A 111479-nucleotide genomic window follows, 5' to 3' on the forward strand; every position below is an offset into this window, starting at 1 on the left:
ATGAGCCGGCGCCTCACCCACGAAGCGACGCCATCCTGGCGTGACGATCAACCCGAAGCGGACACACCGACGCCGACCTGATCAAGATGCCCTCTTAGAAGCTAACCGCTCCCCACGGGGCGGACCAGACGCGGCCCGCCGACGCCTGGCGACGTTCGACGGAGGTGAGTTGAAGCGGAACTAAGGGCCGCTGCCGCACTGCCAGCGGCTGGCCTAATACGGCGAGTGAGCTGCGGAGACGATCCGACAGCGTCCCGGTGCGTCCACGGGTGTCCGTCGTGATCGTCACCCAGTTTGTCACCCACTTGGCCCGGATGCTGCTTACAACGGCCCAGCCCTGTCCGTCACTCGACCTCATCGGGTGCCATGAGGCCCAAGCCACGGGGCTGAAGGCGGATGAACTCGCGCCACCCGGTGTCCGTCTCCTCGGCGGCCACTCGCTCGAACATCGCTAGCAGGGACCTGCGATCGGCATCGGACAGGCTCTGGAGCGGGTAGGCGACATCCTCCAGCGCACGTATTGCGGAGTCGGGGTCCACCGTGTCGCTGTCGCTCTGCTCCAGGAAGGCCAGACATGCCAACAAGCTCTCGATCAACGCCTTGTGGAGGTTGTCCGGCATGAAAAGAGGCTACAGGTGTTCACTTGGCGTTGTATTGATCCCCCTGCCAGTCATAGGCATCCGAACTGGACGGGCCACGCTTTGAGCTCGTCTTCCTGCCCACGTACGCGTCCTGGCTGTTCAGCGGCCGAGGACGTCCGCCAGTTGCTGCCCCAGGCCGGTGCAGGCCTCCATGTCCAGGCGGTACGTCACGTAGCGGCCGCGGCGCGCCGAGATCAGCAGCCCGGCCGCCTTTAGCACCGCGAGGTGCCTGGATACCTCCGGCGCCGTCACCCGCCAAAAGTCGGCCAGTTCGCCGGTCGTGTGCGGACCTCGGGCGAGCGTGCGGCAGAAACGTAGCCGCAGCGGGTGCGCAAGCGCGGTCAGCCGAGCATCCAGCTCGTCCACCCGCAACACTGGGCGCGGGTCCCAGCCCGGTGCCGGGTACTGCAGCACGGGCAGCCAGCCGGGCGCGTACACGACGGTCATATGCGGTGCGCCGTACGCGCTCGGGATGAGCGTCATCCCGCCGCCGCGACCGTCTGCGGTCTGGTCCTGCAGCTTGTCGATCGTCAGAATGCCGCGCTCGGTGTCGACCCCGATTGCGTGCGAGATCCGGCCGAGGGCGCCGATACCCTCGCGGGCCAGGTCGAAGCGTCGACGGTCGGCTTCCTCGGCGAGCGCTGGGCGGACGCGTTTCCAGACCGTGCCGAAGAAGGCGGACTCGCAGGCGAGCAGAAAGCGTCGTACCCGCTCGCGCTCGGCGGCCGGATCGGCGAGCAACCGCTCGGCCCACGCCGCCTGCCGCGGCCCTCGGGCGCGGGCCGCGGCCAGCGCCCGCTGCCGCACGATCGGGTCACGCAGCGGCGACCACATTCGCGGCGCCGGTGAGACGGCCCGATGGGCGGCGAGCGCCGCAGCGACCCAGCGCTCGTCGTCCAGGCGGTCGACGTCGTCCAGTTCCTCGCGCAGGCTCGGCCGTGGATCGGGCGGGAACAGAAAGTCGGCCCGGCCGGAGTGCCAGAGCAGACCAAATTCCTCGAGGTCTGGAGCCAGCTCTGCGGGAAGGGCAGCCGCCATCATCGCAACCGCCGCGGCGGTGTCCGGATGATGCTGCGGCTCCGCGAGCACGTGCAGCACCGCGCCGAGCTCTGCGAGCGGCGACGGCGTTATCCGGATCCGATCGGCTGGTACGCCGGCGATGTCGACCGAGGTAACCACAGTACTGATCATGGCAGGGGTCCGCGCCCGGGCAGACCGATTGACGTCGTTTATCAATCGACGAGGCATGGATTGACGACGCTGGCCAACCCGGGTCCCTTCGCAGCCGTATGGCCGGACGATCGGAGCCGTGACGACCACCCGTACGACGCTTCGTGAGCTGGTACGCATCCCGGGCGGCGGCCGCTACGCGCTCAGCGCCACAGTCGAGGCAGCGACCTCCGGGATGCTGCGCCCGTTCATCGTGATCTACGCCGTGCTGATCGGGCTCAGCGCGTGGCAGGCCGGTATGACGCTGACCGTCGGCATGCTGGCCGGCCTCGGCGCCGTCCCGCTCGCCGGACGGTGGATCGACCGCGGAGCGCGGCGGGCCCCCGCCGTCGCCGCGCTACTGGTGCGAGCGGTGGGGTCGCTGCTGCTTGGCCTGGTGCCCGGCATCGCCGGATTCGCGATCGGTGCGGTGCTCATCGGCGTCGGCACGCAGATCGCTCCACCCGCCAATTCCGCGCTGGTCGCCGCGCTGGCCGGCCCGGCCCAGCGTGCGGCGGCGCTGGCCGCGGGCCGCTCGCTGCGCAACGCCGGCCTGGGCGCCGGCGCCCTGCTCGGCACGGTTCTGGTCGCGAGCGGGCCGGAGGTGCTCCGCTGGCTCGCGCTGGCGACGGCGCTCGGGTGCGCGTTCGGCGCGGCGGTGATCGCCCGGGTGCCGCTGCCCCACCAAGATGTTCCGGCCCCCGCCCCGGCTGCGGCAACGAAGGAAGCGCGCGGTGCCGGCCTACGCACCGTTACCATCCTGGCCCTGGCCGGCATTCCGTACGCGTTTTACGCCGACATCCTCGAGATCGCCCTGCCGCTGCTGCTGGTGCAGGGCCTGCACGCGTCCCTGGCGTGGCCCTCGGGCATCTTCGTCGCCAACACCGTCATGGTGATTGCGCTGCAGCTGGTCGTGGTAGTGCGCCTCGCGAAGTGGCCGCACCGCACCGTGCTCTTCTGGTCCGGCCTGTTGCTCGCCGCCTCCTACCTCGCCTTCTGGCTCGGCGGGGCGACCGGCGGCGGCCCCGGCACGGTGCTCGTCGCGCTGGTCATCGTGCCTTACACGCTGGGTGAAATCCTCTACACCGGCAGCAGCGTGCCGCTGGTGATCGAGTCAGCACCGCCACACCTGATGGGGCGCGCGCTCGCCCGCTGGCAGCTCAGCTACGGCCTGGCCCGGGCCGTCGATCCCATCATCATCACCGGTCTGCTCAGCCTGGGCGCGGCGGCGCTGTGGCTGCCGCTGGCCGCCGCGACCCTGCTGGGCGCAGCGACGGTGCGCCTGGGCACTCGACGGCATCGTCTGCACCGTTCGCGTGGGCAGTCCATGAGTCATGCCGTGGCAGATGGCGGGAGCCCGGCCGTCGATGGTCCCCTGATCAAGAGCGTTCACGGTGAGACTGTTACGTCCAGATCTGTGAAAGCCGGAGGTTAGACTTCTCCCGGCTACTCGACCTGAGAGCACCAACGCTTGGTCCCGGCTCACCCTGATCGTGAAGTCCTCCGCCACCGTGCCGAGGCCACCGTCCGCTCGGCATGCCGCCGGCGACGCCAGACGGAAGCTGAAGTGCAAAGGCAGTCACTTTGCGTCCGGCGAGCCGCCAGTTCGGCTGATTCGTTGACAGGCCGTCTGTACCGCTCGCCGCTCATAGTAGGCCTCGACCGAGTCCTAGTTGTCGCAAGCCACAGGCTCGAACTGCCATCCCGTCGCCGTCAACCCGCCCTGCGGGGAGCGGGCCGCCGCCCGGCACGCCACGTCAAGCGGACCTTGACACAGGTTCGGACGCTGGCGTGCCGGGCGGTGGTCTGCTCGGCTCGTTCCGTGGTCGACGACGGCGGGATGGCCTACCGCAACCACCCACGGACCGCGACCCGCCGACAGAGCCCCTGCCATCCTGGAGCCGGGGCGCCCCCGCCGGAGGCGCCCTGACCGCAACCCCGCGACCGACGCCAGCTCGCCGACGTGGCCGGAGTGCGCTTCCCTGCGCCGCGCGGGCTTGTGGCCGCGCGGCCCGGCCGGCTGCCGGCCGCACCCCTCATCGGTCAACGGTCTGTCGTTCTGCGGCGGCCCTCCGGGCTTCCCGCTTTCCGCGCCAGCCGCCGGGCGTCCGGCGCGCGCCCAGGCTGCGGCGCGTGCGGCCCGTTGCGGGCCGCCTTGATAGACGTACAGAAAGTCCTCCCACATCGGCTGGCAGCCGGCCGTCCCGCCCCGACCTTCGCTGCTGTACCGGCCAAGATCGCGGCACCAGCGGGCCCACAAAGGGCCGTTGAACTGCGGAGAAGTGGGCCGCCAGGGACTCGAAACCTGAACCTATGGATTGCCGGCGAGCCAGCCGGATCGGGTGCGGTACGAGGTCATCCGGGCTGCTGGCGTGCGTCTCGGCCGGGTTCGGCTGGCACGGTTGCTGTACTTCGCTGCTGTAGTGCTGGCATCAGACGAGACGCTGGATGCGTACCTTCGCACGCTCGTTCCTGAGGTGGCGTTGCTTGTGCTGGCGGACCTGCTCGTCCCAGACCTCCTGGTCGTAGTCCGGGTCTGGCGGGATCCACTTGTGCGAGCCGTCGCTGTAGTGGAACTTCTCGTCACTGGGTCGCAGGATGCTCATCGAGTCCAGCCGAGGAAGCGGTAGTGCAGGTGGCCTGCGGGGACGTGGGTCAGGTCGTGGGCGGCTTCGACGAGTTGGGCTGCCAGGTAGAGGGTGAGCGACACCGGGGCTCGGTCGTACTCCGCTCGCAGCTCTCGACGGCGGGTGTGGCAGGGCCAGTCGGCACCGCAGCCACCGCAGGTCCAGGCCGGCGTGATCGGGAGGTGGTTGGTCACTTCGGCTCCCTCTGCTCGGCCGGCGGTTCCGATGACGGAGCGGATAGCCGGCCGTCCTCTGAGGGCCAGTGACCCCGGTTGATCGGGATTCGATGCCTCGCATGGCAGGGCAACTCGCCCCCGCATCGGCAGACCTTCCGCCATCGCTGCCATGACCAGACCGGCCGGTGCCGCCTCGCCAGGGTTAGCGCGACAGCCACCAAGTACTCCTCGTACGACACGCGAGGCACCAGGTCTCCCCTCGGGCATTCTTCGATCTCACGGGCAGGTGGAGCCGGCCGTTGGCTGTTGCCCCAGCTCATGTCACCGTAACGACGTAGGACTGTAGATACAATAAGATGTAGAACTGTTGGACATGTAGCGTCACATTCGTGATCGACCCCAGCGCGGATCGCGCCGTGTTCCGGCAGCTCGCAGACCTTCTGCGAGACCGGATCGCGTCTGGCGACCTCGCGCCCGGGGCCTCGCTTCCCAGCGAGCTGCGGTTGGCTCAGGAGTACGGGCTGAGCCGCACGAGCGTCCGACAGGCTGTAGCGCTACTCCGGTCGGAAGGGCTCGTGATCGTGGAACCACCGCGCGGCACATTCGTCCGCGCCGACGAGCCGACCGAAACGGTGACCCTCCTCAAGGGCGACACCGCCACCGCTCGGATGCCCACCCCCGCCGAACGGCGCGAGCTGGAGATCGGTGAGGGCATCCCGGTCATCGTGATCTTCCGCGCCGACGGCTCGCGCCAGGTGTACTCTGCCGACCGCATCCGCGTCGGCCGCTGACCGATCCCCGCCGCCGTTAGCGAGCCCCGCCGGGGGGATGCGGACTCAATCTGTCGGCCACTGCCAGCCGGTGCCGGCCCGCGTCAATGAGCAGGTGCCGGACGTCGTCGATTCACGTTCAGGGTCGACCCGCGTCGACGCTGCCGCTGCCTTCTTGCTGCCTCGTTGGCTGACGCCTCGCTTACAAGCTCTGTGCGGGTCGTTTGGCGTCATCTCTCCGTGTTCGCGACCTCAGGCGACTGGCCGTACTCGGCTGCCGAGGAGCGTCCTCGTCCGAGGCGGTTGCTAATGAGAGTTACCGGGTCGGTTGCGGCAGACTCGGGTCCGGTAGCCGCTGGCGGGTGAGCACTCCCGGTTGCAGGGCGCTCTGGCAGCCCTAGTGACAGATCGTGCCCCTGCCGGTGGTCGGGAGACGAGACCGCTGATGGGATGTCGTGCCCGCCGCTCGCCGGGGTGAGCACTTGTTCATTAGCTTGCGGAGGTCTCCCGAAGGCTGCCTGAGGTCCGCTGTGGACTTGGGAGGCTGGTGTGCTGTTCGTGGGAGACGACTGGGCCGAGGACCACCACGATGTCGAGGTACAAGACGACGCGGGTCGGCGGCTGGGCAAGGCGAAACTCGAGGAGGGGATCAGCGGCATTGCCCGCCTGCACGCGCTGCTGGGTGAGCAGCTGGGTGACGACGATGAGCCGGTCCAAGTGGTGATCGGCATCGAAACCGACCGGGGCCCGTGGGTGCAGGCGCTGATCGCCGCCGGCTACCAGATTTATGCGATCAACCCGCTGCAGGTCGCCCGGTACCGGGAACGGCGCGTCGTCTCGGGTGCCAAGAGCGACGCCGGTGACGCGCACGCCCTGGCTGACATGGTGCGCACCGACCGGCATCAGCTACGACCGGTCGCCGGCGACAGCGCCGGCGCCGAGGCGGTCAAAGTGGTGGCCAGGGCGCACCAGACGCTGATCTGGGAACGCACCCGTCACACGCTACGGCTGCGGCAGACGCTGCGGGAGTTCTTCCCCGCCGCCTTGGCCGCGTTCGACGACCTGACCGCCACGGACGCCCTGCACCTGCTGGGCAAGGCCCCCGACCCTGCCACGGCGGCCCGGTTGACGACCTCGCAGATCACCGCCGCGCTGAAGCGGGCCCGCCGCCGTGATGTGCCGGCCAAGGCCGAGAAGCTACGGGCAGCGTTGCGCAGCCAGCAGCTCGGCCAGCCGCCCGCGGTGACCGCGGCTTACGCGGCCACCGTCCGCGCCCAGGTCGCGATCCTGGGCACACTGCAGACCCAGATCAAGGCAATGGAACAGCAGGTCGAGGCACATTTTGGGCAGCACCCGGACGCTGAGATCTACCTCAGCCAGCCCGGCCTGGGCCGCATCCTCGGCGCCCGGGTGCTTGCCGAATTCGGCGACGACTCCACCCGCTACACCGACGCCAAATCCCGCCGCAACTACGCCGGAACCAGCCCGATCACCCGTCAGTCCGGGAAGAAAAAGATCGTCCTGGCCCGCTACGTGCACAACGACCGGCTCATCGACGCCCTCGGCCGACAGGCCTTCGCCGCCCTGATCGCCTCCCCCGGCGCCCGCGCCTACTACGACCGCCAACGCAACCGCGGCCTCGGCCACCACGCCGCACTACGCCAACTCGGCAACCGCCTCGTCGGCATCCTCCACGGCTGCCTCAAAACCGGCACCGCCTACGACGAAACCACCGCCTGGCAACACCACGAACAGCACGACCAACCGGCCGCTGCTTGACACCCAAACCTCATGGGATGTCTGTCACCGTTGCTGTCGACAGTCACCCCTCGGTACTTGCTGGCAGGTAAATGTCCGGGATGGGCCGCTGGCTCCGACGTCTCTGGTGAGGGGCACTACTGAGGTGCCAGCAGAGGACAGGAGAGGCCATGTCAAGGCAAAACGCGCTCCCGGGAGCCCACCGAGCCGCCATGATCACAGCTTGGGTGCTGCAGATCGTGCTCGGCTTCGCCATTGCCGGGGGCGGGCTGCTCAAGCTCACCGGCGATCCGAGCATGGTCGAGATGTTCCATGACATCGGTGCCGGCCAGTGGCTGCGCTTCGTGGTCGGCACACTCGAAGTAGCGGGCGGGGTGGGCCTAGTCATCCCACGTGTGCGAGCACTGGCCGCACTCTGCCTGCTGGTGTTGCTCCTCGGCGCAACCGTCACCAACGTCGCGGTGCTAGGCACCAATCCGCTCAGCGCTCTTGCCTTCGCAGTCATGGCGCTGGCCATCTTGCTACTGCGCCGGCAGGAATTGCTGACGAGACCCAACTCCATCACGTCCTGGTCGAAGTCCTGACCTACGGATTGCCGGCGAGACGGTCGCCTGGTGCTGGTCCACCGCGTGGACCTCGCGCCTTGATTGATGTCCCGGTTCACCACCGTCCGCTCACTGCGCAGACTCTTCCTGTCGGCGGTCTCGTCGGGCACCGTGTCTGGTGCCGGCGATCTCGGGTCGTCGGCGCACCTGGTCCCCACCGGGCCACCGCCTCGTCCGCTCGACCGTGAGAGGTCCGGCATGAGTTCCGCGGGGCCCGGTGGTCCCAGGGCACGTATGACTGGCGACAGGGCTGCGCGCCGTCGAGCGCCGATCAGTGAGCGACCGGCTTCCGTGTCCTGAGACCACTGGGTGCCCACCTGCTGCTGCAACAGCAAGGAGGACACTATGAGTGTCGGACACCACCCCTCGATGCGTCGACCAACTGCGGGCGTCGACTGGGCCAGTACTGAGCACGCCCTCGCGGTCGTTGGCCCCGACGGTGTCGAGGTCCAACGGATGATCGTCGAGCACACCGCTGAGGGGCTGCGGAAGCTGCTGCGATGCCTGCAGCAGACCCGTGTGCTCGAGGTCGGTATCGAACGCCCCGACGGACCCATCGTCGAGGCCCTGCTCGATGCGGGGCTCACGGTGTTCGTGATCGCCCCGAACCAGATCAAGCACCTGCGCCGCCGCTACGGCGCAGCCGGCAACAAGGACGACCGCTTCGATGCCTACGTCCTGGCCGACACCGTCCGCACCGATCACCATCGCCTGCGTCCCCTCACCGTCGACTCTCCCGCGACACTCACGTTGCGGATGACCGTCCGCGCCCGCAAGGACCTCATCGCCGCCCGTGTCGCGATGGCCAATCAGCTCCGCGCCCACCTCGAACATGTTCTGCCCGGCGTGATCGGGCTGTTCCGCGACATCGACTCCGCGATCACCCTGAGTTTCCTCACCCGGTTCGCGACTCAGGACAAGGTCGACTGGCTGTCGCCACGCAGACTGCAGAACTGGCTGCGCGGCGTCTCCTACCCCAACCCGGCACGAGCCGGGCTGCTGCACGCCCATCTGCTTGCGGCTACCCGCGGGACCACCGGTCCTGAAGCCACCGCCCGGGCGCACGTCACCGCTGCGTTGGTGGCTGGGCTTACCGCCCTGCGGGAGCAGATCAGCGCGCTGCAGGAGCAGATCGAGATCCAGTTGCTGCAGCATCCCGACGCGGCGGTGTTCACGTCCCTGCCCCGGGCTGGGATCGTGCGAGCGGCCCGGCTTCTGGCTGAGATCGGTGACGCCCGCGGCCGCTTCCCGACGCCGGAGGCACTCACCTGCCTGGCCGGGGCTGCGCCCTCGACCAGGCAGTCCGGGAAGGTGAAAGTCGTCGGCTTTCGCTGGGCCGTCGACAAACAACTCCGTGCAGCGGTCATCGACTTCGCCGGCGACTCCCACCACGCCAACCCCTGGGCCGCCGACCTCTACCGGCGGGCCCGGGCTCGGGGCCACGACCACCCCCACGCCACGCGAATCCTCGCCCGCGCCTGGCTGCACGTGATCTGGCGCTGCTGGCAAGACGGCGTCGCCTACGACCCCACCCGCCACCGAGCTCTGCAGGCCCTTCTCGCCTCCGCCGCTTGACACAGGGCTACTCATGCCTACCGCCCCGGGAGTTCCCCGCCCAGCCTCGGGCGGGCACGCACTGCCTTATGCCCGATCGCGTCCGCGTCCTATTCGGCCTCGGCCCTTGCGCAGCGATGCTGTCGGCAGCATCCCCTCAATTCACCAACTACAGGTAAGAAGGACCCGGCCGGCCTGGTGATCGGGCAGGTCACGCCTTGCAATCAGGGCAGACGTCGTCACCAGTGGTCGTCGTTGGTCGCTGACGATCGGCCTCCGACGGCCTGGTGACGGCCTGGACCTGGTCCTTGTCGACCCCTTGACCCCCAGGCAACCAACACTTCCACGTGAGCTGCGGCTTCGTGGCCCGTGGCCTGCCGCAACGGTCCGCTATCGTCCGCCCTTGTCCGCTGGCGTCCGCACCGGTCGTCACTCAGTTGGTCACCGAAGGGCATGTGACGCGATGACTATGCTGCCGCCGTGAGAGCTGTCTGGTTCATGTGGGCAGGTTCGTTTCTCAGCCTCGCCAACATCGCGGCCGGTTGGAGCTGGGCCTTAGCTGACGCCGATCTTCGTGTTGGAACCTCCGCCCCTCAGGGTATCGACTGGAGCCAGGCGAGCGCGTTGTTGGGCGTACCGGCCGCGGTGACGGTCGTTTTGATGACAGCCACTATCCGTCGTTCACTGGCTTTGCTATGGGTGGGTGCCGTCGCGATGGGATTGCTATTCATCCCGTGCGGTTGGGCGCTTCTCATCGACCACGCAGGGATGGACGGGGCCAGCCTCGCTCCATGGGCTTGGGCCGCCCATCTAATCGCCATTTTTCTCGCCCTGCCCACTGTGGTCATCGCGCCTTGGCTGCACGGCCGCGACACCCGACACTGAGGCCGACCGGTGTGGCCCGCCGGCCCGGTCGATGCCGGCCCGTCTTCCACGACATCGGTGCCGTGGTCCACTTCCTGCGGAAGGTGGTCTGGATCGTGCCCGACTTCACCGTCGAGCGGTACCGCGACCAGCTCGCCGCCCTGCACGAGCGGATCCAGACCGACGGGCCCTTCGTCGCGCACGCCCAGCGGATCCTGGTCGAGGCCGCAGGCCCGGTTGACCGATCCGCTGGGCATGCCCCGATCCGTGCGCCGCCGGGGTGACGTGGTCACCGCTGGCTGCCCCAGAGGTAGACGCCGAATCCGGCAAGCAGCAGGCTTACCACGCTCGCCCCGGCGCGCACGGTGTTCCACCAGGTCCAGCGAGAGGCGTAGTCCGCCCAGATCCGCGCCGCCTCCGCCGGGTCGGTCGGCACACCGGTCGCGTCGAGCGCATCGTTCATCGGCACGTTGAGGGTCACCGTCGGGATGAACGCGCCCACCAGGTACGCGGCCCCGGCCAGGAAGAACAGCAGCGCCGCCGGACGGTGGCCGAGGATCAGCAGCAGTACGCCGGTGATCGTAGCCGCGAGGATGGGACCGAAGAAGGTGACGAAGAAGAGCGGATTCTGGATCTTCTGGTTGATGCTCGTCATGGCCCGGATCGCGGTGCCGGCGTCGGTCGCGTTCAACCCGGGCATCACGGACACGGAGAAGGCGTAGTAGACCCCTGCGATCAGACCGGTCACCGCCAGGGTCACCGCCGCCGACCAGGCTGCCAGCGTACTCATGACGATCAGCCCCGATCCGGCTGTTCGGTCGCCCAGACGCCGGTGGCGGCGGCGTCCCGCGCATAGTCCGCGAAGTCCCGGGGCCGGCGGCCCAGAGCGCGTCGCACACCGTCGGTCAGGTGGGCGTTGCGCCCGTCCAGGACCTTGCCGAACAGGTCTGTCAGGACGGCCACCAGCTCGGCGGGCACCTGGTAACGCGCCATTACCTCGGCGTACTCCTGTGGGGAGACCGACTGGTAGGTGATCGGTCGCCCGACCGCCTTGGCGATCTCGGCGGTCGCCTCGGCGAAGGTGAGCAGCCGGGGCCCGGTCAGTTCGTAGAGCTGACCCACGTGGCCCGCCTCGGTCAGCGCCGCGACCGCGATCTCGGCGATGTCGTCGGCGTCGACGAAGGGCTCCCCGACGTCGCCGGCCGGGAGCACGATCTCGTCGCCGCGCACCGAGTCCACCAGGAAATCCTCGCTAAAGTTCTGGCTGAACCAGCTCGCCCGCAGGATCGTCCACTTCGCGCCGGATCGCTGTACCACCTGCTCGCAGAGCTGAGCCGCCTCCTCGCCCCGGCCGGAGAGCAGGACAATCCGCTCGACGCCGCCGGCCACCGCCTGCTCGACGAACGCGCGGATTGTAGCGGGGGCGTCCGGTGCGGCCAGGTCCGGGTAGTACACCAGGTACACCGACCCGACCCCTTCCAGCACGCCGGCCCAGGTGCTCTGGTCGGTCCAGTCGAACCGTGGCTCGCCGGAGCGGGAACCGACCCGTACCGGACGGCCGAGGGCGGTGAGGCGGTCCACCACGCGACGACCAGTCTTGCCGGTGCCGCCGAGGACCAGGATGGGCTGTTCGTGCACGTTCTCTCTCATGTCACTAGTCAAGCCGGGCGGGGCCTGACCGGGAATGAGTGAGACGCTCGGCTCCATGTCTGGGCGTCTCACCAGGGTTCTTCTAGCTTGGGGCGTGTGGACGCACTGGCGGGGCTGTTGGACGGGCCGAGAGCGCGCGGCGCGTTCCTGCTCCGATCGGTGTTCGACCCGCCGTGGTCGGTACGGATCCAGGATCGCGCACCACTCACCCTGGTGTCCGTGCTCCGTGGTGACGCGTGGGTGGTGCCGGACACCGGCGCCCCCGTCCGGCTTCGCCCCGGCGATGTGGCGGTCATCCGGGGTCCGGAGCCGTACACGATCGCCGACGATCCGGGCACTCCGCCGCAGGCGGTGATTCACCCCGGCGAGCGCAGCACCACTCCGGCCGGGGAAGAGTTATGCGCCGTGATGGACCTGGGCGTACGCACCTGGGGCGAGCGGCTGGACGGCTCGGCCGTGCTGCTCAGCGGCACCTACCAGTTCCACGGGGAGGTGAGCCAGCGCCTGCTGCGGGTGCTGCCGGCGCTGCTGGTGCTGCCGGATGAGGCGTGGAACAGCCCGCTGGTCCCGTTGCTCGCCGACGAGATGGACAAGGACGAGCCGGGCCAGGAGGTGGTCCTCGACCGGTTGCTGGACCTGCTGCTCATCGCCGTACTACGGGCCTGGTTCTCCCGTCCGGAGGCGGCGGCCGCGACCTGGTACCGGGCACACGGCGATCCGGTGGTGGGCCTGGCGCTGCGACTGCTGCACGACCAACCGGCCCACCCCTGGACAGTGGCGACGCTCGCCGCCCGTACCGGGGTGTCCCGGGCCGCGCTGGCCCGCCGGTTCACCGAGCTTGTCGGTGAGTCGCCGATGGCGTACCTCACCGGTTGGCGACTCGCCCTGGCGGCCGATCTGCTGAGAGAGCCGGACGCCACCATCAGCGCGGTGGCCCGCCGGGTCGGCTACGGCAGTCCGTTCGCGCTCAGCGCCGCGTTCAAGCGGGTACGCGGGGTCAGCCCGGCCGAACACCGGATCCACGTGGAGGGGTTGGCGGCGGTCTGAACCCGCTCGCCCTCCGGCGGTCACTGGGTCCGGGGCGACGGTGTCGTCGCCCCGGACCCGGTCGGCCGCGTCGGCGGCGGTCTAGAGACCGATCCTGCCGACGCCCACACCGGCCGTGACCCTCGCCGGGGCGGTGCCGGGATCATCGACCGTGTACGGGTAGTAGGTGCGCGGCTCGACCACGGTGCCGGCAGTCTGCGGAGTGCCGAGTTGACGTACCTGTTGTTGCGCTCGACCAGCCGGCCGGGGCCGCTCTTGTCGTAACCGACGTAGCTCGGGTGGGCCACGTTCTCGAAGTAGTTCCCCTCCACCAGCACGCCGGCGTTCTCGTGGAGGCGATCCCGTAGAGGGCGTTTCGGTAGTAGTTGTTCAGGACGTGCACCAGGTCGGCGAAACGCACCCGGGGGTGTCGTTGGTCGGTGCCGTCGAAGAAGTTGTGGTGGTACGTCACCCGCAGCTTGCCGAGGTCGGCCGGGTAGTTGTCCGAGTGGCCGACCAGGGCCGACTTGCTGTGGTGGTGGAAGTGGTTCCACGACACCATGATGAAGTCCGACTCGCGCTTGATGTCGAGCAGCCTGTCGTAGCCGTCGGACAGGTCGTTGCAGTCGATCCGAGACGGCACCCACCCGGCTCGGCGAGCAGTTCCTGTGAGCTGCTGTTCCTTGCTGCTGTACAAGATCGAAAAAGGCCGTCTCCGACTAGCGGAAACGGCCTTTGACCTGGGGTGGAGCTGAGGGGATTTGAACCCCTTACACCCGGCGTAGCGAGAGAACGTCATCAATCAGACCCATCGACGCTGTGAGCAGGGCGTGACCTGCCGATGTTTGCTAACGCTTGTCGCCGTTGATTGCTCTCAGTTGTAGTGGATCTGTACCTGATGATCTTGTCCGCCATGCCGCCACGCACCCTGCCGGCTCCCTCTCCCAGCCATCCCGGAGTGCCCGAGGCCCCGCCGGAGGCGCACCCGTCGTTGCCTATCGGCGGGCAGTAGTGGCAGGCATGACAAGCAGGGCGTTCGGTGTCCGTGTCGGGACTGTTCGGCGAACAGCGACGGCTGATTGCCCTTGTCGGTGAACACGTAGCCGCCGTCGCCGCGGCAGACATAGGTCGGCGGTGTCGGTCTGCGCGTGCGCGGCGTCGCCAGTAACCACCGCCCCGGTAGGTCCACCACGTCCGGTGGGGCGTCGACCTGGGTGACCTCGGTGGTGGTATCCGGGACGCGGGTCTGGGCGGATGACCACGGCCTGCCCATGCAGCATCGCCGAGAACAGCTTCCCAGCACGGGCCGCCCGCGCAAAAGGGTCGGCGGCCCACCGGGCGGTAACTCCGGCCCGTCGTTGGATCACGTCCCGAGTCAGTCTTTTACTAGTTAAGATACCTCAAAATAGAGGCTACTACCTAGAACGGACGTTTGGCACGGCGCATGCGGCGTCGAGCGCTGGAAAGCATCAATCGGCGGGAAGTGAACACGGCGCCATGCATGCCTCGTCAGGGATGGTGGCCAGCGGTAGAGGGATGGGTTATCCGCATAACCGAGCATGGGATGTGGCACGCGTCAACGTTAGACTGAAATAAATCTATAGGAGTACAGTCCGATGACGACGGCGCGGGCCAAGGTGCTACGCACTGAAGGGACGTCGCAACGTGCGACGTTCCTGGAACTCTTCTTCGACCTGGCGTTTGTGTTCACGCTTACCCGGCTGTCGCGCGAACTGGGAGAGCACCTCAGCTGGATCGGCGCCGTACAAACAATGGTATTGCTGCTAGCGGTATTCTCTATCTGGAGCCTTACCGCGGCTATGTGCGACGTGTTCGATCCTATGAAGCCGTCGATCGAACTGCTGATCTTCGCCACCATGGTGGGCAGCCTGGTGCTTGCCGCCGCCATGGCCGACGCGTTCGGCGAGCGAGGGCTACTCTTCGCCGGCACGTACATCGCAATCCACATCGGCCGCAATCTTTTCTTGATCATCGCCATAGGCGGTCAAGAGGTGCATCGCCGCGACGCCAGTCTGACGCTGATCTGGTACGGGATATCCGCCGTGCCGTGGATTACGGGGGCATTCGCACAAGGCACAGGACGCCTAGCGCTGTGGGCGGCCGCGGTAGTCCTGGAATACACCGCCACCAGGATCGGTTTCCCCGTACCCGGGCTCGGCCGCATGACCACGTCGTTGGTTGTCAACACAAGCGAGCATCTGGCTGAACGCTATCGGCAGTTGTTCACCGTCGCGCTCGGCGAGTTGATCCTGATCGCGGGAGTCGCACACGGCGCCGGCGACTTCGAGGCCCACCGCAACGCGGCGTTCGCGGTGGCATTCCTGATCACGGTGCTGTTGTGGCGGATCTATATCTACCGGGCCGGTGAGTTCATGGACGCAGCTGCCGCAAAGGCCCGCGCGCCGGTCCGGCTGGCCCGAGCGGTATCACAATCACACGTAATCATGGTGGCCGGAGTCGTGGTCACCGCTGTGGGCCAGGACCTCACCATCATCCATCCAACGGGACATACAGAACCGGCCTGGGTCGTCGTCATTCTCGGCGGGCCCGCGCTGTTTCTGCTCGGGCGTGCCGCCTTCGAACGCGCCGTCTTCGCCCGCGTACACGCAGGTCGGCTGATTTCTGCAATGCTTCTACTGGTCGCCATCGCACCGGCAGTGCTCATACTGGCCGCCAAGGCACCGGGGATGCTTCCACTGTCGCCGTTGGCAGTGGCAAGCGCCACCACCGCGGCCCTTCTCGGCACCGCCATCTCAGATACGGTCCGCATGCACCGACACCCGGCCATTGTGGCGCCGACAGGCGGACAATCTATCGCGACAGGCGAAAGCATGCCGCCGTAAGGCCGCCAACGGCGCCGCAACGGCCGGAGACCGTCAAGCCCACCTTGACACCGAATCCAACGCCTACGCCGGCCTGCGGCGCTGGGCACACATGCTCGGCCTTGGCGGTCACTTCGTCACCAAGGCCCGCCGCTACTCCGTCACCTTCGGCCTGCTTCCAGGTACCCGAGCCACCTACCGCCGCACCGGAGACGACGACACCACCAATGCCATCACCGGCGGCACCCTCACCTACATCGGGTCCGGCTGGCTTAGCGACGGTGACGCCCTGCTTGCCAACACCGCCGCCAGACAGCGACGAGAGAGCCGACGCGTCGGCCGGGAAGAAGTCGCCCACGCTGCATGGCTCGTCGGGGCCGCCGCATGAGCCGAGACCTCACCCCGCGCTGGTACTCGCCCGCCGAGGTCGCCGTCCTGCTCGGCTTCGGTCTGTCCAAGGTCAAGATGAAGATCGCCACCGGCGAGCCGCGCTCCATCAAGGACGGCAAGTACCGCCGCATCCTCCCCGAATGGGTCGACGACTACATCCGCGAACGGGTCGAACGCCGGGAGGCTGCCTGATGCCCGCACGCGCTCGTGCCAACGGCGAAGGCTCGATCTTCCCGTACCGGAACGGCTTCGCCGCGTACGTCTGGGTCGAGAAGCCGGACGGCAAGCGGGGCCGGAAGTGGGTCTACGGCAAGACCCGCGAGGAGGTCCACGACAAGTGGATCAAGTTGCACGGGCAGGCCAAGGCCGGCCCTGTGGCGACCCGCTCCCCGACGGTGGGGAGTACGCCGGCTACTGGCTGCGCGAGATCGTCAAGCCGAACCTCGCCCCGGGCAGCTACGTGACCTACGAGGTGGTGGTCCGGCTCTACCTCGTGCCGGGGCTGGGCCGGAAGCGCCTCGACAAGCTCCGGGTCAGCGATGTCCAGACGTGGATCAACGAGGTCGGGCGGACCTGCCAGTGCTGCGCCCAGGGCAAGGACGAGCGGCGCAAGCCTGCCCAACGTCGCTGCTGTGCCCTCGGCCGCTGCTGCCAGGACCTGCCCTCGGCAACCAGCGTCACGCACCTGCGAACCGTGCTCCGGACGCTGCTGTCCCAGGCGATCACCGAAGGGCTGATCACCCGCAACGTCGCCTCCCTGGTGAAGCTGCCCCCGGTACGGAAGCGGAAGCGGAAGGCATGGACGAGCGACGAGGCTCGGCGGTTTCTGGAGTCGGCCCGCGCCGACGACGACCCGCTCTACGCCGCGTACGTCCTGGTCCTGGTGCTAGGTCTGCCCAAGGGCGAGATTTTGGGGCTCACCTGGGCTGATGTCGACCTCGACGCGGGGGAGTTGACCATCGATCGGCAGCTCCAGCGGGTCGGTGCCGAACTGCTGCACCGGGAGACTAAGACGGCCGCCTCGGACGCCACCCTGCCGCTGCCGGACGTCTGCACCGTGGCGCTCGGCCGCCGCTGTGCCGCCCAGAACGCCTCCCGGGACGCCGCCGGCTCGGCCTGGCAGCCGTCGGACCTCATCTTCACCACCCGCTACGGCCGCCCGGTCGAGCCGCGCAACGTGAACCGCTTCTGTGACCGGCGTTGCGACGCGGCCGGGGTCCGACGGATCACCGTCCGGGACGCCCGGCGGACCTGCGCGTCACTCCTGGCCGACCTGGACGTGCACCCCCGGGTGGCGATGCAGATCCTCCGGCACGCGCAGTTCGCCATCACCATGGAGATCTACACGGTGGTCTCCTCGGCGGCCACCCGTGACGCCCTCAAGCGGCTCGGCAGCGCGCTGGACCGGTAAGGCGCTACTGCTGTACTTCGCCGCTGTACCAGCCAAGATCGCGGCTCCAGCGGCCCTCGAAAGGGCCGCTGACCTGCGGAGGAGTGGGCCGCCAGGGACTCGAACCCTGAACCTATGGATTAAAAGTCCACAGCTCTGCCATTGAGCTAGCGGCCCGCGCGCTCAGGTTACCGGACGGTGCCCGCCGACGACTCTCGGCTTCCGGCCGGTCGGTCGATGCCTGCCTGCCGCACGTTGCATGGGTGCGGGCGGGTGGGGAACCAGACCGGGCATGAAACTGAGCGGCACCCCGGCGGTGGCGGCGTCCGGCGAGGAGGTCGGGCCGGACGGCGTACGTGGGCCGGGCGGGGAAGTGCACGCCTGGCTGCCCGGCCAGAACCAGACCGTCTGCGGGTTGGCGCTCAGCCGGACCCGTCTGCGGCGCTTTCCGCACGTGCGCTTCGACTACTCGGGCACCGACGTGCTCACCGAGGCCGACCCGATCGGTTGGATCTGCCCTCGCTGTCTCGCGGCGACGGCCGGGCGGCGGGGAAAGGAGAAGCACGGCTGGGTCCGGGACTCGCCCCGCCCTTGATCCCGAGTCGATCAAACCGCGCCGCGCCGCGCCGCGCCGGGCCGGGCGGTTGGCGGGCGGCTGGGCGGGTACGGGGTCGGACATGCGGATCGTGGTGGTGGGGGCGAGCGGCAACGTCGGTACGGCGCTGCTGCGGCGGCTGCGCCGGGAGCGGGGCGTGGAGCTGGTGGGGGTGGCTCGGCGGCTGCCCGGCCCGGAGGCTGGCGAGCCGTACGACCAGGTGGAGTGGCACTCCTGCGACATCGGCTCTCCCGGGGCGGTCGGGCAGCTCGCTGAGGTGTTCGCCGGCGCGGACGCGGTGGTGCATCTGGCCTGGCAGATCCAGCCCAGTCACGACCAGCGGGTGCTGCGCCGCACCAACGTCGACGGCAGCCGGGCGGTCTTCGACGCGCTGGTCCGGGTGGGCGTGCCGGCGCTGGTGTACGCCTCCTCGGTCGGGACGTACGCTCCCGGCCCGAAGGACCACCCGGTGAGTGAGCGCTGGCCGGCGACCGGGGTGCCCGGCTCGTCGTACAGCGAGAACAAGGCGGAGGTGGAGGCGCTGCTGGACGGGATCGAGCAGGACCACCCGACGCTGCGGGTGGTTCGGCTGCGACCCGGGCTGATCTTCCAGCGGGACGCCGGCGCGGAGATCACCCGCTATTTTCTCGGCCCGCTGGCGCCGGTGCGGCTGCTGCGCTTCGGCCGGATCCCGCTGGTGCCCACCCACCGCCGGCTGCGGATGCAGGCGGTGCACGCCGACGACGTGGCTGACGCGTACGCCAGGGCGGTGCTGGGTGACGCGCGCGGCGCCTTCAACGTCGCCGCGGACCCGGTGCTCACCCCGGAGCTGGTGGCCCGGCACTTCCATGGCTGGACGGTGCCCGTCGCCGCGCCGGTGCTGCGGGTGGCGGCGGCGCTGACCTGGCGGGCGCGGCTGCAACCCGTGGACGCGGGCTGGGTCGAGCTGGGCCTGAACGCGCCGCTGATGTCCAGCGAGCGGGCGGAGACGGAGCTGGACTGGCATCCCAAGATCAGTTCGCTCACCGCGCTCAAGGAACTTTTTGCCGGGATGGCCGGCGGTGACCACACCACCAGCCCGCCGCTGTCCGGCGCGTCGAACCTGCCCGGCCGGCCGGGCGGTCTGCTCCGCGCCCGCGCCGCCGGCCAGGGCAACCCGTACTGAGGTCAGCTCAGTTTCGAGCCGCTCACGGTGGGGTTGCGGGCGCCGAGGAAGAAGATGCCGGGGAAGCCGCGGGTTTCGAACTTGGCGCTCGGATTGCGGCGCAGGGTGGACTTCTCGATCGTCATGGTGCCGGTGCGGTTGTTGCTGACGAAGAAGATCGCGCCGCCGCCCTCGTTGGCCTTGTTGTTCTCGATGATGGTGCCGGCGATCCGCACGGTGAACTCGTTGCCGTCGCAGTAGATCGCGCCGCCGCTGCCGCCGCCGGGCGTGCCGGACTTGGCCGGGTTGGCGCCGCTACCGATCGCCTCGTTGTGGCTGAGCACGCTGTTCAGCACCACCCAGGAGACGCCGATGCTGCTCAGCGCGCCCCCGTTGGAGCAGGAGCCGCCCTGGCCGGCGGAGCCGCCGAAGGTGCTGCCAACCACGTACACCGGCTTGTTCTCGTACTGGCTGAGCACCCGGATGGCCGCGCCGCCCAGGTCGGGGCCGGTCCGGTCGCAGCGGTTGCGGACGAACCGCGAGTTGACCACCTTGAGCCGCCCGCCGCGTACGAAGATCGCCCCACCGCCGCCGCCCTCGACCTTGTCCCCGGTCGAGTTGCCGTCGGCGAAGGTCAGGTTCTGCACGGTCAGCTGCGGATGGTCCTGGTTCTGGCAGTGCGATGTGGTCCAGCCCTGGGCCTCGTCGCAGGTGTTCATGTAGAGGATGCGGCGCTTCCCCTGGCCGCTCAGCGTCACCCTGCCGCCGCCGTCCAGCACCACCTTCGGCCCGTTGGCGTTGCGGACCTTCGCGGTGGCGGCCATCTTGATCGTCACCGGGGCCGGCCCGCAGTTGAACGTGATGATGCCGCCGGCGGCGACGGCCTTCACCACCGCCGCGGAGGTGCAGCTCGCCGGGGTGCCGGAGCCGATGGTCCGGGTCGACTTCGAGGTGTCCACCGCCCGTGCCTCGGCCGGCACGGTGGCGTTGCCGTTCGGGTTGCCGGCCGCGAGCGCCTTGCCGGCCGGCTTCGGGCTCGGGCTGGCCCCCGGGCCACCGAGGCCGTCCCGGGCCGCCGGGGCGACGCCCTGCTCGCCGGTGGCCAGCGCCTCCGGCTCGGCCGACGGGCTGGGCTGCGAGGCGGCCGGAGCCGGGTCGTCGGGCGCGCAGGCGGGCAGGGTCGCGGTGGCGACACCGAGGACGAGCAGGGCGACAAGCGACGTCATGCGCACCCCGTGATGCTAGGAGCCGCGACGGCGCGGGAGCGAATTCGCCATGCGGGTTTAACCCGTGGCTAAGGCTGGGGGGGTCAGAAGTCGGCGAAGAGGTACGGCACTCCGCGCGGGAAGATGCTCCGCAGCTCCGCGGCGGCGTCCGCCGGCACCTCGCCCAACCCCCGCAACGGCAGCTCCGCCGGATCCAGCACCCCGTACGCCAGGGCGGAGAGCCCGGCGGCCGTGAGCGTGGCGGTCGGCGCGCTGCCGGCGGTGTCGGCGACCAGCTCCAGCGCACCGGTCGTGCCGTCCAGCAGGTGGGTGCCGGCCAACCAGCGGTCCCCGGTCAGCTCGATCCGTACCCGGCCGGGCCCGGCGGGCAGCCCTCGCAACGCGTCCAGCGACAGCACCCGGGCCATCGGGGCGGACGAGCTCGGCACGACCGTTCGCGCCTCGACGTGCACGTCCAGGTCGGTCAACCACAGCTCCGGCAACTCGTCCGGCGGGACCTGGACGGTGATCCGCTCGACCTGGTCGACGTGCCGGGCGAAGAACTGCAACAGCAGCGTCCGCGCGAGCGGGTCGGTGACCAGCAGTTCGTTGCCGTGCAGCGTGCCGCCGTGCTCGTCGATCCGGTAGGTCACCGCGCCGGTGACCTCGCCGGCCACCCGGGCGGTGACCAGCCAGTACTCGTCCCGGTCGCGCAGCCCGACGGCCCGGTAGTCCGGGAAGGTCGAGAACCCGTGCCGCTCGTGGAGGCAGCGCTCGGTAAAGGCGCGCCACGCCGGATAGCCGGCGGCGATGCGCTCCCAGCCCACCTCGCCGGGCAGGTCCGCGCGGAGCAGCGACCCCAGGTTCGCCGGGGTGAAGGTGGCCCTGCGCGGCTTGGGCAACCCGACGTAGCCGAACCGGGCGTAGAAGCTGGGCCGGAACGGGTAGAGCGCACTGAGCGCGTGCCCCTCGTCGCGCATCTCGTCGAGGAGTTGGTGCAGCAGCGTCCGGACGTGCCCCTGGCGGCGGGCCAGTGGATGGGTGGCCACCCCGGCGACGCCGGCCATCGGCAGCACCATCCCGCGCAGGTTCTGCCGCATCGGGATGGCCGTGACGGCGGCCAGCGTGTCGCCGTTCTCCTCGGCGATCAGCGTCCGGTTGCCCTCGTGGTAGGGCAGGTAGTCGCGGAACTCCTGAATCCGGGCGGCGCCGAGCGGCGACGACTCGAAGGCGTATGCGGCCAGCGGGAAGCTGGTGGTGAGACGGTCGTCGTCGGTCACCCGGCGGATGGTCATCGACCCATCCCAACCGGCTCCGACATCGGCCGCAACCGGATTGGGTGAATCCGTCAACGGGTGCCGACGTCGGAGACGACGACGGTGACGTTGTCCGGTGCGCCGGCGTGGTGGGCGAGCTTCACCAGTTGCTCGCCGCACTGCTGGCGGTCGGTGTACATGCCCAGCGTCGCGCCGATGGCTTCGTCCTCGACGTAGTCGGAGAGCCCGTCGCTGCACAGCAGCAGCCGGTCGCCGGGGACCACGGTCAGCACGCCGATCGCCGGTGGGGTGTCGGCGCCCTGCACGGCCCGGGTCACCAGGGACCGCTGAGGGTGGTGCCGGGCCTGCTCGGGGGAGAGCGAGCCCTGGTCGACCAGCGACTGGACGAAGGTGTCGTCCCGGGTGAGCTGGGTCAGCTCCCCGTCGCGCAGCAGGTAGCAGCGGGAGTCGCCGACCTGGGCCAGCACCAGCGTCTCGCCGGCCAGCAGCGCCGCGGTGAGCGTGGTGCCCATCCCCTCGCGGGTCGGGTCGACCGTGATGGCGGCGTGGATGCGCTGGTTGGCGGTGCTGACGACGGCGCGCAGGGCGTCGGCGGCCCCGTCGGAGTCGGTGGGTGGGGCCAGCTCGTCCAGGATCCGGATCACGATCTCGCTCGCCACCTCGCCCGCGGGCAGCCCGCCCATGCCGTCGGCGACTGCGATCAGGCGGTCACCGGCGAGGGCGGAGTCCTCGTTGTTGGTCCGGATCAGGCCGATGTCGTTGAGGATGACCGAGCGGAGGATCAGCGTCATGGGGTCAAGCTTGCCAAGAACACCCCGTCTTCGTCTCTACGCACTACTGCGAAGCGTCGAGAAATGCTGCCGATGTGCACGTTCGGGCCCACCGGGCCGTGGCTCAGCGGCGTGGATAGCGCAGCAGCAGGCTGGCCGCGACCTCCTCGTCACCCACCGCCGTGTAGCTGTGCGGCACGTCGGAGACCCAGCGGATGTGACCGCCGGCCGGTGCGGTCAGCGGCGCGTCGGCCGGGCCGGCGCGCAACACTCCGGCGAAGACGGTGATGTGCTCGGTGACCCCCGGCTGGTGGGCGGGGGAGAGCTGCCCCGGCCCGGGCGCGACCCGCATCCGGTACAGCTCGTAGGTCGCGTCGGCGTCGGTGAACACCTCCAGCAGGGTGGCGCTGACCGCGGTGCCGTGCACGGTGGTGGGCGCGGCGGCCGGCTCGGCCAGCACTGCGGTCAGCGGTACGCCGAGCTGCGCGGTGACCGCCCAGAGCGTCTCCAGGGTCGGGTTGCGGGTGCCGTGCTCCAGGCCGGAGAGGGTGGCCTTCCCGACGCCGGCGAGTCGGGCGAGTGTGGACAGCGAGATCCCCCGCTCCTCGCGCAGGGCGCGGACCCGGCGGCCGACGACGGCGGGATCCACGTCGAGGCCCGGACGGCGGGCTGGTGGTCGGTGCGGCACCCGGCTATCGTGCTACACGCTGTCGTTCCGTAAACGGAACAGTGGGAGGTTGGGATGGCCGGACGGGTGCAACCGCTGCTGGCCGGGGTGGTGACCGCCCTGGTCGGCTTCGCCAGCTCGTTCACCGTCGTGCTGGCCGGCCTCCGGGCAGCCGGCGCGTCGGACGCGCAGGCGGCCTCCGGCCTGCTCGCCCTCTGCGTGGCGTCCGGGCTGGCCGCCGCCTGGCTCGGCTGGCGGTACCGGATGCCGATGAGCGTCGCCTGGTCGACGCCGGGCGCGGCACTGCTGGTGGCGACCGGGTCACCGCCGGGCGGGTGGCCGGTCGCGGTGGGCGCCTTCCTCGTCTCCGGCCTGCTGATCGTGGCGGCCGGACTGTTCCCGCCACTCGGTCGGGCGGTGGCGGCCATCCCGAAGCCGGTGGCCGGCGCGATGCTCGCCGGGGTGCTGCTGCCGCTGTGCACCGCGCCGGTCCGCGCGCTGGTCGAGCTGCCCACGGTGGCCGGCCCGGTGGTGGTCGGCTGGCTGCTGCTGCACCGGTACGCCCGCCGCTGGGCGGTACCCGGCGCGCTGCTGGTGGCGGTGGCGGCGATCGCGCTGACCGCGCCGCCGGCGGGCCTGACCGGTGCCGCACTGACCCCGTCGGTCGCCCTGACCGCGCCGGCCTGGAACGCGTCCGCGCTGGTCGGGCTCGCCCTCCCGCTGTTCCTGGTCACCATGGCGGCGCAGAACGTGCCCGGCATGGCGGTGCTGGTCGGCTACGGCTACCGCCCACCGTTCGGCGCCGCGCTGCGGGCCACCGGTCTGGCCAGCCTGCTGGCCGTCCCGGCCGGCGGGCACGCGGTGAACCTCGCGGCCATCACCGCCGCGTTGGCCGCCGGCCCCGACGCGCACCCGGACCCGGAGCGCCGGTGGGTCGCCTCGGTAACCGCCGGCGTCGGCCTGGCCGTGCTCGGGCTGGGTGCCGGCGTCGCCACCGCGCTGGTCGCGGTCGCCCCGCCGATCCTCATCGAGGCGGTCGCCGGGCTGGCGCTGCTGGGCGCGCTGGCCACCGCGCTCGCCTCGGCGGTGACCGACCCGGCGACCCGGGAGGCCGCCGTGGTCACCTTCGTGGTGACCGCCTCCGGGGTGACGCTGCTCGGTGTGGGCGGCGCGTTCTGGGGTCTGGTCGCCGGCTGCCTGATGCTGCTGCTCTTCCGCCGCGCAGGGGATCAGGCGGGGACTCACTCCTCGGCGGGCAGGTCGGCCACGCCGACCGCGAGGCGCACCCGGCCGTCCGAGACGGCGGCGATCCGGTCGGCCGGGACGTACACCGCGCCGGCGTCCACCAACTCGGTGGAGACCTTCAGGTAGCCGCTGTGCAGCAGCCGTGCCGCCAGATCGGCCGGCACGTCGGGCTCCTCGACCGCGGTGGCCTCGATCAGCTCGTCCAGGCTGCTGCCCGGGTCGGTGGCCGGTGTCTGGACGGTCACCGCGTACGGGTCGCCCCGCTGGACGAGATCCACCGTGCCGACCTCGGCGCCGGCGGGGTCGATCACCGGCATCCCGGTGGTGATCCGCGAGATGGTCGCCTGCTGCTCGTCCTGCTGATCCATCCCATCGCGGTTCCCGGGGCGGTACGCCGCTAAACGCCGTCGCCGCCCCGCCCGACGCTCAGTCAGCCGGCCGCTCCCGCCCGTTCAGCTGTTGGGGAGGGTCCAGCCGCCCGGCGGGCGCGGGGACAGCTCGCGCCAGGTGTCCGGGCCGTCGAGCAGCGCCCGGACCGTCTCCTCGGCCTCGTCCGCACTGCCGTACTCGTAGAACCGGGAGATGCCCTCGGCGCCGCCGGCCCGCTGCTCGACGTGCCACCGGTCGGCGTCCACCCGGAGGAAGACGTCCCGCCGGGCCAGCCGCCCCCATTTCCCGTTCCACCAGTGCTTCCGCTGCTCCATGGGCGGACTCTATCGAACACACGTACGAGAAGGTGCGGCCCCTGCGGGAATCCCACAGGGGCCGATGTGCATCCGTCGGTCAGCGCGGCGCCGGCGGCTCCGTGCGGCGGCCCAGCACGTCGTCGAGCGCACCGCGCTGCTGGCCAGGGGTGGCGTGACCGGCGGAGAGCAGCGCGTCCCGGATCTCGGTGAGCAGCTTGATCTCCTCGCTCGGCGCCGCCGGTGGCGGCTCCTCGCCCCGCTGCCGCCGCTCGGCGAGCTTGTTCATCGGGAACACCACGAAGAAGTAGAGCACCGCCGCGGTGAGCAGGAAGGTAATCAGGGCGTTGATGAACCCCGCCCAGTCCATGAAGTTGCCCTTGCTGATCTCCCACTGGCCAGCGAACTGGTCTTCCCCGCCGCCGACCAGCTTGATGATCGGCTTGAGGAACGAGTTCGTGAGAGCGGTGACCACGCCCGTGAACGCGGCGCCGATGACGACACCGACCGCCAGGTCGATGACGTTGCCGCGCATGATGAAGTCTTTGAAGCCCTTGAGCATCCGTACTCCCGAGGTGTCCGGTTTTCCGTCCGGCACAACCTATGCCCCTCCGGCGGGCTCCAGAAAAGCGCCGGCTTCGATCGCTGCCCGCCCCGGGTCGCCGGCCCGGATCGCCTCGACCAGCCGGGTGTGGTCGACGTAGCGCTCGGGGGTGAGCGCGTCCCCCATCGCCTGGGCGACCGTGCTGCGCAGGGCGGTGCCGACCGAGGCGTACAGCTCGGCGAGCATGGCGTTGTGCGCGGCGGCGACCACCGCGGTGTGCAGCGCCGCGTCCGCCTCGACGAACACGTCCACCCGGCCGCCGCGCCAGGCCGCCTCGCGCTCGGCGAGCGCGCCGTCGAGCGCCGCCATGTCCTCCGGGGTACGCCGCAGCGCGGCGAGCCGGGCGGCCTCCACCTCGAAGGCGCGCCGTACCTCGATCACCTCGGTCATCCGGTCGTCGCCGAGCCGGCGGGCCACGACCGGCGCCAGCTCGTCGGTGGACACCACGTACGTGCCGGAGCCCTGCCGGCACTCCAGCACCCCGGCGTGCACCAGGGCGCGGACCGCCTCGCGGACCGTGTTGCGCCCGACGCCCAGCGCGGCGACCAGCTGTGGCTCGGTGGGGATGCGCCCGCCGACCGGCCACTCGCCGCCCAGGATCCGGGCCCGGAGCTGCTCAGTGGTCTGCCGGACCCGATGGCCGCGGGGCGGCACGGGCGGCGCGGAGGAGGAATCGACCGACGGTGGCACTGGTTACATCACCGGTCCCGAATTCATCCCATGATTGTAGGTTAGAGGTCATGACCCCGCCACCGACCGCCGCTCCGGCGCCGCCCGCCCCCGTCGATCCCGCCCTGGCGAGCGACCCCGGCGCGGGCCGCCGGACCCACCCGGCGACCGGCGGCGCGCTCGTGCTGGTCGGGATGCTGCTGGTCGCGCTCAACCTGCGCGCCGCGGTGACCAGCCTCGGCGCCCTACTCGACGAGGTCCGCGACGGGCTGGGGCTCTCCGGAACCACCGCCGGCCTGGTCACCACCCTGCCGACCATCGCGTTCGCCGGCCTCGGCGCGCTCACCCCGTGGCTGGTCCGCCGGGTGGCGCCGGCCCGGATCCTGGTGGTCGCCATGCTCGCCCTCGTCGCCGGTCAGGTGCTCCGGGTCACCACCGACTCGACCTGGGTCTTCCTGCTCACCAGCGCGTTGGCGCTGGCCGGCATCGCGGTCGCGAACATCCTGCTGCCGATGCTGGTCAAGCAGCACTTCCCGCACCGCACCGGCCTGGTCACCGGGGCGTACACGATGGCACTGACCGCGGGCACGACGGTGGCCGCCGCCTCCGCGGTGCCGATCGCGCACGCCTTCGGGTCCTGGCGGGCCGGGCTCGGCATCTGGGCCGCGATGGCCGCGGTGGCCGTACTCCCGTGGGTGCCGCTGGCGCTGCGGACCCGGGCGTCCGCGCGGCGGGCGACCCCGACGGCGGCCGTCGCCCCGGCGGCGCGGGTCCGGCCGGCGCGGACGCGCCTGGGCTGGGCGATGGCCCTCTACTTCGGCGCCCAGTCGCTCAGCGGGTACGCGATCATGGGCTGGCTCGCCCAGCTGTTCCGGGACGCCGGCTACCAGCCCGAGTCGGCGGGGCTGCTGCTCGCCGGGGTGACCGCGCTCGGCGTGCCGATCGCGCTGCTGATGCCCACCGTGGCCGGCCGCCTGGCGACGCTGCGCCCGCTGGTGCTCGGGCTGACCACCGCGTCGGCGCTGGCCTACCTCGGGCTGGCGCTGGCCCCGCACGGCGCTGCCGTGCTCTGGGTGATCCTGCTGGCGATCGGCCAGGGCGCCTTCCCGATGATCCTGACCACCATCGGCCTGCGCGCACGGACCGCCGAGGGGACCGTCGCGCTGTCCGCGTTCGCGCAGAGCACCGGGTACGTGATCGCCGCCCTCGGCCCGCTGCTGGTCGGCATCCTCTACGAGGTCACCGGCGCCTGGACCGCGCCGATCGGGTTCCTGCTGGTCGCGCTCGCCGTGCAGACGGCGGCGGGCATGGCGATCGCCCGTCCCCGCTACGTCGAGGACGAGTGAGGAGCGGCAGCGGTCAGGAGGAGGCCGGCGTCGGGTCGCCGGCGACGGCCTGATCCACCGTCGGGTAGGTCTGCAGCACCTCGACCAGACCGCTCACCTCGAGGATGCGCAGCACCCCCCGCTGCGGGGCGGCCAGCCGCACCACGCCGCCGGCCTCGTCGCAGCTGTTCTTGGCGCGGACGAAGACCGACAGACCGGTCGAGTCGCAGAACGAGACCTCCGCCAGATCGAACACCAGCCGGTTGCGGCCCTTGTCGAGCAGGTCGGTGATCTGGTCCTGCAACTGGGGTGCGGTCGCCATGTCCAACTCGCCCGCGACCGACACGACGACCACGTCGCCGCGCTGTTCCGTGTGCACCGTCAAGGACATTCGCCAGACCTCCTGTTATCGGGGGAACGGTATCCCACGATGGGGGTCACACGCAGAACGGGAGCCGGGATCCGGTGACCATCGTCATTCCATTGCTGCGGGGCAAGTAGTGCAGCAGCCCCCGGTGATAGAGTCCGCCCGGTCCAGGTCGAGGGGGGTTTCGCAATGGCGTTGAGCGCCGAGGAAAGTGGTCGGCTCGCCGCGCTGCTCGGCGGACACGCCGAGCGGGTCACGCAGCGGTGGACCGAGATCGTCGCCCGTTCGCTGCGCGGCCGGTTGAGTCAGGCTGAGCTGCGCCGGCAGGTCCAGGATCTGCACAGCGCCCTCGTCGCCGCCGGCGAGCACGGCGCGATCGACCTGTCCGCCGACAACGCCGCCGAGCTGCGCGCCGCGCTCTCCGACCTGTCCCGTGGCCGGGCCCGGCAGGGCTTCTCCGCCACCGAGACCGCGATCAGCGTCTTCGCGCTCAAGGAGGTGCTGGTCGGGCTCGTGGAGGAGGCCGGCGGCGACAACGCGCTGCGCGACTACGTCGCCTTCTCCGGTCTGGTCGACGAGCTGGGGCTGTTCACCTTCGAGAGCTTCGTCCGCACCCGGGAGAGCCTGATCGCCGACCAGGCCGAGCAGCTGCTCGAGCTCTCCACGCCGGTGGTCAAGCTCTGGGAGGGCGTGGTCGCCGTCCCGCTGGTCGGCACCCTGGACTCGGCCCGGGCCCAGGTGGTCATGGAGCGGCTGCTGCAGACCCTGGTCGACACCGGCTCCCCGTACGCGATCATCGACATCACCGGCGTCCCGGCGGTTGACACCCAGGTCGCCCAGCACATCCTGAAGACCGTGGTGGCCGCTCGTCTGATGGGCGCCGACTGCATCATCTCCGGCATCCGTCCGCAGATCGCGCAGACCATCGTCGCGCTCGGGATCGAGTTCGGTGACATCGCCACCAAGGCGAGCCTCGCCGACGCGCTGCGCCACGTGCTGCGACTCAACGGGGTGGAGACCGCCCGCCGCCAGCCGCGCCGGGACGCCTGATGGAGCGCGTGCCGATCCTCAAGATCGGTGACATCCTGCTCGTCTCCATCCAGCTCGACATGTCCGACCAGACCGCGGTCCAGCTCCAGGAGGACCTCGCCGAGCGGATCGTCGCCACCGGCTGCCACGGCGTGATCATCGACATCACCGCGCTGGACATCGTCGACTCCTTCGTCGGGCGGATGCTCTCCACCATCGCGTCGATCTCCAAGGTGCTCGACGCGGAGACGGTGGTGGTCGGGATGCGCCCCGCGGTCGCCATCACCCTGGTCGAACTCGGGCTGTCGCTGAACGGCATCCGTACCGCGCTGAACGTCGAGCGCGGCATGGAGCTGGTCGCGGCGGCCCGCGCCGATGAGCTCGACTACCAGCTCGACGACGATCCGGACGCCGAGACGGCCACGCCGTGACCGCGGGCCTCGACCTGGGTCACCCGCAGGCGCAGGCGATCCGGAGTGACGAGGACGTGGTGCGCGTCCGGCAGCTGGTCCGCGCCGTGGCGGTGGCCGTCAAGCTCTCCCTGGTCGACCAGACCAAGGTGGTCACCGCGGCGAGCGAGCTGGCCCGCAACACCCTGGTGTACGGCGGCGGCGGCACGGTGGAGGTGACGACCGTGGACAACGGACGGCGCCGCGGGGTCCGGATCGTCTTCGTCGACTCCGGGCCCGGCATCCCCGACCTCGACCTGGCCTTCACCGACGGCTACACCACGGGCGGCGGGCTCGGTCTCGGTCTCAGCGGCGCCCGGCGACTCGTCGACGAGTTCCAGATCGAGACGTCGGCGGAGACCGGCACCCGCATCTCGGTCACCAAGTGGTCGCGGTGAACGGGGACCCGGTCACCGACAGCGGCGTCTGGTTCCGGGTGGAGGCCGGCAGCACGGCCAGCTCCGTCCGGCGTGCCGCCGAGCGCCTCGGCGAGCAGGTGGAGCTGGGCCAGCCGCGCATCGCCGACCTGGCCATCGTCGCCGCGGAGCTGACCAGCAACCTGGTCAAGCACGCCGAGGACGGTGTCCTGCTGCTCCGGCCGGTACGCCGCGCCGGGCAGGCCGGCGTGGAGCTGGTGGCCATCGACTCCGGGCCCGGCATGGCCGACCTGAGCGTCTCCTCCCAGGACGGGCACTCCACCGCCGGCACGCTCGGCATCGGACTCGGGGCCATCGTCCGGCAGGCGAGCTGGTTCGACGGATACTCGCTGCCCGGCCGGGGCACCGTCCTCGCCGTGCAGGTCTGGCCCGCCGAGCCGGCCCAGCCGTCCTGGGCTGGTGCCCTCACCCGTCCGCTGACCGGCGAGACGGTCTGCGGTGACGGGTACGCCGTCCGGGTCGCCGACGGCCGGCACCAGGTGCTGGTCAGCGACGGCCTGGGGCACGGCCCGCTGGCCGCCGCCGCCACCGAGGCGGCGCTGGCCGCGTTCCGCGACGCGCCGGCCGGCCCGCCGGCAACGGTCGTCAGCCATCTGCACCGGTCCATGTCGTACACCCGCGGTGCGGCGCTGGCGGTCGCCGAGCTGGCGCCGGAGGCCGGGTTGCTGCACTACGCCGGGCTGGGCAACATCACCGGCGTGGTGGTCGAGGGCGACGGTCAGCGCCGGGGGCTGGTGTCGCTGCCCGGCATCGCCGGGCACCAGCGGCCGACGATCCGGGGGTACGACTACCCGTTCGGCCCGGGCGCCCGGCTGGTGATGCACAGCGACGGAGTGGTCGACCGCTGGCGGTTGACCGACTACCCGGGCCTGGCCGAGCGGTCCCCGCTGGTGATGGCGGCGACCCTGCTGCGCGACGCCGGCGTACGGCGCGACGACGCCTGCGTGCTGGTCGCGAGGTCCTGGGCATGACCGGGGAGCCGACCGCGCAGCCGCTGCTGCAGATGGCGCTGCGGGTCGAGCAGGACATCTTCGTGATCCGCCAGCGGGGCCGTGAGGTGGCCGCGGTGGTCGGCCTGGAACACCAGGACCAGATCCGGATCGCCACCGCGCTCAGCGAGGTGGCCCGGGACCTGCTCCACGCGGTCGGGGGAGCGGACGTCTCCTTCCACGTCGACGCGGGTGTCGACGGCCGGTTCCACCTCCGCGCCGACCTGGCTCCGGCGGCCCCACTGCCGGACGGCCGGTACGAGCCGCAGTCCGGCGCGGTGTCCCGGCTGGTCGACACGCTGAGCGTGTCGAGCGTCCAGGGGGCTACGGTCGTGAGGATGTCCCGACGAGTCCCGGCCAACGCGCCGACGCCAACCCCGGAGCGGCTCGCCGAGTTCCGCGCTGAACTCGGCCGTACCGCGCCGGCCAGCGCGCTGGACGAGCTGACCGTGCAGAACGGGCAGCTCATCGCGGCGCTCGACGAGGTACGCAGCCAACGCGACGAACTGGCAGTGCTGAACGAGGAGCTGGCCGAGACCAACCGGGGCGTGCTGGCGCTCTACAACCAGCTGACCGAGGAGCTGGAGGAGACCAACCGGGGCGTGGTCGCCCTCTACGCCGAGCTGGACGAGAAGTCGGCCCAGCTGCGCGCGGCGAGCGAGTCCAAGAGCCGGTTCCTGGCCAATGTGAGCCACGAGCTGCGCGCTCCGGTCACCGCGATCATCGGGTTGGGGCGGCTGCTCACCGACTCCTTCTCCGACCCGCTCACCGCCGAGCAGGCTCGCCAGGTCGACCTGATCCGCTCCTCGGCGGCGGACCTGCTCACGCTGGTCAACGAGCTGCTCGACCTGGCCAAGGCGGAGTCCGGCCGGATCGAGCCGGACTGGGCCGAGGTGGACCTGCGCCCGGTCTTCGGCCAGCTGCGGGGCACGCTGCGCGCGCTGGCCACCCGGCCGGAGGTGGAGCTGGTGGTCGAGGAGCCGCCCGCCCCGGCCGTGCTGCGTACCGACGAGGTGCTGCTCGGCCAGGTGCTGCGCAACCTGCTGCACAACGGGTTGAAGTTCACCGAGCACGGTGAGGTGCGACTGCGGGCCGAGCAGCGGGACGACCGGTGGAACTTCACGGTCAGCGACACCGGCCCGGGCATCGCCCCCGAGCTGCACGATCGGATCTTCGAGGAGTTCTACCAGGTGCCGGGTGCGACCCGGGTCGGCGGCACCGGCCTCGGCCTGCCGTACGCCCGGCGGCTGGTGACACTGCTCGGCGGGACGCTGGAGTTAACCAGCGAGCCGGGCCGGGGCAGCACGTTCACAGTTTCCCTGCCCGTGGGCGGAGTGTGACGGTGGACGGCGGGCCGGCGACCGTTCTGGTGGTCGATGACAGTCGGACAAAGCGTTACCTGCTGGTCAGCTGGCTGACCCGGGCCGGGTTCACCGTGCTGGAGGCGGAGAACGGCGCCGAGGCGCTGGCGCGGGTCGAGGTGGACCGGATCGACCTGGTGGTGCTCGACGTCCGGCTGCCCGACGTGAGTGGCTACGAGGTCTGCGAACGGATCAAGGCGGCGCACCCGGCGATGCCGGTGATCCATGTGTCCGCGCACGCCGTGGACGTCGCCGACCGCGCCCAGGGGCTGACCCGGGGCGCGGACGCCTACCTGACCGAGCCGATCGAGCCGGAGGAGCTGATCGCCACCACCCGGGCGGTGCTGCGCTACTACCGGGCCCGGCAGCGCGCCGAGCTGCTCGCCGAGCGGCTGCTCGGGCTGGCCGACACGACGGTGGCGGTGCACGCCGCGCCGACCTTCACCCGGCTGCTGGAGGCCGCCGCAGCGGGCGCCGCGCAGATCTTCAAGAGCCCGGCGGCGGTGATCGCCGAGACGTTCGACGGCGACTGTCTCGCCGGGATCTGCACGGGGCCCGGCGCCGAGGCCACCGTGGTGCCGTGGGTCGTCGACGACGCCGGAGTGCCCACCGGCTCCACCGTCCGGGTGGAGGCGCCGGCGCGTTGGGGGCTGCTCGACTGGCCGGCGGACGACTCGGTGACCGTGGCCGCCGCCCGGCTGCGGGAGGACCGCGCCCCGCTGTACGTGGTGGTCCCGACCGCCACCCAGACCGCCCGGACCCCGGTGCTCGTGCAACTCGCGCAGGCCGTGGCGGCGGCCGTGGAGGCGCAGCGCTCGTTCGACGAGGAGCACCGGATCGCGGTGACCCTGCAGCGCAGCCTGCTGCCACGCCGGCTTCCCGACGTGGCCGGGCTGGACCTGGCGGTGCGCTACGAGCCGGCCAGTGCCCAGACCGAGGTGGGCGGTGACTTCTACGAGCTGGTGATGCTCGACGGCCACCTGCTGCTGGCGATCGGCGACGTGGCCGGCCACTCGCTGCACGCGGCGACCGTTATGGCCGAGCTGCGGCACGCGGTGCGGGCGTACGCGGTCGAGGGGCACCAGCCCGGCGAGATCCTGCACCGGGTCAACGAGCTGATGCGGACCCTGCTGCCGAACGAGCTGGCCACCCTCTGCGTGCTGCTGCTGCACCCGCCGACCGGGCGGGTCCGGCTGGCCAGCGCCGGTCACCTGCCGCCGGTGCTCAGCCTGGACGGCAAGGTCGAGTTCGTGCAGCACTCGGCGCCGCTGCTCGGCGTCCGCGCCCCCCGTCCGGCCGACCTGGAGTTCGTGGTGCCGGCCGGAGCCACGCTGGTGTTCTACACCGACGGGCTGATCGAGCGTCGGGACGCCACCATCGACGAGGGGCTGGCCGCGCTCGCCGCGTCGTCCAGGACGGTGGACGCCGACCTGGAGCGGTTCTGCACCCGGCTGCTGGTGGAGCTGGCCCCACCGGAGATCCAGGACGACGTGGCCGTGATCGTGCTGCGCCGGCACTGAACCGGCGGCAGCCCGGCCCGCCGAGCACTCAGTGGACCGATCGGGCGTACGCGGCCGGTGACACCCCAGCGACGGCCGTGAAGTCACGGACCAGGTGCGCCTGGTCGCTGTAGCCGAGGTCGGCGGCGAGGCCCGCCCAGTTCAGCGGGCCTCCGGCGGCCTGCTCGACGGCCTCCTGGAGGCGGTAACGGCGGATCACCCACTTCGGGCCGACCCCCACGTATTCCGTGAACAGCCGTTGCAGCCGGCGGACCGGGAGGTCGTGGCGCGCGGCGAAGTGGTCGACCCGCAGCACCGTCCGGTCGGTCCGGATCGCCTCGGCCAGCCGGACGGCCTCCTCGACCGCCGGGTCCGGCTCGGGCGCCCAGGCGGTGAGCAGGGCGTCCAGCGCGCGGCAGCGCTCATCGTCGGTGCCCGCGCACACCGGGTCGTCGGGCGGGGCGAGCCGGCCGGCGGGCAGCGGCAGCCGGCGGCCGGTCAGCTCGGCGACCGGCCGTCGCCAGAACGGGTGGAAGCCACCGGGCCGGAACTGGACCCCGCAGACCCGGCCGGTGCCGGTGAGGGTGATTCGGAACAGGTTGCGGCCCACCCCGGCCACCTCACCGGCCTCCGGCCCGTCGCCGTCGCGCCGGAACACCACGTTGACCGCCGGGTGCGGGACGACCCGCTGCTCGAACGGTGCGCTCAACGCCCAGTCGATCAGCCAGTAGTGCTCGACCCACGGGCGTAGCGACTCCGCCGGCAGGCGCCGCCGGAAGTGAACCTCGCGCAGCAACCGGCCCGGGTCCAGGATGCCCCGGCTGTCGCCACGCGGTCGCTGTCGCATTTTTTCAAGACCACCCTCATACGCTGGCCCTATGGCCACTCACACTAGCGATCTGCTGGCGGCTGCCGCGCCGCGAACCGTCGACGTTGTGCGCGGCATCGCCGACGATCAGCTCGACCTGCCCACGCCGTGCCGCGACTACCTGGTCCGGGACCTGCTCAACCATCTGTTCGAGGTGGTGGTGAACTTCCAGGAACTGGCGGTGAAGCGGCCGGTGGAGTGGTCCGAGAAGCCCGACCACCTGGCCGACGGCTGGCGGGACCGGTTCGAGACGGAGACCGGCCGGCTGATCGCCGCCTGGTCGGACCCGTCCACCCTGGAGGGCTTGTCGCCCGGCATGGGCATGCCGCAGACCGTCGTCGGTGGCATGGCGCTGCTGGACCTGACCGTGCACGGCTGGGACCTCGCCGTCGCCACCGGCCAGGCGTACGAGCCGGCCCCCGAGGCGGTGGCCGAGCTGCACGGCCTGGTCGAGCAGTTGGGCCCGACCGCCCGCAAGATGGGCGTCTTCGCCGACCCCACCCCGACCCCCACCACCCAGGACCCCAAGAACCTGCACCACCTCCTGGCCCACACCGGCCGCACCCCCACCTGACCCTCCATCTCGTGAGCATTCTCCGGCGGTCTTGAGGATGTCCTGGCCGCACGGTGTTCCCGGGCGCCGGGCCGGAGCGCATCTCAAGGTATTTGTCGACGTTGGTCCGCAATCAGCTGTGTTGACTGACAATTATCGATGGGATAAATTCCCATGACTGCTTGATACGAGGGTCTCAATTACGGGGGTAAGGCGCGATGAAGAAGCGGGCTTTCTTGCTTGCGGTTGCCGCTACGGCATCCGTTCTCGTCGGCGTGTCAGGGTCGGCCCAGGCCGCACCGACCGGCTGTTCGGCGACCGCCGTCGGTTACGGCTCCGGCGCATACTGCAGCGGCGGCACCGGAGAGTTCAGGGCAAAGACGCGTTGTGACAAGCCGTGGGCCCCGGACTACGACCGTTACGGCGCCTGGATGGGCGTTGGCACCTGGTCGTCTTTTGCCAAATGCGACAACGGGCACGTCGCTTTCAACGCGACGTGGCAGACGCGGTAGTCAGATCTCTGGATCGCGTGCTGCTCGCGCGGTGAATCCGAAAAGGAAACGCTCGTCGGGTCCGGCGCGGCCGCGCCGCGCGCCTACTTCGTGGCGCAGGACGCACTCGACCGGGAGCAGAGCCTGCGCGACGGTGTCGACACGGGCGCCGACTCGTTCTATCTGTCCACGATGGATCTGGTCGACTCGGCGGTCGCGCTGGCCGTGCTGATCGCCGCCGGAGGGCTGATCGTCGCGCTGGTGGAGGGGGTCGTGTCCCGCCGCCGGGCGTACGCCGCCCTGGTCGCCACCGGCGTACCGCGGGCCACCCTGAGCCGCTCCGTCGCCTGGCAGGCGCTGGCTCCCGCCGTGCCGGCGATCGTGCTCGCCCTCGGCGTGGGCACGCTGCTCGGCCGCGGGCTCTTCCCGAAGGCGACGACGGGCATGTCGTCGGCGGAGATCTGCGACGCCACCGCGGCTCTCTGCGACGATCCGGTGACCCGCCAGCAGTACGTCCGGGTCGTGGAGACCGCCGGGCCGAGCGGATTCCGGAGGTACCGCTCGAACAGTTGGCCTGGCTGGGCGGTGGCGCCTTGGCTGCAGTGCTGGTGACGGTCGGTGTCGGGCTGCTCTTCCTGCGCGCCAGCACCGCCGTGGAGGAGCTGCGTACGACCTGAGCGGATGTAACGCCCCAGGTAGCGGTGCCGCTGTCTGCACCAGAGACCCGGACCATCGGGTTTCCGGCGCCGGACCGGACGGTTCGCGGCGCGGTAAGGGTGGGAGTTCGGCAGATGCACAATCAACCGGGCGGCGCTCCGCCGGTGTTCGTCGATGGGACCGGCCGGCGTCGCCGCCTGACCGTCATCGCCGGGGCCGCGATGGCTCTCGGCCTGCTCACCAGCCTCGGGCTTATCGCCGCCGGGCTCTTCCTGGACACCTCGGTGCCGCTGCCCGGCTGGTCCGACGACCCTCGTGCACCGCTACCGGTGGAGGCCGGCGTGGACGGGATCAACCAGCCGCAGGTCGCCGATCCGCCGTCGCCCTCTCCGGTGACCGGCACATCGGCCTCTCTGCCCAGCCCCACCCCGACCGCCGGCCCCCGGCGCTCCGGCCCGCCGGCCACGGCCAGCGTGCCCCCATCCGCCACCGACCAGCCGGGCCGGGGCGACGAGCATCGCAACACCGCGAGGCCGAGCAGGCCGCCCGGTAAGCCGCAGTGACGATGGCGCGACACGTGGCCCGGCGCGATCCGCGGGCACACTGGCTACTTCTTCTGCTCGGACTGCTTCTGCTGCTCGCGGCGCTCACCGTCAACGGCGTGGTGACCGGTATCGCCGGTGGCTCCGGTGCCCCCGCCGCCGATGGTTCCGTCACGGCCGGCGTACCGGCCCGGGTCGGCTCGGGCGGCCCGGTATTGCGGCTGGATCGGGCGGAGCCAGTCAGCCGAGCCCTGCCGGACCGGACAATCGCGCTGACCTTCGACGACGGGCCGGACCCGCGCTGGACCCCGCAGGTGCTCGACGTGCTGCGCCGGCACGGCGCACACGCGACCTTCTTCGTGGTCGGGGCCCGCGTCAACGAGCATCCGGAGCTGGTTCGGCGGATCCTCGCCGAGGGCCACGAGATCGGGTCGCACACCTTCACCCACGCCAACCTCGCCGCCGTGCCGGCGTGGCGGCGTGACCTGGAGCTGTCACTGACCCGTAAGGCGATCGCCGCGGCGACCGGCCAGGAGACCACCCTGCTCCGGCCACCGTTCTCCTCGGTGCCGACCGCGCTGACCGGGCCCGAGTACGCCGCGCTGCGCGCCGCCGCTGGGACCGGGCACGTCGCGGTGCTCGCCGACCGGGACACCAGGGATTGGCAACGCCCAGGTATCGACGAGATCGTGCAGGCGGCCACTCCGAAGCGGGGGCAGGGCGCCGTGGTGCTGATGCACGACGGGGGCGGCGACCGGGCGCAGACGGTGGCTGCGCTGGACCGACTGCTGCCCACCCTGACCGGCCAGGGCTACCGGTTCACCACCGTCTCCACCGGCATCGACGCCTCGCCGTCGATGGTTCCGGCAGGCGGTGGCACGCGGTTGAGTGGCGCCGCACTGCGCTGGACCCAGACCGGTGCCCGCTGGTCGGCTGGTGCGATGAACCTGCTGCTCGCCGTCGCCCTGGTGCTCGGCGTGGCGCGTCTGGCGGTGCAGGTCTTCTGCGCCCAACGGCACGTGCGCCGGGTCCGCCGGCAGCGGCCGGGCCGGGCAGAGGTACGCGCCCCGGTGTCGGTGATCGTTCCCGCGTACAACGAGGCGGCGAACATCGCCGCCACGGTCCGTTCCCTGGTCGCCAGCGGGTACCCGGCGCTGGAGGTGATCGTGGTGGACGACGGATCGGACGACGGCACCGCCGACATCGTCGAGCGGATGCGGCTGCGCGGGGTACGCGTGATTAAGCAGGCCAACGCCGGCAAGCCGGCGGCGCTGAACACCGGCATCCGGGCCGCCCGGGCGAACCTGCTGGTGCTGGTGGACGGCGACACCGTGTTTCAGCCGGACACCGTGCACCGGCTGGTGCAGGGCTTCGCCGACCCGTCGGTCGGCGCGATCAGCGGCAACACCAAGGTCGCCAACCGGCGCCGGCTGCTCGGCCGGTGGCAGCACCTCGAGTACGTGATCGGCTTCAACCTCGACCGGCGGATGTACGACGTGCTGGAGTGCATGCCGACCATCCCCGGCGCGATCGGTGCGTTCCGCCGGGAGGTGCTGCTGCGGGTAGGCGGGGTGCCGGCGGACACGCTGGCCGAGGACACCGACCTGACCATGCAGGTGCTCAGGGCCGGGTGGCGGGTGATCTATGAGGAGTCGGCCATCGCCTGGACCGAGGCCCCCTCGTCGCTGCGCCAGCTGTGGCGACAGCGCTACCGCTGGTGCTACGGCACGATGCAGGCGATGTGGAAGCACCGGCACGCGCTGCGCGAGTCGGGTGCCGGCGGCAAGCTCGGGCAGCGCGGGCTGCCGTACCTCATGGTCTTCCAGATCGTGCTGCCGCTGACCGCGCCGGCGGTCGACGTGTTCGCCGTCTACGGCCTGCTCTTCCTGCCCTGGTCGACCCTCGCCCTGGCCTGGGCCGGGCTGCTGTTGCTCCAGGCGGCCACCGCCGGCTACGCGCTGCACCTGGACCGGGAGCGGTACGGGCCACTGTGGGCGCTGCCGTTCCAACAGTTGGTCTACCGGCAGCTGATGTACCTGGTGGTGGTGCAGTCGGTGGTCACCGCGCTGATCGGCAACAGGCTGCGCTGGCAGCGGATGGTGCGTACCGGCGAGGCCGCGGCGCTGGTCGGCGCCGGTCGCCGCTGACCGGCCGGCACTGCCGGTCCCCGGACCTGACCGGCCTGCTGATCTCCTGGTCCGCCGGTCAGGTCGGGGCGTGGAAGAGGCCCGCGGACCAGGAGATCAGCAGGCCGACGGCAGCGGAGCAGCAGCAGACGAGCAGGGCGGCGGCCACCACCGCGAGGATCATCCAGGCGGATGCGCGCCGGGCCGCACCCGGCGGCGCAGCGGTCCCCGCCTCGTCCTCGTCGGTCATGGCCGCCCCCCGATCACCGTCCGGCGCGGCCGAGGCGGTCCAGGATCCAGGCGTTGATGAACGCCTCCTCGCGCCAGGCGTCGTAGCGGCCGCTCGGGCCGCCGTGCCCCGCGCCCATCTCGGTCTTGAGCAGGTAGTCGCCGCCCGGGGCGACCGCCCGCAACCGGGCGATCCACTTCGCCGGCTCCGAGTAGAGCACCCGCGTGTCGTTGAGGCTGGTCACCGCGAGGATCGCCGGGTAGTCCACCGGCGCCACGTTCTCGTACGGCGTGTAGGACTTCATGTACGCGTACACCTCGGGGTCGTCGAGGGGGTTGCCCCACTCCTCCCACTCGGTGACGGTCAGCGGCAGCGACGGGTCGAGGATCGAGGTGAGGGCGTCCACGAACGGCACCTGCGCGACGATCCCGGTGAACGCGTCCGGGGCGAGGTTGGCCACCGCGCCCATCAACAGGCCCCCGGCCGAGGCGCCCCGGGCGACCAGCCGGTCGCTGGCCGTCCAGCCGGCCTTGACCAGGTGTCGGGCGCAGGCGACGAAGTCGGTGAAGGTGTTCTTCTTGGCCAGCAGCTTGCCCTGGTCGTACCAGCGCCGGCCCAGCTCGCCACCACCCCGGGTGTGCGCCACCGCGAAGACCACACCCCGGTCCAGCAGCGACAGTCGGGCCACCGAGAACCACGGGTCCATGCTGGCCTCGTACGAGCCGTAGCCGTACAGCTCGCAGGGGGCCGAGCCGTCCCGGGGCGTGCCGACCCGGCAGACCAGCGAGATCGGCACCCGGGTGCCGTCGTCGGCCAGCGCCCAGTCGCGGTGCTGCTCGTACTCGGCCGGGTCGTACGGCCGCCCGTCCGGCCCGGGCAGCACCGGCTTCTGCCTGCGCAGCACCATCTGCCGGGTGACCAGGTCGTAGTCGTACACCGAGTCCGGGGTGACCAGCGAGGAGTAGCGCAGCCGGACCTGCCCGGTGCGGTACTCCGGGTTGGCGTCCAGCCCGACGCTGTACAGCGGCTCGGGGAAGTCGATGTCGTACTCGTCGCCGCTGCCGACCGGTAGCACCCGCAGCCCGGTGAGCCCGTCGGTACGCAGTGACACCACCAGGTGGTTCGCGAAGGCGTCCACGGCCTCCAGCCGGGTGCCGGGGCGGTGTTCGATCAGCGGCACCCAGTCGCCGGGAACGTCCGCCGAGGTGAACGCCAACGCGAAGTCCTCCGCGCCGTCGTTGTGCATGATCAGGAAGCGGTGGCCGTGGTGCTCCACCGTGTACTCGACGCCCTGCCGCCGCGGCGCGATCACGGCCGGCGCGCCGGTCGGGTTGGCCGCCGGGATCACCAGCACCTCGCTGGTGACTTTGCTGTGGATGTCGATCAGGATGAACTTCTCCGACCGGGTCAGCTCCACGCCCACCCAGAACCGCTCGTCGTCCTCCTGGTGGACCACCACGTCGTCGGCGGCAGCCGAGCCGAGGGTGTGCCGCCAGACCCGGTTCGGCCGCCAGGCGTCGTCCACCGTCACGTAGAACAGCACGGAGGCGTCCGTCGACCAGGCCGTGCCGTAGAAGGTGCCGGGGATCTCGTCCGGGAGCAGTTCGCCGGTGGTCAGGTCCTTCACCCGCAGCGTGAACCGCTCGTCGCCGGAGAAGTCGGTGGAGTAGGCCAGCCAGCGCCCGTCCGGGCTGACGTCGAAGGCGCCCAGCGAGAAGAAGTCGTGCCCCTCGGCCAGCAGGTTGCCGTCGAGCAGCACCTCCTCACCGTCCAGCGGCGCGCCGTCCGCACTGACCGGTGGGTCGGTCTCGGAGTCCCGGACCGCGCGCCGGCAGTGCACCCCGTACTGCTGCCCCTCCACCGTCCGGGTGTAGTACCAGTGCCCGCCCTTGCGGGTCGGCACGGTCAGGTCGGTCTCCCGGGTGCGCTGCCGGATCTCCTCGTACAGGTCCGCGCGCAGCTCGGCCAGGTGCGCCGTGCGCTCCTCGGTGTACGCGTTCTCGGCGGTCAGGTAGGCGAGCGTCTCCGGGTCGTCCTTGGCGGCGAGCCAGGCGTACTCGTCGACGACGGTGTCGCCGTGGTGGGTGCGCTCGGCGGGCACCCGCTTCGCCGTGGGCGGGGCAGTCTCGGTGGTCACGGCGGCCACGTTACCGGCCGGCCCGCTCCGCGCGCCGGACCAGCGGCATCCCGATAGTCGCCACCACGGCATTCGAACACATGTACGATGACCGACATGGCTGCAGCAGCGAGTTCCCTCGGCCGGTCCGGAGCCCTCGAGATCACCCGACGGTTGGCGGCGATCTGCGGTCCGCCGTTCGCCCGGCTCGCCGGTCCGGCCGACGAGGTGGCCGGTCGGCCGGCGCGTTGGGTGGCGGTGCCCGGCGGCCCGCACGCCGCGGCCGAGGTGCTGCGGCTGGCCGCCACGCACAACCTGGCGGTGGTGCCACGGGGCGCCGGCACGAAGATCGACTGGGGTGCGACACCCGCGCAGGTCGACATCATGCTCGACACCGGCCGGCTGGCCGGCATCGGTCACGAGCCGGTCGGCGCGCCGGTCGCCGAGGTCGGTGCCGGCACCCCGCTGCGGGCGGTGCAGGCCACTCTGGAGCGCACCGGGCAACGGTTGGCGATGGACGCCCCGTCACCCGGGGCGACGCTCGGCGGGGTGCTCGCCGCCGGTGAGGCCGGCCCGCTGCGGCACCGCCACGGCAGCCCCTGCGACCAACTCCTCGGCGTCCGCTACCTGGGAGCCGACGGCGAGCTGGTCAGCGCCGGCGGTGGCGCACCCGGGCTCGACCTGGCCCGGCTGCTCTGCGGCTCGCAGGGAGCGCTCGGCGTGCTGGTCTCGGCGAGCCTGCGGGTGCAGCCCGTGCCAGCCAGCCGGCTCTGGGTGTCCCGGCCCGTGTGGACGCCCCTGGAGGTGCACGACCTGGTCCGGACGATCCTCGCCGCCCGGCTGGAGCCGGCGGCCATCGAGCTGGACCTGCCGGCCGGGGCGCCCAGGCCGCGCACGCCGTACCCGCCCGGGCATCCGGCGACGACCGCCCGGGAGCGCCACCCGTCGATGTCCGGCCGATCCGGTGCCCCGTCCCGGGCGGGCAACCTGGTGGTGCTGCTCGAGGGTGGCCGGGCCGATGTCACGGAGCGCGCCGAGCGCCTGGTCGGCCTGCTGCACGGGGAGGCGACCGTCGCGCACTCCGCGCCGCCCTGGTGGCGCCGGTACCCGTTCGCGCCCGGCGACACGGCGCTGCGCCTGGAGGTGCCGATCAGCGACCTGCACGCCGCTGTCTATGCGCTGCGCGACGCGGCCGGCGCCCCGGTGCCGGTGCGAGGCTCCGCCGGGCTGGGTGTGGTGCACGCGGCGCTGCCCGGCGCGCTCGCCCCCGACCGGGTGGCGTCCATCCTGGCCGCCGTCCGGGGCGTGCTGCTGGCCCGGCAGGGTCGCTGCGTGGTGGTGTCCGCCCCCGCGCCGGTGCGGCAGGCCGTCGACCTCTGGGGCGAGCTGGCCGGCCTGGCCCGGCTGCGGGCCGCCAAGGAGCATCTCGACCCGGAACACCGGCTCGCCCCCGGCCGCCTCCCCGGCGGCCTGTGACACGAGCGCGCCCGCTGTGGTCGGCCGTGGGTCTAGCCACCGCCGGTGCGTGTCGAGCGGCGGCGGGATGACCGGGTGCGGTCTCAGACCGCGTCGTTGCGGAGCACCAGGATCGCGATGTCGTCCCGAGGCGGCTCGACCGAGAAGTTGATCGCGGCGGCGCGCAGCCGGGCGGCCACCACGTCGGCCGAGTATCCGGCCAGTGGCGCGGCCGCGTCCCGCAGCCGGTCGGTGCCGAACAACTCCCGGCCGCGCCGCCGCTCGGTGACCCCGTCGGTGTAGAAGACCAGGGCGTCGCCCGGGGCGAGCGTGATCTCCGCCGTCGGCGAGGTGATCGTGTCGAGCAGGCCCAGCGCGGTGCCCCCGGCGCCCACGAAACCGGCGCCGCCACCCGCGGCCAGCAGCACCGGCCGGTCGTGCCCGGCCAGGTGCAGCGAGACGTCCAGCCCGTCGCCGTCGCCCGGCCCGACCGCCGCCAGGGCCAACGTGCAGTACCGGCCGCCGCCCCGCTCGACCAACGTCTCGTTGAGTCGCGCCAGCGCCTCCGGCAACGGCTTGCCGTCGCCGACCAGCACCCGGATCACATCCCGGACCAGCCCGGTCACCGCAGCCGCCTGGACGCCCTTGCCCGAGACGTCCCCGATCACCACCAGCCAGCGGCCGTCGAGCATCGGCACCACGTCGTAGAAGTCGCCGCCCACCTCGGCGTCGTAGCCGGTCGGGACGTACTCGGCGGCGAAGCCGATCCCGTCAACCACGGGCAGCACCGGCGGCAGAAGCGACTGCTGGAGCGTCTGCGCCACCCGGCGGCGTTCGGCGTGGATCCGCGCGTTCTCGATGGCCAGAGCGGAGCGCCGGGCCACGTCCTCCAGCACCGACACCTCGTCCGGGTCGTGCCGGTGCCGCTGGTGCCGCCCCACCGTCAGGGTGCCGAGCCGCTGCCCACGTGCGATCAACGGGACCGCGAAACCCTCCATCGGCCCGCCGAGCGGGATCTGCCCCGCGCTGCGGGACGCCTCGCGCAGGCGGGCCTGGATCGAGTCCGGACCCGTCTCGGCCAGCACCTTGTGCAGCTGCGGCAGCACCGACTCGTCCGCGTGGCTGGCCGCCGCCAGCCGCAGCCGGCCCCACTCGTCGGTGGTGTGCACCGCACACCACTGGCCGAGCCGCGGCACCACCAGCTGCGGAATCAGCGCCATGGTCAGCTCGACGTCCAGCGACTGGGCCAACAACTCGCTCGCCTCGGCCAGGAACGTCAGCCATGTCTGCCGGCGGACGTCGGCCCGGCGCAGCCGGTCGTTCTCAAGGTGCAGCGACAGCCGCTCGGCGGTCAGCACCGCCAGCGGCTGGGCGTACGCCGACGGTGCGGCGTCCAGCTCCAGCTCGCCCGCGTACGGGCGGTGCACCGACAGCGGCACCCGGAGCAACTCCGTGTCGGCGCGGGGCTGTCGGCCGAAGCGGGCCAGCACCTGGCGGCCCTGGCCGTCGCCCCGGTCCAGGCGGATCATGCCGCCGGCCGCGCCGACCATTTCGGCCACCCGGCTGAGCAGGTTGGTGGCGAAGTCAGGCAGCGGATCGTCCGCGTACACGTCGGGGGCGGTCTGCATGAGTTCGCTCATCGCGCTGGCGCTCGGCGCGGAGCTGTCGATAGCGGCCCCCGGGCCGGCGCTGCCCGGCATCGACTCGCCACCCGCGGTGCCCTCGGCCGGCGGGTCGACGCCGGGGCGGTCCAGCCGGAACCAGACGCCCTTGCCGGTGGGCAGGTACGTGGTGCCCCAGCGGCTGGCGAAGTGGTCGACCAGCAGGAGCCCCCGGCCCCGCTCGGAGACCTCGTTGATCTCGGTGGCGTCGTTGCGGGTGCCCACGGTCAGCTCATCGCCCGACCCGGGCGCGAAGTCGGAGACGGTCACGGACAGCCCGACCTCGTCCGTCACGACCTCGATGTCCAGTTCGGTACGGGCGTGCTCGACGGCGTTGGTGGTCAACTCCGTGGTGAGCAGCAGCGCCTCGTTGGCCAGCTCGTCCAGGTGCGCCTCGGCCAGCGCCGAGCGGACCACCGCCCGAGCGGCAGCCGGCGTGCGCCGGTCAGCGGGCAGGCGGACACGCCGGACCGCCCCGCTCCGGGCCCCGGCAGTCGCGGGCCCCGCCTCGGCTGACACCCCCGTATCCTCCACCGTCCCCCTACCGGGTGCCAACCCGATCGGCCATTGCCGCCAACTCGCACGAAGGAAGGGCCCCCTGTTAACGCCTGCGGTAGAGCAGGGGCCCCTTCTTAACGTCGACCGGTTAGGCGCGATCGGTGCGGTGCGGCGGGGTTCGGCACCGGGGCGAGGTCCGCGACCGGCCGTTCCGAATCGACGGCATCGAGCGGATTCGAGGGTTAGCAGGAGCTGATCGGCGGGTCGCGAACCCTGGCACTGCGGCGCGCGCGGGCACAATATGGGTGTCGGCGTGTCCGCACGGACCGGCGCCCCCGAGTTGAGCGAGGAATGATGACCACGGCGAAGCAGTCGGTGGCGGATCCGTCCGCAGCCGACCACGAGGCGCTCCTCGGTGAGTTGACCGAGGCGCTGCGGCGGGTCCGTCGCGGCGACCTGAAGGTCCGGCTTCCCCGCCGCGCCGGTAAGGGCGGCGAGGTGGCGGACGCCTTCAACGAGGTGGTCTCGCTCCAGGAGCGCCAGTACCTGGACCTGCGGCGGATCAGCCGGATCGTCGGCCGGGACGGCCGGCTCACCGAGCGTCTGGACGACGAGGGGCTGGACGGGTCCTGGGCGGAGGGGCAGCGGGCGATCAACTCGCTGATCGACGACCTGGGCCGGCCGACCACGGAGATCGCCCGGGTCATCGTGGCGGTCGCGGACGGCGACCTGTCGCAGCACATGGCGCTGGAGATCGACGGCCGGCCGCTGCGCGGTGAGTACCTGCGCATCGGGCGCACGGTCAACACGATGGTCGACCAGTTGTCGTCGTTCTCGAACGAGGTGACCCGGGTCGCCCGTGAGGTGGGCACCGAGGGCAAGCTGGGCGGTCAGGCCGACGTCCGGGGCGTCGCCGGCACCTGGAAGGACCTCACCGACTCGGTCAACACCATGGCGTCGAACCTGACCGGCCAGGTGCGGTCGATCTCGCAGGTGGCGACGGCGGTGGCCAAGGGCGACCTGTCGCAGAAGATCACGGTCGGCGCGCGCGGTGAGGTCGCCGAGCTGGCCGCCACGATGAACTACCTCACCGACACGCTGCGGCTCTTCGCCGAGCAGGTGACCCGGGTGGCCCGCGAGGTGGGCACCGAGGGCAAGCTGGGCGGCCAGGCCGAGGTGCCGAACGTGGCCGGCACCTGGAAGGACCTCACCGACAGCGTCAACTCGATGGCGTCGAACCTGACCGCGCAGGTCCGCAACATCGCCCAGGTCTCCACGGCGGTGGCGCGGGGCGACCTGTCGCAGAAGATCACCGTGGCGGCGCAGGGCGAGATCCTGGAACTGAAGGACACCGTCAACACGATGGTGGACCAGCTGTCGTCGTTCGCCGACGAGGTGACCCGGGTGGCCCGCGAGGTGGGCATCGAGGGCAAGCTGGGCGGTCAGGCCCAGGTACGCGGGGTCTCCGGCACCTGGCGGGACCTCACCGAGAACGTCAACCAGCTGGCCGGCAACCTGACCAGCCAGGTCCGCAACATCTCTCAGGTCTCCACGGCGGTCGCCAAGGGTGACCTGTCGCAGAAGATCACGGTGGACGCCCAGGGCGAGATCCTGGAGCTGAAGAACACGGTCAACACGATGGTGGACCAGTTGTCGTCGTTCGCCGACGAGGTGACCCGGGTCGCGCGCGAGGTGGGCACCGAGGGCAACCTGGGCGGCCAGGCGCAGGTCAAGGGCGTCAGCGGTACGTGGCGGGACCTGACGGACAACGTGAACTCGATGGCGTCGAACCTGACCAGCCAGGTCCGCAACATCGCCTCGGTGACCACGGCCGTCGCGAAGGGCGACCTGAGCCAGAAGATCACGGTGGACGCTCGGGGCGAGATCCTGGAGTTGAAGTCCACGGTCAACACGATGGTGGACCAGCTGTCGTCGTTCGCCGACGAGGTGACCCGGGTGGCCCGCGAGGTGGGCACCGAGGGCAAGCTGGGCGGCCAGGCGCAGGTACGCGGGGTCGCCGGCACCTGGCGGGACCTGACCGACAACGTCAACTCGATGGCGTCGAACCTGACGGCCCAGGTGCGCAACATCGCCCAGGTCTCGACGGCGGTGGCGAAGGGTGACCTGTCACAGAAGATCACGGTGGACGCTCGGGGCGAGATCCTGGAGTTGAAGTCCACGGTCAACACGATGGTGGACCAGTTGTCGTCGTTCGCCGACGAGGTGACCCGGGTGGCCCGTGAGGTGGGCACCGAGGGCAAGCTGGGCGGTCAGGCGCAGGTGAAGGGTGTCTCCGGCACCTGGCGGGACCTGACCGACAACGTCAACTCGATGGCGTCGAACCTGACCAGCCAGGTCCGCAACATCGCCTCGGTGACCACTGCCGTGGCCAAGGGCGACCTGAGCCAGAAGATCACGGTGGACGCGCAGGGCGAGATCCTGGAGCTGAAGTCCACGGTCAACACGATGGTGGACCAGCTCTCGTCGTTCGCCGACGAGGTGACCCGGGTGGCCCGTGAGGTCGGCATCGAGGGCAAGCTGGGCGGTCAGGCGCAGGTGAAGGGTGTCTCCGGCACCTGGCGGGACCTCACCGAGAACGTCAACCAGCTCGCCTCGACGCTGACCACCCAGCTGCGGGCCATCGCGCAGGTGTCCACGTCGGTGACCCGCGGCGACCTGACCCAGCGGATCGCGGTCAAGGCGCAGGGCGAGGTCGCCGAGCTGAAGGACAACATCAACCAGATGATCGTCACCCTTCGGGAGACGACCAAGAAGAACGCCGAGCAGGGCTGGCTGGACTCGAACCTGGCCCGCATCGGCGGTCTGTTGCAGGGCCAGCGGGACCTGGGCGAGGTCTGCCGCATGATCATGACCGAGGTGACCCCGCTGGTCGACGCCCAGCTCGGCGCCTTCTTCCTGGCCGACGACACCGACGGCAGCATGCGGCTGCGGTTGACCTCCTCCTACGGGTACGTGGCGCGGGGGCACGACGTCACCTTCGGGCCGGGCGAGGGGCTGGTCGGGCAGACCGCGCTCTCCCGCCGGACGATCCGGGTCAGCGCCTCCCCGAACAGCCGGCTCACCCTGCGCTCGGGGCTGGCCGAGACACCCCCGTCCGATCTGGTGGTGCTCCCCGTGCTGTTCGAGGGGGAGCTGCTCGGGGTGATCGAGTTCGCCAGCGTGGCGGCCTTCTCCGAGCTGCACCTGTCGTTCCTGGAGCGGCTGGTGCTGACCATCGGCATCGCGGTCAACACCATCCAGGCCAACCGGCGTACGGAGGAGCTGCTGGCCCAGTCGCAGCGGCTGGCGCACGAGCTCCAGGAGCAGTCCGCGGAGTTGCAGCGCACCAACGCCGAGCTGGAGGAGAAGGCCACGCTGCTCTTCGAGCAGAAGGGCAACATCGAGACGAAGAACCGGGAGATCGAGCTGGCCCGGCTCGGCCTGGAGGAGAAGGCGCAGCAGCTCACCCGGGCCTCGGCGTACAAGTCGGAGTTCCTGGCCAACATGAGCCACGAGCTGCGGACGCCGCTGAACTCGTTGCTGCTGCTGGCCCGGCTGCTGGCGGAGAACTCGGAGCAGAACCTCAACCCGAAGCAGATCGAGTTCGCCCGGACCATCCACAGCGCCGGCTCGGACCTGCTCAGGCTGATCGACGACATCCTGGACCTGTCCAAGATCGAGGCAGGGCGGATGGACGTCGAGCCGACCGAGATCCGGTTCGCGGAGATTCGCGGCTACGTGGAGCAGGCGTTCGCACCGGAGGCCGAGGAGAAGGGCCTGGACTTCCAGGTGCGGGTGAGCAAGGATCTGCCGCCGGCGCTGGTCACCGACGCGCAGCGGTTGCAGCAGATCCTGCGCAATCTGCTCTCCAACGCGGTGAAGTTCACCGACAACGGCGCGGTGACGTTGCGGATCGGCCCGGCGGCGGAGAACGTGGTGTTCGACGTTCCGGCGTTGACCAACGCCCAGCAGGTGATCGCGTTCACCGTGATCGACACCGGGATCGGCATCTCCGACGACAAGCTGTCGATCATCTTCGAGGCGTTCCAGCAGGCGGACGGCACCACCAGCCGCCGTTACGGTGGCACCGGCCTGGGCCTGTCGATCAGCCGTGATCTGGCTCGGCTGATCGGCGGCACGATCACGGTGGCGTCGGCGCCGGGGCAGGGGTCGACCTTCACCCTGTTCGTGCCGCACGTGCTGGCCCCGGATGCGGTGGTCGCGCCTGCGCCACCGTCCCCGCAGCGTGCCGGCCTGCCGTCGTCGCTGCTGATGCCGCCGCTGGAGCTGCTGCCGCAGCGGCCGGAGGCGCCGGCCACCCGACAGCTGGACGGCGCGACCGTGCTGATCGTGGACGACGACGTGCGCAACGTCTTCGCCCTGACCAGCGCGTTGGAGCTGCACGGGATGACCGTGCTGTACTCGGACAACGGGGCGGACGGCGTCCGCCTGCTGGCCGAGCATCCGGAGGTGGACATCGTGCTGATGGACGCCATGATGCCGGACCAGGACGGGTACGAGACCACCCGCCAGATCCGGCGTAACCACCGGTTCGCCGACCTTCCGGTCGTCTTCCTTACCGCGAAGGCGATGCCGGGCGACCGTGAGTCGGCGCTCGCGGCCGGGGGCAGCGACTACATCACCAAGCCGGTAGACCTGGACGATCTGATCGAGTTGATGTCGTCCTGGATCAGCGGCAGCCGGACCGAGGAGACTTCGTGACCCAGATGGCCAAGGCGCTGCTCGTGGACGACCGGCGGGAAAATCTGATGGCCCTGGAGGCGATCCTCCAGGGCCTGCCGGTTCAGTCGGTGGCGGTGGAGAGCGGCGAGGCGGCGCTCAAGCAGCTGTTGGTGGACGACTTCGCGGTGATCCTGCTGGACGCGCAGATGCCGGACATGGACGGCTTCGAGACGGCCAGCCACATCAAGCGCCGGGAGCGGACCCGGCACGTGCCGATCATCTTCCTCACCGCCGCTGACCGGGACGCGCAGCTCGCCCTGCGCGGGTACCAGGTGGGCGCGGTGGACTACCTGACCAAGCCGTTCGATCCGTGGGTGCTGCGGGCCAAGGTGTCGGTCTTCGTCGAGCTGTGGGTGAAGACCCGGCAGTTGGCCGCCCAGTCGGACCTGGTGCGGGAGCGCGACACGCAGTGGCGGCGGCTCACCGACGCGGTCGACGAGGCGACCACGCTGCTCCGCTCCGACGAGCCGGAGAGCCGGGACCGTGCGGTGCGGCTGCTCGAGCAGGCCCGCTGGGGCAACACCTCCTGACCGGGACGCTCAGGCCTCGCCGGGCCGGATGTGGCCGGTGGCGGCGCGCCGGGCCCGCCAGCGCTCGCCCAGCGAGTCGATTTCCTCTTGCACGAAGAGGAAGAAGTCGCGCATCTCGGCCACTCGTTCGCCGGCCGGCGTGTCTGGCCCGAGGGCGGCCACCCCGGACTCGGCGACGTCGATGAACGCCTTGTAGATCCCGGTCTTGGTGATGGTCGCCTCGTACCAGGGGTTGTCCGGCATCCGGTAGCGATCCCGGCGGGACCTCGGGACCGGTTCGCGGACCAGCATGCTGAACTGGGTGAGGTAGCGGACCGCACCGCTGACCGCCGCCGCGCTCACTCCGAGCCGCTCGCCGATCTCGGCGGCGGTCAACGGGTCGTCCGAGCTCATCACGGTGAACAGCACCCGGGCGGCCATCCGCGGAGAACCGACCTCGGCGAAGGTCAACGCCATCCGCTCGACGAATAGGTGCACCGGGTCGTGGCCGTCGGTGGCTGCCATGACGATCTCTCCTGCCTGCTCGTGTGGCCCCGATGGTGCCCCGGATCTCACAGTCTTCACAACTTTGTGAAACGAGTGTAGCTTCCGATACATGGAAACTCCCATTGAGGTGTCCGGCCTGGTCAAGACCTTCGGCCGGACCCGGGCGCTCGACGGTCTCGACCTGACCGTCCGCGCCGGCGAGGTGCACGGCTTCCTCGGCCCGAACGGCGCCGGCAAATCGACCACCATCCGAGCGCTGCTCGGCCTGCTGCGGGCGGACGCGGGGGCCGTCCGACTGCTCGGTGGTGACCCGTGGCGCGACGCGGTGGCCCTGCACCGCCGGCTGGCGTACGTGCCGGGCGACGTGACGCTCTGGCCCAACCTCTCCGGCGGGGAGGTCATCGACCTGCTCGGCCGGATGCGCGGCGGTCTCGACCCGGCCCGCCGGGCCGAGCTGCTCGACTCGTTCGAGCTGGACCCGCGCAAGAAGGGCCGGGCGTACTCCAAGGGCAACAGGCAGAAGGTCGGCCTGGTGGCCGCCCTCGCCTCGGACGCCGAACTGCTCATCCTGGACGAGCCGACCTCCGGCCTGGACCCGCTGATGGAGGAGGTCTTCCAGCACTGGGTCCACCGGGCGAAGGCCGACGGCCGCACCGTGCTGCTCTCCAGCCACATCCTGGCCGAGGTGGAGGCGCTCTGCGACCGGGTGACGATCATCCGCAACGGTCGGGACGTCGAGACGGGCACCCTGACCGACCTGCGCCACCTGCGACGAACCTCGATCGAAGCCGAGCTGACCGGCCCGGTCGACGGGCTGGGGAAGCTGGCCGGCGTGCACGACCTGCGCGTGGACGGGCCCCGGGTGCGCTTCGACGTGGAGAACGGCGCGCTGGACGCCGCCCTGCGCCGACTCACCGAGATCGGCGTACGCAGCCTGGTCAGCCAGCCGCCGACGCTGGAGGAACTGTTCCTGCGGCACTACCAGGCCGAGCCGGCGGTGCGCTCATGAGCGCGTTCACCGGCACGAGGCACCTGGTGCGACTGATCCTGCGCCGGGACCGGGTCGTGCTGCCGATCTGGATCCTGCTGCTGGCCGTGCTGCCGGCCAGCTACGCCGGCACGTACGCCGAGCTGTACCCGACCGCCGCCGAGCGGGCCACGTACCTGGCCGGTACGGCGAGCAACCCGTCGATCGTCGCCCTGCTCGGCCCGGTGTACGGCGACAGCGTCGGCGCGCTCACCGTCCAGCGGGCCGGCCTGCTGGCGTTGATCGCCGCACTGGTCAGCGTGCTCACCGTGGTCCGGCACACCCGGACGGAAGAGGAGGCCGGCCGGCGCGAGCTGCTCGGCGCCACGGTGCTGGGCCGGTACGCCGGGCTGACCGCCGCGCTGCTGGTGACGTACGCCGCGAACCTGCTTCTCGGCCTGCTCACCGCCGGCAGCCTGGTCGCCGCAGGCCTGCCCGGTGCCGGCTCGCTGCTCTTCGGCGCCGGGCTGGCGCTCACCGGCATCGTCTTCGCCACGCTCGGCGGGCTGGCCGCGCAGCTCACCGAGAGCGCGACCGGGGCGCGCGGGATCGGCCTGGCCGCGCTCGGGCTGGCCTTCGTGCTGCGGCTGGCCGGCGACGCGGGGGGTTCCGGCGGCACCGGCGGGAGCGCGGAGTGGCTGAGCTGGCTCTCCCCGCTGGGCTGGTCGGCCCGGGTTCGGGCCTTCGCCGACGAGCGCTGGTGGGTGCTGCTGCTGCCGGTGCTGTTCAGTGCGGTGGTCGCGCTCGTCGCGTACCCCGTCTCGGTGCGCCGCGACCTCGGCGCCGGGGTGTTCCCGCCCCAGCTCGGACCGGCGACCGCGGGGCCGCGGCTGGCGGGCCCGTTCGGCCTGGCCTGGCGGCTGCATCGGGGCCAGTTGCTCGGCTGGACCGTCGGGTTCGGGCTGCTCGGCCTGGTGCTCGGCGGCGCGGCGGATGCCGCCGGCGACGCGGTGCAGGGCAATCAGCAGGTCGCCGAGATCCTGGCACGGTTGGGTGGCACCTCCGCGCTCGCGGAGGCGTACCTCGGTGGGACGTTGAGCCTGACCGCGCTGGCCGCCGCCGGGTACGGCATCCAGGCCGCGCTGCGGGCGCGGGCGGAGGAGACCGCCGGGCGGGCTGAACCGCTGCTCGCCACGGCGGTGAGCCGGACCCGCTGGCTGGCGGCGCACCTGCTCTTCGCCCTGCTCGGCCCGGCGGTGGTGCTCTCCGTGACCGGGCTCGCCACCGGGCTGGCATACGGCCTCAGCGTGGGCGACGTCGGGGGCGAGCTGCCCCGGCTGCTCGGTGCCGGCCTGGCCCAGGTGCCGGCGGCCTGGGTGCTGGCCGGGCTGGCGGCGTTGCTGGTCGGCTGGCTGCCCCGGTTCTCCACGGGCGCCTGGGCGGTGCTCGCCGGCTGCCTGCTGCTCGGTCAGCTCGGTGCGGTGCTGGAGCTGGACCAATGGGCGCTGGACCTCTCCCCGTTCACCCACACCCCACAGGTCCTCGGCCCCGACTGGACCGTCACCCCGCTGGTCGCCCTGGCCGCCGTGACAGCCGCCCTGACCGCGGCAGCCCTGAAAACCTTCCAAACCCGGGACGTCCCCACCCCCTGACCGGCCCGATCCAAGGCGTTGATCATGAGGTTATTGCCGACAAATGGGACAGGAAGTGGCAATAACTTCATGATCAACAGGGGAGGCGCGGGCCGGCGGGGAGGGGGAGGGGTCAGCCCGCGGGCTGGTCGTTGCGGATCATCAGGGCGCTGCGGAGGCCGGTGATGTCCAGGACGCGGATCAGGAAGTCGCCCACGTGGGTCAGCATCAGCAGGCTCTGGGCATGGCTGGCCTTGCGGCTGAGCACGACCAGGGTGCCCAGGCCCTGCGAGTCGCAGAAGGTGACGCCACCCAGGTCGAGCACGATCCGCGGGGGCGGGTCGGCCAGCACCTCGTTGACCACGGTGGAGAGCTGCGCGGCCGTGAGCATGTCGATCTCACCGGCCAGGCGCAGCACGGCTTCGTCGCCCGTCCGGTGGAGCGTGATGGACAGTTCGGCGCGATCCACCCGGTCAGCCTAGCGCGATCCGGACGACCCGGCCTGTCGAGGCCGACAGCCACCGCCGTCCCGTGTCGGCGCCGCGGCCGGGGGCCGGAGGCGGGTGAGCCCGGTAACCCCAGCCCGGGGTGGCTGCTGATTGGCCGTCCGCCGCTGACACAATGGCGGCATCGTGACCGACACCTTCTCCGCCGGATCCGGCCGCTACCCGGCCGACGCTCCGGCCTCCGAGGCCCTGTTCCACCGCGCCCGCGCCATCGTGCCAGGCGGGGTGAACTCCCCTGTGCGCGCCTTCCAGGCGGTCGGCGGCACCCCCCGCTTCATGGTTCGAGGCGAGGGTCCCTGGCTGCACGACGCCGACGGCCGCCGCTACGTGGACCTGGTCTGCTCCTGGGGTCCGCTGATCCTCGGGCACGCGCACCCGGAGGTGGTGGACGCCGTGCAGGCCGCCGCCGCTCTGGGCACCAGCTTCGGCACCCCCACCCCGGCTGAGGTGGAACTGGCCGCCGAGATCGTCGACCGGACGCCGGTGGAGCAGGTACGCCTGGTCAACTCCGGCACCGAGGCGACCATGTCGGCGATCCGGCTGGCCCGCGGCTTCACCGGCCGCTCCAAGATCGTTAAGTTCGCCGGCTGCTACCACGGGCACGTCGACGCGCTGCTCGCGTCCGCCGGCTCCGGCGTGGCCACCCTGGGCCTGCCCGACTCGCCCGGCGTCACCGGCGCGGCGGCCAGCGAGACGATCGTGCTGCCGTACAACGACATCAGGGCGGTCGAGGAGGCCTTCGCCGCCGAGGGTCCGCACATCGCCGCGGTGATCACCGAGGCCGCCGCCGGCAACATGGGTGTGGTCGCCCCCCGCGACGGCTTCAACCAGCAGCTCGCCCGGATCGCGCACGCGCACGGCGCGCTGCTCGTGGTGGACGAGGTGATGACCGGGTTCCGGGTGTCCCGCGCCGGCTGGCACGGCCTCGACCCGTCCGACGCCGACCTGTGGACGTACGGCAAGGTCATGGGTGGCGGGCTGCCCGCCGCCGCGTTCGGCGGGCGCGCCGAGATCATGGCGCGGCTCGCCCCGGCCGGCCCGGTCTACCAGGCCGGCACGCTCTCCGGTAACCCGCTGGCCTGCGCCGCCGGCCTGGCCACCCTGCGGCTGGCCGACGACGAGCTGTACCGCCGCCTCGACCAGACCGCCGCCGTCGTGGGCAAGCTGGCCGCCGACGCGCTGGCCGCCGCCGGGGTCCCGCACCGACTGTCGTACGCGGGCAGCATGTTCTCCATCTTCTTCACCGACGCCGACGTGGTCGACTACGACAGCGCCCGCACGCAGCAGGTGCCGGCGTTCAAGGCGTTCTTCCACGCGATGCTCGCCGCCGGCGTCTACCTGCCGCCAAGCGCGTTCGAGTCGTGGTTCGTGTCGGCGGCGATCGACGACGCCGCTCTGGAGCAGATCGCCGCCGCGCTGCCGACGGCGGCCAACGCGGCGGCAGCGGCGGGTCACGGGGGGTAGCGGTGAGCGCGAGGAGTGAGCCGGTTTTGCGAGCCCCGCAGTCGCGAACGAGGGGGGCGCAGCAGTGAGCAAGACGGTGGTCCACGTGCTTCGGCACGGCGAGGTGCACAACCCCGACCAGATCCTCTACGGCCGGCTGCCCGGTTTCCGCCTCTCCGAGCTGGGTGTGCAGATGGCCAAGGCCGCCGCGCAGGGGCTGGCCGAGCGGGAGATCGTGCACGTGGTGGCCAGCCCGCTGGAGCGCGCACAGCAGACCGCCGAGCCGATCGCCGCCCAGTTCGGGCTGCCGGTCGGGGTGGACGAGCGGCTGATCGAGAGCGCCAACTGGTTCGAGGGCAAGAAGGTGTCGCCGGGCGACGGGTCGTTCCGCGACCCGCGCAACTGGTGGGTGCTGCGCGACCCGGTGACCCCGTCCTGGGGCGAGGCGTACCGGGTCATCGCGGAGCGGATGTTCGCCGCCGTGCACGCCGCCCGGGTCGCCGCCGAGGGACGCGAGGCGGTGCTGGTCTCGCACCAGCTCCCGATCTGGACGCTGCGCCGGTACGTCGAGCGCAAGCGGCTCTGGCACGACCCGCGCAGGCGGCAGTGCGGGCTGGCCAGCCTCACGTCGTTCCACTTCGACGGCGCGAAGGTGGTGGGCATCGGCTACAGCGAGCCGGCAGCGCACCTGATCGCCCTCTCCGCGACCGCCCGGACGGCCAAGGGCGCCTGATGAACGCCCGGAGGTGGACCGCCGGCCTGCTCGCCACCGTCGCCGCGGTGGCGCTGGTCGGCTGCACGTCGCAGGGCCGGGAGAAGACCTGCACGACCACCTCCGACGGGGTCATCGAGTGCGCTCCGGACCAGCGTTCGGCACCTCCGACGCTCGCCGGTGAACTGCTCACCGGCGGCAGCTACGACGTCAGCGAGGCCCGCGGCCAGGTCGTGGTGGTCAACTTCTGGGGTTCCTGGTGCGCGCCGTGCCGCGCGGAGGCGGACGACCTGGAAGCGACCTACCAGGCCACCAAGGGCTCCGGGGTGAACTTCCTCGGCATCAACGTGCAGGACCAGCGGGACAAGGCCAAGGCGTTCGAGGAGGGCCGGGTCACCTATCCGAGCCTGTTCGACCCGCCGAGCAAGCTGGCGCTCGCCCTGGACATTCCGCCGAACAGCATCCCGGCGACGGTGGTGCTGGACCGGGAGGGCCGGATCGCCACGGTGATCCGGGCGGCGGTCAAGCAGGAGGGCCTGCAACCGATCGTCGAACGGATCGCGGCCGAGAAACCGGCGCCGAACTGATGGGCGAGACCTTCCGGGAGTTGGCCCTGAGCGGGCCGCTGCTGCTCGCCATCGGCGCCGCGGCGCTCGCCGGCCTGGTCAGCTTCCTCTCCCCATGCGTGCTCCCGCTGGTCCCCGGCTACCTCTCGTACGTCACCGGCCTCGCCGGCTCCGACCTCGAAGGCAGTGCAAGGAAGGGCACCTTATTAACGCCTGCGGTAGAGGAAGGGCCCCCTCTTAACGCTGCGGAGGCACGCGACGGCGACGGCGGGGGTGTCGCGGTAAGGGAGCGGATCGCACGGGCCGGTGCCGTCAAGGGCCGGGTGCTCGCGGGAACGCTGCTCTTCATCGCCGGCTTCACCGTCGTCTTCGTGGCCACCGCGATCCTGTTCGCGAGCATCGGTCGGGTCTTCTTCGACTACGAGCGCCAGCTGGAGATCGTGATCGGCGTGCTGATCATCGTGCTCGGGCTGGGCTACCTCGGGATGATCCCGGCCCTGCAACGGGAGTTCCGGATCTCCCGGCTGCCGTCCGCAGGGCTGCTCGGCGCACCGGTCTTCGGCGCGGTCTTCGCGCTCAGCTGGGTGCCCTGCACCGGCCCCACGCTCGGCGCGGTGATGGGCATGGCCACCGCGAGCGGGCAGAGCGACCGCGCCGTGGTGCTCGCCGTGGCGTACTGCCTCGGGCTGGGGATACCGTTCGTCGTCTTCGGGCTGGGTTTCCAGCGCCTGCTCGGGGTCTTCCGCGCCGTCCGGCGCAACAGCCGCTGGGTCACCCGGGTCGGCGGCGCCCTGCTCATCCTGATCGGCCTGGCGCTGGTCACCGGCGGATGGCAGAGCTTCGTGATCTGGTTGCAGACCACCGTCGGGGTGGGCGAGGTGAGCATCTGATGACGGTCGTGGACGACCGGCCGGAGACCGCGGCCCCGGCGCCCCGGCGCCGCCCCAACCGGCTGCTGGCGCTGCTGCGCAACTCGTGGCGGCAGTTGACCAGCATGCGTACGGCGCTGATCCTGCTCTTCCTGCTCGCGGTCGCCGCCATCCCCGGCTCGGTGCTGCCGCAGCGCGGGATCAGCCCGGAGAAGGTCAACCAGTACTTTACCGACCACCCGGATCTGGCCCCCCGGCTGGACCGGATCGGCGCGTTCGAGGTCTTCGGCTCGGTCTGGTTCTCCGCGATCTACCTGCTGCTGTTCACCTCGCTGATCGGCTGCATCACGCCCCGCCTGCGCGACCACGTCCGGGCGCTGCGGTCCCGGCCGCCGGCCGTGCCGAAGCGGATGAAGCGGTTGCCGCAGCACGCGCTGCTGCCCGCCCCGGCGGGTGGCGCGGCGGCCATCGCCGAGGTGCTGCGCAAGCGGCGGTGGCGGGTGGAGGTGCGCGGCGACGAGGTCTCCGCCGAGAAGGGCTATCTCAAGGAGACCGGCAACCTGCTGTTCCACACCTCGCTGATCGCCGTGCTGATCGGCGTCGCGCTCGGCTCGTGGTACGGCTGGAGCGGCAACCGGCTGCTGGTGGCGGGCACGGACAACGCCTTCTGCAACACCCGGCAGCAGTACGCCGAGACGAAGCTCGGCCCTCGGGTCGACAGCGAGGACCTGCCCCGCTTCTGCCTGCGGCTGGACGACTTCCAGGCCCGGTTCCTGGCCTCCGGCCAGCCGGAGTTCTTCAACGCCCGGGTGACCGTCGACGGCCCCGACGAGCCGACCCGCAGCGCGGACTTCTCGGTGAACTCACCACTGCGGTTGAACGACGCGAACGTCTACCTGCTGGGCCACGGGTACGCCCCGGTCATCCGCTACACCGACCGGTTCGGCCGCTCCCAGGTCAGCGACGAGCCGTTCCTGACCACCGGCGACATGGGCCTGACCGGCGAGGGGCTGGCGGCCTTCCCGGACGCGAACGTCGACCCGCGGACCGGGCAGCGCGCGCCGGACGAGCAGATGGCGTTCACCGGCATCTACCTGCCCACGGCCCCGCAGCAGGCACCGTTCGCCCGCTCGGAGTACCCGACCGAGCGCAACCCGGCGCTCAACCTGGTCGCCTACCGGGGCAACCTCGGCCTGGACGCCGGCATCCCCGGCTCGATCTACCAGCTCGACCAGCGGCAGGTGCGGACCGGCAAGGTCAAGGAGGTCGGCACCAAGCTGCTCCGCAAGGGCGAGACCTGGACGTTGGACGACGGCAGCAAGGTCGAGTTCCTGGGCACCGAGCGGTACGTGACCCTCTCCGTGCGGCACGACCCCGGCTCGACGATGCTGCTGATCAGCTGCGGTTTCCTGCTGGTGGGGCTGATGGGGTCGCTGTTCGGGCGGCGCCGCCGGGTGTTCTTCCGGGTGATGCCGGCCGACCCCGCGGAAGGATCTCCGACGGGCGGTAGTAGTTTGATGGAGGTCGGCGGGTTGCCGCGCACCGACTATCCAGGGTTCGCCGACGAGTTCGCCCAGCTCGTCGCCGCGGTCCGCGGTGATGAGCGACCGGGCACGGGTGCTGACTCCAGTGACCGGGCCGGCGTGCGAGAAGGGACCGAGTGATGTCCGCACTCTCCGACAATCTGGTGACCTTCGCGATCCTGGCGTACCTGGTCGCGATGATCTGCCATGCCGTGGAGTACGCACTCGGCAACACTCGCGCCCGGGTCGCCGCGGCTCCCGCCCGCGAGCTGGTGGGCGCCGGCGTCGGGGGCGGCGGCGTACCCGCGTCGCCCGCGCCGGTCCCGCCGTCGGCCGTGGTGGACCGCTCGGCGCGGCGTGCCCGGATCGCCGGACTGATCGCGGTCGGGGCCACCGGGCTCGCGGCCGCGCTGCACCTGGCGGCGCTGGTCACGCGGGGCCTCGCGGCCGACCGGATGCCCTGGGGCAACATGTACGAGTTCGTGCTCACGGTGACGTTCATCGGGGTCGCGGCCTGGCTGGTGGTGCTCTGGAAGCGCCCGTCGCTGCGCAAGCTCGGGCTGTTCCTCACCCTGGTGATGGTGCTGCTGGTGGCCACCGCCGAGCTGGTGCTGTACGTGCCGATCGTGCCGCTGGTGCCGGCGCTCAACTCGTACTGGTTCGTCATCCACGTCTCGACGATCGTCTTCTCGTCGGGCATCTTCCTGCTCGGCGTGGTGCCGGCGGTCGGCTACCTGATGCGCGCCGGGTACGAGCAGGGCAAGCGGAGCTTCCCGTACACCCTGGCCAAGCGTCTGCCGGGTGCGGTCAGCCTGGAGCGGCTGACCTTCGCGCTGCATGCCTTCGCCTTCCCGATCTTCACCTTCGCGGTGATCGCCGGGGCGGTCTGGGCCGAGGCGGCCTGGGGACGGCCGTGGGGCTGGGACCCGAAGGAGACCTGGGCGTTCATCTCCTGGGTGGTGTACGCGGGCTACCTGCACGCCCGGGCCACGCCCAGCGTCAAGCGCAACGTGGCCACCTGGCTGGCGGTGCTCGGCTTCCTCACCATGCTGATGAACCTGTTCGGCGTGAACATCTTCTTCACCGGCCTGCACTCGTACGGCGGCCTCGACTGAGCAGCTCGTCGATTCGCAGGGTGACCTGGTAGGCCACCTCCGGCACGTCGGCCAGTTCGATGCGTTCCGCGCGCAGCGCGAGCTGCGCGTGCAGCTCCCGGGCGACCGCGTCGCGCAGCTCGGCCAACAGGGGTGAGAGTCCGTCCGGGTCCCCGACGATGTACGCGTCCGACATGCCCTCAGGCTCCGCCCCCGCGGGGTCGGGGCGCCAGAGCCGGTGACATTTCCCGCGGTCAGGCGCCGAACCAGCCGGGCACGTCGAGGCGGAACCAGTTCGCGGGGGTGACGCTGCGCAGGTCGTCCTCAATGGCGGTGACCCGCTCCGGGCCGAGCGTGTCCGCCCATCGCTGCCGGAGCTGGTCGAAGATGACCGCCGAGCGTCGTAACCCGTCGTGCCCGCGCTCGGTCATCCGGACCAGCTTGCGCCGGGCGTCCCGCGGGTCGTCGGCCCGCTCCAGGTAGCCGAGGGCGACCAGCCGGTCCACCGTCTTGCCGGCCGCCTGCTTCGAGACGCCCAGCCGCTGCCCCAGCTCGCTGGCGGTGGTGCCGTCGGGGCCGACGGCCTGGAGCACGAACCCATGCAGTGGTCGCAGCTCCGGATGCCCCTCGCGGGCCAACTCGGCGTGCAGGTCGTCGATGAGCGTACGGAAGCCGGCCAACAGCAGCAGGGGCAGCAGGAAGCCCGGCCGTCCCGGATCAGCCGTTGCCATCTTCGACAACCTCGTTTACTATTTCGTCAACCACGTTGACCATCCTACCGGACGCGTCGCCGACACCCACGCTGCGAGAGCAGGTAACCATGTCCGTCTTCACCGCCCACACCGTCGACACCGCGCCCGCCGCCGCCCGCCCGACCGTCGAGGGAGTACGCCGCCGCCTCGGCTGGCTGCCGACCCCGGTGGGGCTGATGGCCGGGTCGCCACAACTGCTCGCCGGCTTCTTCACCGCGAGCGCGGGCTTCGAACAGACCGCCCTCACACCCTTGGAGCGGGAGGTGGTCATCCTGACCGTCTCGACCACCCACGAGTGCCACGTCTGCGTCTCCCTGCACACCGGCAAGCTCACCCAGCTCGGCGCGAGCACCGAGCTGATCACCGCGCTGCGCGCCCGCACGGCGCTGGCCGAGCCACGGCTGGAGGCACTGCGCCGATTCACGCTGGCCGTGCTCGACCACCGGGGCGCGGTGCCCGACGACGAGTTGGACGACTTCCTCTCCGCCGGCTACCAACCACGGCACGCGTTGGACGTGGTGCTCGGCGTCGGTGCGTACACCATCTCCGCCTTCGCCAACCGGCTCACCCGCGCGCCGCTCGACCCGCCGTTGGCCGCCCATGCCTGGACGCCCGCCGCCTGAGCCGCCACCCGCCGTCCGCGCCCGTTGATCAACACGACGTCTGGGAAGTCGGTCTGTCGAACGCTGCGGGACACCCCGACTTCCCGGAAGTCGAGTGGATCTAGGCGCGCGTCGGGACCGGTCCCGGGCCATTGCGAGCGTCACAGCACCCGGCTTCGTCCGCGCGGGACGCGGTGCGGGAGACTGGCGGGCATGGCGGCTCGTGGCTTCCCGTACACCGACCTCAAGGACTTCCTCGCGGCCCTGGAGCGCGCGGGCGAACTGCGCCGGGTCGACGTCCCGGTCGACCCGACCCTGGAGATCAGCGAGGTGGTCACCCGCACGGTCCGGGCCGGCGGACCGGCGCTGCTGTTCGAGCGCCCCACCCGGGGCGAGATGCCGGTGGCGATCAACCTGTTCGGCACCGAGAAGCGGATGGCCATGGCGCTCGGCGTCGACTCGCTGGACGAGATCGGGGCCCGGATCGGCGCGCTGATCAAGCCGGAGCTGCCGGTGGGCTGGTCCGGCATCCGCGAGGGCCTGGGCAAGGTCATGCAGCTCAAGTCGGTGCCGCCGCGCAAGGTGAAGACCGCGCCCTGCCAGGAGGTCGTCTACCGGGGTGAGGACGTCGACCTGAACCGGCTGCCCGGGCTCCAGGTGTGGCCCGGCGACGGCGGGATCTTCCACAACTACGGCCTCACCCACACCAAGCACCCGGAGACCGGCAAGCGCAACCTCGGGCTGTACCGGCTCCAGCAGCACGGCCGCAACACCCTGGGCATGCACTGGCAGATCCACAAGGACTCCACCGCCCACCACGCGGTCGCCGAGCGGCTCGGGCAGCGCCTGCCGGTCGCGGTCGCGATCGGCTGCGACCCGGTCGTCTCGTACGCGGCCAGCGCGCCGCTGCCCGGCGACATCGACGAGTACCTGTTCGCCGGGTTCCTGCGCGGCGAGCGGGTGGAGATGGTCGACTGCCTCACCGTGCCGCTGCAGGTGCCGGCCCACGCGCAGATCGTGCTGGAGGGCTACCTGGAGCCGGGCGAGCGGCTGCCCGAGGGCCCGTTCGGCGACCACACCGGCTTCTACACGCCGGTCGAGCCGTTCCCGGTGCTGCACATCGAGGCGATGACCATGCAGCGCAAGCCGGTCTACCACTCGATCGTCACCTCCAAGCCGCCGCAGGAGGACCACGCCCTCGGCAAGGCCACCGAGCGGATCTTCCAGCCGCTGCTCAAGCTGCTGATCCCGGACATCGTGGACTACGACCTGCCGGCCGCCGGCGTCTTCCACAACTGCGCGATCGTGTCGATCCGCAAGCGCTACCCGAAGCACGCGCAGAAGGTGATGAACGCGATCTGGGGCGCGCACCTGATGTCGCTGACCAAGCTGATCGTGATCGTCGACGAGGACTGCGACGTGCACGACTACAACGAGGTCGCCTTCCGCGCCTTCGGCAACGTCGACTACGCGCGCGACCTGCTGCTCACCGAGGGCCCGGTCGATCACCTCGACCACTCGTCGTACCAGCAGTTCTGGGGCGGCAAGGTGGGCGTTGACGCGACCCGCAAGCTCCCCACCGAGGGTTACACCCGCGGTTGGCCGGAGGAGATGAGCATGTCGCCGGAGGTCACCGCCCTGGTCGACAAGCGCTGGAAGGAGTACGGCATCTGATGGCGGTCCTCGACGCGCCGGCCGAACGGCCGGGCCGAATCAAGTCGTTCCTCAAACTCGTCGCCATCGAACACTCGGTCTTCGCGCTGCCGTTCGCGTACCTGTCGGCGCTGACCGCGATGCAGGTCAACGGCGGCCGGGTGCGCTGGGTGGACCTGCTGCTGATCACCGTGGCGATGGTCGGGGCGCGGACGTTCGCGATGGCCGCCAACCGGATCCTCGACCGGCGGATCGACGCGCGGAACCCGCGTACCGCCGCGCGGGAGCTGGTCACCGGCGCGGTGAGCGTGCGCACGGCCTGGACCGGCGCGGTCGTCGCGCTGGTGGTCTTCCTCTCCGCCGCCGCTCTGCTCAACCCGCTCTGCCTGGTGCTGGCGCCGCTCGCCGTGGTGCCGCTGGTGGTCTACCCGTACGGCAAGCGGTTCACCAACTGGCCGCACGCGATCCTCGCGGTCGCCCAGGCGGTCGGCCCGGTCGGCGCCTGGCTGGCCGTCACCGGCACCCTGGACGGCTCCTGGCCGGCCTGGCTGCTCGGCGCGGCGGTCGGGCTGTGGATCGGTGGCTTCGACCTGATCTACGCCTGCCAGGACGACGCGGTGGACCGGCGGATCGGGGTGCACAGCGTGCCCGCCCGGTACGGCCGGCGCTTCGCGCTGCACGCCTCCACCGTGGCGCACGTGGTGACGTTCGGGCTCTTCGTCTGGTTCGGGGCGGTGGTCGGGTTCGGCTGGCTCTGGTGGGTCGGCCTGGCGCTCACCGCGGTCGCGTTCGCCTACCAGCACCTGGTGGTCACCCCGACCGACCTGAGCAAGGTCAACCGGGCGTTCTTCACCGCGAACGGCTTCGTCGGCATCGCGCTGTTCGCCTTCGCCCTGCTCGACCTGGTGATCCGGCTCGACCTTCGGCCCTAGGCGCTGGTGGGGTAGCGGGCGCTCTCCAGCGTCCAGTCGATGGTGCCGCGCACCGCGTACGCGACCCCGTCGAGGTGGTCGGTGACCGCCTCGTCCAGCGCCGGGCCGAACGACGGCACCGTGGCACGCAGCGCGACGAAGCGCCGCATCGACTCCCGCCAGCGCTCGGCCACCCGGTCCACCGCCTCCGCCGGCGACAGGCCCTGCTCGTCCTGCATGGCAAGCACCAGGTTGTGCCCGCCCGCGGTGGCCCGGTCCCGGTCCAGCGATGCGAGGTCGTTGTACCAGGAGAGCAGGTCGTTGCCGGTGCGGGCGACCCGGCGCAGCAGCGGGTGGTGGTAGACCGGGTCGGGCAGCGGCCGGCCGGTGACGAACTCCACCAGCGGGTACGACACGTCCGCCGCCGACGTGGCCCGCCGCAGCTCGACGTACTCGATGACGCCGGGTCGGCGACCCGCCTCCTTGTTGGCCGCCTCCCGCCGGGTCCCGTCGAGGTGCTGGGCCACCGCGTCGGCGAAGCGCAGCCGCCACCGGGCCGGCATCCGGCGGCGCGGCTCCCGCCAGGCCAGCACCAGCAGCCGCCGCAGCGGACCGGTCAACCCGGCGTGTCGTGCCCGGGGACCGTCGTGCAGCAGCGCCAAGGTGCCGTTGCGCAGCGCGCGGATCTGCTCCGGAGCGAGCCGGCCCGGCCCGTCGCAGGCGTCGTCGACCAGGAAGAACCAGGTGAACAGCGCGGTCAGGCTCCGCAGGTCGGCCTCGGTGGCGTCCGGGTAGAGCCGGCCGGCGTACCGGGCGAAGGCTCCCCGGCTCAGCCGGCGCAGCGCGGCGTCGTCCAGCGGCAGGCCCAGCTCGGGCAACAGGCGGAGCAGCCACTCGTGCACCCGGTCGGCGTGCGGCGAGAGCCGGGCCGGGATCGGACATTCGGCGCGCAGCGTCCAGAGGACCTCGCCGGTCGTCACCGATGCCTCCTGTGCGATCTGCTGCCGGTGCGAATGGCCACCGGCAGCATGCCAGGTCCGCGGGACACGCAGGCGCCCGCCCGGACATCTCGGGCGAGCCACCCGGAGGCCGATCCCGGGGGTGCCCACCAGCGCACGAACCCCACCAGGCAGGCTGGGGGCATGCGGGAACCATGGGTGGTCGGTGTCTCCGGGGCCTCCGGTACGCCGTACGCGGCGGCCGTGCTCGGCGGGCTGCTCGACGCGGGCGAACCGGTGGACCTGATCGTCTCCCGGGCGGCGCGGCTCACGCTGCTCGACGAGACCGGCCGGCCGTTCCGCGACGCGCACTGGGCCGAGGACCTCGCCGCCTGGCTCGGCCGGGACGTGACCGGCGCGGACGTGCGGCACTGGCCGGCGGGAGACCTGGCGGCCGGTCCGAGCAGCGGTTCCTACCGGGTACGCGGAATGGCGGTGGTGCCGGCCAGCACGGCGGCGTGCGCGGGGGTCGCCATCGGGCTCTCCAAGGACCTGTTGCAGCGTGCCGCCGAGGTCAACCTCAAGGAGCGCCGGCCGGTGGTGGTGGCACCTCGGGAGACGCCGGTGACCCGCAGTCACCTTGAGCACCTGATCGCGTTGCACGACGCCGGCGCGGTGGTGCTGCCGGCCAGCCCCGGCTTCTACGGCGCGGGTGCGGCGGCCAGCGCGCAGCAGTTGGTCGACTTCGTGGCCGGCAAAGTGCTGGACGCGCTCGGCGTCCCGCACACCCTGTTCCGACGGTGGTCCGGCCAGCTCGGGGCGGCCCGAAGCTGAGCCTGTCTGCTCAACCCCGCCCGGTCACGCGTACGACGGGTGACCGTAGCGGGACGCGGACCGGACTGCTGCCCGGTCCGCGTAGCGTTGTCCGCACCAGTTCAGTACATGCCGGCGTTGGCCGGACCCGGCCCGGTAGAGGCGGCCGGGCCCACGTTGCGTGGCTTTCCGACCTCGTCCACCTCGTCCAGCATGCCCTCCCCCTCAAGCAGGGCTCGCACCTCGGATTCCCGAAACCGGCGATGCCCGCCTGGAGTCCGGATGCTTCCTATCCGGCCGGCCGCCGCCCATCTCGTCACAGTCTTCGGGTCCACCCGAAACAGCGCGGCGACCTCACCCGGTGTCAGCAGGCGATCTCCAGTGTCCACAGCCCCCTCCTCGCGTCGACGAAGCCCCTGGCTGAACACACTGCCCCCGGCTGGTGCGAGCCCAGAGCCGTCATGAGGGACGTATGGTAATTACAGCACCAGGGACCTGGCCTGTCCGCCAAACGCGAAAAATGCACTGAGTGGGAAGTTAGTAAATGGTACTGGTGCAACCCCTGCCCTGACCGTCTGTTTGTGAACAGTTACTCACTGCTGTGTGCAACGGATGCCGAAGGCGTCGCGTTACGCCCAACGGGATAAGGTCACTCTCCGTGGACGCCATCGACCTGAGCCTCGTCGACCTGCTGCGTGGAAACGCCCGCCTCTCGTACGCCGAGCTCGCCCGGCAGGTTGGCCTCTCTGCCCCGGCCGTGCACGAGCGGGTCGGCAAGCTGGAGAACAGCGGCGTGATCCGCGGCTACCGCGCGGACGTGGAGCCGGAGGCGATCGGGCTGGGTGTCACCGCGCTGATCGGCATCGTCGAGGACTCCGGCGCGGACAGCGACGACATGCTCGAGTCGCTCCGGGTGCTGCCCGAGATCGAGTCCTGCTACTTCATGGCGGGGGTGGAGTCCTTCCTGCTCAAGGCGCGGGTCGGCACGATCGCCGAGCTGGAGCAGCTGATCGTGCGGCTGAACCGGACGCCCGGGGTCGCCTCCACCCGTACCGCGATCGCACTCTCCACCAAATGGGAGAACCGCCCCCAGTCGGTCGGCCCACCGGCCGCCTGACACCGCGGCGGTGGGGCCCGGCCTCGCACCCGAGCGCCAGGGGGATCGGCGACCACTCCTCATGTGCGTCCTTTGCTCTGCTTACACCCACGCACCAGTGCGGGCCGTTCTGTGGTGCGTCCGCTGAAGCAGAGCAAAGGAGACCGCCCCCGCGCCGTACCGGCCGCTGCCGAGGGCCGATCGGCGCCGTACCCGCCGCGGCCGAGGGCCGGTCGGCCCTGGTGCCGTACCGGCGGACGGCGGTAGCGTGCGCCGATGACCCCGCTGGGACGTGGAGCGGCCGTGGTGACCGGGGCCGCCGGCGGCCTGGGCCGCGCCATTGCCGCCGCGCTGCACGCCGACGGTTGGTCGGTGCTGCTCACCGACGTCGACCCGGCTGCGGTCGCCGTCGCGGCCGCGCCGCTCGGCGGCTGGTCCGCCGCGCTGGATGTCCGGGACGAGGCAGCCTGCGCCGAGATCGCCGCGACGGCAGCCAGCCGGGGTGGCCTCGGCCTCTGGGTCAACAACGCCGGCATCCTGGTCACCGGCCCCGCCTGGGAGCACGACGGACGGACCCGCCGTCGGGTGCTCGACGTGAACGCGCTCGGCGCGATGAACGGCACCCTCGCCGCGCTCGGGGTGATGCGCGGGCAGGGGCACGGCCACGTGCTGAACGTCGTCTCGCTGGCCGGGCTGGTCGCCGCGCCCGGCGAGACGGTGTACGCGGCCAGTAAGCACGCGCTGCTGGCGTTCAGCCTCGGCACCCTGTCCGACCTGCGGATGGCCGGATATCGGCAGGTACACGTCTCCTGCCTCTGCCCGGACGGCATCTGGACCCCGATGCTGCACGACCGGCTGGACGACCCCGGTGCGCTGGCGTCGTTCACCGGTTCCATGCTGACCCCGCAGCGGGTGGCCGCCCGGGCGGCCCGACTGGCCCGCCGGCCGCGCCCGGTGGTCAGCCTGCCCCGTTGGCGGGGAGCGCAGGTCCGGCTGCTGGACGCCCTGCCTCGACTGGCCATCGGGCTGACCCCGCTGGTCCGGGCGGTCGGCCGGGCCGGCCAGCGCCGTCAGCTCCGCCGGGTCACGTCGGCGGACCGGCGCTGACCTCCTCAGGACCGCTTGCTACTTTGCCGACGTGACTCATCTCGACCGGTGCGACGAGGCCAGCCGGACCTGGGTGACCGAGGCGATCGCCGCCGTCGAGGCGGACGCGAACCGCTCGGCCGACACTCACCTGCTGCCGTTCCCGCTGCCGCGGGAGTGGGGGATCGACCTCTACCTCAAGGACGAGTCGGTGCACCCGACCGGCTCACTGAAGCACCGGCTGGCCCGCTCGCTCTTTCTCTACGGGCTCTGCAACGGCTGGATCGGGCCGCGCACCACGATCGTCGAGGCGTCGTCCGGCTCCACGGCGGTCTCCGAGGCGTACTTCGCCCGGATGCTCGGGCTGCCGTTCATCGCGGTGATGCCCGCCTCCACCTCGCCGGAGAAGATCGCGCAGATCGAGTTCCAGGGCGGCCGTTGCCACCTGGTGGACGACCCGGCGAGCGTGGTGGTCGAGGCCCGCTGGCTGGCCGAGGATTCCGGCGGTCACTTCATGGACCAGTTCACCTACGCCGAGCGGGCCACCGACTGGCGGGGCAACAACAACATCGCCGAGTCGATCTACGCACAGCTGAGACTGGAGCGGCACCCGATCCCGGCCTGGGTCGTGGTGGGCGCCGGCACCGGGGGCACCAGCGCGACAATCGGCCGGTACGTCCGGTACCGCCGGCTGGCCACCAAGCTCTGCGTGGTGGACCCGGAGAACTCCGCGTTCTATCCGGCCTGGCTGGCCGCCGACTGGTCCGTGCGTACCGGGAAGGGATCCCGGATCGAGGGGATCGGCCGTCCCACCGTGGAGGCGTCCTTCCTGCCCGCGGTGGTGGACCGGATGGTCCAGGTGCCGGACGCGGCGTCGCTGGCCGCCATGCGGGCCGGCTCGGCGGTGCTCGGTCGCCGGGTGGGTGGCTCCACCGGCACCAACCTGTGGGGGGCGTTCGGCCTCATCGCCGGGATGCTCGCCGAGGGCCGGACCGGCTCCGTGGTCACCCTGATCTGTGACGCCGGCGACCGGTACGCCGACACCTACTACTCCGACGACTGGGTGGCCGCGAAGGGCCACGACCTCGCACCGCACGCGGCCACCATCGACCGCTTCCTGACCAGTGGCGCCTGGCCCGCCTGAGCCCAGCTCGCCTGAACCCGGCCCGCCTGAGCCCGGCGCACTCAGCGCGGGTCGATCCGTTCGGCGAGCCCGGGGTAGCGCACCACGTACCCGTCGGCGTCCAGATCGATGTCGGCGGTGAAGGTGCCGCTGGCGAACCGCACCCGGCCCGGCCCGAGCCCGGTGTAGATCTGCTCGGCCGCCACCACCTCCAGACCGGGCAGCAGCACCCACGCCGCGGTGATCCGGTGCGGCAGGTCGGCCGGCTGAGCGGCCAGCCCGAGCCGATGGACCGGGAGGGTGTTGAACAGCGGGGACCCGCTCAGGTCCACGTCGAGCGCGTCGGCCAGCCGATCCGGGTCGTCGGTGCCCGGCAGACCGGCCGGGGGATGACCGGCCGCGACGAGTGCCGCGTCCAGGTTGCCCTGCTCGGCGGTCGTCACCCGCCACCGGTCCGCGGCCCGTTCCAGCGTGACTCTGCGCAGCCAGCCCGACCCCTCCGCCTCGACCTCGACCCGGCTGGTGCTCCAGTCAGGTGCGGTGGTCAGCTGGTAGCGGACGGTCCAGGGGATCGGGTCCACGGCGAGCAGGGTGCCCCGGGCCGCCAACCCGTGCCCGTCGTCGAGCACGACCTGCTCACTGCCGGCGGTGTCCGTCCGGGACCAGAAGATCGACTTCGGCATGGTCGGCATGAGCCGGACGTTACGCGACCGAGCCGACATCGGCAGGGCATGCGCGAACGCCGCCGCGGAGCGTGGGCTCCGCGGCGGCGTTCAGTGAATCAGTGGATCAGTGGGTACGGGCCGGCGGGCGCCCGCCGAAGCCACGCCGGTCATCGCGCTGCCGGTCGTCGCGCTGCCGGTCGCCCTGACCGCGGCTCTCCGGGCGGAAACCACCCCGAGCGTCCCGGTCCGCGAAGCGCCGCTCCCCGGCCGGTCGGTCCCCGAACCGGCGCTCGTCGGCGGGCCGCTCGCCCTGCTGCCGGTCGCCGAAACGGCGGTCGCCGGAGGCGCGCTCGTCCCGGTCCCCGTAGCGCCGCTCGCCCTGCGGGCGGTCGCCGTAGCGCCGCTCGCCGGTCGGGCGGTCGCCCCGGCCGTCCCGGTCGCCGAACTGCGGGCGGTCGCCGAAACGGCGCTCACCCTGCGGCCGGTCGCCGTAACCCCGGGCATCCCGATCGGCGTACCGGCGCTCGCCGGTCGGGCGGTCGCCGTACTGCCGGTCGCCCTGGGGGCGGTCGCCGAAGCGCCGCTCACCGGTCGGCCGGTCGCCGTACTGCCGGTCGCCCTGGGGGCGGTCGCTGTAGCGCCGCTCACCGGTCGGGCGGTCGCCGTACTGCCGGTCGCCTTGCGGACGGTCGCCGTAGCGCCGCTCACCCTGCGGGCGGTCGCCGAAGCGGCGCTCGCCGGTCGGGCGGTCGCCGTAGCGGCGCTCACCCTGGGGACGGTCGCCGTAGCGGCGGTCGCCGCCCGGCCGGTCACCGAACCGGCGGGGGCCGCCGGAGCGGTCACCGTAGCCCCGGGGCTCCGCCTCCACGCGGACCGGGACGCCGCTGGGCTCACGGGCGCCGATCAGCTCGGCAAGCGCCGGGTCCCCGAGGCGGACCCGGCTCTCGGCCGGCGCGACGCCAGCCTTCTCGAGCATCGCCAGGGTGGTACGGCGCTGCTTGGGCAGCACCAGCGTGGCGACCGCGCCCGACTCGCCGGCACGGGCGGTGCGCCCGGCGCGGTGCAGGTAGTCCTTGGGGTCCTTCGGCGGGTCGACGTGCAGCACCAGGGTGACCCCGTCGACGTGGATGCCCCGAGCCGCCACGTCGGTGGCGACCAGCACGTTCATCCGGCCCTCGCGGAACTCGGCCAGCGTCTTGGTGCGCATCCGCTGGGTCTTGCCGCCGTGCAGGCCACCGGCCCGTACGCCGACAGCGGCGAGCTGCTCGACCAGTCGGTCGACGCCGAGCTGGGTCCGGGCGAAGACCATGGTCCGGCCGTCCCGGGCGGCGATCGAGGCCGTCACCGGGAACTTCTCGTGCGGCGGGATCAGCAGCATGTGGTGGTCCATGGTGGACACCGAGGCGGTGGACGGCGCGGTGGAATGCGTCACCGGATCGGTCATGAACCGCTTGACCAGCGCGTCGACGTCGCCGTCCAGGGTGGCCGAGAAGAGCAGCCGCTGACCGTTCGCGGGCGTCTTCGCCAGCAGTTCGGTCACCTCGGGCAGGAAGCCCATGTCGGCCATCTGGTCGGCCTCGTCGAGCACCGTCACCTCGACGTCGTCGAGCTGGCAGATGCCCCGCTCGATCAGGTCGCCGAGCCGGCCCGGGGTCGCCACGATGATCTCCACGCCGCGCCGCAGCGCGTCGATCTGACGGTCGTACGGCACTCCGCCGACGGCGGTCTTCAGGAACACGTTGATCGCCTTGCCCAGCGGCAGCAGGGCGTCGTTGACCTGCATGGCCAACTCCCGGGTCGGGACCAGGACCAGGGCGCGCGGCCGCATCGGCCGGGCCGGCTGGCCGGCGGCGACCCGGGCCAGCAGGGGCAGGCCGAACGCGAGCGTCTTGCCCGACCCGGTCTGCCCGCGGCCGAGCACGTCCCGGCCGGCGAGCGCGTCCGGAACGGTGGCCCGCTGGATCTCGAACGGGGTGGTGATGCCCTGCCGCGCCAGTGCGCGGACCAGCGGCTCGGGCAGGCCGAGCGCGGCGAAGTCGACGGGCTCGGCGACCTCCGTCGGGGCGGCGTCGGGCGTCTCCAGGGCGGCGTCGACCGCCGCCGGGGCGGAATCGAAAACGGACGGAACGATGCTGGGGTCAGCAGAGGTGGTCAACAAATGCCTTTCGAGCGGGGCGCATCTTCGCGATGGCCTGCCGCGGCTGTGCCGCCGGATCGCCCGCAAGATCGCCCATGGGCGCGCATCACGCGCGCCGGGTCAGTGATCTCGACCAGTGTACGGCGGTCCGGCGGAGCCGCCAGCCGGTTGCCCGACCGTAGTGGGCGGACTCACCATCGACCCGATCGTCGGCTCAGCCGTTGAGCACGTTGCCCACCAGGCCGTCCAGGGCGTCGTTGGCGAGCAGGACCACCAGCACGCTGATCGCCACCAGCAGCCCCAGTGCGGCGGCCAGGACGATCACCACCCGGGCGGTGCTGGAAGACCGTTCGGCCGGGGTGTCGGCCCAGCCCTGAGCCAGGATGTGCCCGGTCAGGGAGCCGGAATTCTCCACGGCGCTGGCCGGCAGCGCGATCGTGGTGTAGCCGGGCTGCTCCCCGCCGCCGTAGACGGTGCCGGCCAGATCGGAGCCGCCGTCGTACCGCCCGCTGCGAGCGGCCGCCGCGCCCCGCCCAGCCGGCACGCCCGCCGGGTTGGACCCCCGGGAGCCGCCGGTGTCGTTTCCGCCCGACGGGACACCGCCCGCGGTGGACGGCGGCCAACTGGGCAGCGCCGGCGCGGGCACCACCGGCGGGGCCGAGACCGGCGCCCCGGTCCATCCACCGCCGCCCTGGGTGGGCTGCGCGGCAACCGCTGAGGCCGACCAACCGGCCGGCGACGCGGAGGCCCGCACGCCCGGGCCGGACGACGAGCCGTAGACCGCCGTGGAGCCGCGCCCGGCGGGATCGGCGGGCGACGCGGTGGCCCACCCGGTGGGGCTGGCCGGCGGCGCGGAGACCGACGCGGTGGCTCGCACGGCCGGCGGCCCGCCGGGCGTCGCGGGCGGCGGCGGGAAGGGCGGTGCCGGCATCGGGCCGGGCTGCGGGGGTGGCCCGGGCACCGGCGGGCCGGGTGGCGGTGCCGGTGGGCCCGGAACGGGTGGTGCGGGTGGGCCCGGAACCGGCGGCACCGGAGCCGGCGGCGGTGTGGGTGGGCCCGGGATGGGCGGCAGTGGCGGCGTGGGCCGGGGCCCCGGTGGCGGGGTCGGCACCGGACCGGGCGGGTACGGCCCAGGGCTCGGCGCTGGCTCGGGCTCGGGCGGCGGGGTCGGGCCCGGTGGTGCGGGGGTCGGCTCCGGGGTCGGAGGCGTGGGCGGCTGGACGGGCTCCGGAGGCTGCGCCGGTTGGGGCGGCTCGGGGCTCACCGGAGCGGAGCGGTAGACGGCGGGAGCGCTTGGCCGGGAATCCGGGGTGCCCACCGCGCCGGCCGTGACGCGGCTGTTGGCGGACACCGTGGCGCTGGCCCGGGCCGGGGCGCTCGAGCCGTCCCGCTGCCCGGGCAGAGACCCGCCGGTCGGGTTGGCCGATCCGGTCGCCCGGTAGGTGGTCGCGCTCACCGGCGCGCTGGCCGGGAGGTCATCCGGCGCCGCGGCGGCGGTGACGACACTGGCGCGGGCGCGTACCGGAGCGGCGGCCGGGTCAGCCTCATCGGGCGCCGGCTGCCCCCCGTCCGCGTCGGCGGAGCTGGCGGGAGCGTCGGTGCCGGCGGAATCGTCGGCGGCACCGACGTCACCGTCGGCGGGGGTCTCGACGGCGGCACTGACGGTGTCGGCGCTGGGTGCCGGGTCAGTTGTTCCCGGTCCCGGCTGGTCGACCGCGACGGGGGCGGCCTTCTCCGCCGGATCACTCTGCTCGGCCATCTCCGCCCTCCGTGCCACGCTCGCACCCGGACCCGTGACACCGGGCCGGATGTGCCTGGATGTCACGGTGCCACAGATCGCCCCGAGCGGACAGCCGGAGCCGATTGTGGCGCCTCAGCTTCCGGTGCTCGGGCTGCCCGTCGTGCTCGGGGTCGGGCTGTCGCTGGACACCCCGCTCCGGCTCGCCGACGGCGAGCCGGCCGGGGTCGAGGTGGCCGGCGCACTGGTCGGTGGCGGTGGCGGCGTCGTCGGCGTCTCGCTCGGCGAGGTGCTCGGCGAGGTGCTGCCGGTCGGGGTCGGGGTCGGGGTGCCGGTGGGCGTCGGGGTGGCCGATCCGGTCGGCGTCGGCTTGGTGGTCGGCGTGGGCTTGGTGGTCGGCGTGGGCTTGGTGGTCGGCGTGGGCTTGGTGGTGGGTGTCGGCTTCGTGGTGGGCGTCGGCGTCGGGCTGGTCGGCGCGCTGGGCGTCGGGACCGGCACGGTCGGGGCCGGCACCGCGCCGATCACCCGGGTGGCGGCGTACAGCCGGGACCAGCGGACGACCGAGACCTTGACGACGTCGCCGGTGGTGGGCGCCTGCACCATCTTGCCGTTGCCGATGTACATGGCGACGTGGTGGATCGTGGTCCAGCTGCTGCCGGAGGCGAAGAAGAGCAGGTCGCCGGGGAGCAGCGCGGTCTGCGGCACCGTCCGCGAGCGGGTGGCGGCGTACTGGTCCCGGGAGACCCGGGGCAGCTGGAAGTAGTCGGCGCCGGGCGACCGGTACGCCGCCCACATCAGACCGGAGCAGTCGAACGTGTCGGGCCCCTCCTCCGACCACTCGTACGGGTCGCCGAGCTGGGCGAGGGCGTACCGGACCGCGGCCAGCGCCCGCGGGTGCGCCGCCATCCCGCTGACGTTCTGGCCGACGAGGTAGCCGGCACCGAGCTGCTGCTCGGCGGCCTCCTGCTGGCGCTCGATCTCGATGAGCTGCGCGGCGTTGTCGCGGCGCAGCTTGAGGAGGCTGGCCTCGGCCGCGCGCAGCGCCTTCTCCCCGACGGCGAACTCCGCCTCGGCGGCGTCGAGCTGGGTCTTGGCCGTGGTGTGCGCCTGGTAGGCGGACTGCTCGCCGCTGCGGGCCCGGGAAAGCTCCCCGGCCACCCCGGTGGTGCCGCGCTCGACCTTCTCGCCACGGGCGATCCGCTGGAGCCGGCTCAACCCCTGGATGTCGTCGGCCAGGTCGCCGGGCGGTAGCGCGGCGGCCGCCTTGAACGCGTCCGAGGCGGCGACGTCGGCCGCCTGCTGCGCCCGGAGGAGATCGTCCTGCGCGGTCGCCAGCGCCTTGCCGGCCGCCTCGAGCTGGGCCTGCGCGTCCGCGCGTTTCTGCTGGCTCAGCAGCAGTGCCTCGCCGAGGGCGCCGACCTGGGTCTCGCCGGCGGCGATCTGGGCGGCCAGCGGGCCGTTGCCGACGTTCATCACCGGCGGGACCGGGACACCGGCGACGGGTGCGCCACCGGGCAGTTGGAGCGCGCCGACCACCGCCGGGCGCGAGCCGGTGTCCGGCACCGTGGTGGGCACCCCGGGCTCGGCGTACGCGGGGGTGGCGAGCACGGCGGCGGCGATCGCGCCGAGCAGGGCGGCCCAGAGCTTCGGACGCAGCACCGGCGAGATCACCGGGCTCCGTCGTCGCTGCCGTCGCCCGCGCCCGCTGTCGACCATTCCGCTCCCCGTCCCGCTGCCCGTCGCCGCGCTCGGTGGCGCGGCCGTCGGGACGGTACCAGTGTGTGTTCCGCCCCACCCTGTCTTACCGCACGCGGGCAGTGATGTCGATGCATCGCCGGGTTACGGGAGGCTGAGAGTCTGGTGAAGTCGGTCGCTGTCGCCGACCGTGCCGCCGGGCCGGTCGGCGTCCCGACGTACGCTCGACCGGGACCGCAGGTGGAAGGGACGTGCCATGGACGCCGGACTCAAGCGTGAGCTCGAAGCGAAGGTGTACGCCGGTGAGCGGCTGACCCGTGAGGACGGGGTCGCCCTCTACGACAGCGACGACCTGGCCTGGCTGGGGCGGCTGGCGCACCACAAGCGCACCGAGCTCAACGGCGACCGGGTGATGTTCAACGTCAACCGGCACCTCAACCTGACCAACGTCTGTTCGGCGTCCTGTGCGTACTGCTCGTTCCAGCGCAAGCCGGGCGAGAAGGACGCGTACACGATGCGCATCGACGAGGCGGTCCGCAAGGCCAAGGAGATGGAGGACGAGCAGCTCACCGAGCTGCACATCGTCAACGGCCTGCACCCGACGCTGCCCTGGCGTTACTACCCGAAGGTGCTGCGTGAGCTGAAGGCGGCGCTGCCCAACGTCAAGCTCAAGTGCTTCACGGCGACCGAGGTGCAGTGGTTCGAGAAGATCAGCGGCCTGAGCGCCGACGAGATCCTCGACGAGCTGATGGACGCCGGCCTGGAGTCGCTGACCGGTGGTGGCGCGGAGATCTTCGACTGGGAGGTCCGCCAGCACATCGTCGACCACGCCTGCCACTGGGAGGACTGGTCGCGCATCCACGCCCTGGCGCACAGCAAGGGCATGAAGACCCCGGCGACCATGTTGTACGGCCACATCGAGGAGCCCCGGCACCGGGTCGACCACGTGCTGCGGCTGCGCGAGCTGCAGGACGAGACCAACGGCTTCGCGGTCTTCATCCCGCTGCGATACCAGCACGACTTCGTGGACTCGGCGGACGGCAAGATCCGTAACAAGATCCAGGCGCGCACCACGATGGCCTCGCCGGCCGAGTCGTTGAAGACGTTCGCCGTCTCCCGGCTGCTCTTCGACAACGTGCCGCACGTGAAGAACTTCTGGGTGATGCACGGGCTCTCGGTGGCCCAGCTCTCGCTGAACTTCGGCGTGGACGACCTGGACGGCTCGGTGGTCGAATACAAGATCACCCACGACGCCGACTCGTACGGCACCCCGAACACCATGCACCGCGACGACCTGCTGCACCTGATCTGGGACGCCGGCTTCCAGCCGGTCGAGCGGGACACCCGCTACAACGTGGTCCGGGAGTACGACAAGGCCCCGTCGCTGGCCGAGCGGCGCGCCGAGCCGCAGCAGGTGTGGGCCTGAACCGCCACGTACCCTCGCAGTCGATGACTGAGCAACGAGGACCGGAGCGGCAGGGCGGCTTCCCCCGACGGGACGCCGAGGGACGCGTCCGTACCCTCGGCGATCTGCTCGGGGTGTGCCTGGCCGGCCTGGTCATCGGTGCGCTGGCGCTCGTGCTGTTCGACTGGGCGTTCGCCTCGATGGGCGCCGGCGACTTCGGGCACACCAACGGTTGGCTGGCGGTGATCCTGCCGGCGTGGCTGTTCTGGGACGATTTCCGGGCCTGGGAGTTCGGCGCGGCCCGGGTGGTGGCGGCACTGGTCGCCGCCGCCGTCGGGGTGTTCGCGGGGCTGCTGATCGCCGGTCTGGGCGCCGGGTTGCCGCCGCTGCTGTCCGGAACGTTGGCGGCGGCGGCGTTCACCGTGGCGTACGCGGCGGTCTGGTTCCCGGGCGTCCGCTGGCTGGCCCGCCGGACCGGCTGACCCCGACCGCCCGCCGGGCGGATCGACCTTCCGCCGGCACCGGCGGGTGACGGAGAACGGAGTGGTGCGGGTGAGCGCGGCGGTCAAGTACACGCTGGGTCGGATCGGGCTGTTCGTCGCCGTGCTGGCGGGCCTCTGGCTGATCGACATGAGCGTGTTCCTGAAGCTGATCCTGGCGCTGGCCTTCTCGGCCGCGCTCTCCTTCTTCCTGCTGCGCGGCTGGCGGGAGGAGATGGCCGAGGAGATGGCCGGCGCGACCGAGCGCCGCCGAGCGGAGAAGGAACGCCTCCGCTCGGCCCTGGCCGGCGACGACCAGCCCCCCTCCACCGACCAACCCCCCACCGACCAGCCCCCGCGTTGATCATGAAGTTATTGCTCCGACACGCCGATCGGCCGGGCAATAACTTCATGATCAACCACGCTCTACCAGTTGGTGGAGCCCGAGACCTTCGGCCAGGGCTTGCTCGTCGGCTTGATGAGGTATGCGACGCCGCCCGAGCCGCCGGAGACGCCGCCGGTGGCGTTGACCCGCTTGGTCCGCAGCCAGATCTGCTCGAACTGGGCACGCTTGTAGACGTTGCGCACCACGTCGTTGCTGGACGAGGCCGGGTCGTTGACGATCACGTCGCCGTCGGCGGTGAAGCCGACCACCACGAACAGGTGCCCGGAGGTGCCGTAGTTCGCCCCGTCCAGCTCGCTGGCGAGGAAGGACTGACTGGTCACCACCGGAATGCCTGCGGCGATGAAACGCTCCAGCTCGTCCAGTGAGTGCAGTCGGGTCACCCGCCCCTCCAGGCCGGGGAAGCTGGCCGCGTACGCGGTGTTGAACGGCCAGTTGCCCGCGCCGTCGTACGTGTAGTCGTAGGTCATCCGGGCGGCGTGGTTGACCGTCGGGTCGGGGTAGGTCGGGTCCACCCAGGAGGTGTCGGCCGCGGACGGCCGGCGTCCCCAGTACTCGACCACCATCTCGGTCGAGGTGGGGGAGCACCACGCCTCACCACCGCCGTCGTACTCGGGGTAGTGCCCGGAGTGCACGTTCTGCGAGTAGCGCGGCACCGGCAGCTCGCGGCCCCAGGCGATGTGCCCGGCGCTCGGCGTGACGGTGAAGCGGTCCGGCACGGTCGAGCTCATCGTGCCGAGCATCCGGACCACCGGCGCGGCGGTCTGCCCGGGCGCCCGGTAGAGGGTCAGTCGCAGCTGGTACGACCGCAGCAGCACCCCGACGGCGGCGTCGTCGATGCTGAAGGTGTCGGTCCAGATCGTCGACCAGGGGTCGCCCTGCCGGTTGACGCTGGTCCTCCTGATGTCACTGTCGCCGGACGCCCAGCGGCCCATGACGTACCACGGGGTCTGGTCACCGCTGGTGTAGCTGCCCTGCATCTCCACCTGGATCCAGGTGCCGGCGGGGGTCTCGGCGTTCCAGGACGCGATCAGCTCGGTGGCGTCGAAGCCGACCCGGGTCACCGGGGAGGTCCAGGTGCCGTACTCCCAGCTGCGGGTGACGCCGGTGTGCGGGTCGGCGTACTCGGTGGTGCCGGCCGGGCGGGCCAGCGTGACGCCCGATCGGGCGCCGGGCACCACGCGGGTGCCGGCCCGGCTGCCCCGGTGCCAGTCGGCGGGCCCGGACCAGTCCTGGAAGGTGATCTGCTCGTCGTGGGCGGTTGCGGGCGGTCGGCCGCCGGTGAGTGGTGCGGCGGCTGCCGCGGGTGCGACGGTGGTGAGCAGGGCGAGCGCGGTGACGCCGGCGAGGGCGGCCGTGCGTAAACGGGATCTGGCCATGGGGGCTCCGCGGTGTCGAGAGGGACATCGTTGCTGGTCAGTGTCGCCGCCGGAAGGAAGTTTCGCCAGATGTCGACGGATGGAAAATCATTGCCGCCGCGATGATCCGCCTGGGATGCAAGAGGCAGCGACGGATATTGATATGACCATGTGACAGGTGGTGAAGTGTCCTCCACCGAGCGGGTTCTCCCGCCCTTCGAGGAGGTAGTCCATGGCCCTCCGCACGCCCATCCCTCTCCGCCGCGTCCTGGTGCTCGCCGTCGTCACCGGGCTGGGAATCGTCACCGTCGCCACCGGGCCGGTCTTCGCGCGGCCGGCGCCGGACCGGACCGCCGAGCCGGCCGCCGCCGGCTACCGGGTGCTCGGCCCCCGGACCGTCGCCGACCGCAATGCGGTGGCCCGCACCGGGGCCGCCATCGACTACTCCGAACACGGCGTGCTGCACGTCTCGGCCACCGCGGGTGAGGCCGCCGAGATCGGCAAGCTCGGCTTCCGACTCGAACCGCTCGCCCCGCCGCCGAACGCCGAGCGCGGCGCCGGAGAGATGGGCACACTGGCCTTCCCGCCCGCCGACTCCAACTACCACGACTACGCGGAACTGACCGCCGTCGTGAACCAGGTCGTCGCCGACCATCCGGCGATCGCCCGCAAGATCAGCATTGGTTCGTCGTACGAGGGCCGCGACCTGATGGCCGTGAAGATCTCCGACAACGTGGGCACCGACGAGAGCGAGCCGGAACTCCTCTTCAACGCCCAGCAGCACGCCCGCGAGCACCTGACCGTCGAGATGGCGATCTACCTGCTCAACCTCTTCACCGACAGCTACGGCTCCGACTCCCGGATCACCAACATCGTCAACGGCCGGGAGATCTGGATCGTGCCGACGGTCAACCCGGACGGTAGCGAGTACGACATCGCCACCGGGTCGTACCGGTCCTGGCGCAAGAACCGGCAGCCCAACAGCGGCTCCTCCAACGTCGGCACCGACCTGAACCGCAACTGGTCCTACAACTGGGGTTGCTGCGGCGGCTCGTCCGGCTCCACCTCGTCCGAGACCTACCGTGGACCGTCGGCGTTCTCCGCGCCCGAGACGCAGGCACTGCGCAACTTCGTCAACAGCCGGGTCGTCGGCGGAACGCAGCAGATCAAGGCCAACATCGACTTCCACACCTACTCGCAGCTGGTGCTCTGGCCGTACGGCTACACGACCGCGAACACCGGGCCGGGGATGAGCGCCGACCAGTACAACACCTTCGCCACCATCGGCCAGCAGATGGCGGCCACCAACAACTACACCCCGGAGCAGTCCAGCGACCTCTACATCACCGACGGGGACAGCATCGACTGGATGTGGGCCACCCACGGCATCTGGGCGTACACCTTCGAGATGTATCCAGGATCGTCCGGCGGCGGTGGTTTCTACCCGCCCGACGAGGTGATCCCCGCACAGACCTCCCGCAACCGGGAGGCGGTGCTGATGCTCAGCGAGTACGCCGACTGCCCGTACCGGGCGATCGGCAAGCAGGCGCAGTACTGCGGCGGTGGTGGCGGCACCACGGTCTGGTCGGACACCTTCGAGACCGCGACCGGCTGGACCATCAACCCGTCCGGCACCGACACCGCGACCCTCGGGGCCTGGGAACGGGGTGCCGCCCAGGCGACCACCTCCTCCGGGGCCAAGCAGCTCACCCCGTACGCCGGCGCCAACGACCTGGTCACCGGTCGGCTCGCCGGTTCGGCGGCGGGTGACCACGACGTCGACGGCGGGGTGACCAGCGCCCGGTCCCCGGCGGTGACGCTGCCGTCGACCGGCACGCTGACCCTCTCGCTGGCCTGGTACCTGGCGCACGGCTCGAACGCCTCGTCGGCGGACTACCTGCGGGTGAGCGTGGTGCACAACGGTGGCACCACGGCGCTGCTCACCCAGGCCGGCGCGGCGAGCAACCGCAACGGCAGCTGGGCGGTGGCGAACCTCAACCTCACCCCGTACGCCGGCCAGTCGGTGCGCATCCTCATCGAGGTGGCGGACGCCTCCGGCGCCAGCCTCGTGGAGGCGGCTGTGGACAACGTCACCATCAGCGCCTCCTGATCGGATGGGGCCCCGTTCCGCCCCTGCGGGGCCCCACCACCCGTTTCTGACCCCCGCGATGCGCGACATATCGCCGTCGGTCGGTCATCTCGCCCCACCTTCCCGGGGCCAAGGTGATCGACACGCGGCGATTGGCCCTTGATCGATCCGGCACGTCCAGGCGGTGCGCTACCGTCTTAGCGACCACTCCGCAGCGAAGCCGGTGCGAAACCGGCGCTGTCCCGCAACTGTGATGCCCCGTCCTGACGGCGGGGACGAGCCAGGTCGCCTGCGGATCGGTCGCGACACGCGCTCTCGAGGAAGGGCGCCTCGTGGGCGGGCGTACGAAAGTCCCTGTCGGCGAAGCACCACACTCCTCGACCGACAGGAGGTCCCATGTTCAGACGTACCCCCCGGCTCTTCGCCGCGACCCTCGCGGTCGCCGCACTCGCCCTGGGCGCGTGCGCGGAGAAGACCGCCGACGAGCCGACCGCGAGCGGCAGCTCCGCGGCCGCCAGCTACCCGGTGACGGTCGGCTCGCTCACGCTCGACAAGCGCCCCGAGAAGATCCTCTCGCTCTCGCCCACCGCCACCGAGATGCTCTTCGCCATCGGCGCCGGCCCGCAGGTGAGCGCGGTCGACGACCAGTCCAACTATCCGGCCGACGCGCCCAAGAGCGACCTGTCCGGCTTCCAGCCCAACGCCGAGGCGATCGCCGGTAAGGGCCCCGACCTGGTGGTGCTCGCGAACGACACCAACAAGATCGTCGACCAGCTCGGCAAGCTGAAGATCCCGGTCTACCTCACCCCCGCGGCGGTCACCCTGGACGACTCGTACCGGCAGATCGCCGAGCTGGGCACGCTGACCGGCCACGCCGACCAGGCGACCGACGTCGCCGGCCGGATGAAGGACGACATCGCCAAGCTGGTCAAGGACCTGCCGCAGCGCGCCGAGAAGCTCACCTACTACCACGAGCTGGGCCCGGAGCTGTACAGCGTGACCAGCAAGACCTTCATGGGCTCGCTCTACAGCCAGGTCGGTCTGGCCAACATCGCGGATCCGGCCGACGCGGACGGCAAGAGCGGCGGTTACCCGCAGCTGTCCCAGGAGTTCATCGTCAAGGCCAACCCGGACTTCGTCTTCCTGGCCGACTCCAAGTGCTGCCAGCAGAACGCCGACTCGGTCCGGGCGCGCAGCGGCTGGGCCGGGCTGAGCGCGGTGAAGAACAACCAGGTGGTCGCGCTGGATGACGACATCGCCTCGCGCTGGGGCCCGCGGGTCGTGGACCTGCTCCGGGTCATCATCGACGCGGTCGCCAAGGTGCCCGCGTGACCGTCGTCCGTCGGTGAGCGCGAGGAGTGAACCGGGGTTGCGAGCCTCGCGGTCACGAACGGAAGAAGGCTCGGTGACCGGGGAGCCGCTGGTGGCCACCCCGGCGCCACCCACCCGGCCGGCCGCGACGCCACCCGCGTCGCGGCCCGCCGGGCTGCGCAAGCGCTGGCTGGCCGCCGGCGTGGTCGCGGTGCTCCTCGCGCTGGTCGCCGGGGTGTCGCTCGGCCCGATCAGCCTGCCGCCGGGCAGCGTCGCCGCCGAGCTGCTCAACCTGATACCCGGGGTGCACCTGGAGAGCGGGCTGACCGAGCGGGAGATCGCCATCGTCACCGAGCTGCGGCTTCCCCGGGTGGTGCTGGGCCTGCTCGTCGGCGGCCTGCTCGCCCTGGCCGGCGGCTGCTACCAGGGGGTGTTCCGCAACCCGCTGGCCGACCCGTACCTGCTCGGCGTGGCAGCCGGCTCGGGGCTCGCGGTCACCGCGGTGATCGCCCTCGGCGGCGTCGGCCGGCAGGGCGCGATCACCGGCCTGCCGCTGACCATCCCGCTGGCCGCGTTCGCCGGCTCGCTGCTCGCCGTGACGATGACCTACCTTCTCGGCGGCGCCGGTGGGCGGAGCCGGTCACCGGCGATGCTGATCCTGGCCGGGGTGGCGGTCTCCGCGTTCCTCTCCGCCGGGCAGACGTACCTGCTGCAACGGCACTCCGACAGCATCCAGCCGGTCTACTCCTGGCTGCTCGGCCGGCTGGCCACCGCCGGCTGGCACGATGTGCTGCTGGTGTTGCCGTACGCCGTGCTGACCACCGTGGTGGTGCTGCTGCACCGCCGCGAGCTGGACGTCCTCGCGGTCGGCGACGACGAGGCGAGGAGCCTCGGTCTGCACCCGCAGCGTTCCCGCTACCTGCTGATCGCGGCCGCCTCGCTGGGCACCGCCGCGGCGGTCTCCGCGACCGGCCTGATCGGCTTCGTCGGCATCATCGTGCCGCACACCGTCCGGTTGCTCGCCGGGGCGAGCTACCGCGTGATCCTGCCGCTGTCGTTGCTGTTCGGCGCCGCGTTCCTGGCGCTGACGGACGTGGTGGCCCGCACCGCCGCCGCTCCGGCCGAGATTCCGATCGGGGTGGTCACCGCCCTGCTCGGCGGCCCGTTCTTCGTGCTCGTGCTGCGTACCGCCCGCCGGGTGCTCACGTGATCCCCGAACCCGCCGCCGGCCCGGACGACGCGGCCCGCGCGCCGGCGGTCGAGGTGCGGGGGCTGCACGTCAGCCTGGGCGGCACACCGATCCTCACCGGCGTCGACCTCACCGTCGCCGCCGGCGAGTGGGTCACCGTGATCGGCCCGAACGGCGCCGGCAAGTCGACCTTGCTGCGCGCCGTCGGCGGGTTGCTGCCCGCGCCGGGGGCGATCTCCCTGTTCGGTACGCCGAGCGCCGCGCTGCGCCGCCGCGACCGGGCCCGGGTGGTGGCCACGGTGGCCCAGTCCCCGGTGGTGCCGCCCGGGATGTCGGTGCTGGACTACGTGCTGCTCGGGCGTACCCCCTACATCCCGCCACTGGGCCGGGAGTCCGCCGCGGACGTGGCCGCCGTGCACGACGTGCTCGACCGGTTGGACCTCACCGGCTTCCAACGCCGGGAGCTGGCCACCCTCTCCGGTGGTGAACGGCAGCGGGTCTTCCTCGCCCGGGCGCTGGCCCAGGGCGCGACGCTGCTGCTGCTCGACGAGCCGACCAGCGCGCTGGACATCGGCCACCAGCAGGAGGTGCTGGAGCTGGTCGACCAGTTGCGCCGCGAGCACGGCCTGACCGTGCTCGCCACCATGCACGACCTCTCCCTGGCCGGCGAGTACGCCGACCGGATGGTGCTGATCGCCGACGGGCGGGTGGTGGCCGTCGGGAGCCCGCACGAGGTGCTGACCGAACACCTGCTCGCCACCCACTACCGGGCCAGCGTCCGGGTCGTGCCCGGCGCGCACGGGCCGCTCGTCGTCCCCGTCCGCCCCCGCTGAGCCCGGACGGTCAGTCCCCGTCCGGGCCGAGGTCGATGACGGAGAAGAGGGCCCCCTGGGGGTCGCGCAGGGCGGCGAACCGGCCCGCCGGGTTGTCCCGGGGCGGCACCAGGATGGTCCCACCGAGCTCGGCGGCGCGGGCCGCGGCGGCGTCCGCGTCGGCCACCGCGAAGTACACCGTCCAGTACGCCGGCAGGTCGGCCGGGAAGTCGTCGGCGAACGGCGGCATCATCCCGGCGACGATCTGCGTACCGAGCCGCCACCCGGTGTACGTCATCCCGCCGACGGGTTGGTCGTCCGGCTGCCAGCCGAACACCAGCTCGTAGAAGACCTTCGCGCCCTCCGGGTCCGGGGTGACCAGCTCCGTCCAGCTCATCGCGCCCGGCACGTTGAACACCTCGGCGCCAGGCATCGCCAGCGGTTGCCAGACGCTGAACGTGGCGCCCGCCGGGTCGGCGAAGACCGCCATCCGGCCCCGGTCGAAGACCTCGAACGGCGGCACCACGACCTGTCCACCCGCGCGTTCGACCCGACCGGCGACCAGTTCCGCGTCGTCCGTGGCGAGGTACGTCGACCAGATCGGCACCTGGTCCGGGATCGCCGGCGGCCCGGCTCCGGCCACCGACCGCCCGTCGAGCTGGAAGATGGTGTACCCGCCCGCCTCCGGCTCCGGTGTCACCCGGCCGGTCCACCCGAACAGCTCGGGATAGAAGCGCCGCGCGTCGGTCAGGTCCGGGGTGGCCAGGTCGGCCCAGCAGGGCGTACCCGGCGGGACGGTGCTCACGTCAAGACCCCTCTCGGCCCGGCGGCCACGACGGCCCCCTGCCGGAATCCTGGCACCGTCCGGCCGCGGCCCGGGGCGGAAACGGACGAATCGTCAGCTGAACCGGCGACCCTCGTCCCGCCGGTACGCCCAGCCCGCGAGCGTGGCGAGCAGCACCACCCAGACGCCGAGCATGATCACTGACAGCGGCTCGATCTGGTAGTCGCCCACCGCGGCCCACATCAGCTCGGCGGCCCCCCGGGTGGGCAGGAACGGCGCGATCGTCTCGATGAACCCGGGTGCTTCCCCCGGTGCGGAGAGCAGTCCGCCGCCGAACGCGAGCGGCAGGAAGACGACCTGCGCCACCACGATCGCCGCCTTGCTCGGCAGCGAGTAGCCGATGGCGAGCCCCATCAGCGTGAACGGGACCGAGATGACGGCCACGGTGACGACGGCCAGCAGGAACGCCGCCGGGGTGATCTGGGCCGCGGTTAGCGTCGCGCCGATCACCGCGACCGGGATCAGCGAGAGGTACGTCAGCGCCAGGCCGGCCAGCACCCGGCCGGCGAACCGGGGTGCCGGCCCGGCCGGCAGGGTCCGGGTGTACGGATTCCACGGCTGGTCGCGGTCCTCGGCGACACCGACGCCGTACTGGAAGATGTTGGCGCTCATCACCGAGAAGGTGACCATCGACGCGGTGGCGAAGGTGGCACCGACCGGGTCGTCGCCGGCGAACGGCACCACGAAGAAGATCATCGCGGCGGCCGGGAAGAAGGCGCTGCCGAAGACCGCCACCGGGATTCGGATGATCTCCAGGAGCTGGTAGCGGGCGTGAACCAGGGCGAGCTGCACGGTGATTCGCCTCCTCAGGCGGTGGTCGGTCGGCTGCCGGCGGCGGCGGTGGCGGGCTGCGCGGGCTTGCCGCCGGTGGGCTCTGTCCCGGTGGCGGGCTCGCTCCCGTTGGTGATGGCCAGGAACGCCTCCTCCAGCGAGGTGGGCCGGACCTCCAGGTCGGCGAAGGCGGTCCCAGCGGTGACCAGCGCCCGGACCAACTGGTCGGCGTCGGTGGTGAGCAGGTGCAGCCGGCCGTCGATCCGTTCGGTGCGGACCACGCCGGGCAGCTCGGGCAGGTCGTCGGCGACCAGGCTGACCCGGCGTACGCCGACGATGCCGCGCACCGCGTCCACGGTGTCGTCGGCGAGCACCCGGCCCTGCCCGATCACCACGACCCGGCGGGCCAGCGCCTCCACCTCCTCCAGGTAGTGGCTGCTCAACAGGACGGTCCCGCCGTCGGTGTGGAACGCCCGGATCGCGTCCCACAGGGTGTGCCGGGCGGCCACGTCCAGGCCGGTGGTCGGCTCGTCGAGCAGCACCAGTCGGGGCCGGCCGACGAACGCCAGCGCCACCGCGAGCCGGCGGCGCTGCCCACCGGAGAGGCCACCGGTCTGTCGTCGGGCGAGGTCACCCAGGCCGAAGCGGTCGAGCAGTTCTCCCCGGGGCACCGGGTCCGGGTAGTGCGCGGAGACGAAGTCGACGACCTCACCGACGCGCAGCGTCCCGGGTAGGCCGGTCTCCTGCGGGGTGACCCCGATCTGTCGCCGGGACGCCGGGTCGCGGGGGTCGCCGCCGAACAGCTCGACCCGCCCGGAGCTGGGTCGGCGCAGACCGACCAGCAGGTTCATCAGGGTGCTCTTGCCGGCGCCGTTCGGGCCGAGCAGGCCGACCAGCTCACCGGCCCGGACGTCGAGGTCGACGCGGTCGAGGGCGAGGACGTCGCCGTACCGGCGGCTGGCCTGGTCGGCGCGGGCGAGGATCATGACTGCTCCTTCGACAAGGTGGGGTCGAGCAGGGTGCGGATGGTCTCGGTGTACTCCTCGAACGCCAGCCGGCCCCGCCGGCTGAGCCGGATCAGGGTGGCCGGGGTGCGTCCGCGATGGGTCTTGCTGATCTCGACGTAGCCGGCGTCCTCGAGCTTGCGCAGGTGCACGGAGAGGTTGCCGGCGGTCATCGCGAGCAGCTCCTGCAACCGGGGGAAGGCGATCCGGTCGCCGTCACCGAGTGCGGAGAGGCTCGCGACCACACGCAGCCGGGCCTGCGCGTGGATCACCGGATCCAGCTCGGTCACTGGCGGTGCCGCTGTCGCAGCCGCCCGACCGTCCCGGCGACCAGGATTCCGCCACCGCCGGCCACCGCGATCACCAGCGCGTGCCAGCCCGGGCCCGCGAACGTGCCGATGACGTTGATCAGGCTGATCCAGACACCCAGCCGGAACAGGTTCCGGTCCAGCCAGATGGCCCCGCCGGCCATGTGCAGCGCACCGGTCAGCGCGACGGCGGTCGCCGACCAGAGCAGGGCCCCCAGGTCGTGCGGCAGGTGGTCGACGACCCGGCCGACCGCCGCGTACACGCTCAACGAACCCAGGGCCCAGGAGCAGCCGTACCAGAGCCCGCGCCGGGACGAGTCCCCGGTCACCTGCCCGTACGCCCGTGCGCCAACCACCGCCTGGATCAGCGCGGCGACCACCAACAGGAGGAAGAGCACGGTCACGGGCAGCCAGTCGGGCATCCGGACCAGCATCCGACCGTCGGGGGAGAAGCGCAGGAAGAGCAGCCCGAAGCCGACCAGCCAGGCGACGCCCCACGGCCAGTAGAGGAGCCGGGCGTCCGGTTCGAGTCGGCGTGCGGTCGCCCCCCGCTGCTCGCGGATCAGTTGAAGCGCCGCCGCGGCGGCGGGGGGTGGCAGGTCGTCGTCGGGTTCCACGCAAAGTACTTTACGCTGCAAAGTCAATGGGCCGGTTCTCGCTGCTGTCGCCCGGGGCGCCGGCGCCCGCGCGGAGTGCCTATGGTGGAGAACTGTGCGGCTGACCCGTCGCACAGGACACAGGGGAGGGTCCGTGTCGAGCCCGAGTAGCGAGCTGGAGGTCCAGCCGGAGGCCTTGACCGCGTTCGCCGCGTCCTCCACCGACCGGGCGGCCCGCTTTCGCGAGCTGCACCGCTCATTCGGCGACGGGCACGTCCCGCGGCACGCCTTCGGGGTGATGCCGGCGTCGTTCGGTCTCGCGGCGACGTACGCCGAGCAGTTCGAGGCGTGCCTTCAGGGGCTGGCCGACGGCGCCGAGGTGATGGCGGACATCGCCGAAGGTCTCCGCGACACCGCCGACGCCTACACCGGCACCGACGTGGCCAACACCGACATGTTCGTGCCCGGCCGGCCGGCCGCTCCCGACGTCATCGCGCCCGGCCCGTTGTCCCCCGGCGCTGGCGCCGGCGGCCCGACCGGGCAGGTGTCCGCGTGAGCACCGAGGCGTTGCAGCGCAACAAGACCTACTTCGAGCAGATCGTGTCGGGCACCCCCGACCCGTTCAAGCCACTGTCCAACGCGGTGCTCTGGCCCTTCGAGCAACTCCTCGAACTCGTTGCCGGCGAGCCGGACGACCTGATGAACGCCGCCCAACTCTGCCTGACCACCGGTGCGGCGGTCCGCGAGATCGCCGGCGAGCAGGTCCAGGACCGGGCCCGGCTCCGCGGTGCCTGGACGGGCGACGCAGCCGAGAGTTTCCACGCCTCGATGGCCTCGGTGGAGGAGGCGATCGAGGAACTGGCCCAAGGGCTGGACGGCACCAAGGAGGTGCTGGTCGACGCGGCCAACGCGGCGGTCGACGCGTTCAACCTGCTGGTCGAGCTGATCCTGGAGTTCCTGCTCTGGTTCCTCACCGAGGTGATCATCGCGGCGGTGGCGGCGGCGCTCAGCGCCGGCATCTCGCTCGCGGCGACGGTCGTCCGGGTGCTGGCCCGGCTCGCCACCACCGTCGGCCGGATGGTCAAGATCGTGGCGCGGTTCGCCGAGATCCTGACGAAGTTGGCCACCAAGATGCAGAAGGTCGCCGAGCTGCTGATGAAGTACCGCCGGGCGGTGCTGGAGATCCGCAAGGCGAAAAAGGCGTACCGGGCGTGGAACAAGTCCGGCTGGTCGGCCGAGGCCAGGGCGTTCCAGATCGAGAAGTTCAAGACGCTCTTCCCGGGCAAGTTCCTGATCAACCACACGTCCCCGGTGAACATCCCCGGCATCGGCGGCGCCCTGCTGGACACCGGAGTCGGGCTGCACGACATCTCGGACGGCACCAAGGACCGCAACTACCTGGTGGACGGCACGTACCGCGAGGATCTGGGCCCGTACACCAAGGGCGTGCAAAATATCTTCGACTCCATCCTGACCTGAGAGGGACCGACATGACCTTTCCCGGTTTGGACCGCATCGAGGCGCTGGCCCGCAACCTGGACGGCTGGCAGCGCGAGTTGGCCAGCAAGATGACCGAGATCGAGCAGAGCAACGCCGAGGGGGTGAGCGACTCCGGTCTGGTCCGGGTCACCGCCGCCGCGGACGGCACGATCGTCTCGTCGGAGATCGACGCGCGGGCGATGCGCCTCGACTCGTACACCCTCGCCGAGGAGTTCACCGCCGCCGCCAGCCGGGCCCAGCAGGCGGCCGCCGCCCGGGTCCGCGACCTGGTGGGCGAGGTGATCGGCGACGCGCCCGGCGCCGGACGGCCGGCCGGCGACCGCCCGGACCGATACTGAGCCGATGGCGGACATCAGCTACCAGGAACGGCTGACCCAGCTGGTCGAGCCGGGCGAACAGGTGCTCGCCGTCGCGAAGACGGAGCTCGCCCACGGTGTCCTGCCGGCCGACCCGCCGACCACGGAGCAGCCGGAGCCCTCCCGCGCCGGCGGCGGGGTCTCCTCGGTGCTGCTCAACCTGATCTCGCCGCTGGTGTCCTTCCCGGCGGGGGACCGGATCGTCGACCGCATCACCCACGGGGTGGCCGGCCGGGGCGTCCCCGGCTCGTTCGCCTCGACGCTGCAACACTCGCGGCGACCGGTGCCCCCGGCGGTCATGCTCCACGACACGGTCCTCGCCGTCACCGACCGGCGGTTGCTCGTGTGCGCGTCCGGGCCGGTGAAGCTCTGGTCGAGCCGGGCCGACGACGAGCAGGCGGTGGCCGACACCCGGGTCGTCTGGTCGGCGCCCCGGGCCGCGGTGGTCGACGCCCGGGTGGGTTGGCACCGGCTCAACACGAAGCGGCTCCGGGTGGAGTTCACCGACGGCTCGTGGTTGGCCTTCACGGTGCCGATCGCCGAGCCCGGCAAGCCGCTGCGCGAGATCGCCTCAGCCCTCTCCGGTCGCTGACCAGGTCAGCAGCGGCGCGGGCAGCGGCTCGCGGTGCAACACCGCGAGCCGGGACACCGCCCGGGTCAGCACCACGTACAGCCGGTGCAGCCCGCGCGCCTCGGCCGCGACGATCGCGGCCGGCTCGACCACCACCACGTGGTCGTACTCCAGGCCCTTGACCAGCGTCGCGGGCACCACGGTGACCCGCTCCGCGTCGGCCACGTCGTCGGCTGTGGCGGTCGGGACGCCGGCGGCGGCCAGCGCCGCGCGCAGCCCGTCGACCGCGTCGTCCGCGGCGATCACACCGACCGAGCCGTCGTGCGCGAGCGCCGCGCGCACCTCGGCCACCGTCGCGGCGGTCAGGTCGGTCACCGTACGCACGTCCAGGCCGCCGTCGCGGCGCAGCGACTCGGCCGGGGGTACGTCCACCGCGAGCGCCGGCAGCAGCCGGTTGGCGAACGCGACCACCGCGGCGGGCACCCGGAAGCCGACCGTCAGCGGGACCACCACCGCGTCCGGCTTGCCCAGGTGGGCCAGCGACTCCCGCCAGTTCGTCGCCGACCACGGCGAGGTGCCCTGCGCGAGGTCGCCGAGCAGCGTGACCGAGCCGTGCTCGCTGCGCCGGGCGATGGCCCGGCACTGCATCGGCGAGAGGTCCTGCGCCTCGTCCACCACCACGTGCCCGAACCCGGAGGGCCGTTCCAGCAACCCGGTCGCCTCATCGATCAGCACCGCGTCGGCCGCGGTCCAGCGGGTCGCCTTCGCCGTACGGGCCGGCTTCGCCCAGGTCAGCAGCGCCTGCTCGGTGTCGCTGAGCAGCCCGTCCGCCGCGGTGGCGAGCCGCGCCGGGTCGGCCAGCAGGCCGTGTACGAGGCCCTCGGGGGTGAGCGCCGGCCAGACCGCGTCCAGGAGATCGGTCACCGGTCGGCATCGACCCATCCGGCGCAGCCAGGCGTCGCTGGGCGACTCCGCCCGCCGCGCCTCGGCCTGCCGTTGCAGCAGGCTCACCACCCGCGCCCGGACCCGCTCCCGGCCGGTGCCGTACGGCAGCCCCTCCCGGCGGGTCTCCTCGACGATCCGGTGCAGCGGCTCCAGCCCGATCCGCCACCGGAACGAGCCGTCCGACACGGTGATCGAGTCGGTCGGCGTGCCGATCTGTGCCTGCACCGCGCGATGCAGCACGCTGGCCATCCGAACGTCGTGCTTGAGCGCGGCGACCGCCGGCGACTCGACCGCCCGGACCGGCACCCGCGAGATCAACTCCTCCATGGTGGCCTGCTCGACCTCAACCTCGCCGAGTGCCGGCAGCACCGCCGCGATGTACGACAGGAACGCCCGGTTCGGTCCGACGATCAGCACACCCGCGCGTCGCAACCGCTCCCGGTGCACGTAGAGCAGGTACGCGGCCCGGTGCAGGCCAACCGCCGTCTTCCCGGTGCCCGGCGCGCCCTGCACGCAGATCGAGTCGGCCAGATCGGCCCGGACCAGCTCGTCCTGCTCCGGCTGGATGGTGGCGACAATGTCCCGCATCGGCCCGACGCGCGGCCGCTCGATCTCGGCGGTGAGGATCCGGCTGGTCGTGCCCAGCTCCTCGCCCCGGTCCAGTCGCTCGTCCTCGAAGCTGGTCAGCACTCCGTTGCTGAACCCGAACCGGCGCCGGACCGCCACCCCCTGCGGATCCCGCGCGCTGGCCCGGTAGAACGACCGGGAGACCGGCGCCCGCCAGTCCAGCACCAACGGCTCGCCCAGCTCGTCGCTGACATGCCGCCGCCCCACGTGGTACCGCCGCCCGTCATGATCGCCGCTGCCGCTGCTGGCCTCCCCGGCGGTGGTGTCGGCGCCGGTTGTGCCTGTGCGGCCGGCGGTGTCCGCGCGGCTCGTGCCTGCCGCGCCGGTGGTGTCCGCACCGGTTGTGCCGGTGGCCCTGGTCGTGCCCGACCCGGCGCTGGTGCCCGTGCCCGAGGCGTCGTCGCCGGTCCCGCTGTCCGTGGTTCCGGAGAAGTCGAGGCGGCCGAAGAAGAGCGGCGTTGTCGGATCGTCGGCCAGTTCGGCCACCCGACGGGACAACGTGCGGCCGAGCGTCTCTGCCGCGTAGGCGTCGCCGGCCACCTGGTCCCCGGTGGCGAAGAGGGCCTCGGCCCGCTCCCGCATCCGCCGTAGCGCCTCCCGCGAGGTGGCGAGGTGCGCGCGCTCGGCGGCGAGATCCGTGTCGAGGTGGGTGTCGAGGTCGAGTGCGGGCATGCTGACGTCCCATCGTTCACATCTGCTGCGCGCTCGCGTGTCCGGGGGCGGATGGCCGGCCGCCCGGCGCGGGGACGTCCGTTCCGGTGCAGCTCACCTCGGCCGTCAAGCGGCCTGCAACTCTACGCTTCCGCGCCCGACGCTTCTACCGAATTACCGACGCGACCACCCGATAGAGACGGCGTGGCGCCGCGGCGGCGTCGCTGAGGTCGCGGCGACGCGGTGTTGGGGGCGCGGCGACGCGGCGTTGGGGAGGTACGGCGCTGGGAGCGCGCCGCTGGGGCGCGGCGATGCGGCGTTGAGGGAGGCGCGGCGCTGGGGCGCGCCGGTCGGGGCGCCGCGACGCGGCGTGGGGGAAGTGCGGCGCTGCGGGCGCGCCGCTGCGGGCGCGCCGCTTGGGGGCGCAGCGATGCGGAGGCGCGGCGATGTGGCCCGGCGCGGCGTACTGCCGGAGCCCTCTGGCGCGAAGGCATTGCCTTTCGTGTCAGCAGCGCCGGTGGTAGAGGTTGCGGCGCGGGGTGCGGAGCGGGTCGAGCCAGCGGGGCGGGAGGAAGTCCGGCTGGCCGTCCGCCGCGATGCGGACCGTCCAGTCGCCCTGATGGAGGAGGCGGTGATGGTAGCCGCAGAGCAGGACGGCGTTGCCCAGCGCCGTCGCGCCGCCGTCGGCCCAGTGTTGGACGTGGTGGCCGTCGCACCATCGGGGTGGTCGGTCGCAGCCGGGAAAGGCGCAGCCGCCATCCCGCAGTATCAGTGCGCGGCGCAGGGGCCCGGTGAAGAGCCGCCGCTGACGCCCGACGTCCAGGACCTGGCTGTTGCCGCCCAACACGGCGGGCAGCACGGAGGCGTCGCAGGCGAGGCGACGGACCGACGCTGGCGTGAGGCACGCCCCGGTCTCCAGGTGCGCAGCGCCAACCGGCAGATCTCGCCGAGCGCGTCCGCCCGGCGTTGACCGGGGCTGCGGTCGTCGTGCGCGCCTGCCGGGGCGCACAGCGGATCGATCGCCTCGCGCAGCAGGCTCGCGGTCTCGGTGTCGAGGCTGCCGCTCAGGCGTACCTGCCCGTCCTGTTGCTCGGAGAGGGTGACGTGCCGGCCGGCCTCGGCCCGCTCGGCGGCCCTCTCGAGCGCTGCCAGCTCTGCCTGGTCGGCCAGGTCCGGCGCGACGTGGCTGAGGACACGGGCCCCGAGACGGCTCAGGATGGCCGGGTCGAACCGGTCGGCCCACGCGATGAGCAGCTGGGTGGCCTTGTCGGTTACCTCCGGCCCCGCCTCGACCGGAAGGTCCCCGATCGTCTCCGCCACCACCCGGCCCTGCTCGACGGTGATGGCACCGGTGAGCAGGGCGTCGCGCACCGCGGACGGCGCGGCGTCGACGGTGGCGGCGAGCTGGACCAGCTGGCGGGCGGATCGACCGGAGAGTCGGAGCCGCTCCCGAAGCCAGACTGCGGTGGACGAGGCGCCCTGGGCGACCGCAAGGCCGCGGGCGTCCAGCTCGCGCACCAGCCCGAGCTGGACGGTGGCCAGCCGCTGCGCGACCGTGTGCGTCGCGTCGAGCGACGCGAGCAACTCGGCGTCGGAGAGCGTCCACGGGGCGGCCTCGGCGCAGTCGTCGACGGCTCCGCCCGCCTGCGCCAACGCCCTCAACATGAAGCGAAAATGGAACAGGTGTACGACACTTTCCCTGATCTGGCGCAATGCCGCTGCGCCGCTCTGACCCGCGCTCTGGAGGCGGCAGAACGCCGACGACGCGGGCGCGCTCTGCGCGGCCTGCGGGGGTGATGGCGGCTGGCGCCTGCGGCCGGGATCATGGGGGTATGACCGAGGCCCGCCCCGAGCCGCGTTGGATGATGATCAGTGACCCGCAGGTGATGCGGGCGCTGGCCCACCCGGCCCGGATCGCGATCATGGAGTATCTGAGCAGCCGTGAGGGTGGTGGGACCGCCACCGAGTGCGCCGAGATCGCCGGGCTGTCACCGAGCGCGACCAGTTACCACCTGCGGGCGCTGGCGAAGTTCGGCCTGGTGGAGCAGGCGCCGAGCCGGGGGGACGCCCGGGAGCGGGTGTGGCGCACGCCCAGTCCGAGTTGGATGGTCGACGCGGGCCGCGAGGCCGGGCCCGAGGCGCGCGCCGCCGAACAGGCGCTGGTGGAGGCGCACGCGGTCCGGGCCATGGAGCGGACCCGGGACTGGCTGCGGCGCGCCGGGGACGAGCCCGCCGAGTGGTACGACACGGCGCTGTTCAACGACACGCTCCTGCTGCTCACCGCCGAGGAGTTGGCCGAGCTGAACGAGGCGGTCGTGGCGCTGTTCAGGCCGTACCGCCTTCGACGGGGCCGGGCCGACCCGCCGCCGGGGGCCCGCGCCGTCTCCGTGCAGTACCGGGTGGTGCCGCTGGCGTAGCGGGGTTGCGTCGACCAGATGTGAAGGATTATTTTCGAAGTATGGCCTTCACATCTGACGAGTCGCGCTGGTCGGACGTGTGGCTCGCCGCCACCGCGCGCGGCACCACGATCTGCGGTGACTTCCTCGCCGCCACCGCGCTCGCGCTGGCGCTGCAGGGCGCCGGCGCCGGCGGGCTCGCCGTGTCAGGGCTGCTGCTCGCCGCCACCCTGCCCCTGGTGGTGCTCGCCCCACTCGCCGGCCGGCTCGCCGACCGGGTGGACAGCCGCACCCTGCTGGTGACCGTCGGGCTGGCCCAGGCCGCGATCTGTGCACTGCTCGCCCTCGTCGACCAACCGGTTCTGGTGGTGGGGCTCGTCGCACTGCTCGCCTGCGGGCTGGCGGTGACCCAGCCGTGCCTGGCGGCGCTGCTGCCGGCGATGGTCCGCCCGGGTGACCTGCCACGGGCGGGCGCGATCAGTCAGACCGCCGTCTCCCTCGGTGCGCTCGGCGGCCCGGTGCTGGCCGGGCTGCTGGTGGGGCAGTTCGGCACCCGCGTACCGCTGCTGCTCGACGCCGCGACCTACCTGGCACTGGTGGTCGCCGGTCTGCTGCTGCGGACGCGGCGCGGTGGTCGGCGGACCACCGCGGTGGTCACCCCGGCCAACCCACGCGGTACGGCCCCCGCCTGGCGGCTGCGCCGGGACCCGCTGATGCTCGTCATGGTGGTGAGCACCGCAGTGGTGATCGCGGCGATCGGCGGCATCAACGTGATCGAGGTTTTCTTCATCCGGGAGACCCTGAACGGGTCGCCGACCACGTACGGCCTGGTCAGCGCCGCCTGGATGGCGGGGATGCTGCCCGGTGGCTGGCTCGCCGCCCGGCTCGCCCGCCGGCTGGACGACGACGGCGCCCTGGTCCGTGGGGTGCTGCTCACGCTGGCCGGGTGCAGCCTGATGGTGCTGCTCGCCGCAGTGGTGCCGGCGGCGAGCCTGCTGGTGCCGCTCTGGCTGGTGGGGGGCGCGGCCAACGGGGGCGAGAACGTCTTCGCCAACCTGCTCACCGCTCGGCGGGTGCCGGAGGCGATGCGGGCCCGGGCGTACGCCAGTTACGGCGCGGCGGTGCAGGGAGGCTCGATGACCGGCTTTCTGGTCGGCGGCGCGCTGCTCACGGTCGTCCCGCCCCGGCCACTGATCGCCGCGGCCGGCGGGGCCGGACTGCTGGTGGTGCTGGCCTTCGTGCCGGTCGTCGCGCGGGTGGTACGCCGGCCGTCGCCGAACGACCCGGGCGGACCGCGGCACCAGCGGTGGACCGGGCCGGATGCGGGGTTGGCCACTCCGGGCGGACCCGCCGAGCCGGAGCCGCCGACCAGGGATACGGTCGGATCATGGCTGAGCGCATCGCACGTCCCCGGGTCGGGCACATCCAGTTCCTGAACTGCCTTCCGATCTACTGGGGTCTGATGCGCTCCGGTGCCCTGCTCGACGTGGATCTGCACAAGGAAACGCCGGACCAGTTGAACGCCGCCCTGGTCGCCGGTGACCTGGACATCGGCCCGATCTCGCTGGTGGAGTACCTGCGGCACGCGGACGAGCTGCTGCTCCTGCCGGGCCTGGCGGTGGGCAGCGACGGGCCGGTGCTCTCGGTCAACATGGTCTCCACCCGCCCCCTCGGTGAGCTGGACGGCGCCCGGGTGGCGCTCGGCTCCACCTCACGGACCGGGGTGCTGCTGGCCCAGCTGCTGCTCGCCGAGCGGTACAACGTCCGGCCCGACTACTTCCGCTGCCCGCCGGACCTGACCCAGATGCTGCTGGAGGCCGATGCCGGGGTGCTGATCGGTGACGTGGCGCTGCGGGCGCTCTACGAGGCGCCGAGCCGGGGGCTCACGGTGACCGACCTCGGGCAGGCTTGGCGGGAGTGGAGCGGCCTGCCGATGGTCTTCGCGGTCTGGGCGGTCCGACGCGACTTCGCCGCCGCTCACCCGGGGCTGGTCAAGGAGGTGCACGAGGCGTTCCTGCGCTCGCGTGACCTCTGCCTGGCCGAGCTGGACCAGGTTGCGGAAGCGGCGGCCCGCTGGGAGACGTTCGACGCCGCGACGCTGGCCACGTACTTCCGGACCCTGGACTTCTCGCTGGGTGACCGGCAGGTCGCCGGTCTGCGGGAGTTCGCCCGGCGGGCTGCCGCGCTCGGCGAGGTCCCGGCGCTGCCGGAAGGCGGCCCGGAGTTCTTCGCGGGCTGAGCCGCCGGATCCGCGCCGAGCGGGCTGAGCCCCCGGTTTCGCGCCGAGCGGCCTGGCCCGCCAGGCGCGGCCGTGGAGCGTGGGTCAGACGCCGGGGCGGAGCAGGGCCTCGGTGATCTTCTCGCAGTTCTTCATGCCGTAGTCGTAGCCCATGCCGATCGGGTACTTGACCATCACGCCCATCGTCCAGGTGTCGCCGATGGCCAGGCAGTTGATGTGCATCTCCTGCTCCCTGGTCCGGTCGATCCACCCGTTCTTGATGGCGATCTGCTTCCGCTCCGCCGCTGGGAACGCCTTGCGGATGCCGAAGTCACCGGCGCCGCGCACCAGCCGCATCTCGTTGAGCAGCCACTTGGTCCACTTCGGTCCGGCGGCGGTGCCGTCGGCGATGCAGTTGCCCAGCCGGGCGGTGTCCCGAGGGGAGAGCGCCGTGCGGCTCCAGCCGCCATCGGGGGCGACGCTGCTGTCGGTTAGCTTGCACATGGTGAGCAGCCGCCGGATCGAGGCGGCGCGGCCGACCGAGTTGTAGAACTGCTCGGCGCGGGTGTTGTCGCTGTCCCGGATGATCCGTGTCGCGTCGGCGAGCTTCGCGTCGCTCGGGGTGTCGCCGGCGTCGGCCGTGCGGCGCAGGTAGTCGGCGACGATCCACGACTTGATCATCGAAGCGGTGGTGCTGGTCTCGTCCATGTTCTTGGAGCCGATGATCTTTCCGGTCCGACGGTCGAGCACGCTCCAGGAGTACCAGCCCTCGATGTCGAGCTTGAGGTCCTTGGCCTGGAACGGCAGCGGCTCCAGGGACGGGCTGGGACTGGCGCTCGGCGGCATGGCCGGCTGACGGGCGCTGCGGTTGGTGGCCCCGCCGGTGGACCGGTCGCTGGTCGTTCCGGCGTCGCCCCACCGGACGGCGGCAGCCGACTCGAAGGGCGACCCGGGCAGCAGCCGCAGCGACACCAGGACCAGCCCGATCAGGACGACCGCGATCGCGATCATCCGCAGCGGGGACGCCTCGCGACCGCCGCGACGCTCGGCCCGACGGTTGCCGGCCATCAGAGCTTCCCGACCGGCTGCTGCGGCACCTTGAGCGCGGCGCCGGGCTGCGGGGTGACGAGCTGGGTGGCCACGCTGGCGCAGACCTGCGCGCCGTAGTCCAGCCCGCTCTTGATCGGGTAGCGCAGCATCACCGCGAGGCTCCACTTGCCGTTGACCGCGAGGCAGTTGACGTGCCAGTTGCCGTCGTAGTTGATCGGCGTCCAGCCGTTCTTGATGCTGACCGGACCCTGGGCGGTGATCGACTTTGGCAGGCCGTTGATGATGCCCCAGCGGCCACCGCCGTACTCGCTCTTCTGGTCCTTTTTCGCGGTGGTGCCCCGGACCTTGCTCATCTGATCCAGCACCCACTTGGTCCACTTCGGGCCGGCGGCCTTGCCGTCGGCGATGCAGTCGCCGAGCCGGACCGCGTCGCGCGGGGACATCCGGGTGAAGCTCCAGTAGCCGGTGTAGGGCTCGACGTTGCCGCGCTTGGTGTCGGTCAGCCCGCAGATCGTGATCGCACGCTGGATCACCGCGTCGGGTTTGCTGCTCTTCGACGCCTTGTACGAGCCGCCCGCAGCGGCATGGACCTTGTTGGCCGCGGTGTCGTTGCTGTCGATGATCGCGAGCCGGGCCGCCTCCTTCAGCGACGCGGTCGGCTCCTTGTCCTTGAGCTGCCGCAGATAGTCGGAGACGATCCAGGCCTTGATCATCGATTCGGTGGAGCTGGTCGCGGTCATGTTCGACGATCCGGAGATCTTGCCGGTCTGCCGGTCCAGCAACGCCCACGAGAAGAACTCGCCCTTGAAGGCCACCGACACCGGGCCAGCGGCGAGTGTGGGTGGTGGCGGTGGGGTCGGTGCGGGCGCGGCGACGCTCCCGGCGCCGCCTCCGCCTCCACCGCTGCCGTCGCCGGCGAGCCGGGCGTACGCGGCGGGGACCAGCAGGACGCCACCGAGCAGGACCGCCACGACGGCGAACACCATGATCACGCGGGATCGCATGAGTTGGGTGAGCTCCAGATGTCAGGGCCGGGGGAGACCGGCTTGTTGTCCGGGGCGACCGGTGCGATCGCCGAGGCCGGGGGAGGTGGCCTCTGTGGAGACGGCGATTCTGGGCAGCCGATCGTGTGACCGGCAGAAGTGTACGTCCGGACCGGCCGACCGCCAGAGCCCGACACCTGGCAAAGCGCGATAAAGGTGGGATGTCGCGCCGGTATGAGGCTTCTAGGCGGATTCACCTTTGCCGAGTGAGCCAAGTCATAGCCGACGCGGTCGCCCTGGGTAAAGAAGGAAGCGCCCAGGAGTGACCGAACGTGACTCGGGTTTCCTGTTACACCCCCTGGTGCATCGGGGCGCAAGCTGTAACACTTGTCCTCATGTATGGCAATGACTTCTCCGCCCCGGACGACGCAACCGGCGGCGGCCTGCTCGGCGAGGTCGAGGCGGCCGAGGCGGAGCTACGCGCCGCAGCCGCGCGGCAGCGGCGCGGCGGCCCCGCGCCGGACGAGGACCTGGCGGCGTACTTCACCGCGGTGGTCGACGCGGAGCAGAAGATCGAGCCGCGGGACTGGATGCCGGACGCGTACCGCAAGACGTTGATCCGGCAGATCGCCCAGCACGCCCACTCCGAGATCATCGGCATGCAGCCGGAGGGGAACTGGATCAGCCGGGCGCCCTCGCTCAAGCGCAAGGCGATCCTGCTGGCCAAGGTGCAGGACGAGGCGGGCCACGGCCTCTACCTCTACGCCGCCGCCGAGACCCTCGGCATCAGCCGGGACGAGCTGGTCCGGCTGCTGCTCGACGGGCGGCAGAAGTACAGCTCGATCTTCAATTACCCCACGCTGACCTGGGCTGACATGGGCGCGATCGGCTGGCTCGTGGACGGCGCGGCGATCGTCAACCAGGTGCCCCTGTGCCGCTGCTCCTACGGCCCGTACGCGCGGGCGATGATCCGGGTCTGCAAGGAGGAGTCGTTCCACCAGCGCCAGGGCTACGAGATCCTGCACACCCTGTCGCACGGCACCCCGGCCCAGCAGGCGATGGCCCAGGACGCGGTGGACCGCTGGTGGTACCCGTCGCTGGCCATGTTCGGTCCGCCGGACGGCAACTCCACGCACTCCACGCAGTCGATGGCCTGGAAGATCAAGCGCTTCTCCAACGACGATCTGCGCCAGCGCTTCGTGGACATGTGCGTCCAGCAGGCGGAGGTCCTGCGGCTCCGCATCCCCGACGCGGACCTGCGCTGGAACGAGGAGCGGCAGGCGTACGACTACACGCAGCCGGACTACGACGAGTTGATGCGGGTGATCTCCGGCGACGGGCCGTGCAACCGGGAGCGGATGACGCGCCGGCGGGCCGCGCACGCCGAGGGCGCCTGGGTGCGCGAGGCCGCCGCGGCGTACGCCGCCAAGCGGGCTGGACAGAGGGAGAAGGTGGCGGCGTGAGTACCGAGAACACCCCGTTGTGGGAGGTCTTCGTGCGGGCCCGGCGCGGGCTGTCGCACACCCACGTCGGCAGCCTGCACGCCCCCGACGCCGAGCTGGCCCTGCGCAACGCCCGGGATCTCTACACCCGGCGGCAGGAGGGCGTGTCGATCTGGGTGGTGCCGGCCAGCGCCATCACCGCGTCCAGCCCGGACGAGAAGGACGCCTTCTTCGACCCCGCCGCCGACAAGGTCTACCGCCACCCCACCTTCTACGAGGTGCCGGACGGGGTGGCCCACCTGTGAGCGGGCGGAGCGAGCGAACCAGTCAGCTCAGCGGCGCGGCGCGTTGCGCCGCCGAGCGAAGCGAGGTGGCGGCGTGAACGGCCCCGTCGACTTCACCCTCGCCCTCGGCGACGACGCGTTGATCGCCGCGCAACGGCTGGCCGAATGGACCACTCGCGCGCCGGAGATGGAAGAGGACATCGCGCTGGCGAACATCGCCCTCGACCAGCTCGGCGCAGCCCGCCTGCTGCTGTCGTACGCGGGCGAGCTGGAGGGCGCCGGCCGGGACGAGGACGCGCTGGCGTACCTGCGCGACGACCGCGAGTTCCGCAACGCGCTCCTGGTCGAGCTACCGAACGGCGACTTCGCGGTGACCATGGCGAAGCTGTTCTTCCTGGCGGCGTACCAGCTACCGCTGTACACCGCGCTGGCCGGGTGCCGGGACGAGCGGCTGGCCGCGATCGGCGCCAAGGCGCGCAAGGAGTCGGCGTACCACCTGGACCACGGCGCGTTGTGGGTGAAGCGGCTCGGCGACGGCACCGAGGAGTCGCACCGTCGGATGCAGGCGGCCGTCGACCAGGTCTGGCCGTACACCCACGAGCTGTTCGCCGCTGATCCGGAGACGCCGGTCGACCCGGCCACCTTGCGGTCGGCGTTCGACGACACCGTCGGCCCGGTGCTGGCCGAGGCGACGCTCACCCGGCCCGAGGGCCGCTGGGCGCCGGCCGGCGGGCGGACGGGCGTGCACACCGAGCACCTGTCGTACCTGCTCGCCGAGATGCAGGTGCTGCACCGGGCACACCCCGGAGCTAAGTGGTGAGCGACGCGAGGTCGGCCGCGGCGAGCGTGGTGGACCCGGAGATTCGGGTGATCACCATCGACGAGCTGGGCATCCTGCGCGCGGTCGAGAAGGATCCGGGCAGCGGGCGGGTCGTCGTCACCATCACCCCGACGTACACCGGCTGCCCGGCGATGGACGTGATCCGGGCCGACATCCGCCGCGCGTTGGCGCTCGCCGGTCACCCGGACGCCGAGGTCCGCACGGTCTACAGCCCATCGTGGAGCACCGACTGGATCTCCGACAGCGGGCGGGCGAAGCTCGCCGCCGCCGGGATCGCCCCGCCGGCCCCGGTGCCCGCCGCCGGCGTGGTGCCGCTGACCCTCGCGGTCCGCTGCCCGCACTGCGGCTCACCAGAGACCGAGCAGGTCAGCCGGTTCGGCTCCACCGCGTGCAAGGCGCTGTGGCGCTGCCGCTCCTGCTCCGAACCCTTCGACCACCTGAAGGCGCTGTGACAGTCACCATCACCCGGCCGGTCCGCCGCCGGCCGGTCTTCCACCCGCTGCCCGTCGCCGCCGTCGACCGGCTCACCGACGACGCCGTGGCGGTCACCTTCGCCGTACCAGAGGAGTTGCGGGAGACCTTCGCGTTCCGCGCGGGTCAGCACCTCACCGTGCGACGGGTGACCGAGGACGGCACGGACGTGCGCCGCTCGTACTCCATCTGCTCCACACCGGACGACCTGGCCCGGCACGGCCGGCTGCGGATCGGGGTGCGGGAGGTCCCCGGAGGCGCCTTCTCGGCGTTCGCCTGCGGCGCGCTGCGCCATGGCGACACCGTCGAGGTGCTGCCGCCGCTGGGCACCTTCACCACGGCCTTCGCACCGGACCGTGTGCGGCACTACGGCGCGGTCGTCGCCGGCTCCGGCATCACCCCGGTGCTCGCGCTGGTCGCGACCGCCCTGGCCGTCGAGCCGGCCAGCACCTTCACCCTGGTGTACGGCAACCGCACGGCGAACACGGTGATGTTCGCCGAGGAGTTGGCGGACCTGAAGGACCGGTATCCCACCCGGCTGCACCTGGTGCACGTGCTCTCCCGGGAGCAGGGCGAGTCACCGCTGCTCTCCGGGCGGATCGACACCGAGCGGTTGGGCCGGTTGCTGGGCACGATCGTGCCGGGCTACGCCATCGAGGAGTGGTTCCTCTGCGGGCCGTACGGCATGGTGGTCGACGTCCGGGCCGTGCTGGCCGAGCTCGGGCTGCCGGAGTCGTCGGTGCACACCGAGCTGTTCCACGTCGACGCGCCACCGGAGCCGGTGCGCCGCCCCACGGACCAGGCGGGCGCCGGGGCCGAGGTCACGATCGTGCTGGACGGCCGGTCGTCGAGTTTCACGATGGGCCGCGAGGAGCGGGTGCTGGACGCCGCGCTGAAGGTGCGCGGCGAGCTGCCGTACGCCTGCAAGGGCGGTGTCTGCTCGACCTGCAAGGCGAAGGTCGTCGACGGCGCGGTCACGATGGCCCGCAACTACGCCCTGGAGCCCGACGAGCTGGCCGCCGGCTACGTCCTGACCTGCCAGTCCAGCCCGACCACCGACAGGCTCACGGTCGACTACGACGCGTGAGGATGCTGTCCCGCCTGTTCCGCGTGGAGATCGACCCCAACGTCCGGGCCGCGGCCGGGGCATTCAACGACCCGCTGCTGCGCAGGCCGGCGCTGGGGCGCTCGTCACCGGAGCTGGAGGGGCGTGTCGGCCCGTGAACGGGCGACGTAGGCTCGGGGTGTGACGGTGAGCCGGGAGATCGACGACATCTTGCAGCGTGGCGCGGACGGCGGGCGGATCACGCCCGAGGAGGCGCTGCTGCTCTACACCGAGGCGCCCTTCCACCCGCTGGGCGAGGCGGCGGACGCGGTGCGCCGGCGGCGCTACCCGGACAACGTCGTCACGTACCTGATCGACCGCAACATCAACTACACGAACGTCTGCGTGACGGCGTGCAAGTTCTGCGCGTTCTACCGTGCGCCGAAGCACGCTGAGGGGTGGACGCACCCGACCGAGGAGATCCTGCGCCGCTGCGGTGAGGCGGTCGAGCTGGGCGCGACCCAGGTGATGCTCCAGGGCGGGCACCACCCGGACTACGGCGTCGAGTACTACGAGGAGCTGTTCGCCTCGGTCAAGCAGGCGTACCCGCAGCTGGTCATCCACTCCATCGGGCCGAGCGAGATCCTGCACATGGCCAAGGTCTCCGGGGTGAGCCTGGACGAGGCCATCGCCCGGATCAAGGCCGCCGGCCTCGACTCGATCGCCGGCGCCGGCGCGGAGATGCTGCCCGAGCGGCCCCGCAAGGCCATCGCGCCGCTCAAGGAGTCGGGTGAGCGCTGGCTGGAGGTCATGGAGCTGGCCCACCGGCAGGGCATCGAGTCGACCGCCACGATGATGATGGGCACCGGCGAGACGCACGCGGAGCGGATCGAGCACCTGCGCATGATCCGCGACGTGCAGGACCGCACCCGCGGGTTCCGGTCCTTCATTCCATGGACGTACCAGCCGGAGAACAACCACCTCAAGGGCCGCACCCAGGCGACCACGCTGGAATACCTGCGGTTGGTCGCGGTGGCCCGGCTCTTCTTCGAGACCGTGCCGCACCTGCAGGCGTCCTGGCTGACCACCGGCAAGGACGTCGGGCAGCTCGCGCTGCACATGGGCGTCGACGACCTCGGCTCGATCATGCTGGAGGAGAACGTCATCTCCTCGGCCGGAGCGCGGCACCGCTCCAACCTGCACGAGCTGATCGGGATGATCCGCTCGGCGGACCGGATTCCCGCGCAGCGGGACACCCTCTACAACCGGCTCGCCGTGCACCACACGCCGGCCGACGACCCGACCGACGACCGGGTGGTCTCGCACTTCTCCTCGATCGCGCTGCCCGGCGGCGGCGCCGGCCGTTCCCTGCCGCTGGTCGAGGTCAACTGATCCTGGTCGAGGCCCGGCCGTTCGGCTGAGCGTGGCTCATGCTCCCGCCCGGCCGCCTCGGCGGTCCGGGTGGTCCCGGTCGCTGCGGCGGCCAAGCTGCCGGTCAGGGGTGGTGGAGTTGATCGTGCGCGGCTAGCGTGCCGCCTCATACCCTTCGTCACCGTGCACGATCCACACCGGCGACCGCCGGCACCGTCGATGGGCGGATCAGTGGAATCGGCACGACCGTGCTGGTGGCGGGTGGTCTGATGGTGCGGGTCGAGCGACGGCGCGAGACAGTCCTCCATCGGCCCGTGCGGGCCGTTCACATAACGCACAGCGGTACGGGCGGGATGGGTGACCATTCCGCCCGTACCGTCTGCTCCCTCCCGACCGGACGGATGAAAGCGGCCCCGCCGGCTGGCGCGGAAGATCGACCTTCGATAACGTCCGCTCGTTCCGCAACCATTCTTTCTTCCCTATCCCCGGGGGACCGATGACACCGTTCCACCGCTCGGCCCTGGCCCGCGCGGGCGTCGTGGCCCTGCTCGCGGCCGGTGGCCTGGCCACCGTGGCCGCCCCGGCCCAGGCCGCCGACCAGGCCGACCTGGCCCTGGTGCCGCTCAGCTACGAGTTGGCGAAGGGCGTCAAGGAAGCCAAGGCCAAGCCGTTCAAGTTTCAGGTGGACAACACCAGGAGCACGGTCGACGCCAAGGACGTCCGGGTCACCGTTGAGACCAAGGGCCTGAAGGACCGCAAGGTCGGTGTGCTCGCCTGGGACGGCTGCGAGGTCGCCGGCACCACCTTCAGCTGCCTCCTCGGCGACCTGGCTGCCGGCACCACCGAGGACTTCGGCATCCCGCTGTTCTCGACGGGTGGTCGCGGCGCGGCCGGCACGCTGGTGGTCACCGTCAGCTCGGCCACCGCCGATCCCTTCACCGACGACAACACCGTCGAGCATGAGATCACCGTGGCCAAGCCCGGCTACGACCTGACCACCTGGGTGCAGGACGTCTACGCCGACGTGGTGGTGGACGGTGACGAGACGGGCGAGGCCGGTCGCACGTCGGTCCGGCCTGGCGAGACCGCCCCGCTGGACTGGGCGGTCTACAACGACGGGAGCCGCAAGGCCACCGGCCTGGCGTACGGCTTCACGCTGCCGGCGGGCGTCACCTTCGCTGAGCTGCCGGAGGGTTGCGTGGAGCAGCCGCTGAACGGTCTGGCGAACGCGTACTGCGAGGACTCCGGCGTGGTGCTGAAGCCGGGTCAGTTCTACACCGCCGATGTGCGGGTGCGGGTGCGGATCGGCGCGGACGTGACCGAGCCGGTGCTCCGGCCCGGGTTCCTCTTCGCCGCCGGCCTGGACGCCGCTCAGGGCAGCCCTGAGGAGCAGCCGCAGGTGGCGACCAGCGCGCAGCGCCGGGCGTTCACCGAAACTGACCACGGGGACAACATCGCGCAGTTCGACGTGTTCGTCGACCTGACCGTGCAGCCTACCCCGACCCCGACACCGACTCTCACCGCGACCTCCACGCCCACGGTGACGGCGACGCCGACCCCGGGCGGCACGACGACCCCGGGCGCGACCACGTCGCCGGGCGCGGGTGGCGGTGGCGGTGGTGGCGACGACGACGGCGGGCTGCCGGTGACCGGTGTGCAGGTCGGCCTGATCGGCGGCATCGGCGGCATGATCCTGCTCGCGGGCGGGGCGCTGCTGGTGCTCTCCCGCCGGCGCAAGGTCGTCCTGGTCGCCCCGGGTGACGAGAAGTCGACCGACTGACGCTGGCACGACGTGCGGGCGGGGTGGGTGACCACCCCGCCCTTTTCGTGTGCCGGGATCCCTGCCGCGCCACCCAGCGACCGTCGGGCGGCGGACGGCTGGCAGAGTGGAGGGGTGAGCCGTACCCCGCAGGGCCAGCGCGCCAGCCTGGACAAGCAGCCGCACGAGGTCGCCGCGATGTTCGACGGCGTAGCCGAGCGATACGACCTGACCAACACGGTGCTCTCCTTCGGCCAGGACCGCTCCTGGCGTCGGTCCACCCGGGCGGCGCTCGGGCTGCGACCGGGCGAGCGGGTGCTGGACGTGGGCGCCGGCACCGGTGTCTCGACCCGGGAGTTGGCGCAGTCCGGGGCGTACGCGGTCGGTGCGGACCTGTCCCTCGGCATGCTGCATGCCGGCAAGCGGGCCCGGCCCGAGGTGCCGTTGCTGGCGGGAGACGCGCTGCGGCTGCCGTTCGCCGACGCCAGCTTCGACGCGGTGACCATCTCCTTCGCGCTGCGCAACGTCAACGACACCGACGCGGCCCTGCGTGAGTTGGCCCGGGTGACCCGGCCCGGTGGGCGGCTGGTGGTCTGCGAGTTCAGCACCCCGGTCAACCCCGCCTTCCGGACGGTCTACCTGTCGTACCTGATGCGGTCGCTGCCGGTGGTGGCCCGCACGGTGTCCAGCAACCCCGAGGCGTACGTCTACCTCGCCGAGTCGATCCGGGCCTGGCCGGACCAGGCCGCGCTGGCCGGGCGGGTCGCGGCGGCGGGCTGGGGACGGGTGGCGTGGCGCAACCTGACCGGCGGCGTGGTCGCCCTGCACCGGGGCATCCGCGAGTAGTCCGGCCCGCGCCGTCGACCGACACCGACACCGACGATATTCCGGTTTCGTGAATATCAGTCTTTAGTCCACTTTGCGTCGTACGCTCGTCCGCATGACCCGAGCAGAGCCGGCGGACCCGGTGGCCGCCACCGACGACGACGCGGCCGAACTCATCGCGCAGTTGCGCGCGCTGGCGGGCGCTGATCCGGCGGACGTCCGGCAGGTCGTCGCCGAGGTGTTGGCCGCGCTGGACCGGGCGGCCGGCGGCGCGCTACGCGAGCACCTGCCGGAGACCATCCGGGTCGACGCGGGCCTGGACGCGCCCAGTCCGGCCTGACACCTGCCTGCTGTGGACGGTCGTTGACTGTCACATCTGCGAGTTAGGTACCCCTGATCCTGGGCAGGTATGACGCCGGTCATACACTCGTCCCGTCTGGCTTGTGAAGCATTTCACGAGCGTGCGGGAGGAGGCGCGGATGACCGCGGTGGAACACGATGCCGACGTCATCGTCGTGGGCGCCGGTCCCGGTGGATCGGCGACGGCTTACCACTTGGCGCGGCACGGCGTACGGGTGCTGCTGCTGGAGAAGACCGAGTTCCCCCGGGAGAAGGTCTGCGGCGATGGGCTGACCCCGCGCGCGGTGCGCCAGCTCGTCCGGATGGGCGTGGACACCTCGCCCGAGGCCGGCTGGCTGCACAACCGGGGCTTGCGGGTGATCGGCGGCGGGGTGCGCCTGGAACTGGACTGGCCGGAGCTGGCCAGCTTCCCCAACTACGGGCTGGTACGCACCAGACTCGACTTCGACGACCTGCTCGCCCAGCGGGCGGTGGCCGCCGGCGCCAAGCTGCGGACCAACGTCAACGTGCTCGGCCCGGTGCTCGACGGCGACGGCCGGGTGACCGGCGTCGAGGCCGAGGTGGGCCCGGGCAAGGAGCCCGCCACCTTCCACGCGCCGCTGGTCGTGGCGGCGGACGGGGTCTCCGGCCGGTTCCCGCTCGCTCTCGGGCTGGCCAAGCGGGAGGACCGGCCGATCGGCGTGGCCGTCCGGCGCTACTACCGCTCCCCGGTCAAGCACGACGACAACTACCTGGAGTCCTGGCTGGAGCTGCGCAGCAAGGACAGCGGCGACAACCTGCTGCCCGGGTACGGCTGGATCTTCGGGCTCGGTGACGGGCGGGTCAACGTCGGCCTCGGCGTGCTCAACTCGTCCTCCGCGTTCGGCAAGACCAACTACCGCCGGCTGCTCACCGACTGGCTGGCGAACACGCCCGTCGACTGGGGAATGACCGACGAGGCCAACGCCGACGGCCCGATCCTCGGCGCCGCGCTGCCGATGGGCTTCAACCGGGTGCCGCACTACACCCGTGGCGTGCTGCTGGTCGGCGACTCCGGCGGCATGGTCAACCCGTTCAACGGGGAGGGCATCGCCTACGCCATGGAGTCCGGCGAGCTGGCCGCGGAGGTCGCGTTGCAGGCCCTCGCGCGGCCCGCCGGCCCGGAGCGGGAGCGGGCGCTGATGGCGTACCCGAACGAGCTGAAGGCGCGGCTCGGTGGCTACTACCGGCTGGGCGGCATCTTCGTGAAGCTGATCGGTCGTCCGGAAATCATGCGGATCGCCACCAAGCACGGAATGCCGCATCCGACGCTGATGCGCTTCGTACTCAAGCTGCTGGCCAACCTGACCGACCCGCGTGGCGGGGACGCGATGGACCGGGTCATCAACGCGATGACGAAGGTAGCGCCAGCGGCCTAGATGGACCGTGTCGGTGCTGGTCACAGCCCCGGACCGGACAGAGATCGACCCCCGCCGGCAGCCACCGCGAGGGACGTGAATAGTGTGATTTTCGTCAAGCACCGAGGGCAGGGAAGGACGAGCAGGAGAAAACGATGACGCTCTCGCCTTACGCACCGATCATCGGGCTGTTTGCCCTCGCCGCGGCGTTTTCGCTGTTCTCCGTTGGCGCCGCCCGCTTTGCCGGTCCCCGTCGTTACAACAAGGCCAAACTCGAGGCTTACGAGTGCGGCATCGAGCCCAGCCCCCAGCCGGTCGGCGGCGGGCGGTTCCCGATCAAGTTCTACCTGACGGCGATGCTCTTCATCGTCTTCGACATCGAGATCATCTTCCTCTACCCCTGGGCGGTCTCGTTCGACGCTCTGCCGATCTTCGGCTTCGTGGAGATGGTCCTGTTCATCGTCGCGGTCTTCGTCGCGTACGCCTATGTGTGGCGGCGCGGCGGCCTGGACTGGGACTGAGGAAGGAACGTCAGATGGGCATCGAGGAGAAGCTTCCCGCCGGCGTCCTGCTCACCTCGGTGGAGAAGCTGGTCAACTGGTCCCGGAAGTCGTCCGTGTGGGGCGCCACCTTCGGCCTGGCCTGCTGCGCCATCGAGATGATGGCCGCCGGTGGTCCGCACTACGACATGGGCCGCTGGGGTATGGAGGTCTTCCGGGCCTCGCCCCGGCAGGCCGACCTGATGATCGTGGCCGGCCGGGTGAGTCAGAAGATGGCGCCGGTGCTGCGCCAGATCTACGACCAGATGGCCGAGCCCCGCTGGGTGCTCTCCATGGGCGTCTGCGCCAGCAGCGGCGGCATGTTCAACAACTACGCGATCGTGCAGGGCGTCGACCACGTCGTACCGGTCGACATGTACCTGCCCGGCTGCCCGCCCCGGCCGGAGATGCTGATCGACGCGATCCTCAAGCTCCGCGAGAAGATCATGTACGAGCCGCTGGGCCCGAACGGCCGCAAGATGCTGGCGGCCCGCCAGGAGCGTGGCGACGTCCCGGTCGTGCCCTACGGCTCCATGCCGTCCTCGTACCGCAACGACAAGGCCCGGCGTGCCGAGTGGACCCGGGCGGTCCGCGAGGGGCGCGAGGAGCAGCTGCGAATCGAGAACTGGATGAACGCGCAGAACCACCTCCACCCGCAGGTAGGCCCCAAATGACGTCACCCACCGACAAGCCCAACGACGGCGGCGTGCCGGTACCGGTCACCCCGGCCGGTGCCAGCAGCACCGCCCCCGCCGAATACCCGCCAGCCAGCCCGGCGGGCCGCGGGATGTTCGGCAACCAGGGCACCGGCGACGTGTCCGGCTACGGCGGCCTGGTCCGCCAGCGCGAGCCGATCGAGGAGGCCGCCCGGCCGTACGGTGGCTATTTCGACGAGGTCCGCGACGCGCTGGAGGAGGCCTACCCGGCCTTCGGCGACGCGATCGAGAAGGTCGTGGTCGACCGGGGTGAGCTGACCCTGCACGTACGCCCGGAGCGCATCGCCGAGGTCTGCCAGGTGATGCGGGACGATCTGGCGCTGCGCTTCGAGCTGTGCTCCTCGGTGTCCGGCGTGGACTACCTCGGCGCCGACGAGCGCCGGCTGCACGTGGTCTACCTGCTCACCTCGATGACCTACCGGCGTCGGGTCCGCCTGGAGGCCGCCGTCTCCGTGGAGAGCCCGCACCTGCCCAGCGTGACGGCGATCTACCCGACCGCCGACTGGCAGGAGCGGGAGGCGTACGACATGTTCGGCATCGTCTTCGACGGCCACCCCAACCTGACCCGCATCCTCATGCCGGACGACTGGGAGGGCCACCCGCAGCGCAAGGACTACCCGCTCGGTGGCGTGGCGGTCGAGTACAAGGGCGCTGAGATCCCGCCGCCGGACCGGAGGAGGTCCTACCAGTGACCACGTCGAACTACGCGACCGAACGCGAGACCACCGAGGGCAGGGTCTTCACCGTCACCGGTGGGGACTGGGACTCGGTCGTCTCGAGCACCGACCCGATCAACGACGAGCGGATCATCGTCAACATGGGTCCGCAGCACCCGTCCACGCACGGGGTGCTGCGGCTGATCCTGGAGCTGGAGGGCGAGACGGTCCGCGAGGCCCGCTCGGTCGTCGGCTACCTGCACACCGGCATCGAGAAGAACCTCGAATACCGCAACTGGGTCCAGGGCTCGACGTTCGTGACCCGGATGGACTACCTCGCGCCGATCTTCAACGAGACGGGTTACGCGCTGGCGGTCGAGAAGCTGCTCGGCATCACCGACGACATCACCGAGCGCGCCACCACCATCCGCGTGCTGATGATGGAGCTCAACCGGATCTCGTCGCACCTGGTCTGGCTGGCGACGACCGGCATGGAGCTGGGCGCGATCTCGATCATGCTCTACGGCTTCCGCGAGCGGGAGTACATCCTCGACATCTTCGAGACCATCACCGGCCTGCGGATGAACCACGCGTACGTCCGTCCGGGCGGCGTGGCGCAGGACGTGCCGGACGAG

General features: G+C 71.7%; 113 protein-coding genes, 1 tRNA gene, 2 pseudogenes and 1 riboswitch (1 of these 117 running past the window's edge). Of the genes and pseudogenes, 74 read left to right on the plus strand and 42 right to left on the minus strand.

What is annotated here, in order from left to right:
- Positions 1 to 344 precede the first annotated feature (344 nt).
- Both ABZU69_RS27600 and ABZU69_RS27605 read right to left on the minus strand, forming a co-directional pair.
- On the minus strand, positions 345 to 620 hold the full coding sequence (locus tag ABZU69_RS27600) for a hypothetical protein (RefSeq protein ID WP_354967227.1): 276 nt from the start codon (positions 618 to 620) through the stop codon (positions 345 to 347).
- Between the two features lie 120 nt (positions 621 to 740).
- On the minus strand, positions 741 to 1961 hold the full coding sequence (locus tag ABZU69_RS27605; RefSeq protein ID WP_354967228.1) for a DUF5937 family protein: 1221 nt from the start codon (positions 1959 to 1961) through the stop codon (positions 741 to 743).
- On the opposite strand from ABZU69_RS27605, the gene ABZU69_RS27610 reads away from it, so the two are divergent.
- Complete coding sequence (locus ABZU69_RS27610; RefSeq protein WP_354967229.1) at positions 1951 to 3285, plus strand: MFS transporter; 1335 nt, start codon at positions 1951 to 1953, stop codon at positions 3283 to 3285. The two genes, ABZU69_RS27605 and ABZU69_RS27610, sit on opposite strands and share 11 nt — an antisense overlap.
- 997 nt (positions 3286 to 4282) lie before the next feature.
- On the opposite strand, the gene ABZU69_RS27615 is transcribed toward ABZU69_RS27610, so the two are convergent.
- Positions 4283 to 4456, minus strand: a complete 174-nt coding sequence (locus tag ABZU69_RS27615) for a hypothetical protein (RefSeq protein ID WP_354967230.1) — start codon at positions 4454 to 4456, stop codon at positions 4283 to 4285.
- On the minus strand, positions 4453 to 4671 hold the full coding sequence (locus tag ABZU69_RS27620) for a flavin reductase (RefSeq protein WP_210916388.1): 219 nt from the start codon (positions 4669 to 4671) through the stop codon (positions 4453 to 4455). The genes ABZU69_RS27615 and ABZU69_RS27620 overlap by 4 nt, the downstream gene beginning before the upstream one ends.
- A 371-nt stretch (positions 4672 to 5042) precedes the next feature.
- On the opposite strand from ABZU69_RS27620, the gene ABZU69_RS27625 reads away from it, so the two are divergent.
- The 6 genes from ABZU69_RS27625 (at position 5043) to ABZU69_RS27650 (ending at position 10488) form a co-directional block, all read left to right on the plus strand.
- On the plus strand, positions 5043 to 5444 hold the full coding sequence (locus ABZU69_RS27625; RefSeq protein ID WP_210916389.1) for a winged helix-turn-helix domain-containing protein: 402 nt from the start codon (positions 5043 to 5045) through the stop codon (positions 5442 to 5444).
- A 528-nt stretch (positions 5445 to 5972) separates the two neighbouring features.
- Positions 5973 to 7202: an IS110 family transposase gene (locus ABZU69_RS27630; RefSeq protein ID WP_354967231.1), complete on the plus strand. Its 1230-nt coding sequence runs from the start codon at positions 5973 to 5975 to the stop codon at positions 7200 to 7202.
- Between the two features lie 206 nt (positions 7203 to 7408).
- Positions 7409 to 7765 (plus strand): DoxX family protein, encoded by a 357-nt coding sequence (locus ABZU69_RS27635; protein WP_354967232.1) that lies wholly within the window; start codon positions 7409 to 7411, stop codon positions 7763 to 7765.
- A gap of 390 nt (positions 7766 to 8155) precedes the next feature.
- Complete coding sequence (locus ABZU69_RS27640; RefSeq protein ID WP_354967360.1) at positions 8156 to 9361, plus strand: IS110 family transposase; 1206 nt, start codon at positions 8156 to 8158, stop codon at positions 9359 to 9361.
- Positions 9362 to 9820: 459 nt separating this feature from the next.
- Positions 9821 to 10225, plus strand: a complete 405-nt coding sequence (locus ABZU69_RS27645; protein ID WP_354967233.1) for a hypothetical protein — start codon at positions 9821 to 9823, stop codon at positions 10223 to 10225.
- A 62-nt stretch (positions 10226 to 10287) separates the two neighbouring features.
- Positions 10288 to 10488 carry a hypothetical protein gene (locus ABZU69_RS27650; protein WP_354967234.1) on the plus strand — a complete coding sequence of 67 codons (201 nt, stop codon included), beginning with the start codon at positions 10288 to 10290 and terminating at the stop codon, positions 10486 to 10488.
- A 5-nt stretch (positions 10489 to 10493) separates the two neighbouring features.
- Here the strand turns inward: ABZU69_RS27650 and ABZU69_RS27655 are convergent, their stop codons facing one another.
- Positions 10494 to 10994: an anthrone oxygenase family protein gene (locus tag ABZU69_RS27655; protein WP_354967235.1), complete on the minus strand. Its 501-nt coding sequence runs from the start codon at positions 10992 to 10994 to the stop codon at positions 10494 to 10496.
- 5 nt (positions 10995 to 10999) lie between these two features.
- Entirely contained in the window at positions 11000 to 11854 is an 855-nt protein-coding gene (locus tag ABZU69_RS27660; RefSeq protein ID WP_354967236.1) for an NAD(P)H-binding protein, read from the minus strand.
- Positions 11855 to 11950: 96 nt separating this feature from the next.
- Between ABZU69_RS27660 and ABZU69_RS27665 the strand changes: the two genes are divergently transcribed.
- The gene (locus ABZU69_RS27665; protein ID WP_354967237.1) at positions 11951 to 12901 is read left to right on the plus strand and encodes an AraC family transcriptional regulator; all 951 of its coding nucleotides are present in this window, start codon (positions 11951 to 11953) and stop codon (positions 12899 to 12901) included.
- Between the two features lie 142 nt (positions 12902 to 13043).
- Here the strand turns inward: ABZU69_RS27665 and ABZU69_RS27670 are convergent, their stop codons facing one another.
- Positions 13044 to 13523, minus strand: a complete 480-nt coding sequence (locus tag ABZU69_RS27670; protein WP_354967238.1) for a hypothetical protein — start codon at positions 13521 to 13523, stop codon at positions 13044 to 13046.
- Between the two features lie 973 nt (positions 13524 to 14496).
- Between ABZU69_RS27670 and ABZU69_RS27675 the strand changes: the two genes are divergently transcribed.
- The 4 genes and pseudogenes from ABZU69_RS27675 (at position 14497) to ABZU69_RS27690 (ending at position 17524) form a co-directional block, all read left to right on the plus strand.
- A complete protein-coding gene (locus ABZU69_RS27675; protein WP_354967239.1) occupies positions 14497 to 15744 on the plus strand; it encodes a low temperature requirement protein A in 1248 nt (415 codons plus the stop codon).
- Positions 15689 to 16111, plus strand: coding sequence for a replication initiator (locus ABZU69_RS27680; protein ID WP_354967240.1), 423 nt, complete (start codon positions 15689 to 15691; stop codon positions 16109 to 16111). Before ABZU69_RS27675 ends, ABZU69_RS27680 begins: the two co-directional genes overlap by 56 nt.
- Positions 16108 to 16305 carry an excisionase family DNA-binding protein gene (locus ABZU69_RS27685; RefSeq protein WP_354967241.1) on the plus strand — a complete coding sequence of 66 codons (198 nt, stop codon included), beginning with the start codon at positions 16108 to 16110 and terminating at the stop codon, positions 16303 to 16305. Before ABZU69_RS27680 ends, ABZU69_RS27685 begins: the two co-directional genes overlap by 4 nt.
- Positions 16305 to 17524, plus strand: a pseudogene (locus ABZU69_RS27690) (site-specific integrase). Before ABZU69_RS27685 ends, ABZU69_RS27690 begins: the two are co-directional and overlap by 1 nt.
- 84 nt (positions 17525 to 17608) lie before the next feature.
- Here ABZU69_RS27690 and ABZU69_RS27695 read toward each other — a convergent pair.
- Positions 17609 to 17680, minus strand: a tRNA-Lys gene (locus ABZU69_RS27695).
- A gap of 115 nt (positions 17681 to 17795) precedes the next feature.
- Here ABZU69_RS27695 and ABZU69_RS27700 point away from each other — a divergent pair.
- Positions 17796 to 18098: a hypothetical protein gene (locus tag ABZU69_RS27700; protein ID WP_354967242.1), complete on the plus strand. Its 303-nt coding sequence runs from the start codon at positions 17796 to 17798 to the stop codon at positions 18096 to 18098.
- An 82-nt stretch (positions 18099 to 18180) separates the two neighbouring features.
- Entirely contained in the window at positions 18181 to 19263 is a 1083-nt protein-coding gene (locus ABZU69_RS27705) for an NAD-dependent epimerase/dehydratase family protein (RefSeq protein WP_354967243.1), read from the plus strand.
- Positions 19264 to 19265: 2 nt separating this feature from the next.
- On the opposite strand, the gene ABZU69_RS27710 is transcribed toward ABZU69_RS27705, so the two are convergent.
- From ABZU69_RS27710 to ABZU69_RS27725, 4 genes are all read right to left on the minus strand, one after another.
- A complete protein-coding gene (locus ABZU69_RS27710; RefSeq protein WP_354967361.1) occupies positions 19266 to 20468 on the minus strand; it encodes a hypothetical protein in 1203 nt (400 codons plus the stop codon).
- Positions 20469 to 20551: 83 nt separating this feature from the next.
- Entirely contained in the window at positions 20552 to 21742 is a 1191-nt protein-coding gene (locus tag ABZU69_RS27715; protein WP_354967244.1) for a GNAT family N-acetyltransferase, read from the minus strand.
- A 53-nt stretch (positions 21743 to 21795) separates the two neighbouring features.
- Entirely contained in the window at positions 21796 to 22515 is a 720-nt protein-coding gene (locus ABZU69_RS27720) for a PP2C family serine/threonine-protein phosphatase (protein WP_354967245.1), read from the minus strand.
- Positions 22516 to 22618: 103 nt separating this feature from the next.
- Positions 22619 to 23182: an XRE family transcriptional regulator gene (locus ABZU69_RS27725; RefSeq protein WP_354967246.1), complete on the minus strand. Its 564-nt coding sequence runs from the start codon at positions 23180 to 23182 to the stop codon at positions 22619 to 22621.
- Positions 23183 to 23236: 54 nt separating this feature from the next.
- Here ABZU69_RS27725 and ABZU69_RS27730 point away from each other — a divergent pair.
- Positions 23237 to 24307, plus strand: a pseudogene (locus tag ABZU69_RS27730) (benzoate/H(+) symporter BenE family transporter); the annotation flags it as partial.
- Between the two features lie 95 nt (positions 24308 to 24402).
- Here the strand turns inward: ABZU69_RS27730 and ABZU69_RS27735 are convergent.
- From ABZU69_RS27735 to ABZU69_RS27750, 4 genes are all read right to left on the minus strand, one after another.
- Positions 24403 to 24774 (minus strand): hypothetical protein, encoded by a 372-nt coding sequence (locus ABZU69_RS27735; RefSeq protein ID WP_354967247.1) that lies wholly within the window; start codon positions 24772 to 24774, stop codon positions 24403 to 24405.
- Between the two features lie 84 nt (positions 24775 to 24858).
- Complete coding sequence (locus tag ABZU69_RS27740; RefSeq protein ID WP_089018164.1) at positions 24859 to 25110, minus strand: hypothetical protein; 252 nt, start codon at positions 25108 to 25110, stop codon at positions 24859 to 24861.
- A gap of 79 nt (positions 25111 to 25189) precedes the next feature.
- The gene (gene mscL / locus ABZU69_RS27745; protein WP_354967248.1) at positions 25190 to 25651 is read right to left on the minus strand and encodes a large conductance mechanosensitive channel protein MscL; all 462 of its coding nucleotides are present in this window, start codon (positions 25649 to 25651) and stop codon (positions 25190 to 25192) included.
- Between the two features lie 39 nt (positions 25652 to 25690).
- Positions 25691 to 26383 carry a FadR/GntR family transcriptional regulator gene (locus tag ABZU69_RS27750; RefSeq protein ID WP_354967249.1) on the minus strand — a complete coding sequence of 231 codons (693 nt, stop codon included), beginning with the start codon at positions 26381 to 26383 and terminating at the stop codon, positions 25691 to 25693.
- A 173-nt stretch (positions 26384 to 26556) separates the two neighbouring features.
- Between ABZU69_RS27750 and ABZU69_RS27755 the strand changes: the two genes are divergently transcribed.
- The gene (locus tag ABZU69_RS27755; RefSeq protein ID WP_354967362.1) at positions 26557 to 27708 is read left to right on the plus strand and encodes an MFS transporter; all 1152 of its coding nucleotides are present in this window, start codon (positions 26557 to 26559) and stop codon (positions 27706 to 27708) included.
- 13 nt (positions 27709 to 27721) lie between these two features.
- Here ABZU69_RS27755 and ABZU69_RS27760 read toward each other — a convergent pair whose 3' ends face one another.
- Positions 27722 to 28078 (minus strand): STAS domain-containing protein, encoded by a 357-nt coding sequence (locus ABZU69_RS27760; RefSeq protein WP_354967250.1) that lies wholly within the window; start codon positions 28076 to 28078, stop codon positions 27722 to 27724.
- Positions 28079 to 28243: 165 nt separating this feature from the next.
- On the opposite strand from ABZU69_RS27760, the gene ABZU69_RS27765 reads away from it, so the two are divergent.
- Genes ABZU69_RS27765 through ABZU69_RS27790 form a run of 6 tightly spaced genes read left to right on the plus strand, consistent with a single transcriptional unit; the run spans position 28244 to position 33839 of the window.
- Complete coding sequence (locus ABZU69_RS27765) at positions 28244 to 29104, plus strand: STAS domain-containing protein (RefSeq protein ID WP_354967251.1); 861 nt, start codon at positions 28244 to 28246, stop codon at positions 29102 to 29104.
- Positions 29104 to 29514 carry an STAS domain-containing protein gene (locus tag ABZU69_RS27770; protein WP_354967252.1) on the plus strand — a complete coding sequence of 137 codons (411 nt, stop codon included), beginning with the start codon at positions 29104 to 29106 and terminating at the stop codon, positions 29512 to 29514. The genes ABZU69_RS27765 and ABZU69_RS27770 overlap by 1 nt, the downstream gene beginning before the upstream one ends.
- Positions 29511 to 29930 carry an ATP-binding protein gene (locus ABZU69_RS27775; RefSeq protein WP_354967253.1) on the plus strand — a complete coding sequence of 140 codons (420 nt, stop codon included), beginning with the start codon at positions 29511 to 29513 and terminating at the stop codon, positions 29928 to 29930. Before ABZU69_RS27770 ends, ABZU69_RS27775 begins: the two co-directional genes overlap by 4 nt.
- Entirely contained in the window at positions 29927 to 30940 is a 1014-nt protein-coding gene (locus ABZU69_RS27780; RefSeq protein ID WP_354967254.1) for a SpoIIE family protein phosphatase, read from the plus strand. Before ABZU69_RS27775 ends, ABZU69_RS27780 begins: the two co-directional genes overlap by 4 nt.
- Positions 30937 to 32298: a sensor histidine kinase gene (locus ABZU69_RS27785; RefSeq protein ID WP_354967255.1), complete on the plus strand. Its 1362-nt coding sequence runs from the start codon at positions 30937 to 30939 to the stop codon at positions 32296 to 32298. The genes ABZU69_RS27780 and ABZU69_RS27785 overlap by 4 nt, the downstream gene beginning before the upstream one ends.
- 2 nt (positions 32299 to 32300) lie before the next feature.
- The gene (locus tag ABZU69_RS27790; protein WP_354967256.1) at positions 32301 to 33839 is read left to right on the plus strand and encodes a SpoIIE family protein phosphatase; all 1539 of its coding nucleotides are present in this window, start codon (positions 32301 to 32303) and stop codon (positions 33837 to 33839) included.
- Between the two features lie 28 nt (positions 33840 to 33867).
- Here the strand turns inward: ABZU69_RS27790 and ABZU69_RS27795 are convergent, their stop codons facing one another.
- Entirely contained in the window at positions 33868 to 34665 is a 798-nt protein-coding gene (locus ABZU69_RS27795; RefSeq protein WP_354967257.1) for an AraC family transcriptional regulator, read from the minus strand.
- 31 nt (positions 34666 to 34696) lie between these two features.
- Between ABZU69_RS27795 and ABZU69_RS27800 the strand changes: the two genes are divergently transcribed.
- From ABZU69_RS27800 to ABZU69_RS27820, 5 genes are all read left to right on the plus strand, one after another.
- Complete coding sequence (locus tag ABZU69_RS27800) at positions 34697 to 35260, plus strand: TIGR03086 family metal-binding protein (protein WP_354967258.1); 564 nt, start codon at positions 34697 to 34699, stop codon at positions 35258 to 35260.
- A gap of 197 nt (positions 35261 to 35457) precedes the next feature.
- The gene (locus tag ABZU69_RS27805) at positions 35458 to 35751 is read left to right on the plus strand and encodes a hypothetical protein (RefSeq protein ID WP_354967259.1); all 294 of its coding nucleotides are present in this window, start codon (positions 35458 to 35460) and stop codon (positions 35749 to 35751) included.
- Between the two features lie 90 nt (positions 35752 to 35841).
- Positions 35842 to 36342 carry an FtsX-like permease family protein gene (locus ABZU69_RS27810; RefSeq protein ID WP_354967260.1) on the plus strand — a complete coding sequence of 167 codons (501 nt, stop codon included), beginning with the start codon at positions 35842 to 35844 and terminating at the stop codon, positions 36340 to 36342.
- 179 nt (positions 36343 to 36521) lie between these two features.
- Positions 36522 to 36950: a hypothetical protein gene (locus ABZU69_RS27815; protein ID WP_354967261.1), complete on the plus strand. Its 429-nt coding sequence runs from the start codon at positions 36522 to 36524 to the stop codon at positions 36948 to 36950.
- Between the two features lie 2 nt (positions 36951 to 36952).
- The gene (locus ABZU69_RS27820; RefSeq protein WP_354967262.1) at positions 36953 to 39076 is read left to right on the plus strand and encodes a bifunctional polysaccharide deacetylase/glycosyltransferase family 2 protein; all 2124 of its coding nucleotides are present in this window, start codon (positions 36953 to 36955) and stop codon (positions 39074 to 39076) included.
- Between the two features lie 58 nt (positions 39077 to 39134).
- On the opposite strand, the gene ABZU69_RS27825 is transcribed toward ABZU69_RS27820, so the two are convergent.
- Together ABZU69_RS27825 and ABZU69_RS27830 are read right to left on the minus strand one after the other, a co-directional pair.
- A complete protein-coding gene (locus ABZU69_RS27825; RefSeq protein WP_354967263.1) occupies positions 39135 to 39305 on the minus strand; it encodes a hypothetical protein in 171 nt (56 codons plus the stop codon).
- Positions 39306 to 39318: 13 nt separating this feature from the next.
- Positions 39319 to 41421 carry a S9 family peptidase gene (locus tag ABZU69_RS27830; RefSeq protein WP_354967264.1) on the minus strand — a complete coding sequence of 701 codons (2103 nt, stop codon included), beginning with the start codon at positions 41419 to 41421 and terminating at the stop codon, positions 39319 to 39321.
- Between the two features lie 96 nt (positions 41422 to 41517).
- On the opposite strand from ABZU69_RS27830, the gene ABZU69_RS27835 reads away from it, so the two are divergent.
- Positions 41518 to 42876, plus strand: coding sequence for an FAD-binding oxidoreductase (locus ABZU69_RS27835; RefSeq protein ID WP_354967265.1), 1359 nt, complete (start codon positions 41518 to 41520; stop codon positions 42874 to 42876).
- 83 nt (positions 42877 to 42959) lie between these two features.
- Here ABZU69_RS27835 and ABZU69_RS27840 read toward each other — a convergent pair whose 3' ends face one another.
- Positions 42960 to 45035: a SpoIIE family protein phosphatase gene (locus ABZU69_RS27840; RefSeq protein WP_354967266.1), complete on the minus strand. Its 2076-nt coding sequence runs from the start codon at positions 45033 to 45035 to the stop codon at positions 42960 to 42962.
- Between the two features lie 333 nt (positions 45036 to 45368).
- On the opposite strand from ABZU69_RS27840, the gene ABZU69_RS27845 reads away from it, so the two are divergent.
- Together ABZU69_RS27845 and ABZU69_RS27850 are read left to right on the plus strand one after the other, a co-directional pair.
- Positions 45369 to 49736 (plus strand): HAMP domain-containing protein, encoded by a 4368-nt coding sequence (locus tag ABZU69_RS27845; RefSeq protein WP_354967267.1) that lies wholly within the window; start codon positions 45369 to 45371, stop codon positions 49734 to 49736.
- On the plus strand, positions 49733 to 50287 hold the full coding sequence (locus tag ABZU69_RS27850; RefSeq protein ID WP_354967268.1) for a response regulator: 555 nt from the start codon (positions 49733 to 49735) through the stop codon (positions 50285 to 50287). The genes ABZU69_RS27845 and ABZU69_RS27850 overlap by 4 nt, the downstream gene beginning before the upstream one ends.
- 9 nt (positions 50288 to 50296) lie before the next feature.
- On the opposite strand, the gene ABZU69_RS27855 is transcribed toward ABZU69_RS27850, so the two are convergent.
- Entirely contained in the window at positions 50297 to 50791 is a 495-nt protein-coding gene (locus ABZU69_RS27855; protein WP_354967269.1) for a MarR family transcriptional regulator, read from the minus strand.
- Between the two features lie 91 nt (positions 50792 to 50882).
- On the opposite strand from ABZU69_RS27855, the gene ABZU69_RS27860 reads away from it, so the two are divergent.
- Both ABZU69_RS27860 and ABZU69_RS27865 read left to right on the plus strand, forming a co-directional pair.
- Positions 50883 to 51782: an ABC transporter ATP-binding protein gene (locus tag ABZU69_RS27860; RefSeq protein WP_354967270.1), complete on the plus strand. Its 900-nt coding sequence runs from the start codon at positions 50883 to 50885 to the stop codon at positions 51780 to 51782.
- The gene (locus tag ABZU69_RS27865; protein WP_354967271.1) at positions 51779 to 53392 is read left to right on the plus strand and encodes an ABC transporter permease; all 1614 of its coding nucleotides are present in this window, start codon (positions 51779 to 51781) and stop codon (positions 53390 to 53392) included. The genes ABZU69_RS27860 and ABZU69_RS27865 overlap by 4 nt, the downstream gene beginning before the upstream one ends.
- Before the next feature lie 112 nt (positions 53393 to 53504).
- Here ABZU69_RS27865 and ABZU69_RS27870 read toward each other — a convergent pair whose 3' ends face one another.
- Positions 53505 to 53840: an STAS domain-containing protein gene (locus ABZU69_RS27870; protein WP_053652159.1), complete on the minus strand. Its 336-nt coding sequence runs from the start codon at positions 53838 to 53840 to the stop codon at positions 53505 to 53507.
- Between the two features lie 163 nt (positions 53841 to 54003).
- Between ABZU69_RS27870 and hemL the strand changes: the two genes are divergently transcribed.
- The 6 genes from hemL (at position 54004) to ccsB (ending at position 60105) form a co-directional block, all read left to right on the plus strand.
- Positions 54004 to 55341, plus strand: a complete 1338-nt coding sequence (gene hemL / locus ABZU69_RS27875) for a glutamate-1-semialdehyde 2,1-aminomutase (RefSeq protein WP_354967272.1) — start codon at positions 54004 to 54006, stop codon at positions 55339 to 55341.
- 64 nt (positions 55342 to 55405) lie between these two features.
- Positions 55406 to 56053 carry a histidine phosphatase family protein gene (locus ABZU69_RS27880; protein ID WP_354967273.1) on the plus strand — a complete coding sequence of 216 codons (648 nt, stop codon included), beginning with the start codon at positions 55406 to 55408 and terminating at the stop codon, positions 56051 to 56053.
- Complete coding sequence (locus ABZU69_RS27885; RefSeq protein ID WP_354967274.1) at positions 56053 to 56619, plus strand: TlpA disulfide reductase family protein; 567 nt, start codon at positions 56053 to 56055, stop codon at positions 56617 to 56619. The genes ABZU69_RS27880 and ABZU69_RS27885 overlap by 1 nt, the downstream gene beginning before the upstream one ends.
- On the plus strand, positions 56619 to 57488 hold the full coding sequence (locus tag ABZU69_RS27890) for a cytochrome c biogenesis protein CcdA (RefSeq protein WP_354967275.1): 870 nt from the start codon (positions 56619 to 56621) through the stop codon (positions 57486 to 57488). The genes ABZU69_RS27885 and ABZU69_RS27890 overlap by 1 nt, the downstream gene beginning before the upstream one ends.
- A complete protein-coding gene (locus ABZU69_RS27895) occupies positions 57488 to 59131 on the plus strand; it encodes a cytochrome c biogenesis protein ResB (RefSeq protein ID WP_354967276.1) in 1644 nt (547 codons plus the stop codon). Before ABZU69_RS27890 ends, ABZU69_RS27895 begins: the two co-directional genes overlap by 1 nt.
- Complete coding sequence (ccsB, locus tag ABZU69_RS27900) at positions 59131 to 60105, plus strand: c-type cytochrome biogenesis protein CcsB (protein WP_354967277.1); 975 nt, start codon at positions 59131 to 59133, stop codon at positions 60103 to 60105. The genes ABZU69_RS27895 and ccsB overlap by 1 nt, the downstream gene beginning before the upstream one ends.
- Here ccsB and ABZU69_RS27905 read toward each other — a convergent pair.
- Together ABZU69_RS27905 and ABZU69_RS27910 are read right to left on the minus strand one after the other, a co-directional pair.
- Positions 60071 to 60280 (minus strand): hypothetical protein, encoded by a 210-nt coding sequence (locus ABZU69_RS27905; RefSeq protein ID WP_354967278.1) that lies wholly within the window; start codon positions 60278 to 60280, stop codon positions 60071 to 60073. The genes ccsB and ABZU69_RS27905 overlap by 35 nt on opposite strands.
- A 58-nt stretch (positions 60281 to 60338) precedes the next feature.
- Positions 60339 to 60815: a MarR family transcriptional regulator gene (locus ABZU69_RS27910; RefSeq protein WP_354967279.1), complete on the minus strand. Its 477-nt coding sequence runs from the start codon at positions 60813 to 60815 to the stop codon at positions 60339 to 60341.
- Between the two features lie 89 nt (positions 60816 to 60904).
- Between ABZU69_RS27910 and ABZU69_RS27915 the strand changes: the two genes are divergently transcribed.
- The 3 genes from ABZU69_RS27915 (at position 60905) to mqnP (ending at position 64023) form a co-directional block, all read left to right on the plus strand.
- Positions 60905 to 61459 carry a carboxymuconolactone decarboxylase family protein gene (locus ABZU69_RS27915; protein WP_354967280.1) on the plus strand — a complete coding sequence of 185 codons (555 nt, stop codon included), beginning with the start codon at positions 60905 to 60907 and terminating at the stop codon, positions 61457 to 61459.
- Positions 61460 to 61651: 192 nt separating this feature from the next.
- Positions 61652 to 63112, plus strand: coding sequence for a menaquinone biosynthesis decarboxylase (locus tag ABZU69_RS27920; RefSeq protein WP_354967281.1), 1461 nt, complete (start codon positions 61652 to 61654; stop codon positions 63110 to 63112).
- Positions 63112 to 64023 (plus strand): menaquinone biosynthesis prenyltransferase MqnP, encoded by a 912-nt coding sequence (mqnP, locus tag ABZU69_RS27925; protein WP_354967282.1) that lies wholly within the window; start codon positions 63112 to 63114, stop codon positions 64021 to 64023. Before ABZU69_RS27920 ends, mqnP begins: the two co-directional genes overlap by 1 nt.
- On the opposite strand, the gene ABZU69_RS27930 is transcribed toward mqnP, so the two are convergent.
- A complete protein-coding gene (locus tag ABZU69_RS27930) occupies positions 64020 to 64982 on the minus strand; it encodes a terpene synthase (protein WP_354967283.1) in 963 nt (320 codons plus the stop codon). The two genes, mqnP and ABZU69_RS27930, sit on opposite strands and share 4 nt — an antisense overlap.
- A gap of 162 nt (positions 64983 to 65144) precedes the next feature.
- Here ABZU69_RS27930 and ABZU69_RS27935 point away from each other — a divergent pair, with 162 nt between their 5' ends.
- Positions 65145 to 65774, plus strand: coding sequence for a UbiX family flavin prenyltransferase (locus ABZU69_RS27935; protein ID WP_354967284.1), 630 nt, complete (start codon positions 65145 to 65147; stop codon positions 65772 to 65774).
- A gap of 101 nt (positions 65775 to 65875) precedes the next feature.
- On the opposite strand, the gene ABZU69_RS27940 is transcribed toward ABZU69_RS27935, so the two are convergent.
- On the minus strand, positions 65876 to 66142 hold the full coding sequence (locus ABZU69_RS27940) for a BldC family transcriptional regulator (protein WP_007454516.1): 267 nt from the start codon (positions 66140 to 66142) through the stop codon (positions 65876 to 65878).
- Positions 66143 to 66411: 269 nt separating this feature from the next.
- Between ABZU69_RS27940 and ABZU69_RS27945 the strand changes: the two genes are divergently transcribed.
- From ABZU69_RS27945 to ABZU69_RS27955, 3 genes are all read left to right on the plus strand, one after another.
- A complete protein-coding gene (locus tag ABZU69_RS27945) occupies positions 66412 to 66870 on the plus strand; it encodes an Lrp/AsnC family transcriptional regulator (RefSeq protein ID WP_354967285.1) in 459 nt (152 codons plus the stop codon).
- A 255-nt stretch (positions 66871 to 67125) separates the two neighbouring features.
- Positions 67126 to 67956 (plus strand): SDR family oxidoreductase, encoded by an 831-nt coding sequence (locus ABZU69_RS27950; protein ID WP_354967286.1) that lies wholly within the window; start codon positions 67126 to 67128, stop codon positions 67954 to 67956.
- Positions 67957 to 67987: 31 nt separating this feature from the next.
- Positions 67988 to 69079, plus strand: coding sequence for a PLP-dependent cysteine synthase family protein (locus ABZU69_RS27955; RefSeq protein ID WP_354967287.1), 1092 nt, complete (start codon positions 67988 to 67990; stop codon positions 69077 to 69079).
- A 41-nt stretch (positions 69080 to 69120) separates the two neighbouring features.
- On the opposite strand, the gene ABZU69_RS27960 is transcribed toward ABZU69_RS27955, so the two are convergent.
- The 4 genes from ABZU69_RS27960 to ABZU69_RS27975 form a co-directional block, all read right to left on the minus strand.
- The gene (locus ABZU69_RS27960) at positions 69121 to 69741 is read right to left on the minus strand and encodes a putative glycolipid-binding domain-containing protein (protein ID WP_354967363.1); all 621 of its coding nucleotides are present in this window, start codon (positions 69739 to 69741) and stop codon (positions 69121 to 69123) included.
- A gap of 106 nt (positions 69742 to 69847) precedes the next feature.
- Positions 69848 to 71806, minus strand: coding sequence for a DEAD/DEAH box helicase (locus ABZU69_RS27965; protein ID WP_354967364.1), 1959 nt, complete (start codon positions 71804 to 71806; stop codon positions 69848 to 69850).
- Between the two features lie 268 nt (positions 71807 to 72074).
- Positions 72075 to 73619: a hypothetical protein gene (locus ABZU69_RS27970; RefSeq protein WP_354967288.1), complete on the minus strand. Its 1545-nt coding sequence runs from the start codon at positions 73617 to 73619 to the stop codon at positions 72075 to 72077.
- A 114-nt stretch (positions 73620 to 73733) separates the two neighbouring features.
- On the minus strand, positions 73734 to 75314 hold the full coding sequence (locus tag ABZU69_RS27975) for an NlpC/P60 family protein (protein ID WP_354967289.1): 1581 nt from the start codon (positions 75312 to 75314) through the stop codon (positions 73734 to 73736).
- 235 nt (positions 75315 to 75549) lie between these two features.
- Between ABZU69_RS27975 and mqnE the strand changes: the two genes are divergently transcribed.
- From mqnE to ABZU69_RS27990, 3 genes are all read left to right on the plus strand, one after another.
- The gene (gene mqnE, locus ABZU69_RS27980) at positions 75550 to 76719 is read left to right on the plus strand and encodes an aminofutalosine synthase MqnE (protein WP_354967290.1); all 1170 of its coding nucleotides are present in this window, start codon (positions 75550 to 75552) and stop codon (positions 76717 to 76719) included.
- Between the two features lie 23 nt (positions 76720 to 76742).
- Entirely contained in the window at positions 76743 to 77180 is a 438-nt protein-coding gene (locus ABZU69_RS27985) for a hypothetical protein (RefSeq protein WP_354967291.1), read from the plus strand.
- Between the two features lie 70 nt (positions 77181 to 77250).
- Entirely contained in the window at positions 77251 to 77541 is a 291-nt protein-coding gene (locus ABZU69_RS27990) for a DUF4229 domain-containing protein (protein WP_354967365.1), read from the plus strand.
- 62 nt (positions 77542 to 77603) lie between these two features.
- On the opposite strand, the gene ABZU69_RS27995 is transcribed toward ABZU69_RS27990, so the two are convergent.
- Positions 77604 to 78959, minus strand: coding sequence for a C39 family peptidase (locus tag ABZU69_RS27995; RefSeq protein ID WP_354967292.1), 1356 nt, complete (start codon positions 78957 to 78959; stop codon positions 77604 to 77606).
- A 211-nt stretch (positions 78960 to 79170) separates the two neighbouring features.
- Between ABZU69_RS27995 and ABZU69_RS28000 the strand changes: the two genes are divergently transcribed.
- The 4 genes from ABZU69_RS28000 to ABZU69_RS28015 all read left to right on the plus strand — a co-directional run bounded on the left by ABZU69_RS28000 (position 79171) and on the right by ABZU69_RS28015 (position 84360).
- Positions 79171 to 81048, plus strand: coding sequence for a M14 family zinc carboxypeptidase (locus tag ABZU69_RS28000; RefSeq protein ID WP_354967293.1), 1878 nt, complete (start codon positions 79171 to 79173; stop codon positions 81046 to 81048).
- 141 nt (positions 81049 to 81189) lie between these two features.
- A riboswitch (cobalamin riboswitch) is annotated at positions 81190 to 81335 on the plus strand.
- 88 nt (positions 81336 to 81423) lie between these two features.
- On the plus strand, positions 81424 to 82359 hold the full coding sequence (locus ABZU69_RS28005; RefSeq protein ID WP_354967294.1) for an ABC transporter substrate-binding protein: 936 nt from the start codon (positions 81424 to 81426) through the stop codon (positions 82357 to 82359).
- A gap of 91 nt (positions 82360 to 82450) precedes the next feature.
- Complete coding sequence (locus tag ABZU69_RS28010) at positions 82451 to 83548, plus strand: iron ABC transporter permease (RefSeq protein ID WP_354967366.1); 1098 nt, start codon at positions 82451 to 82453, stop codon at positions 83546 to 83548.
- Positions 83548 to 84360, plus strand: a complete 813-nt coding sequence (locus tag ABZU69_RS28015; RefSeq protein ID WP_354967367.1) for an ABC transporter ATP-binding protein — start codon at positions 83548 to 83550, stop codon at positions 84358 to 84360. The genes ABZU69_RS28010 and ABZU69_RS28015 overlap by 1 nt, the downstream gene beginning before the upstream one ends.
- Before the next feature lie 10 nt (positions 84361 to 84370).
- Here ABZU69_RS28015 and ABZU69_RS28020 read toward each other — a convergent pair whose 3' ends face one another.
- The 5 genes from ABZU69_RS28020 to ABZU69_RS28040 all read right to left on the minus strand — a co-directional run bounded on the left by ABZU69_RS28020 (position 84371) and on the right by ABZU69_RS28040 (position 87883).
- Complete coding sequence (locus tag ABZU69_RS28020; RefSeq protein ID WP_354967295.1) at positions 84371 to 85144, minus strand: VOC family protein; 774 nt, start codon at positions 85142 to 85144, stop codon at positions 84371 to 84373.
- Positions 85145 to 85237: 93 nt separating this feature from the next.
- Positions 85238 to 85975, minus strand: a complete 738-nt coding sequence (locus tag ABZU69_RS28025; RefSeq protein WP_354967296.1) for an ABC transporter permease — start codon at positions 85973 to 85975, stop codon at positions 85238 to 85240.
- A gap of 14 nt (positions 85976 to 85989) precedes the next feature.
- Positions 85990 to 86940: an ABC transporter ATP-binding protein gene (locus ABZU69_RS28030; protein ID WP_354967297.1), complete on the minus strand. Its 951-nt coding sequence runs from the start codon at positions 86938 to 86940 to the stop codon at positions 85990 to 85992.
- The gene (locus ABZU69_RS28035; protein ID WP_354967298.1) at positions 86937 to 87248 is read right to left on the minus strand and encodes a transcriptional regulator; all 312 of its coding nucleotides are present in this window, start codon (positions 87246 to 87248) and stop codon (positions 86937 to 86939) included. Before ABZU69_RS28035 ends, ABZU69_RS28030 begins: the two co-directional genes overlap by 4 nt.
- Positions 87245 to 87883: a transporter gene (locus ABZU69_RS28040; RefSeq protein ID WP_354967299.1), complete on the minus strand. Its 639-nt coding sequence runs from the start codon at positions 87881 to 87883 to the stop codon at positions 87245 to 87247. Before ABZU69_RS28040 ends, ABZU69_RS28035 begins: the two co-directional genes overlap by 4 nt.
- Positions 87884 to 88016: 133 nt before the next feature.
- Between ABZU69_RS28040 and ABZU69_RS28045 the strand changes: the two genes are divergently transcribed.
- Genes ABZU69_RS28045 through ABZU69_RS28060 form a run of 4 tightly spaced genes read left to right on the plus strand, consistent with a single transcriptional unit; the run spans position 88017 to position 90310 of the window.
- Positions 88017 to 88418 carry a type VII secretion target gene (locus tag ABZU69_RS28045; protein ID WP_354967300.1) on the plus strand — a complete coding sequence of 134 codons (402 nt, stop codon included), beginning with the start codon at positions 88017 to 88019 and terminating at the stop codon, positions 88416 to 88418.
- Positions 88415 to 89341 carry a WXG100 family type VII secretion target gene (locus ABZU69_RS28050; RefSeq protein ID WP_354967301.1) on the plus strand — a complete coding sequence of 309 codons (927 nt, stop codon included), beginning with the start codon at positions 88415 to 88417 and terminating at the stop codon, positions 89339 to 89341. The genes ABZU69_RS28045 and ABZU69_RS28050 overlap by 4 nt, the downstream gene beginning before the upstream one ends.
- An 11-nt stretch (positions 89342 to 89352) precedes the next feature.
- Entirely contained in the window at positions 89353 to 89700 is a 348-nt protein-coding gene (locus ABZU69_RS28055; RefSeq protein ID WP_354967302.1) for a YbaB/EbfC family nucleoid-associated protein, read from the plus strand.
- Positions 89701 to 89704: 4 nt separating this feature from the next.
- Positions 89705 to 90310 (plus strand): hypothetical protein, encoded by a 606-nt coding sequence (locus ABZU69_RS28060; protein ID WP_354967303.1) that lies wholly within the window; start codon positions 89705 to 89707, stop codon positions 90308 to 90310.
- Here the strand turns inward: ABZU69_RS28060 and ABZU69_RS28065 are convergent.
- The 3 genes from ABZU69_RS28065 to ABZU69_RS28075 all read right to left on the minus strand — a co-directional run bounded on the left by ABZU69_RS28065 (position 90290) and on the right by ABZU69_RS28075 (position 94177).
- Complete coding sequence (locus ABZU69_RS28065; protein WP_354967304.1) at positions 90290 to 92533, minus strand: AAA family ATPase; 2244 nt, start codon at positions 92531 to 92533, stop codon at positions 90290 to 90292. The genes ABZU69_RS28060 and ABZU69_RS28065 overlap by 21 nt on opposite strands.
- 484 nt (positions 92534 to 93017) lie before the next feature.
- Positions 93018 to 93359 (minus strand): HNH endonuclease signature motif containing protein, encoded by a 342-nt coding sequence (locus ABZU69_RS28070; RefSeq protein WP_354967305.1) that lies wholly within the window; start codon positions 93357 to 93359, stop codon positions 93018 to 93020.
- Positions 93281 to 94177, minus strand: coding sequence for a DUF222 domain-containing protein (locus ABZU69_RS28075; RefSeq protein ID WP_354967306.1), 897 nt, complete (start codon positions 94175 to 94177; stop codon positions 93281 to 93283). The genes ABZU69_RS28070 and ABZU69_RS28075 overlap by 79 nt, the downstream gene beginning before the upstream one ends.
- Positions 94178 to 94344: 167 nt before the next feature.
- Here ABZU69_RS28075 and ABZU69_RS28080 point away from each other — a divergent pair, with 167 nt between their 5' ends.
- From ABZU69_RS28080 to ABZU69_RS28090, 3 genes are read left to right on the plus strand one after another with little or no spacing between them, the layout of a single operon-like run.
- The gene (locus ABZU69_RS28080; RefSeq protein WP_354967307.1) at positions 94345 to 94929 is read left to right on the plus strand and encodes a winged helix-turn-helix domain-containing protein; all 585 of its coding nucleotides are present in this window, start codon (positions 94345 to 94347) and stop codon (positions 94927 to 94929) included.
- 41 nt (positions 94930 to 94970) lie between these two features.
- Positions 94971 to 96344 (plus strand): MFS transporter, encoded by a 1374-nt coding sequence (locus tag ABZU69_RS28085; RefSeq protein ID WP_354967308.1) that lies wholly within the window; start codon positions 94971 to 94973, stop codon positions 96342 to 96344.
- Positions 96296 to 97147: a menaquinone biosynthesis protein gene (locus tag ABZU69_RS28090; protein WP_354967309.1), complete on the plus strand. Its 852-nt coding sequence runs from the start codon at positions 96296 to 96298 to the stop codon at positions 97145 to 97147. Before ABZU69_RS28085 ends, ABZU69_RS28090 begins: the two co-directional genes overlap by 49 nt.
- A gap of 84 nt (positions 97148 to 97231) precedes the next feature.
- Here the strand turns inward: ABZU69_RS28090 and ABZU69_RS28095 are convergent, their stop codons facing one another.
- Together ABZU69_RS28095 and ABZU69_RS28100 are read right to left on the minus strand one after the other, a co-directional pair.
- Positions 97232 to 98194, minus strand: coding sequence for a hypothetical protein (locus ABZU69_RS28095; protein WP_354967310.1), 963 nt, complete (start codon positions 98192 to 98194; stop codon positions 97232 to 97234).
- Positions 98194 to 99180, minus strand: coding sequence for a hypothetical protein (locus ABZU69_RS28100; RefSeq protein ID WP_354967311.1), 987 nt, complete (start codon positions 99178 to 99180; stop codon positions 98194 to 98196). The genes ABZU69_RS28095 and ABZU69_RS28100 overlap by 1 nt, the downstream gene beginning before the upstream one ends.
- A 374-nt stretch (positions 99181 to 99554) precedes the next feature.
- On the opposite strand from ABZU69_RS28100, the gene paaA reads away from it, so the two are divergent.
- From paaA to ABZU69_RS28175, 15 genes are all read left to right on the plus strand, one after another.
- Positions 99555 to 100622 (plus strand): 1,2-phenylacetyl-CoA epoxidase subunit PaaA, encoded by a 1068-nt coding sequence (gene paaA, locus ABZU69_RS28105; protein WP_354967312.1) that lies wholly within the window; start codon positions 99555 to 99557, stop codon positions 100620 to 100622.
- The gene (gene paaB / locus ABZU69_RS28110) at positions 100619 to 100906 is read left to right on the plus strand and encodes a 1,2-phenylacetyl-CoA epoxidase subunit PaaB (RefSeq protein ID WP_354967313.1); all 288 of its coding nucleotides are present in this window, start codon (positions 100619 to 100621) and stop codon (positions 100904 to 100906) included. Before paaA ends, paaB begins: the two co-directional genes overlap by 4 nt.
- A gap of 73 nt (positions 100907 to 100979) precedes the next feature.
- Complete coding sequence (gene paaC, locus ABZU69_RS28115; protein WP_354967314.1) at positions 100980 to 101705, plus strand: 1,2-phenylacetyl-CoA epoxidase subunit PaaC; 726 nt, start codon at positions 100980 to 100982, stop codon at positions 101703 to 101705.
- On the plus strand, positions 101702 to 102178 hold the full coding sequence (paaD, locus tag ABZU69_RS28120) for a 1,2-phenylacetyl-CoA epoxidase subunit PaaD (RefSeq protein WP_354967315.1): 477 nt from the start codon (positions 101702 to 101704) through the stop codon (positions 102176 to 102178). The genes paaC and paaD overlap by 4 nt, the downstream gene beginning before the upstream one ends.
- A complete protein-coding gene (paaE, locus tag ABZU69_RS28125) occupies positions 102175 to 103284 on the plus strand; it encodes a 1,2-phenylacetyl-CoA epoxidase subunit PaaE (RefSeq protein WP_354967316.1) in 1110 nt (369 codons plus the stop codon). The genes paaD and paaE overlap by 4 nt, the downstream gene beginning before the upstream one ends.
- Positions 103281 to 103421, plus strand: a complete 141-nt coding sequence (locus ABZU69_RS28130; protein WP_354967317.1) for a hypothetical protein — start codon at positions 103281 to 103283, stop codon at positions 103419 to 103421. The genes paaE and ABZU69_RS28130 overlap by 4 nt, the downstream gene beginning before the upstream one ends.
- 22 nt (positions 103422 to 103443) lie before the next feature.
- Complete coding sequence (mqnC, locus tag ABZU69_RS28135) at positions 103444 to 104634, plus strand: cyclic dehypoxanthinyl futalosine synthase (protein ID WP_354967318.1); 1191 nt, start codon at positions 103444 to 103446, stop codon at positions 104632 to 104634.
- Positions 104635 to 105109: 475 nt separating this feature from the next.
- Positions 105110 to 106393, plus strand: a complete 1284-nt coding sequence (locus tag ABZU69_RS28140) for an LPXTG cell wall anchor domain-containing protein (RefSeq protein WP_354967319.1) — start codon at positions 105110 to 105112, stop codon at positions 106391 to 106393.
- Positions 106394 to 106507: 114 nt separating this feature from the next.
- Positions 106508 to 107218, plus strand: coding sequence for a demethylmenaquinone methyltransferase (locus tag ABZU69_RS28145; protein ID WP_354967320.1), 711 nt, complete (start codon positions 106508 to 106510; stop codon positions 107216 to 107218).
- A 94-nt stretch (positions 107219 to 107312) separates the two neighbouring features.
- The gene (locus tag ABZU69_RS28150; RefSeq protein WP_089018103.1) at positions 107313 to 107537 is read left to right on the plus strand and encodes a hypothetical protein; all 225 of its coding nucleotides are present in this window, start codon (positions 107313 to 107315) and stop codon (positions 107535 to 107537) included.
- Positions 107538 to 107676: 139 nt separating this feature from the next.
- Positions 107677 to 108954 (plus strand): geranylgeranyl reductase family protein, encoded by a 1278-nt coding sequence (locus ABZU69_RS28155; RefSeq protein ID WP_354967321.1) that lies wholly within the window; start codon positions 107677 to 107679, stop codon positions 108952 to 108954.
- A 134-nt stretch (positions 108955 to 109088) separates the two neighbouring features.
- Positions 109089 to 109454: an NADH-quinone oxidoreductase subunit A gene (locus ABZU69_RS28160; RefSeq protein WP_074316036.1), complete on the plus strand. Its 366-nt coding sequence runs from the start codon at positions 109089 to 109091 to the stop codon at positions 109452 to 109454.
- 14 nt (positions 109455 to 109468) lie between these two features.
- Complete coding sequence (locus ABZU69_RS28165) at positions 109469 to 110146, plus strand: NADH-quinone oxidoreductase subunit B (RefSeq protein WP_145785918.1); 678 nt, start codon at positions 109469 to 109471, stop codon at positions 110144 to 110146.
- Positions 110143 to 110880, plus strand: a complete 738-nt coding sequence (locus ABZU69_RS28170; protein WP_354967322.1) for an NADH-quinone oxidoreductase subunit C — start codon at positions 110143 to 110145, stop codon at positions 110878 to 110880. Before ABZU69_RS28165 ends, ABZU69_RS28170 begins: the two co-directional genes overlap by 4 nt.
- Positions 110877 to 111479, plus strand: partial view of an NADH-quinone oxidoreductase subunit D gene (locus ABZU69_RS28175; RefSeq protein ID WP_354967323.1) — the 5' end (the start) only. Its footprint extends 723 nt past the window's final position; the window shows 603 of its 1326 coding nt (coding positions 1–603); its start codon is at positions 110877 to 110879; its stop codon lies beyond the right edge, outside the window. The genes ABZU69_RS28170 and ABZU69_RS28175 overlap by 4 nt, the downstream gene beginning before the upstream one ends.

This window comes from Micromonospora sp. NPDC005206, from assembly GCF_040608175.1.
Classification (GTDB): Bacteria; Actinomycetota; Actinomycetes; order Mycobacteriales; family Micromonosporaceae; genus Micromonospora.

Excerpts from the sequence above, each read along its gene's own strand:
- ABZU69_RS27675 (WP_354967239.1), top strand. The coding sequence starts at position 14,497 with ATGACGACGGCGCGGGCCAAGGTGCTACGCACTGAAGGGACGTCGCAA.
- mqnP (WP_354967282.1), top strand. The coding sequence starts at position 63,112 with ATGGCGGTCCTCGACGCGCCGGCCGAACGGCCGGGCCGAATCAAGTCG.
- ABZU69_RS27800 (WP_354967258.1), top strand. The coding sequence starts at position 34,697 with ATGGCCACTCACACTAGCGATCTGCTGGCGGCTGCCGCGCCGCGAACC.
- ABZU69_RS28065 (WP_354967304.1), bottom strand. The coding sequence starts at position 92,533 with ATGCCCGCACTCGACCTCGACACCCACCTCGACACGGATCTCGCCGCC.
- ABZU69_RS27805 (WP_354967259.1), top strand. The coding sequence starts at position 35,458 with ATGAAGAAGCGGGCTTTCTTGCTTGCGGTTGCCGCTACGGCATCCGTT.
- ABZU69_RS28085 (WP_354967308.1), top strand. The coding sequence starts at position 94,971 with ATGGCCTTCACATCTGACGAGTCGCGCTGGTCGGACGTGTGGCTCGCC.
- ABZU69_RS27855 (WP_354967269.1), bottom strand. The coding sequence starts at position 50,791 with ATGGCAGCCACCGACGGCCACGACCCGGTGCACCTATTCGTCGAGCGG.
- ABZU69_RS27640 (WP_354967360.1), top strand. The coding sequence starts at position 8,156 with ATGCGTCGACCAACTGCGGGCGTCGACTGGGCCAGTACTGAGCACGCC.
- ABZU69_RS27685 (WP_354967241.1), top strand. The coding sequence starts at position 16,108 with ATGAGCCGAGACCTCACCCCGCGCTGGTACTCGCCCGCCGAGGTCGCC.
- ABZU69_RS27700 (WP_354967242.1), top strand. The coding sequence starts at position 17,796 with ATGAAACTGAGCGGCACCCCGGCGGTGGCGGCGTCCGGCGAGGAGGTC.
- paaA (WP_354967312.1), top strand. The coding sequence starts at position 99,555 with ATGTATGGCAATGACTTCTCCGCCCCGGACGACGCAACCGGCGGCGGC.
- ABZU69_RS27615 (WP_354967230.1), bottom strand. The coding sequence starts at position 4,456 with ATGAGCATCCTGCGACCCAGTGACGAGAAGTTCCACTACAGCGACGGC.
- ABZU69_RS27950 (WP_354967286.1), top strand. The coding sequence starts at position 67,126 with ATGACCCCGCTGGGACGTGGAGCGGCCGTGGTGACCGGGGCCGCCGGC.
- ABZU69_RS27755 (WP_354967362.1), top strand. The coding sequence starts at position 26,557 with ATGCTGCTGGTCGCGCTCAACCTGCGCGCCGCGGTGACCAGCCTCGGC.
- ABZU69_RS27960 (WP_354967363.1), bottom strand. The coding sequence starts at position 69,741 with ATGCCGAAGTCGATCTTCTGGTCCCGGACGGACACCGCCGGCAGTGAG.
- ABZU69_RS28080 (WP_354967307.1), top strand. The coding sequence starts at position 94,345 with ATGACCGAGGCCCGCCCCGAGCCGCGTTGGATGATGATCAGTGACCCG.
- ABZU69_RS28060 (WP_354967303.1), top strand. The coding sequence starts at position 89,705 with ATGGCGGACATCAGCTACCAGGAACGGCTGACCCAGCTGGTCGAGCCG.
- ABZU69_RS27820 (WP_354967262.1), top strand. The coding sequence starts at position 36,953 with ATGGCGCGACACGTGGCCCGGCGCGATCCGCGGGCACACTGGCTACTT.
- ABZU69_RS27985 (WP_354967291.1), top strand. The coding sequence starts at position 76,743 with ATGACTGAGCAACGAGGACCGGAGCGGCAGGGCGGCTTCCCCCGACGG.
- mscL (WP_354967248.1), bottom strand. The coding sequence starts at position 25,651 with ATGCTCAAGGGCTTCAAAGACTTCATCATGCGCGGCAACGTCATCGAC.
- ABZU69_RS27970 (WP_354967288.1), bottom strand. The coding sequence starts at position 73,619 with ATGGCCGAGCAGAGTGATCCGGCGGAGAAGGCCGCCCCCGTCGCGGTC.
- ABZU69_RS28090 (WP_354967309.1), top strand. The coding sequence starts at position 96,296 with ATGGCTGAGCGCATCGCACGTCCCCGGGTCGGGCACATCCAGTTCCTG.
- ABZU69_RS27705 (WP_354967243.1), top strand. The coding sequence starts at position 18,181 with ATGCGGATCGTGGTGGTGGGGGCGAGCGGCAACGTCGGTACGGCGCTG.
- ABZU69_RS27920 (WP_354967281.1), top strand. The coding sequence starts at position 61,652 with ATGGCGGCTCGTGGCTTCCCGTACACCGACCTCAAGGACTTCCTCGCG.
- ABZU69_RS27995 (WP_354967292.1), bottom strand. The coding sequence starts at position 78,959 with ATGGCCAGATCCCGTTTACGCACGGCCGCCCTCGCCGGCGTCACCGCG.
- ABZU69_RS28005 (WP_354967294.1), top strand. The coding sequence starts at position 81,424 with ATGTTCAGACGTACCCCCCGGCTCTTCGCCGCGACCCTCGCGGTCGCC.
- ABZU69_RS27915 (WP_354967280.1), top strand. The coding sequence starts at position 60,905 with ATGTCCGTCTTCACCGCCCACACCGTCGACACCGCGCCCGCCGCCGCC.
- ABZU69_RS27770 (WP_354967252.1), top strand. The coding sequence starts at position 29,104 with ATGGAGCGCGTGCCGATCCTCAAGATCGGTGACATCCTGCTCGTCTCC.
- ABZU69_RS27765 (WP_354967251.1), top strand. The coding sequence starts at position 28,244 with ATGGCGTTGAGCGCCGAGGAAAGTGGTCGGCTCGCCGCGCTGCTCGGC.
- ABZU69_RS27760 (WP_354967250.1), bottom strand. The coding sequence starts at position 28,078 with ATGTCCTTGACGGTGCACACGGAACAGCGCGGCGACGTGGTCGTCGTG.
- ABZU69_RS27710 (WP_354967361.1), bottom strand. The coding sequence starts at position 20,468 with ATGACGTCGCTTGTCGCCCTGCTCGTCCTCGGTGTCGCCACCGCGACC.
- ABZU69_RS28155 (WP_354967321.1), top strand. The coding sequence starts at position 107,677 with ATGACCGCGGTGGAACACGATGCCGACGTCATCGTCGTGGGCGCCGGT.
- ABZU69_RS27815 (WP_354967261.1), top strand. The coding sequence starts at position 36,522 with ATGCACAATCAACCGGGCGGCGCTCCGCCGGTGTTCGTCGATGGGACC.
- ABZU69_RS27895 (WP_354967276.1), top strand. The coding sequence starts at position 57,488 with ATGACGGTCGTGGACGACCGGCCGGAGACCGCGGCCCCGGCGCCCCGG.
- ABZU69_RS27600 (WP_354967227.1), bottom strand. The coding sequence starts at position 620 with ATGCCGGACAACCTCCACAAGGCGTTGATCGAGAGCTTGTTGGCATGT.
- ABZU69_RS27735 (WP_354967247.1), bottom strand. The coding sequence starts at position 24,774 with ATGGATCAGCAGGACGAGCAGCAGGCGACCATCTCGCGGATCACCACC.
- ABZU69_RS28150 (WP_089018103.1), top strand. The coding sequence starts at position 107,313 with ATGACCCGAGCAGAGCCGGCGGACCCGGTGGCCGCCACCGACGACGAC.
- ABZU69_RS27660 (WP_354967236.1), bottom strand. The coding sequence starts at position 11,854 with ATGAGAGAGAACGTGCACGAACAGCCCATCCTGGTCCTCGGCGGCACC.
- ABZU69_RS28030 (WP_354967297.1), bottom strand. The coding sequence starts at position 86,940 with ATGATCCTCGCCCGCGCCGACCAGGCCAGCCGCCGGTACGGCGACGTC.
- ABZU69_RS28075 (WP_354967306.1), bottom strand. The coding sequence starts at position 94,177 with ATGTTGAGGGCGTTGGCGCAGGCGGGCGGAGCCGTCGACGACTGCGCC.
- ABZU69_RS27795 (WP_354967257.1), bottom strand. The coding sequence starts at position 34,665 with ATGCGACAGCGACCGCGTGGCGACAGCCGGGGCATCCTGGACCCGGGC.
- ABZU69_RS27935 (WP_354967284.1), top strand. The coding sequence starts at position 65,145 with ATGCGGGAACCATGGGTGGTCGGTGTCTCCGGGGCCTCCGGTACGCCG.
- ABZU69_RS27715 (WP_354967244.1), bottom strand. The coding sequence starts at position 21,742 with ATGACCATCCGCCGGGTGACCGACGACGACCGTCTCACCACCAGCTTC.
- ABZU69_RS28170 (WP_354967322.1), top strand. The coding sequence starts at position 110,143 with ATGACGTCACCCACCGACAAGCCCAACGACGGCGGCGTGCCGGTACCG.
- ABZU69_RS28160 (WP_074316036.1), top strand. The coding sequence starts at position 109,089 with ATGACGCTCTCGCCTTACGCACCGATCATCGGGCTGTTTGCCCTCGCC.
- ABZU69_RS28100 (WP_354967311.1), bottom strand. The coding sequence starts at position 99,180 with ATGCGATCCCGCGTGATCATGGTGTTCGCCGTCGTGGCGGTCCTGCTC.
- ccsB (WP_354967277.1), top strand. The coding sequence starts at position 59,131 with ATGTCCGCACTCTCCGACAATCTGGTGACCTTCGCGATCCTGGCGTAC.
- ABZU69_RS27720 (WP_354967245.1), bottom strand. The coding sequence starts at position 22,515 with ATGACGCTGATCCTCCGCTCGGTCATCCTCAACGACATCGGCCTGATC.
- mqnE (WP_354967290.1), top strand. The coding sequence starts at position 75,550 with ATGGACGCCGGACTCAAGCGTGAGCTCGAAGCGAAGGTGTACGCCGGT.
- ABZU69_RS27845 (WP_354967267.1), top strand. The coding sequence starts at position 45,369 with ATGACCACGGCGAAGCAGTCGGTGGCGGATCCGTCCGCAGCCGACCAC.
- ABZU69_RS27740 (WP_089018164.1), bottom strand. The coding sequence starts at position 25,110 with ATGGAGCAGCGGAAGCACTGGTGGAACGGGAAATGGGGGCGGCTGGCC.
- ABZU69_RS28140 (WP_354967319.1), top strand. The coding sequence starts at position 105,110 with ATGACACCGTTCCACCGCTCGGCCCTGGCCCGCGCGGGCGTCGTGGCC.
- ABZU69_RS28055 (WP_354967302.1), top strand. The coding sequence starts at position 89,353 with ATGACCTTTCCCGGTTTGGACCGCATCGAGGCGCTGGCCCGCAACCTG.
- ABZU69_RS27890 (WP_354967275.1), top strand. The coding sequence starts at position 56,619 with ATGGGCGAGACCTTCCGGGAGTTGGCCCTGAGCGGGCCGCTGCTGCTC.
- ABZU69_RS27785 (WP_354967255.1), top strand. The coding sequence starts at position 30,937 with ATGACCGGGGAGCCGACCGCGCAGCCGCTGCTGCAGATGGCGCTGCGG.
- ABZU69_RS27655 (WP_354967235.1), bottom strand. The coding sequence starts at position 10,994 with ATGAGTACGCTGGCAGCCTGGTCGGCGGCGGTGACCCTGGCGGTGACC.
- ABZU69_RS27825 (WP_354967263.1), bottom strand. The coding sequence starts at position 39,305 with ATGACCGACGAGGACGAGGCGGGGACCGCTGCGCCGCCGGGTGCGGCC.
- ABZU69_RS27865 (WP_354967271.1), top strand. The coding sequence starts at position 51,779 with ATGAGCGCGTTCACCGGCACGAGGCACCTGGTGCGACTGATCCTGCGC.
- ABZU69_RS28095 (WP_354967310.1), bottom strand. The coding sequence starts at position 98,194 with ATGGCCGGCAACCGTCGGGCCGAGCGTCGCGGCGGTCGCGAGGCGTCC.
- ABZU69_RS27885 (WP_354967274.1), top strand. The coding sequence starts at position 56,053 with ATGAACGCCCGGAGGTGGACCGCCGGCCTGCTCGCCACCGTCGCCGCG.
- ABZU69_RS27835 (WP_354967265.1), top strand. The coding sequence starts at position 41,518 with ATGGCTGCAGCAGCGAGTTCCCTCGGCCGGTCCGGAGCCCTCGAGATC.
- ABZU69_RS27910 (WP_354967279.1), bottom strand. The coding sequence starts at position 60,815 with ATGGCAACGGCTGATCCGGGACGGCCGGGCTTCCTGCTGCCCCTGCTG.
- ABZU69_RS28000 (WP_354967293.1), top strand. The coding sequence starts at position 79,171 with ATGGCCCTCCGCACGCCCATCCCTCTCCGCCGCGTCCTGGTGCTCGCC.
- ABZU69_RS27860 (WP_354967270.1), top strand. The coding sequence starts at position 50,883 with ATGGAAACTCCCATTGAGGTGTCCGGCCTGGTCAAGACCTTCGGCCGG.
- ABZU69_RS28165 (WP_145785918.1), top strand. The coding sequence starts at position 109,469 with ATGGGCATCGAGGAGAAGCTTCCCGCCGGCGTCCTGCTCACCTCGGTG.
- ABZU69_RS27905 (WP_354967278.1), bottom strand. The coding sequence starts at position 60,280 with ATGTCGGACGCGTACATCGTCGGGGACCCGGACGGACTCTCACCCCTG.
- ABZU69_RS27975 (WP_354967289.1), bottom strand. The coding sequence starts at position 75,314 with ATGGTCGACAGCGGGCGCGGGCGACGGCAGCGACGACGGAGCCCGGTG.